Source organism: Embleya sp. NPDC005971, from assembly GCF_040629175.1.
Taxonomy (GTDB): Bacteria; Actinomycetota; Actinomycetes; order Streptomycetales; family Streptomycetaceae; genus Embleya.
Map to the genome: position 1 here is coordinate 56,356 of NZ_JBEXUX010000006.1, position 112,122 is coordinate 168,477.

At 71.3% G+C, this 112,122-nt stretch carries 106 protein-coding genes (2 of these 106 cut by a window edge); 54 read left to right on the forward strand and 52 right to left on the reverse strand.

Annotated features, from left to right (window positions below):
- The 6 genes from ABZ374_RS08115 to ABZ374_RS08140 form a co-directional block, all read left to right on the forward strand.
- Positions 1-257: the end of an NAD-dependent epimerase/dehydratase family protein gene (locus ABZ374_RS08115; RefSeq protein ID WP_360307952.1), read on the forward strand. Its footprint begins 709 nt before the window's first position; 257 of the gene's 966 nt are visible here — the last part of the coding sequence; the start codon falls outside the window, past its left edge; the stop codon is at positions 255-257.
- Positions 258-348: 91 nt separating this feature from the next.
- Positions 349-1,512 carry a DegT/DnrJ/EryC1/StrS family aminotransferase gene (locus tag ABZ374_RS08120; RefSeq protein ID WP_360307955.1) on the forward strand — a complete coding sequence of 388 codons (1,164 nt, stop codon included), beginning with the start codon at positions 349-351 and terminating at the stop codon, positions 1,510-1,512.
- Positions 1,512-2,222, forward strand: a complete 711-nt coding sequence (locus ABZ374_RS08125) for an acetyltransferase (protein WP_360307958.1) — start codon at positions 1,512-1,514, stop codon at positions 2,220-2,222. Before ABZ374_RS08120 ends, ABZ374_RS08125 begins: the two co-directional genes overlap by 1 nt.
- Positions 2,212-3,348 carry a DegT/DnrJ/EryC1/StrS family aminotransferase gene (locus ABZ374_RS08130; protein ID WP_360307961.1) on the forward strand — a complete coding sequence of 379 codons (1,137 nt, stop codon included), beginning with the start codon at positions 2,212-2,214 and terminating at the stop codon, positions 3,346-3,348. The genes ABZ374_RS08125 and ABZ374_RS08130 overlap by 11 nt, the downstream gene beginning before the upstream one ends.
- Positions 3,345-4,913 carry an MBL fold metallo-hydrolase gene (locus ABZ374_RS08135; RefSeq protein WP_360307964.1) on the forward strand — a complete coding sequence of 523 codons (1,569 nt, stop codon included), beginning with the start codon at positions 3,345-3,347 and terminating at the stop codon, positions 4,911-4,913. Before ABZ374_RS08130 ends, ABZ374_RS08135 begins: the two co-directional genes overlap by 4 nt.
- Positions 4,914-5,280: 367 nt before the next feature.
- Complete coding sequence (locus ABZ374_RS08140; RefSeq protein WP_360307967.1) at positions 5,281-5,436, forward strand: hypothetical protein; 156 nt, start codon at positions 5,281-5,283, stop codon at positions 5,434-5,436.
- Positions 5,437-5,563: 127 nt separating this feature from the next.
- On the opposite strand, the gene ABZ374_RS08145 is transcribed toward ABZ374_RS08140, so the two are convergent.
- From ABZ374_RS08145 to ABZ374_RS08155, 3 genes are all read right to left on the reverse strand, one after another.
- A complete protein-coding gene (locus ABZ374_RS08145; RefSeq protein ID WP_360307970.1) occupies positions 5,564-6,820 on the reverse strand; it encodes a nucleotide sugar dehydrogenase in 1,257 nt (418 codons plus the stop codon).
- Positions 6,821-6,876: 56 nt separating this feature from the next.
- Entirely contained in the window at positions 6,877-7,506 is a 630-nt protein-coding gene (locus ABZ374_RS08150; protein ID WP_360307973.1) for a hypothetical protein, read from the reverse strand.
- A 174-nt stretch (positions 7,507-7,680) separates the two neighbouring features.
- On the reverse strand, positions 7,681-9,147 hold the full coding sequence (locus ABZ374_RS08155; RefSeq protein ID WP_360307976.1) for an aldehyde dehydrogenase family protein: 1,467 nt from the start codon (positions 9,145-9,147) through the stop codon (positions 7,681-7,683).
- A 264-nt stretch (positions 9,148-9,411) separates the two neighbouring features.
- Between ABZ374_RS08155 and mfd the strand changes: the two genes are divergently transcribed.
- The 3 genes from mfd to ABZ374_RS08170 all read left to right on the forward strand — a co-directional run bounded on the left by mfd (position 9,412) and on the right by ABZ374_RS08170 (position 14,954).
- Positions 9,412-12,969: a transcription-repair coupling factor gene (gene mfd, locus ABZ374_RS08160; RefSeq protein ID WP_360307979.1), complete on the forward strand. Its 3,558-nt coding sequence runs from the start codon at positions 9,412-9,414 to the stop codon at positions 12,967-12,969.
- A gap of 263 nt (positions 12,970-13,232) precedes the next feature.
- On the forward strand, positions 13,233-13,880 hold the full coding sequence (locus tag ABZ374_RS08165; protein WP_360307982.1) for a SurA N-terminal domain-containing protein: 648 nt from the start codon (positions 13,233-13,235) through the stop codon (positions 13,878-13,880).
- A 21-nt stretch (positions 13,881-13,901) separates the two neighbouring features.
- Positions 13,902-14,954, forward strand: coding sequence for a MazG family protein (locus tag ABZ374_RS08170; protein ID WP_360307985.1), 1,053 nt, complete (start codon positions 13,902-13,904; stop codon positions 14,952-14,954).
- 71 nt (positions 14,955-15,025) lie between these two features.
- Here ABZ374_RS08170 and ABZ374_RS08175 read toward each other — a convergent pair whose 3' ends face one another.
- Genes ABZ374_RS08175 through sdhC form a run of 4 tightly spaced genes read right to left on the reverse strand, consistent with a single transcriptional unit; the run spans position 15,026 to position 18,418 of the window.
- Positions 15,026-15,808, reverse strand: a complete 783-nt coding sequence (locus tag ABZ374_RS08175; RefSeq protein ID WP_026219069.1) for a succinate dehydrogenase iron-sulfur subunit — start codon at positions 15,806-15,808, stop codon at positions 15,026-15,028.
- Complete coding sequence (gene sdhA, locus ABZ374_RS08180) at positions 15,805-17,562, reverse strand: succinate dehydrogenase flavoprotein subunit (protein ID WP_360307988.1); 1,758 nt, start codon at positions 17,560-17,562, stop codon at positions 15,805-15,807. The genes ABZ374_RS08175 and sdhA overlap by 4 nt, the downstream gene beginning before the upstream one ends.
- Before the next feature lie 27 nt (positions 17,563-17,589).
- On the reverse strand, positions 17,590-18,024 hold the full coding sequence (locus ABZ374_RS08185; RefSeq protein ID WP_360308378.1) for a succinate dehydrogenase hydrophobic membrane anchor subunit: 435 nt from the start codon (positions 18,022-18,024) through the stop codon (positions 17,590-17,592).
- A 13-nt stretch (positions 18,025-18,037) separates the two neighbouring features.
- Positions 18,038-18,418, reverse strand: a complete 381-nt coding sequence (gene sdhC / locus ABZ374_RS08190) for a succinate dehydrogenase, cytochrome b556 subunit (RefSeq protein WP_360307991.1) — start codon at positions 18,416-18,418, stop codon at positions 18,038-18,040.
- A gap of 395 nt (positions 18,419-18,813) precedes the next feature.
- Here sdhC and ABZ374_RS08195 point away from each other — a divergent pair, with 395 nt between their 5' ends.
- The 10 genes from ABZ374_RS08195 (at position 18,814) to ABZ374_RS08240 (ending at position 32,973) form a co-directional block, all read left to right on the forward strand.
- Entirely contained in the window at positions 18,814-20,721 is a 1,908-nt protein-coding gene (locus tag ABZ374_RS08195; RefSeq protein WP_360307994.1) for a methylmalonyl-CoA mutase subunit beta, read from the forward strand.
- Positions 20,718-22,934: a methylmalonyl-CoA mutase gene (gene scpA / locus ABZ374_RS08200; RefSeq protein WP_360307997.1), complete on the forward strand. Its 2,217-nt coding sequence runs from the start codon at positions 20,718-20,720 to the stop codon at positions 22,932-22,934. Before ABZ374_RS08195 ends, scpA begins: the two co-directional genes overlap by 4 nt.
- Entirely contained in the window at positions 22,934-23,932 is a 999-nt protein-coding gene (meaB, locus tag ABZ374_RS08205; protein ID WP_360308000.1) for a methylmalonyl Co-A mutase-associated GTPase MeaB, read from the forward strand. The genes scpA and meaB overlap by 1 nt, the downstream gene beginning before the upstream one ends.
- Before the next feature lie 163 nt (positions 23,933-24,095).
- The gene (locus ABZ374_RS08210) at positions 24,096-25,325 is read left to right on the forward strand and encodes an amidohydrolase (protein WP_360308003.1); all 1,230 of its coding nucleotides are present in this window, start codon (positions 24,096-24,098) and stop codon (positions 25,323-25,325) included.
- 400 nt (positions 25,326-25,725) lie between these two features.
- Positions 25,726-26,835, forward strand: a complete 1,110-nt coding sequence (locus ABZ374_RS08215) for a BMP family ABC transporter substrate-binding protein (RefSeq protein ID WP_360308006.1) — start codon at positions 25,726-25,728, stop codon at positions 26,833-26,835.
- Positions 26,836-26,963: 128 nt separating this feature from the next.
- On the forward strand, positions 26,964-28,562 hold the full coding sequence (locus ABZ374_RS08220; RefSeq protein WP_360308009.1) for an ABC transporter ATP-binding protein: 1,599 nt from the start codon (positions 26,964-26,966) through the stop codon (positions 28,560-28,562).
- A complete protein-coding gene (locus ABZ374_RS08225) occupies positions 28,559-29,890 on the forward strand; it encodes an ABC transporter permease (RefSeq protein WP_360308012.1) in 1,332 nt (443 codons plus the stop codon). Before ABZ374_RS08220 ends, ABZ374_RS08225 begins: the two co-directional genes overlap by 4 nt.
- Positions 29,891-29,919: 29 nt before the next feature.
- On the forward strand, positions 29,920-31,236 hold the full coding sequence (locus ABZ374_RS08230) for an ABC transporter permease (protein WP_360308015.1): 1,317 nt from the start codon (positions 29,920-29,922) through the stop codon (positions 31,234-31,236).
- A 5-nt stretch (positions 31,237-31,241) separates the two neighbouring features.
- Positions 31,242-31,631, forward strand: coding sequence for a cytidine deaminase (locus tag ABZ374_RS08235; protein ID WP_360308018.1), 390 nt, complete (start codon positions 31,242-31,244; stop codon positions 31,629-31,631).
- A gap of 55 nt (positions 31,632-31,686) precedes the next feature.
- Positions 31,687-32,973, forward strand: a complete 1,287-nt coding sequence (locus ABZ374_RS08240) for a thymidine phosphorylase (RefSeq protein WP_360308021.1) — start codon at positions 31,687-31,689, stop codon at positions 32,971-32,973.
- A 264-nt stretch (positions 32,974-33,237) separates the two neighbouring features.
- On the opposite strand, the gene ABZ374_RS08245 is transcribed toward ABZ374_RS08240, so the two are convergent.
- Entirely contained in the window at positions 33,238-33,900 is a 663-nt protein-coding gene (locus ABZ374_RS08245; protein ID WP_360308024.1) for a nitroreductase family protein, read from the reverse strand.
- A gap of 68 nt (positions 33,901-33,968) precedes the next feature.
- Between ABZ374_RS08245 and ABZ374_RS08250 the strand changes: the two genes are divergently transcribed.
- Positions 33,969-34,367, forward strand: coding sequence for a helix-turn-helix domain-containing protein (locus ABZ374_RS08250; RefSeq protein WP_360308027.1), 399 nt, complete (start codon positions 33,969-33,971; stop codon positions 34,365-34,367).
- A gap of 48 nt (positions 34,368-34,415) precedes the next feature.
- Here the strand turns inward: ABZ374_RS08250 and ABZ374_RS08255 are convergent, their stop codons facing one another.
- Positions 34,416-34,589, reverse strand: a complete 174-nt coding sequence (locus ABZ374_RS08255; protein ID WP_360308030.1) for a hypothetical protein — start codon at positions 34,587-34,589, stop codon at positions 34,416-34,418.
- 60 nt (positions 34,590-34,649) lie between these two features.
- Complete coding sequence (locus ABZ374_RS08260) at positions 34,650-35,936, reverse strand: MFS transporter (RefSeq protein WP_360308033.1); 1,287 nt, start codon at positions 35,934-35,936, stop codon at positions 34,650-34,652.
- Between the two features lie 63 nt (positions 35,937-35,999).
- On the opposite strand from ABZ374_RS08260, the gene ABZ374_RS08265 reads away from it, so the two are divergent.
- The 3 genes from ABZ374_RS08265 to ABZ374_RS08275 all read left to right on the forward strand — a co-directional run bounded on the left by ABZ374_RS08265 (position 36,000) and on the right by ABZ374_RS08275 (position 38,804).
- Entirely contained in the window at positions 36,000-36,953 is a 954-nt protein-coding gene (locus ABZ374_RS08265; protein ID WP_360308036.1) for a LysR substrate-binding domain-containing protein, read from the forward strand.
- Between the two features lie 65 nt (positions 36,954-37,018).
- Positions 37,019-38,152, forward strand: coding sequence for an adenosine deaminase (locus ABZ374_RS08270; protein WP_360308039.1), 1,134 nt, complete (start codon positions 37,019-37,021; stop codon positions 38,150-38,152).
- A gap of 208 nt (positions 38,153-38,360) precedes the next feature.
- Positions 38,361-38,804: a hypothetical protein gene (locus tag ABZ374_RS08275; protein WP_360308042.1), complete on the forward strand. Its 444-nt coding sequence runs from the start codon at positions 38,361-38,363 to the stop codon at positions 38,802-38,804.
- 147 nt (positions 38,805-38,951) lie between these two features.
- Here ABZ374_RS08275 and ABZ374_RS08280 read toward each other — a convergent pair whose 3' ends face one another.
- The 5 genes from ABZ374_RS08280 to ABZ374_RS08300 all read right to left on the reverse strand — a co-directional run bounded on the left by ABZ374_RS08280 (position 38,952) and on the right by ABZ374_RS08300 (position 43,442).
- Positions 38,952-39,986: a hypothetical protein gene (locus ABZ374_RS08280; protein WP_360308045.1), complete on the reverse strand. Its 1,035-nt coding sequence runs from the start codon at positions 39,984-39,986 to the stop codon at positions 38,952-38,954.
- Positions 39,987-40,119: 133 nt separating this feature from the next.
- Entirely contained in the window at positions 40,120-40,311 is a 192-nt protein-coding gene (locus tag ABZ374_RS08285; protein WP_360308048.1) for a PspC domain-containing protein, read from the reverse strand.
- 100 nt (positions 40,312-40,411) lie between these two features.
- Positions 40,412-41,089: a hypothetical protein gene (locus ABZ374_RS08290; protein ID WP_360308051.1), complete on the reverse strand. Its 678-nt coding sequence runs from the start codon at positions 41,087-41,089 to the stop codon at positions 40,412-40,414.
- Entirely contained in the window at positions 41,086-42,768 is a 1,683-nt protein-coding gene (locus tag ABZ374_RS08295; protein ID WP_360308054.1) for a HAMP domain-containing sensor histidine kinase, read from the reverse strand. Before ABZ374_RS08295 ends, ABZ374_RS08290 begins: the two co-directional genes overlap by 4 nt.
- The gene (locus ABZ374_RS08300) at positions 42,765-43,442 is read right to left on the reverse strand and encodes a response regulator transcription factor (protein ID WP_174861367.1); all 678 of its coding nucleotides are present in this window, start codon (positions 43,440-43,442) and stop codon (positions 42,765-42,767) included. The genes ABZ374_RS08295 and ABZ374_RS08300 overlap by 4 nt, the downstream gene beginning before the upstream one ends.
- Positions 43,443-43,608: 166 nt before the next feature.
- Between ABZ374_RS08300 and ABZ374_RS08305 the strand changes: the two genes are divergently transcribed.
- From ABZ374_RS08305 to ABZ374_RS08325, 5 genes are all read left to right on the forward strand, one after another.
- Entirely contained in the window at positions 43,609-44,232 is a 624-nt protein-coding gene (locus tag ABZ374_RS08305; RefSeq protein WP_360308057.1) for a SigE family RNA polymerase sigma factor, read from the forward strand.
- A 276-nt stretch (positions 44,233-44,508) separates the two neighbouring features.
- Positions 44,509-44,841, forward strand: a complete 333-nt coding sequence (locus ABZ374_RS08310; protein WP_360308060.1) for a hypothetical protein — start codon at positions 44,509-44,511, stop codon at positions 44,839-44,841.
- 98 nt (positions 44,842-44,939) lie between these two features.
- Positions 44,940-45,689, forward strand: coding sequence for a hypothetical protein (locus tag ABZ374_RS08315; protein WP_360308063.1), 750 nt, complete (start codon positions 44,940-44,942; stop codon positions 45,687-45,689).
- Complete coding sequence (locus tag ABZ374_RS08320; RefSeq protein ID WP_360308066.1) at positions 45,686-46,708, forward strand: endonuclease/exonuclease/phosphatase family protein; 1,023 nt, start codon at positions 45,686-45,688, stop codon at positions 46,706-46,708. Before ABZ374_RS08315 ends, ABZ374_RS08320 begins: the two co-directional genes overlap by 4 nt.
- 151 nt (positions 46,709-46,859) lie before the next feature.
- The gene (locus ABZ374_RS08325; RefSeq protein WP_360308069.1) at positions 46,860-46,997 is read left to right on the forward strand and encodes a hypothetical protein; all 138 of its coding nucleotides are present in this window, start codon (positions 46,860-46,862) and stop codon (positions 46,995-46,997) included.
- A gap of 419 nt (positions 46,998-47,416) precedes the next feature.
- On the opposite strand, the gene ABZ374_RS08330 is transcribed toward ABZ374_RS08325, so the two are convergent.
- From ABZ374_RS08330 to deoC, 3 genes are read right to left on the reverse strand one after another with little or no spacing between them, the layout of a single operon-like run.
- The gene (locus tag ABZ374_RS08330) at positions 47,417-48,295 is read right to left on the reverse strand and encodes an aldehyde dehydrogenase family protein (protein WP_360308072.1); all 879 of its coding nucleotides are present in this window, start codon (positions 48,293-48,295) and stop codon (positions 47,417-47,419) included.
- Entirely contained in the window at positions 48,288-49,724 is a 1,437-nt protein-coding gene (locus tag ABZ374_RS08335; RefSeq protein WP_360308075.1) for an aldehyde dehydrogenase family protein, read from the reverse strand. The genes ABZ374_RS08330 and ABZ374_RS08335 overlap by 8 nt, the downstream gene beginning before the upstream one ends.
- 5 nt (positions 49,725-49,729) lie before the next feature.
- Positions 49,730-50,704 (reverse strand): deoxyribose-phosphate aldolase, encoded by a 975-nt coding sequence (gene deoC, locus ABZ374_RS08340; protein ID WP_360308078.1) that lies wholly within the window; start codon positions 50,702-50,704, stop codon positions 49,730-49,732.
- A 94-nt stretch (positions 50,705-50,798) separates the two neighbouring features.
- Between deoC and ABZ374_RS08345 the strand changes: the two genes are divergently transcribed.
- Positions 50,799-51,383 carry a PH domain-containing protein gene (locus ABZ374_RS08345; RefSeq protein WP_360308081.1) on the forward strand — a complete coding sequence of 195 codons (585 nt, stop codon included), beginning with the start codon at positions 50,799-50,801 and terminating at the stop codon, positions 51,381-51,383.
- Between the two features lie 243 nt (positions 51,384-51,626).
- On the opposite strand, the gene ABZ374_RS08350 is transcribed toward ABZ374_RS08345, so the two are convergent.
- The 5 genes from ABZ374_RS08350 to ABZ374_RS08370 all read right to left on the reverse strand — a co-directional run bounded on the left by ABZ374_RS08350 (position 51,627) and on the right by ABZ374_RS08370 (position 55,879).
- Positions 51,627-51,980 carry a hypothetical protein gene (locus tag ABZ374_RS08350; RefSeq protein WP_360308083.1) on the reverse strand — a complete coding sequence of 118 codons (354 nt, stop codon included), beginning with the start codon at positions 51,978-51,980 and terminating at the stop codon, positions 51,627-51,629.
- A 225-nt stretch (positions 51,981-52,205) separates the two neighbouring features.
- Positions 52,206-53,900 (reverse strand): phospho-sugar mutase, encoded by a 1,695-nt coding sequence (locus ABZ374_RS08355; protein WP_360308086.1) that lies wholly within the window; start codon positions 53,898-53,900, stop codon positions 52,206-52,208.
- Positions 53,901-53,954: 54 nt separating this feature from the next.
- Complete coding sequence (locus ABZ374_RS08360) at positions 53,955-54,764, reverse strand: purine-nucleoside phosphorylase (protein ID WP_360308089.1); 810 nt, start codon at positions 54,762-54,764, stop codon at positions 53,955-53,957.
- 123 nt (positions 54,765-54,887) lie between these two features.
- On the reverse strand, positions 54,888-55,361 hold the full coding sequence (locus ABZ374_RS08365; protein WP_360308092.1) for a hypothetical protein: 474 nt from the start codon (positions 55,359-55,361) through the stop codon (positions 54,888-54,890).
- Positions 55,362-55,438: 77 nt separating this feature from the next.
- Positions 55,439-55,879, reverse strand: a complete 441-nt coding sequence (locus ABZ374_RS08370) for a gamma-glutamylcyclotransferase (RefSeq protein ID WP_020552649.1) — start codon at positions 55,877-55,879, stop codon at positions 55,439-55,441.
- A 36-nt stretch (positions 55,880-55,915) separates the two neighbouring features.
- On the opposite strand from ABZ374_RS08370, the gene ABZ374_RS08375 reads away from it, so the two are divergent.
- Positions 55,916-57,334 carry an NAD(P)H-quinone dehydrogenase gene (locus tag ABZ374_RS08375; RefSeq protein ID WP_360308096.1) on the forward strand — a complete coding sequence of 473 codons (1,419 nt, stop codon included), beginning with the start codon at positions 55,916-55,918 and terminating at the stop codon, positions 57,332-57,334.
- Positions 57,335-57,794: 460 nt separating this feature from the next.
- A complete protein-coding gene (locus tag ABZ374_RS08380; RefSeq protein ID WP_078975593.1) occupies positions 57,795-58,649 on the forward strand; it encodes a DeoR/GlpR family DNA-binding transcription regulator in 855 nt (284 codons plus the stop codon).
- A 21-nt stretch (positions 58,650-58,670) separates the two neighbouring features.
- Here the strand turns inward: ABZ374_RS08380 and ABZ374_RS08385 are convergent, their stop codons facing one another.
- From ABZ374_RS08385 to ABZ374_RS08395, 3 genes are all read right to left on the reverse strand, one after another.
- Positions 58,671-59,429 (reverse strand): hypothetical protein, encoded by a 759-nt coding sequence (locus tag ABZ374_RS08385; protein WP_360308099.1) that lies wholly within the window; start codon positions 59,427-59,429, stop codon positions 58,671-58,673.
- A gap of 120 nt (positions 59,430-59,549) precedes the next feature.
- Complete coding sequence (locus ABZ374_RS08390; protein WP_360308102.1) at positions 59,550-61,316, reverse strand: biotin carboxylase N-terminal domain-containing protein; 1,767 nt, start codon at positions 61,314-61,316, stop codon at positions 59,550-59,552.
- Between the two features lie 214 nt (positions 61,317-61,530).
- Positions 61,531-61,704, reverse strand: a complete 174-nt coding sequence (locus tag ABZ374_RS08395) for a hypothetical protein (RefSeq protein WP_360308105.1) — start codon at positions 61,702-61,704, stop codon at positions 61,531-61,533.
- 263 nt (positions 61,705-61,967) lie between these two features.
- On the opposite strand from ABZ374_RS08395, the gene ABZ374_RS08400 reads away from it, so the two are divergent.
- Positions 61,968-62,501, forward strand: coding sequence for a hypothetical protein (locus tag ABZ374_RS08400; protein ID WP_360308108.1), 534 nt, complete (start codon positions 61,968-61,970; stop codon positions 62,499-62,501).
- 61 nt (positions 62,502-62,562) lie between these two features.
- Here the strand turns inward: ABZ374_RS08400 and ABZ374_RS08405 are convergent, their stop codons facing one another.
- Entirely contained in the window at positions 62,563-63,393 is an 831-nt protein-coding gene (locus ABZ374_RS08405) for a helix-turn-helix transcriptional regulator (RefSeq protein ID WP_360308111.1), read from the reverse strand.
- A 77-nt stretch (positions 63,394-63,470) separates the two neighbouring features.
- Positions 63,471-63,926 carry a hypothetical protein gene (locus tag ABZ374_RS08410; protein ID WP_360308114.1) on the reverse strand — a complete coding sequence of 152 codons (456 nt, stop codon included), beginning with the start codon at positions 63,924-63,926 and terminating at the stop codon, positions 63,471-63,473.
- A gap of 233 nt (positions 63,927-64,159) precedes the next feature.
- Here ABZ374_RS08410 and ABZ374_RS08415 point away from each other — a divergent pair, with 233 nt between their 5' ends.
- Positions 64,160-65,842, forward strand: a complete 1,683-nt coding sequence (locus ABZ374_RS08415; protein ID WP_360308117.1) for a hypothetical protein — start codon at positions 64,160-64,162, stop codon at positions 65,840-65,842.
- A gap of 7 nt (positions 65,843-65,849) precedes the next feature.
- Here ABZ374_RS08415 and ABZ374_RS08420 read toward each other — a convergent pair whose 3' ends face one another.
- The 3 genes from ABZ374_RS08420 to ABZ374_RS08430 all read right to left on the reverse strand — a co-directional run bounded on the left by ABZ374_RS08420 (position 65,850) and on the right by ABZ374_RS08430 (position 68,586).
- Positions 65,850-66,458, reverse strand: coding sequence for a nucleoside triphosphate pyrophosphatase (locus tag ABZ374_RS08420; protein ID WP_360308120.1), 609 nt, complete (start codon positions 66,456-66,458; stop codon positions 65,850-65,852).
- Between the two features lie 274 nt (positions 66,459-66,732).
- Complete coding sequence (locus ABZ374_RS08425) at positions 66,733-66,930, reverse strand: acyl-CoA carboxylase subunit epsilon (RefSeq protein ID WP_360308123.1); 198 nt, start codon at positions 66,928-66,930, stop codon at positions 66,733-66,735.
- Between the two features lie 69 nt (positions 66,931-66,999).
- Positions 67,000-68,586: an acyl-CoA carboxylase subunit beta gene (locus ABZ374_RS08430; protein ID WP_360308126.1), complete on the reverse strand. Its 1,587-nt coding sequence runs from the start codon at positions 68,584-68,586 to the stop codon at positions 67,000-67,002.
- Between the two features lie 103 nt (positions 68,587-68,689).
- Between ABZ374_RS08430 and ABZ374_RS08435 the strand changes: the two genes are divergently transcribed.
- The 3 genes from ABZ374_RS08435 (at position 68,690) to ABZ374_RS08445 (ending at position 71,490) form a co-directional block, all read left to right on the forward strand.
- Positions 68,690-69,508 (forward strand): biotin--[acetyl-CoA-carboxylase] ligase, encoded by an 819-nt coding sequence (locus ABZ374_RS08435; protein WP_360308129.1) that lies wholly within the window; start codon positions 68,690-68,692, stop codon positions 69,506-69,508.
- 301 nt (positions 69,509-69,809) lie between these two features.
- Positions 69,810-70,340: a PH domain-containing protein gene (locus ABZ374_RS08440; RefSeq protein ID WP_360308132.1), complete on the forward strand. Its 531-nt coding sequence runs from the start codon at positions 69,810-69,812 to the stop codon at positions 70,338-70,340.
- A 58-nt stretch (positions 70,341-70,398) separates the two neighbouring features.
- The gene (locus ABZ374_RS08445; protein WP_360308135.1) at positions 70,399-71,490 is read left to right on the forward strand and encodes an adenylate/guanylate cyclase domain-containing protein; all 1,092 of its coding nucleotides are present in this window, start codon (positions 70,399-70,401) and stop codon (positions 71,488-71,490) included.
- Positions 71,491-71,518: 28 nt separating this feature from the next.
- On the opposite strand, the gene ABZ374_RS08450 is transcribed toward ABZ374_RS08445, so the two are convergent.
- Positions 71,519-71,914 (reverse strand): SRPBCC family protein, encoded by a 396-nt coding sequence (locus ABZ374_RS08450; protein WP_360308138.1) that lies wholly within the window; start codon positions 71,912-71,914, stop codon positions 71,519-71,521.
- 461 nt (positions 71,915-72,375) lie between these two features.
- Between ABZ374_RS08450 and ABZ374_RS08455 the strand changes: the two genes are divergently transcribed.
- Positions 72,376-74,091 (forward strand): sensor domain-containing diguanylate cyclase, encoded by a 1,716-nt coding sequence (locus ABZ374_RS08455; protein WP_360308141.1) that lies wholly within the window; start codon positions 72,376-72,378, stop codon positions 74,089-74,091.
- A gap of 35 nt (positions 74,092-74,126) precedes the next feature.
- Here ABZ374_RS08455 and fdhD read toward each other — a convergent pair whose 3' ends face one another.
- On the reverse strand, positions 74,127-74,975 hold the full coding sequence (gene fdhD / locus ABZ374_RS08460) for a formate dehydrogenase accessory sulfurtransferase FdhD (RefSeq protein ID WP_360308144.1): 849 nt from the start codon (positions 74,973-74,975) through the stop codon (positions 74,127-74,129).
- Between the two features lie 149 nt (positions 74,976-75,124).
- Between fdhD and hutH the strand changes: the two genes are divergently transcribed.
- Both hutH and ABZ374_RS08470 read left to right on the forward strand, forming a co-directional pair.
- Positions 75,125-76,708 (forward strand): histidine ammonia-lyase, encoded by a 1,584-nt coding sequence (gene hutH, locus ABZ374_RS08465; protein WP_360308147.1) that lies wholly within the window; start codon positions 75,125-75,127, stop codon positions 76,706-76,708.
- A gap of 171 nt (positions 76,709-76,879) precedes the next feature.
- Entirely contained in the window at positions 76,880-77,740 is an 861-nt protein-coding gene (locus ABZ374_RS08470) for a MurR/RpiR family transcriptional regulator (RefSeq protein ID WP_360308150.1), read from the forward strand.
- Positions 77,741-77,768: 28 nt separating this feature from the next.
- On the opposite strand, the gene ABZ374_RS08475 is transcribed toward ABZ374_RS08470, so the two are convergent.
- Positions 77,769-78,095, reverse strand: coding sequence for a hypothetical protein (locus tag ABZ374_RS08475; protein WP_360308153.1), 327 nt, complete (start codon positions 78,093-78,095; stop codon positions 77,769-77,771).
- Between the two features lie 210 nt (positions 78,096-78,305).
- Between ABZ374_RS08475 and hutU the strand changes: the two genes are divergently transcribed.
- From hutU to ABZ374_RS08510, 7 genes are all read left to right on the forward strand, one after another.
- On the forward strand, positions 78,306-79,979 hold the full coding sequence (hutU, locus tag ABZ374_RS08480) for a urocanate hydratase (protein WP_360308156.1): 1,674 nt from the start codon (positions 78,306-78,308) through the stop codon (positions 79,977-79,979).
- Between the two features lie 17 nt (positions 79,980-79,996).
- Entirely contained in the window at positions 79,997-81,184 is a 1,188-nt protein-coding gene (locus ABZ374_RS08485; RefSeq protein ID WP_360308381.1) for an allantoate amidohydrolase, read from the forward strand.
- Complete coding sequence (locus ABZ374_RS08490; protein ID WP_360308159.1) at positions 81,181-82,518, forward strand: formimidoylglutamate deiminase; 1,338 nt, start codon at positions 81,181-81,183, stop codon at positions 82,516-82,518. The genes ABZ374_RS08485 and ABZ374_RS08490 overlap by 4 nt, the downstream gene beginning before the upstream one ends.
- A gap of 61 nt (positions 82,519-82,579) precedes the next feature.
- Positions 82,580-83,746: an imidazolonepropionase gene (gene hutI, locus ABZ374_RS08495; protein WP_360308162.1), complete on the forward strand. Its 1,167-nt coding sequence runs from the start codon at positions 82,580-82,582 to the stop codon at positions 83,744-83,746.
- 185 nt (positions 83,747-83,931) lie between these two features.
- Positions 83,932-85,128 (forward strand): acyl-CoA dehydrogenase family protein, encoded by a 1,197-nt coding sequence (locus ABZ374_RS08500; protein ID WP_360308165.1) that lies wholly within the window; start codon positions 83,932-83,934, stop codon positions 85,126-85,128.
- A gap of 200 nt (positions 85,129-85,328) precedes the next feature.
- Positions 85,329-86,210, forward strand: a complete 882-nt coding sequence (locus ABZ374_RS08505) for an alpha/beta hydrolase (protein ID WP_360308168.1) — start codon at positions 85,329-85,331, stop codon at positions 86,208-86,210.
- 142 nt (positions 86,211-86,352) lie between these two features.
- On the forward strand, positions 86,353-86,853 hold the full coding sequence (locus tag ABZ374_RS08510) for a general stress protein (RefSeq protein ID WP_360308171.1): 501 nt from the start codon (positions 86,353-86,355) through the stop codon (positions 86,851-86,853).
- A gap of 43 nt (positions 86,854-86,896) precedes the next feature.
- Here ABZ374_RS08510 and corA read toward each other — a convergent pair whose 3' ends face one another.
- On the reverse strand, positions 86,897-87,973 hold the full coding sequence (gene corA / locus ABZ374_RS08515) for a magnesium/cobalt transporter CorA (RefSeq protein ID WP_360308174.1): 1,077 nt from the start codon (positions 87,971-87,973) through the stop codon (positions 86,897-86,899).
- Between the two features lie 480 nt (positions 87,974-88,453).
- Between corA and ABZ374_RS08520 the strand changes: the two genes are divergently transcribed.
- Complete coding sequence (locus tag ABZ374_RS08520; protein ID WP_360308176.1) at positions 88,454-89,062, forward strand: suppressor of fused domain protein; 609 nt, start codon at positions 88,454-88,456, stop codon at positions 89,060-89,062.
- A gap of 11 nt (positions 89,063-89,073) precedes the next feature.
- Here ABZ374_RS08520 and hisS read toward each other — a convergent pair whose 3' ends face one another.
- From hisS to ABZ374_RS08545, 5 genes are all read right to left on the reverse strand, one after another.
- Entirely contained in the window at positions 89,074-90,384 is a 1,311-nt protein-coding gene (hisS, locus tag ABZ374_RS08525; RefSeq protein ID WP_360308179.1) for a histidine--tRNA ligase, read from the reverse strand.
- Between the two features lie 129 nt (positions 90,385-90,513).
- On the reverse strand, positions 90,514-90,942 hold the full coding sequence (locus ABZ374_RS08530; protein ID WP_360308182.1) for a universal stress protein: 429 nt from the start codon (positions 90,940-90,942) through the stop codon (positions 90,514-90,516).
- 100 nt (positions 90,943-91,042) lie between these two features.
- Positions 91,043-92,221: an MFS transporter gene (locus ABZ374_RS08535; protein WP_360308384.1), complete on the reverse strand. Its 1,179-nt coding sequence runs from the start codon at positions 92,219-92,221 to the stop codon at positions 91,043-91,045.
- A gap of 2,710 nt (positions 92,222-94,931) precedes the next feature.
- A complete protein-coding gene (locus ABZ374_RS08540) occupies positions 94,932-95,417 on the reverse strand; it encodes an NUDIX domain-containing protein (RefSeq protein WP_360308185.1) in 486 nt (161 codons plus the stop codon).
- A gap of 37 nt (positions 95,418-95,454) precedes the next feature.
- Positions 95,455-96,810: a tetratricopeptide repeat protein gene (locus tag ABZ374_RS08545; RefSeq protein WP_360308188.1), complete on the reverse strand. Its 1,356-nt coding sequence runs from the start codon at positions 96,808-96,810 to the stop codon at positions 95,455-95,457.
- A gap of 154 nt (positions 96,811-96,964) precedes the next feature.
- Between ABZ374_RS08545 and ABZ374_RS08550 the strand changes: the two genes are divergently transcribed.
- From ABZ374_RS08550 to ABZ374_RS08560, 3 genes are read left to right on the forward strand one after another with little or no spacing between them, the layout of a single operon-like run.
- Positions 96,965-97,147 (forward strand): hypothetical protein, encoded by a 183-nt coding sequence (locus ABZ374_RS08550; protein WP_360308191.1) that lies wholly within the window; start codon positions 96,965-96,967, stop codon positions 97,145-97,147.
- Positions 97,148-97,168: 21 nt separating this feature from the next.
- Entirely contained in the window at positions 97,169-97,444 is a 276-nt protein-coding gene (locus ABZ374_RS08555; RefSeq protein WP_360308194.1) for a hypothetical protein, read from the forward strand.
- 10 nt (positions 97,445-97,454) lie between these two features.
- Complete coding sequence (locus tag ABZ374_RS08560; protein ID WP_360308197.1) at positions 97,455-97,859, forward strand: hypothetical protein; 405 nt, start codon at positions 97,455-97,457, stop codon at positions 97,857-97,859.
- A gap of 224 nt (positions 97,860-98,083) precedes the next feature.
- Here the strand turns inward: ABZ374_RS08560 and ABZ374_RS08565 are convergent, their stop codons facing one another.
- Positions 98,084-99,172, reverse strand: a complete 1,089-nt coding sequence (locus ABZ374_RS08565; protein WP_360308200.1) for an NYN domain-containing protein — start codon at positions 99,170-99,172, stop codon at positions 98,084-98,086.
- 312 nt (positions 99,173-99,484) lie between these two features.
- Between ABZ374_RS08565 and ABZ374_RS08570 the strand changes: the two genes are divergently transcribed.
- Positions 99,485-99,649: a hypothetical protein gene (locus tag ABZ374_RS08570; RefSeq protein WP_360308203.1), complete on the forward strand. Its 165-nt coding sequence runs from the start codon at positions 99,485-99,487 to the stop codon at positions 99,647-99,649.
- Between the two features lie 78 nt (positions 99,650-99,727).
- On the opposite strand, the gene ABZ374_RS08575 is transcribed toward ABZ374_RS08570, so the two are convergent.
- The 5 genes from ABZ374_RS08575 to ABZ374_RS08595 form a co-directional block, all read right to left on the reverse strand.
- On the reverse strand, positions 99,728-100,351 hold the full coding sequence (locus ABZ374_RS08575; RefSeq protein ID WP_360308206.1) for an MBL fold metallo-hydrolase: 624 nt from the start codon (positions 100,349-100,351) through the stop codon (positions 99,728-99,730).
- A complete protein-coding gene (locus ABZ374_RS08580) occupies positions 100,351-101,436 on the reverse strand; it encodes an S-(hydroxymethyl)mycothiol dehydrogenase (RefSeq protein ID WP_360308208.1) in 1,086 nt (361 codons plus the stop codon). The genes ABZ374_RS08575 and ABZ374_RS08580 overlap by 1 nt, the downstream gene beginning before the upstream one ends.
- Positions 101,437-101,478: 42 nt before the next feature.
- Complete coding sequence (locus ABZ374_RS08585; RefSeq protein WP_360308211.1) at positions 101,479-102,093, reverse strand: MarC family protein; 615 nt, start codon at positions 102,091-102,093, stop codon at positions 101,479-101,481.
- Complete coding sequence (locus ABZ374_RS08590; RefSeq protein ID WP_360308214.1) at positions 102,090-102,938, reverse strand: PHP domain-containing protein; 849 nt, start codon at positions 102,936-102,938, stop codon at positions 102,090-102,092. Before ABZ374_RS08590 ends, ABZ374_RS08585 begins: the two co-directional genes overlap by 4 nt.
- 109 nt (positions 102,939-103,047) lie before the next feature.
- Complete coding sequence (locus ABZ374_RS08595; protein WP_360308217.1) at positions 103,048-103,683, reverse strand: DUF6758 family protein; 636 nt, start codon at positions 103,681-103,683, stop codon at positions 103,048-103,050.
- Between the two features lie 189 nt (positions 103,684-103,872).
- Between ABZ374_RS08595 and ABZ374_RS08600 the strand changes: the two genes are divergently transcribed.
- Positions 103,873-104,274 carry an NUDIX domain-containing protein gene (locus tag ABZ374_RS08600; protein WP_360308220.1) on the forward strand — a complete coding sequence of 134 codons (402 nt, stop codon included), beginning with the start codon at positions 103,873-103,875 and terminating at the stop codon, positions 104,272-104,274.
- Positions 104,271-105,185 (forward strand): ribokinase, encoded by a 915-nt coding sequence (locus tag ABZ374_RS08605; RefSeq protein ID WP_360308223.1) that lies wholly within the window; start codon positions 104,271-104,273, stop codon positions 105,183-105,185. The genes ABZ374_RS08600 and ABZ374_RS08605 overlap by 4 nt, the downstream gene beginning before the upstream one ends.
- Positions 105,186-105,299: 114 nt before the next feature.
- Here ABZ374_RS08605 and ABZ374_RS08610 read toward each other — a convergent pair whose 3' ends face one another.
- From ABZ374_RS08610 to ABZ374_RS08625, 4 genes are all read right to left on the reverse strand, one after another.
- Complete coding sequence (locus ABZ374_RS08610; RefSeq protein WP_360308226.1) at positions 105,300-105,806, reverse strand: MaoC family dehydratase; 507 nt, start codon at positions 105,804-105,806, stop codon at positions 105,300-105,302.
- 341 nt (positions 105,807-106,147) lie between these two features.
- A complete protein-coding gene (locus tag ABZ374_RS08615) occupies positions 106,148-107,215 on the reverse strand; it encodes a class I SAM-dependent methyltransferase (protein WP_360308229.1) in 1,068 nt (355 codons plus the stop codon).
- 155 nt (positions 107,216-107,370) lie between these two features.
- Entirely contained in the window at positions 107,371-108,264 is an 894-nt protein-coding gene (locus ABZ374_RS08620; RefSeq protein WP_360308232.1) for an alpha/beta hydrolase, read from the reverse strand.
- Positions 108,265-108,371: 107 nt separating this feature from the next.
- A complete protein-coding gene (locus ABZ374_RS08625) occupies positions 108,372-109,970 on the reverse strand; it encodes a DEAD/DEAH box helicase (protein WP_360308235.1) in 1,599 nt (532 codons plus the stop codon).
- Between the two features lie 436 nt (positions 109,971-110,406).
- Between ABZ374_RS08625 and ABZ374_RS08630 the strand changes: the two genes are divergently transcribed.
- A complete protein-coding gene (locus ABZ374_RS08630; RefSeq protein WP_360308238.1) occupies positions 110,407-111,087 on the forward strand; it encodes a ferritin-like fold-containing protein in 681 nt (226 codons plus the stop codon).
- 104 nt (positions 111,088-111,191) lie between these two features.
- On the opposite strand, the gene ABZ374_RS08635 is transcribed toward ABZ374_RS08630, so the two are convergent.
- Positions 111,192-111,422, reverse strand: a complete 231-nt coding sequence (locus ABZ374_RS08635; protein WP_020552594.1) for a DUF3107 domain-containing protein — start codon at positions 111,420-111,422, stop codon at positions 111,192-111,194.
- 175 nt (positions 111,423-111,597) lie between these two features.
- Positions 111,598-112,122, reverse strand: partial view of a TetR/AcrR family transcriptional regulator gene (locus ABZ374_RS08640; protein WP_360308241.1) — the 3' portion only. The gene runs 114 nt beyond the window's last position; only the last 525 of its 639 coding nucleotides appear in the window; its start codon lies beyond the right edge, outside the window — the gene reads right to left on this strand; it ends in the stop codon at positions 111,598-111,600.

Genomic DNA, 112,122 nt, shown 5'->3' on the forward strand with positions numbered 1-112,122 from the left:
AGGCCGATGCCGCCGGTGAGGTGTTCAACATCGCGTCCGGGAGCGAGACTTCGCTGCGCGGACTGGCCGAGCGGCTGTTGGTGGCGATGGGTGCGGACGGGTTGGGCATCGAGTACGGCCCGGCGCGGGCGGCCGGCGGGGTGACCCGACGGTTGGCCGATACCACCAAGGCCGCACGGGAGTTGGGCTTCACCGCCGAGGTGGACATCGACGAGGGGCTGCGCCGACTGGTGGCGTGGTGGCGGGACGCGGTCTGATCCGATCGGGGCACCGAGGGGGTTCGGTGCACCACCGGGTGCGAGGCGGACGGGCAGACATGGGCGGGCGACCGGGCTGGGGGAAGGCACGATGAGCATGGAACGAATTCCGGTGATGCGGCCCTGGATGGGCGAGGAGGAGGCCGCCGCCGCGGCGGACGCGGTGCGTTCGGGGTGGGTGGCCCAGGGACCTCGGGTGGCCGCCTTCGAGCGGGCGTTCGCGGAATACGTCGAGGTGCCCGCGGCGATCGCGGTGTCCTCGTGCACCACCGCGTTGCATCTGGCGTTGATCAACGCCGGGGTGGGGCCGGGCGACGAGGTCGTGGTGCCCTCGTTGTCCTTCGTGGCCACCGCCAACGCGGTGCGCTACGTGGGCGCGCGCCCGGTGTTCGCCGATGTCGAACTCGCCACCGGCAACCTGACCCCGCAGACGATCGAACCGGTGCTCACCGCCGCGACACGTGCGGTGGTCCTGGTCGACCAGGGCGGCATCCCGGCCGACCTGGACGCCGTGCGGGCGCTGGTGGACGCCCGCGGCATCGTGGTCGTGGAGGACGCGGCGTGCGCGGCGGGCTCGACGTACAAGGGCCGCCCGGTGGGCGCGGGCGCGATGTCCGCGACCTTCTCCTTCCATCCGCGCAAACTGCTCACCACCGGTGAGGGCGGCATGCTCACGCTCGCGCGCGAGAGCGCGGCACCGCGGCTGCGCCGGTTGCGCGAGCACGGGATGAGTGTGAGCGCGGCCGATCGGGACGCGGCGGACCGTGCGGGCGGGGCGCCGGTGGTGGAGAGCTACGACGAACTCGGCTTCAACTACCGGATGACCGACATCCAGGCGGCGGTCGGCCTGGTGCAACTGGGCCGACTGCCCGCGATGGTCGCCCGCCGTCGGGAACTGGCGGCGCGCTACCGCGAGTTGCTCGCCGATCTGCCCGGGTTGGCGACGGCGGGCGATCCGGCTCACGGGTTGTCCAACCACCAGGCGTTCTGGGTGCTGCTGCCCGAGGACTTCCCGATGTCGCGCGACGAACTGCTCGGCGAACTGGCCCGGGCCGGCGTCTCGGCGCGGCGCGGGATCATGGCCGCGCATCTGGAACCGGCCTACGCGGACGTCGAACACGTGCCGTTGCCCGCCACCGAGCGGTTGACCCGCGACTCGTTGATCCTGCCGCTGTTCCACGACCTGACCGAGGCACAGCAGGACCGGGTGGTCGCCGCGGTGCGGGCGGCGGCCGGCGTCCGGGCGGCGGTCTAGTGTCCTTTCGCGACCTGCTGTTGGTCGGCGCCGGCGGGTTCGCCCGGGAGGTCGCCGCGGCGCTCCCGGATTTCCAGGCACCGCGCGGAAGTTCGGGTTGGCGACTGCTCGGCTTCCTGGACGACGACGCGGACCGATGGCAGACCGAGGTGGACGGCTACCCGGTGCTCGGCGGCGCGGACGCGGTGCACACGTGGCCGGACGCGTTGGTGGTGGTGTGCGTCGGGAGTCCGACGAACTGGTGGAGCCGCTCGCGGGTGGTGGCCCGACTGGGCCTGCCGGACACCCGCTGGGCCACCCTCGTGCACGTGAGCGCGGTGGTGCCGCGCACGTGCGAGATCGGGCCGGGCGCGGTGCTGATGGCCCAGACGGTGTTGACCACCTCGGTCCGGGTGGGCGCGCACGCGCACACCATGCCGCAGGTGGTGCTGACCCACGACGACGACGTGGGCGAATTCGCCACGCTGGCCGCGGGAGTGCGGTTGGCGGGCGCGGTGACGGTGGGCCGGGAGGCGTACCTGGGAGCCGGTGCGCTGGTGCGCGAACGGTGCACGATCGGTGCCCGGTCGCTGGTGGGGATGGGCTCGGTCGTGACGCGGGACGTGCCGCCGGCCGAGGTGTGGGCGGGGGTGCCGGCCCGCCGACTGCGGTCGGCGCCGACCCCCGCCGTTGTCGGGATACCACGAGGGGGAGACGCGGATGAGTGCTGACCTGGATCGCATTCCGTTGGTGGACCTGGCCGCCGCGCATGCCGAGGTGGCCGGCGAGGTCGAGGCGGGCATCGCCCGGGTGCTGGCCACGTGCGCGTTCGTGGGCGGCCCCGATGTCGCGGGCTTCGAGGCCGAGTACGCGCGGTTCACCGGCGTCGCGCACTGCGTGGGGGTGGCCAATGGCACGGACGCGGTGGAACTGGCCCTGCGGACGCTGGAGGTGGGCGCGGGCGCGGGTGTGGTGATGCCCGCGAACACGTTCGTGGCAACCGCCGAGGCGGCCGTCCGGGCGGGTGCCCGGCCGGTGTTCGCGGATGTGGACGACGAGTACCTGCTGCTGGACCCGCAGCGGGCCGCCGAGGCGCTGAACGGCCCGGTCCCGGCCCGCGCGGTGGTGCCGGTACACCTGAACGGGCAACTGGCCCCGATGGCCGCGTTGCGGGCGCTGACGCAGGCGCGCGGGGTTTTCCTGGTCGAGGACGCCGCGCAGTGCCAGGGGGCGACCCAGGACGGCGTCTCGCCCGGCGGGTGGGGGCCGGACTCGATCGCGGCGACCAGCTTCTACCCGGGCAAGAACCTGGGCGCGTACGGTGACGGCGGCGCGGTGGTGACGAGCAACGAGACCTACGCGAGGGTGCTGCGCGAGATGCGCGACCACGGCTCGTCGCGCAAGTACGTGCACGCGCGCCTGGGCTTCAACTCGCGCCTGGACACCATCCAGGCCGTGGTGTTGCGCGCCAAGCTGCGTCGACTGGCCGACTGGAACGTGCGCCGGCGGGCGGCGGCGGCCCGCTACGACGCGCTGCTCGCGGGTGTCGAGGGCGTGCGGGTGCCGCGCACCGCGCCGGGCAACGAGCACGTCTGGCATCTGTACGCGGTTCGGGTGCCCGAGCGGGACAAGGTGCTCGCGCTGTTGAACGAGGCCGGTGTCGGAGCCGGTGTGCACTATCCGGTGCCGGTGCACCTGCAACCCGCGTTCGCCGAACTGGGCTATGCCCGCGGCGACTTCCCGGTGGCCGAGCGGGCCGCCGAGCAGATCCTGACGCTGCCGCTGTACCCGCAGCTCACCGCGTCGCAGCAGGAGCGCGTCGTGGAGGTGCTCGCGGGAGCGCTGAGCCGGCTGTGAGCACCGAGTCCGCCCTCGGACCCGCCGTGAGCGTCGGGCCCGAACACGAACCGACGTGCCTGCCCGCGCCCGGCGCGATCCGTCATCTCGGCCACGCGGGCTTCGTGGTCGCGCACGCGGGGCTCTCGCTGCTGATCGACCCGTGGTTCCACCCGGCCTTCCTCGGCGCGTGGTTCCCGTTCCCGGACAACCGCGAGTTGTTGCCGGACGTGCTGGCCGGCGACCACGACCTGCTCTATCTCTCGCACCTGCACGAGGACCACTTCGACGAACGGGTGCTGGAGCGACTCGATCGCGGCATCACCGTGGTGTTGCCCAGGTATCGGTCCAGGTCGCTGGTCAAGCGGATGAGCGCGCTGGGCTTCCACGATCAGGTGGTGCTCGGCCACCGGGAGTCGTTCACACCGGCGCCGGGCCTGACCCTGACCATGTTCCTGGACACCAGCCACAAGGAGGACAGCGGCCTGCTCGTGGATCTGGCCGGCTACCGCTTTCTGGACCTCAACGACTGCAACACTCCGCTGAGCGAACTCCCGGGCGACATCGACCTGTTGTCCGCCCAGTTCTCCGGCGCGATGTGGTACCCCAACGCGTACGCGTATCCGCAGGAGACCCAGCGCAAGAAGACCGCCGAGGTGCGTTCGGACCTGTTCGACACGCTGGTGCGCAAGGTACGGCTGACCGGTGCGCGGGCCTATCTGCCGTCGGCCGGTCCGCCGGTGTTCCTGGATCCGGAACTCGCCCGGTTCAACGACCGGGACGAGACGATCTTCCCGCTGTGGGACGCCTTCGCCGACGATTTCGCGGCGGCCTGTCCGCGGGTACGGGTGATCGAGACCGCGCCGGGCGACGACCTCGCCGCGCCCACCGGCCCGGTGGCGCAACTGCGCACCGAGGCGTACCTGAGCGCCTACCGCGACCGCCGCGAGGGCGAGTGGCGGGCCTGGGCGATGCGCGAGTCCGAGCCGGTCTCCCCGGCCGAACTGGACGCCTACCTGGCCCGGTTGCAGAGCTGGAACAAGCGCTTCCTGGGCGACTGGCGCAAGGACGTGCGGTTGACCTCGGACGGCTCGTCCTGGTCCGTGCGGCTGGGCCGGATCGCGGGCGACATCGTGTTCGAGGAGGAACCGGTCGACCCCGCCTACACGATCGAGGTCCCGCAGCGGGTGTTGCGCGCGATCGTGGACGGCGCGGTGGGCTGGGAGGAGGCGCTGCTGTCCATGCGCCTGGGCCTGGCCCGGGATCCGGACGTGTTCGACCTGACCCTGATGAGTCTGCTGCGCTACGGCGAGCATCCGGCGCAGACCATGCAGATGGTCCGCGAACGCGAATCGGCCGCGAACGGCGAGTCGATCGAGCGGTGCGGGGTGCGGATGCAGCGCTTTTGCCCGCACGCCGGCGAGGACTTGGCGCACGCGGACATCACGGCCGGCGTGTTGGAGTGCCCGAGGCATCACTGGAAGTGGCGTCTGGACACCGGCGAGTGCGTATCGGGCGGCACGGTGCCGCTGCGGGTCGAGCCGGTGCCGGTGGAGCGAGCCGGTCCCGATGTATCGGATGGGTGACAGTCGCCGATCGCCCAGGACGCGCGTTCGGGCCCGGGGCGGTTGACATAACGTCCTGCTCCATCTCGGCAGCCGCCCTGCTCGCCTTGTGCCCCGTCACCCCTGCGAGCGAGTCCGAGCCACTCGTTTGCCCTATTCGTCGGAAAAGATAATTGATCGCGGTATTGCATCCTTTGTATGTCGGTAACGACGCGTTAGGCATTCAAAAGGAAAACGTTTTTCTCCGAAACGTCCGGGTTCCGTCACGAGCGTGTCATGACGTGCCGAGTGTCGGCCGTACGGCGGCCGCAAGTGCTGCGGTGTGGCCGTCCAAGTCATTCGTGTCCCACGGGGCGGGGGTGGCGCCTGCGATGTCTGGAGGTTGTCCATGAGCACCTGGGGATGGGTCTGCCAGGAGAACGGTTGTGCGTCGAAGTCCGACGGCGCCCGCCAGCGATACCGGTCGAAGGACGCGGCGCAGGTGGCGGCCAAGGCGCACACCAAGGCCACCGGGCACAAGACGAAGATCATCGAGTACAGGTAGCCGTCGGGTCCCGGCGGCGGACGGGCGGGACGAGCAGGGACGAGCGGGACCGACCGGACCCGGATCGAAGCCGCGCCCGGTGGTCGACACCCACGACCACCGGGCGCCCGGCCGGGCCGGAACGGCCCTACAAAACCTCGATGTTGGGACCCGCGCCGAGCACCCGCCGGCAGTCGAGCACGTAGTCGGCGCCGCGCAACAGATCCAGATCGACGTCGTCGTGATCGACGAGCAGCACCACGGCGTCCGCGGCGGCCACCGTCTCCGCGGTCAACTCCACCCGCCGCAACCGGGCGTCCACGACCTGGGCGAGATCCACGTGCGGGTCCGCGGCGGTGACCTCCGCGCCCAGGTTCAGCAACAACCGGGCCACGTGCGTGGACGGCGATTCGCGGGCGTCGCCGGTGTTCTTCTTGTAGGCGAGTCCCACCAGCAACACCCGGGAGCCGTTCACCGAGCGGCGCCGGGTGTTGAACGCGGCGGTGAGCCGGCGGATCACGTAGTCCGGCATGTGGTTGTTGACGTCGTTGGCCAACTCGACGAAACGAAAGCTTTGACCGAGCGCGCGCTGCACCCGCCAGGACAGGTACGACGGGTCGATCGGCAGGCAGTGCCCGCCGACCCCCGGCCCCGGCGTGAAGCGCAGGAAGCCGAACGGCTTGGTCGAGCAGGCGTCGATCGCCTCCCACACGTCGATGCCCAGGTCGTGGGCGAACATCGCGACCTCGTTGACGAGCGCGATGTTCACGTGCCGGAAGGTGTTCTCGATCAACTTGACCAACTCGGCCTCCTTCGGCGAGGAGACCGGCACGACACGATCGATCAGCGAGCCGTAGAAGTCCTCCACGACCGCCAGCGAGGCGGCGTCCACCCCGGAGACCACCTTCGGCGTGTTGACCAGGTTCCAGGTCGGGTTGCCCGGGTCGATCCGCTCCGGGCTGTAGCCCAGGTGGAAGTCCCGGCCCGCGGTCAGGCCGGAGCCCTCCTCCAGGATCGGGCCGACCAATTCCTCGGTGGTGCCCGGATAGGTGGTCGATTCGAGCACCACACACGCGCCGGGCCGCAGATAGCGGGCCAGCGTGCGGGCGCACTCCTCGATGTAGCTCAGGTCCGGGACGCCCTCGCGCAGCGGCGTGGGCACGGTGATCACCGCGATGTCGTAGCCGCCCAGATCGCGCGGCTCGGTGGTGGCGCGGTAGCTGCCCGCGTCCAGGATCGCCCGCACGTGCGCGGACGGGATGTCCTCGACGTAGGACTCGCCCGCCGCCAGCCGCTTGACCCGCCCCTCGTCGACGTCGTAACCGACCACCTCGTGGCCCACCTGGGCGGCCCGCACGGCCAGCGGCAGCCCCACATAGCCCTGACCGGCGATGACAACACGCATCCGAGAAACCCCCTCCTCGCGCAACCGCCCACCCCCGAGCGGTTGGTGATGCAACGTCAGGCGTGGCCCGGCACGTGATCGGCACGTGGTTTGGCCACCACCCACGACGACACCAGCCCGGCCACCCGCTCGCCGCGCACCACCGCCCCCGGAAAGCGCGAGACCAACTCGCCGCGCCGGGCCGGGAACACCCGGGGCGCCGCTCCGGCGATCCGCGATCGCAGGTGATCGGGCATCAGATGCAGTGCGGGCAACGAGGTCTGCGGATCGATCGGGTGCTCCCGGGCGGCGGCGCGCAGCCAGTAGCGCTCCGCCGAGGCGTGCACGACATCGGCCAACCTTGCCCGCGCGGTCGGCAGCGCCAACCGGTCGAGCAGCCCGTCGCACACCACCAGGTCGCAACTCCCGGACCACTCCAGCGGATCCGCCGCCTCGTGGACCAACCACGAGGTCGAATCCGCGGATTCGGCCGCGGTCGCGACCACCCGTACGTGCGCGGGCCGCACCGGGGCGTGCCACCAGAACTCGGCCGAGCCGCCCAGGTCCACCACCCGCAGCCGCTCGATGTCCGGGAACGCCTCGCGAAACCACAACCATCGTCGCGCCCGCGCCCCGGCTTCCACCTGCGTGCGCGCGGCGCCCGCGCGCACCGACCAGGCCCGGACCAGGCGTTGCGGCTGTGCCATCGTGCGTGATCCCCCCTGACGAGCCCGCGGCCGAGCGCCGCGGACCGCCCCTCAGGCTAGGGGGACAATCGCACCGGCACGCGGAAAACCGGCGAACCCGAGGCGACCCGGGCCCGAACATGCGAACGGCCCCGGGGAAGGATCCCGGGGCCGTTCGCGGTCGTGGCGAGCAGGTCAGGCGCTGGGCCAGACGATGCTCTGGATCTCGCTGTAGGCGGCCAACCCGTACGAGCCGCCGTCCCGGCCGACGCCGGACTGCTTGAAGCCGCCGAACGGCGCCTCCATGTTGCGACCCACGGTGTTCACCCCGACACCGCCCGAGCGCAGCCGGCGCGCGATGGTGTAGGCACGCGTGGTGTCGCCCGCGAACACGTAGGAGATCAGCCCGTAGTCCGAGTCGTTGGCGATCCGGATCGCCTCCTCCTCGTCCCCGTCGAACGGGATCACGGTGACCACCGGGCCGAAGAACTCCTCGCGCGCGATGGTCATCTCGTTGGTCGCGTCCGCGAACAGCGTGGGCGCGACGAAGAAGCCCTTGGCCAGGTCCGGCCGCTCGCCGCCGGTCACCAGGCGTGCCCCCTCCTCGCGGCCCTTGGCGATCAGCGCCTCCACCCGGCCGCGCTGCACCGCCGAGATGACCGGGGTGACCTGGGTCGCCGGGTCCAGCGGGCTGCCCACCTTCAGGCCGTTCGCGTGCTCGGCCAGCCGCTCCACCAGCCGGTCGTAGATGCCGCGCTGGGCGATCACCCGGGTCGGCGCGGTGCAGATCTGGCCCGCGTAGAAGCTCCACACCGTGCCGATGCCGTGCACGGCCGCGTCCAGGTCCGCGTCGTCGAGCACGATGCACGCGCCCTTGCCACCGAGCTCCATCAACTGGCGCTTGAAGGTGCGGCCCGCCACCTCCGCGATGCGCGAGCCGATCAACGTCGAGCCGGTGAAGCTGATCATGTCCACGTACGGCGAGGCCACCGTCGCCTCGGAGACGTCCACCCCCGAGCCGGTGATGATGTTCAGCACGCCGCGCGGCAGCCCGGCCTCCTCCAGCGCCTGGGCCATCCGGTAGACCGCCAGCGGGTCCTGCGGCGCGGGCTTGACCACGACCGTGTTGCCCATCGCCAGCGCCGGCGCGACCTTGCCCGCGGTGTTGGCCAGCGGGTTGTTGTACGAGGTGATGCAGGTGACCACGCCGACCGGCTGGCGCACCTCCAGCGCACCGAAGATGCCCGCCTTGCTCAGCGCGGTCTCCGGGACGGCCTGCGGGGGAAGCGGGGTCTCGGTCGGCTCCAGGGCGCCCTTGGCGTAGCGCTTGAAGCGCGAGTACGTGGTGCCCAACTGCATCATGCCCGCGACCCCGAGGGTCGCCCCGGTCTCCGCGGCGGCCAGCGGGACCACCTCGGCGCCCATCTTCAGGAACAGATCCGCGGCCCGGTCCAGGATGCCCGCGCGCTCCTCGGGCGTGGTCCGCGACCAGGTGCCGAACGCCTCGGCCGCCGCCGCGGCGGCCGCGTTCGCCTGTTCCACGGACGCCTCGGGCGCCAGGCCCACGACCTCCTCGGTCGCCGGATTGATCACCTCGTAGTGACCGCGGTCCGGCTCGACCCACTCGCCGCCGATGTAGAGCTTTTGCTGCGCGCTGCTCATGGTGTCCGTCGTCTCCCCTGCTCCAGCCGCCGCCCCGGACTCCCGACGGCCCGTCGAAAATCCGACGACCCGTCAGATTCCTGTTCGCAGGCCATTGGACCCCCTAACAGTCGCATTGCCAAGGGGGAGAGGTAGGCGGTACTGGTCACAGTCACACGTTGTCATCGCGGGCGGCACCGACCCCTTCGGGCGTAGGGTTGACGGGGAACCCCGGTCCTTTTCCAAGGTCGGGGCCGTTCGCGTTGCGGAGGATCCAACCGGCCCATGAGTCTGACCGGTCTGCTAGACATCGTCGTCCAGGACCCCGCCGTCGCCGAGGCGGTGCGGGCCGCGTCCGAGGGCCGCGGTACCACCCTCGACCTCGTCGGACCACCGGCACTGCGCCCGTTCGTGGTGGCCGCCATCGCGGCCCGCGCGGACCGCCCGGTGCTCGCGGTCACCGCCACCACCCGTGAGTGCGAGGACCTGGTGGCCGCGCTCGGGTCGCTGCTGCCCGAGGACTCCGTCGTGGAATACCCCTCGTGGGAGACGCTGCCGCACGAGCGGCTCTCCCCGCGCTCGGACACCGTCGGGCGCCGACTCGCGGTGCTGCGCAGACTCGCGCACCCGACCTCCGGCGGCCTCGCCGACGCCGGCACCGGCACCCTCAAGGTCGTCGTCGCCCCGATTCGCAGTGTGCTGCAACCCCAGGTCAAGGGGCTCGGCGACCTGGAGCCGGTGGCGCTGACCGCCGGGCAGGACATCGCCCTGGAGACCGTCGTCGAGCAACTCGCGGCCGCCGCCTACTCCCGGGTCGACCTGGTGGAGAAGCGCGGCGAATTCGCGGTGCGCGGCGGCATCCTGGACGTCTTCCCGCCGACCGAGGAGCACCCGCTCCGGGTCGAGTTCTGGGGCGACCAGGTCGAGGAGATCCGCTGGTTCAAGGTCGCCGACCAGCGCTCCCTGGAGACCGCCGAGCACGGCCTGTGGGCACCGCCCTGCCGCGAGCTGCTGCTCACCGACCCGGTCCGCGAACGGGCCCGTGAGCTGCTCGTGGAGCACCCCGGGCTGGTCGAGATGCTCGGCCGGATCGCCGAGGGCATCGCGGTCGAGGGCATGGAGTCGCTCGCGCCCGCCCTGGTGGACGACATGGAGCTGCTCCTGGACGTGCTGCCGGCCGGGAGCCACGTGCTGGTCTGCGACCCGGAACGGGTACGTACCCGCTCGGCGGACCTGGTGGCCACCAGCCGCGAGTTCCTGGACGCCTCCTGGGCCGCGGCGGCGGGCGGCGGGGAGAGCCCGATCGACCTGGGCGCCGCGTCGTTGTGGAGCCTGGCCGACGTGCGCGAGCACGCCGCCGAGATCGGCGTGCCCTGGTGGTCGCTCAGCCCGTTCAGCGCGGACGCCGACGACACCGGCACCGCGATCGGCGCGGTCGAGGTCGAGGCGTACCGCGGCGACGCCCAGCGGGTGCTGGCCGAGATCAAGGGCCGGCTCGCCGAGGACTGGCGCGTGGTGCTGGTCACCGAGGGCCACGGCCCGGCCGCCCGATTCGTCGAGACGTTGTCCGGCGAGGGCGTGGCCGCCCGCCTGGACGCCGACCTGGACCGGGTGCCGGACACCGGCGTCGTACACGTGACCACCGGCTGTATCGGCCACGGCTTCGGCTCCGAATCGCTGCGCACCCTCGTGCTCACCGAGGAGGACGTCTCCGGCCAGCGCACCTCCACCAAGGACATGCGCCGGCTGCCGAGTCGACGGCGCAACATGGTCGACCCGCTCCAGCTCAAGCCCGGCGACTTCGTCGTGCACGAGTCGCACGGCGTCGGCCGCTACGTCGAGATGCTCCAGCGCACCGTGCAGGGCGCGCAGCGCGAGTACCTGGTCCTGGAGTACGCGCCCGCCAAGCGCGGCCAACCGGGCGACCGCCTGTTCGTACCCACCGACCAACTCGAACAGGTGACCAAGTACGTCGGTGGCGAGAGCCCGTCGCTGCACCGGCTCGGCGGCGCCGACTGGGCCAAGACCAAGGCCAAGGCGAAGAAGGCGATCAAGGAGATCGCCGGCGACCTGATCAAGCTCTACTCCGCCCGGATGGCCGCGCCCGGACACGCGTTCGGCCCGGACACCCCGTGGCAGCGCGAGCTGGAGGACGCCTTCCCCTACATCGAGACGCCCGACCAGCTCTCCTCGATCGAGGAGGTCAAGGGCGACATGGAGAAGGCGATCCCGATGGATCGGCTGATCTGTGGCGACGTGGGCTACGGCAAGACCGAGATCGCCGTGCGCGCGGCGTTCAAGGCGGTCCAGGACGGCAAGCAGGTGGCCGTCCTGGTGCCCACCACGCTGCTGGTCCAGCAACACTTCTCCACCTTCTCCGAGCGCTACGCGCAGTTCCCGGTCGTGGTGAAGTCGTTGTCCCGGTTCCAGACCGAGACCGAGGCCAAGGCGGTCCTGGAGGGCCTGCGCGAGGGCTCGATCGACATCGTGATCGGCACCCACCGACTGTTCTCGGCCGAGACGAAGTTCAAGGACCTGGGCCTGGTCATCGTCGACGAGGAACAGCGCTTCGGCGTCGAGCACAAGGAGCAGCTCAAGAAGCTGCGCGCGAACGTGGACGTGCTGACCATGTCCGCGACCCCGATCCCGCGCACCCTGGAGATGGCGGTCACCGGCATCCGCGAGATGTCCACGATCACCACCCCGCCGGAGGAGCGGCATCCGGTGCTGACCTTCGTCGGCCCGTACGAGGAGAAGCAGATCGGCGCCGCGATCCGGCGCGAACTGCTGCGCGAGGGCCAGGTCTTCTACATCCACAACCGGGTCGAGTCGATCGATCGCACGGCCGCCAAGATCCGCGAACTGGTGCCCGAGGCCCGGGTGGCGATCGCCCACGGCCAGATGCACGAGAACGCGCTCGAACAGGTGGTCGTGGACTTCTGGGAGAAGGAGTTCGACGTCCTGGTCTGCACCACGATCGTCGAATCCGGCATCGACATCTCCAACGCGAACACGCTGATCGTCGAGCGGGCCGACAACTTCGGCCTGTCCCAGCTCCACCAGCTCCGCGGTCGGGTCGGCCGCGGCCGCGAACGCGCGTACGCGTACTTCCTGTACCCGCCGGAGAAGCCGCTGACCGAGACCGCGCACGAGCGGCTCGCCACCATCGCCCAGCACACCGAGATGGGCGCGGGCATGTTCGTGGCGATGAAGGACCTGGAGATCCGCGGCGCGGGCAACCTGCTCGGCGGCGAGCAGTCCGGGCACATCGCGGGCGTCGGGTTCGACCTCTACGTGCGCATGGTGGGCGAGGCGGTCAACCAGTACAAGGAACTCGCGGCGGGCGGCGAGGCCGGTGAGGAGATCTCGGAGATCCGGGTCGAACTGCCCATCGACGCGCACGTCCCGCACGACTACGTGCCCGGCGAACGGCTGCGCCTGGAGGCGTATCGGCGGATCGCGGCGATCACCTGCGAGTCGGACATCGACGCGGTGCGGGCCGAACTGGTGGACCGCTACGGACCCTTGCCGCAGCCGGTGGAGAACCTGCTGGAGGTGGCCCGGTTCCGGGCGCACGTGCGCGGGGCTGGCCTGGCCGACGTCACCCTCCAGGGCAACTTCGTCCGGTTCGGACCGGTCGACCTGCGCGAGTCGCAACAACTGCGGCTCCAGCGGCTCTACCCGAAGACCCTGGTCAAGGCGCCCACTCGGCAGATCCTGGTGCCCAAGCCGATGACCGCCCGGATCGGCGGCCGGCCGCTGCGCGACGTCGCGTTGTTGGCCTGGGCGCGTGACCTGGTGGACGCGATCCTGCTGGAGCCGATCGCCGCGGCGACGAAGTAGCGGCAGCTCCCGGGCGGTGCGGTCGGCCGCCCGGGACCTGCCGCGAGTCGCCGGCCGGCCCGGATGATCTTGGCGAATGTGCGGACTTCGGGCGTGCCCACCCGTATCTTTGATCGTTGGTCATGGGTCGCACGCCTGCCGTGGCCGACAGTCGTACCGCCGTACAGCGCCATCGAGCCCCGGGAGTTCGTGTGAGTCGCACGTCGCGTTCAGTCCCTGTCGATTCCGCGCGCCGCCGGCGGCGATCCGCGTCCCGGGCCCGGGTGGCCGCGGTGGGCCTGGTGCTGGTCACCGGATTCGCGCTCGCCGGCTGCTCGGAGTCCAAGGCCGGTGCCGCCGCCGTGGTCGGCAAGGACCGGATCGAGATCTCCACCCTGAACGCCAAGGTCGACAAGCTGGAGCAGGCGTTCTCCCGGCAGAACCTGCCGCTGGCCGGTGCGAACGCCCAACTGGAGGCCAACCAGGCCGAGTTGGTGCAGCTCATCCAGCGCCGCGTGGTCGACGAGGCGGCCCGGCGCAACCACAGCACGGTGAACGCGACCCAGGTGCTCCAGGCCCGTCGCAGCCTGGAGAAGCGGCTCGGCAGCCCGGAGGCACTCCAGGTCCGGCTGCTCCAGACCGGCGTGCTGCCCGGCGAGGTCGACGACTTCATCCGGACCGAGGCGCTCAAGTCCGAGATCGCCAAGGCCCGCGGCATCACCCTCGGCACGGCAGAGGGCCAGGAGCAACTGAACGCCTACCTGAGCGACGTCGCGAGCTCGATGAAGATCACCGTGAACCCCAGGTACGGCTCCTGGAACTCGGCGAAGCTGACCACCACGCCCGCCGCCTACTCGTGGCTCGCCCCGGGCACCCAGCCCGCGGGCGCGGGCCTGGTGGAGGTCCCGCCCGGCGCGGAGAGCGGCACCTGAGTCAAACCGTAGGCTGGCCGGGTGAGTGACTCGTCTGCTTCCGCGCCGCCCGCCCGTCTCGTCCTGCTCGCCGGGACCCATCGGGTCGCCCCCGGTCTGCTGAGCTGGCCCGCGTGGCACACGCTGCGCGAGGCGGCCGGCACCCCGACCGGGTGTGTGCTGACCGCGGACGCCGACCACCCGCAACTGCCGTATCTGCGCGAGGCCGGTGTCGAGGTCGAGATCGTCGACCTCGACACCGGCCCGGGCGCGCTCGCCCGCCGGTTGCTGGAGCGGGCCCGGACCGGCTTGGTGGTGTGGCTCGCGGCCACCGACGACGACCCGGGCCTGGGCCCGGCACTGGCCCGGGTCGCGGCGGGCGATCAGGACACCGAGCCGATCCCGGAGATCGAACTGCTGCCCGGCGCGTGGGACCTGCCGGGCGCGCGGCTGCTCGACCTGGTCGCGGTGATGGACCGGCTGCGCTCGCCCGGCGGTTGCCCGTGGGACGCCGAGCAGACCCACGAGTCGCTCGCCCGGTACCTGGTCGAGGAGACCTACGAACTGGTCGACGCGATCGACTCGGGGGATCGCGAGCACCTGCGCGAGGAACTCGGCGACGTGCTGATGCAGGTGTTCTTCCACGCCCGGGTGGCCGAGGAGGACGAGGCCGACCCGTTCTCGATCGACGACGTGGCCGGCGGCATCGTGGACAAGCTGATCAGCCGCCACCCGCACGTGTTCGCCGATGTCGAGGCGGATACGCCGGAGGCGGTCGAGGCCAACTGGGACGCGCTCAAGGCGGCGGAGAAGAGCGACCGGGACTCGGCGCTGGACGGCGTGGCGGCGAGCCAACCCGCGCTCGCGCTCGCGGCGAAGTACCTGTCCCGGACCCGCAAAGCGGGCCTGACCGTGCCCACGCCCGAACTGCCGACGGCCTTCGCGGACGACGCCTACACCGGCCCCGAGGCGATCGGCGACCTGCTGCTCGCCGTCACCGAACTGGCCGCCCGCCGGGGCGTCGACGCCGAGATCGCGCTGCGTGCCGCGACCCTGCGCCACGGCGACCGGGTACGCGCGGCCGAAGCGCGCTAGCCGAAACGCGCCGGCCGGAAACGCAGGAGGGCCCGGGACCACACGGTCCCGGGCCTCCTCGCGTCAATCGATCACACGCGGCGGAAGATCAGCGCGCGCTTGACCTCCTGGATCGCCTTGGTGACCTCGATGCCACGCGGGCACGCCTCGGTGCAGTTGAAGGTCGTCCGGCAACGCCACACGCCCTCCTTCTCGTTCAGGATCTCCAGGCGCTCCTCGGCGCCCTCGTCCCGCGAGTCGAAGATGAACCGGTGCGCGTTGACGATCGCGGCCGGGCCGAAGTACTGCCCGTCGCTCCAGAACACCGGGCACGACGTGGTGCACGCCGCGCACAGGATGCACTTGGTGGTGTCGTCGAACCTCTCCCGGTCCTCGGGCGACTGCAGACGCTCGCGCGTCGGCTCGTTGCCCGACGTGATCAGGAACGGCATCACGTCCTTGTACGCCTGCATGAACGGATCCATGTCGACGACGAGGTCCTTCTCCAGCTTCAGACCCTTGATCGCCTCGACCGTGATCGGCTTGGCCATGTCCAGGTCCTTGACCAGGGTCTTGCAGGCCAGCCGGTTGCGGCCGTTGATCCGCATCGCGTCCGAGCCGCAGATCCCGTGCGCGCAGGAGCGCCGGAAGGTCAGCGAGCCGTCCTGCTCCGCCTTGATCTTCATCATCGCGGTCAGGATGCGCTCGGTCGGGTCCGCCTCGACCTTGAAGTCCTGCCAGTACGGCTCCGCGTCGGTCTCCGGGTTGAACCGGCGAATCCGCAGCGTGATCGTGATCAGGGTGTGGTCACGCTCGGCGGCCGTGGCTCCGTGCCCCTTGCCGGGCGCGGTCTCTTCCACTACGGCAGTCATCAGTACTTACGCTCCATCGGCTGGTAGCGGGTGACCACGACCGGCTTGTAGCCCAGGCGGATCGAGTGCTCGCCCTTCGCGTCGACCTCGCGGTACGCCATCGTGTGCTTCATGTAGTTCTCGTCGTCGCGCGCCTGGTAGTCCTCGCGGGCGTGCCCGCCGCGGGACTCCTTGCGGTTCTGCGCGCCCACGACCAGGACCTCGGCGAGGTCGAGCAGGAAGCCCAGCTCGATCGCCTCGAGCAGGTCGGTGTTGTACCGCTTGCCCTTGTCCTGGATGGAGACGTCCAGGTAGCGCTTCTGCAGGCCCTTGATGTCGGAGAGCGCCTGCTTGAGCGTCTCCTCGGTGCGGTAGACGCCGGCGTTGGCGTCCATCGTCTCCTGCATCTCGGCACGGATCGCGCCGACCCGCTCGGTGCCCGCGCTGTCGCGCAGCCGCTCGATCAGCTCGACCACCGTGGCCTCGGGGGCCTCGGGCAGCTCGACGAAGTCGTGCGACGTGGCGTACTCGGCGGCGGCGATACCGGCCCGCCGGCCGAACACGTTGATGTCGAGCAGCGAGTTGGTGCCCAGCCGGTTGGAGCCGTGCACGGACACGCAGGCGACCTCGCCGGCCGCGTACAGGCCGGGCACCACCGTGGTGTTGTCGGAGAGCACCTCGGCCTCGACGTTGGTCGGGATGCCGCCCATCGCGTAGTGCGCGGTGGGGTACACCGGGACCAGCTCGGTGGTCGGCTCGACGCCCAGGTAGGTGCGCGCGAACTCGGTGATGTCGGGCAGCTTCTCCTCGATCTGCTCCGCCGGCAGGTGCGTCAGGTCGAGGTAGACGTAGTCCTTGTTGGGACCCGCGCCGCGGCCTTCGAGCACCTCCAGGACCATCGAACGCGCGACGATGTCACGCGGCGCGAGGTCCTTGATGGTCGGCGCGTAGCGCTCCATGAAGCGCTCGCCGTCCGCGTTGCGCAGGATGCCACCCTCGCCGCGGGCACCCTCGGTGAGCAGGATGCCCAGGCCCGCGAGACCGGTCGGGTGGAACTGGTAGAACTCCATGTCCTCCAGCGGCAGTCCCCGGCGCCACGCGATGCCCATGCCGTCGCCGGTGAGGGTGTGCGCGTTGGAGGTGGTCTTGAAGACCTTGCCGAAGCCACCGGTCGCGAAGATCACCGACTTGGCCTGGAAGACGTGGATCTCGCCGGTGGCCAGCTCGTAGGCGACGACGCCCGAGGTGGTCTTGTTGCCCGCCTCGTCCTCGGCCAGGAGCAGGTCGAGCACGTAGAACTCGTTGTAGAACTCGACGTTCTGCTTGACGCAGTTCTGGAACAGCGTCTGCAGGATCATGTGGCCGGTGCGGTCCGCCGCGTAGCAGGAGCGGCGCACCGCCGCCTTGCCGTGGTCGCGGGTGTGTCCACCGAAGCGGCGCTGGTCGATCCGGCCCTCGGGGGTCCGGGAGAAGGGGAGGCCCATCTTCTCCAGGTCCAGGACGGCGTCGATCGCCTCCTTGCACATGATCTCCGCGGCGTCCTGGTCGGTGAGGTAGTCACCACCCTTGACCGTGTCGAACGTGTGCCACTCCCAGTTGTCCTCCTCGACGTTCGCCAGGGCGGCACACATGCCGCCCTGGGCGGCGCCGGTGTGCGAACGCGTGGGATACAGCTTGGTCAGTACGGCGGTACGGCTGCGCTTGCTCGACTCCAGGGCCGCGCGCATGCCGGCGCCGCCCGCGCCGACGATGACGGTGTCGTACTTGTGGGTCTGCATGATGCTCGTTCAGTCCTCGGGTACTGGTCAGCTACCGATGTTCGGGTCGAAGGTGAAGATCACCAAGGTCCCCAGGAAAAGCACGATCAGCGCGGACGTGTAGAGCAGCGCCTTGAGCCAGAACCGGGTCTGGTCCCGCTCCGCGTAGTCGTTGATGATCGTGCGCAGACCGTTGACACCGTGCAGCTCGGCGAGCCACAGCATGATGAGGTCCCACGACTGCCAGAACGGCGACGCCCAGCGGCCCGCGACGAACGCGAATCCGATCTTGGTCACACCGCCGTCCAGGACGAGCTGAATGATCAGGTGGCCGATCACCAGGACGACCAGGAGCACACCGGACAGCCGCATGAACAGCCAGCCGTAGAGCTCGAAGTTGGTCTTGGTCGAACGCGGTGAACGCTTGCTGCGCGGAGACTCGATCGCCGGGCCGCCGCCGTGGATCTTGGGCGCGTTTTCGATGGTGGCGGACACTTCAGCTCCCGAAGATGGTCTTGATCGAGTGCTGCAGGATCGGGTAGGCACTCCCGGCCATCAGCACGACCCAGACGCCGACGACAGTCCAGAGCATCTGCTTCTGGTAGCGCGGGCCCTTCTCCCAGAAGTCCACCGCGATGATCCGCAGACCATTGAGCGCGTGGAACAGGATGGCCGCGACGAGCCCGTACTCGAGCAGGTTGACGAACGGGTTCTTATAGATCTCGATCGTCTCGTCGTACGCCTCGGGCGATACACGAACGAGTGCGGTGTCGAGGACGTGCGCGAACAGGAAGAAGAAGATGAGGACGCCGGTGACTCGATGAGCCACCCAGGACCACATGCCTTCCCGGCCGCGGTAGAGCGTTCCAGCCGGCACGGAAACTACCCTCCGGGTGCGGTACATGGGGGGACGCGGCCGGCTGGGAGGGTGTCCGCAATCCGTGTCGGACCCTCTGGTTGTCGGTCGGCCCGGCCGGGTATCGGTCGCCCGGCCCCGGCCATGGTAGCCACCGATCAGGGGCCCCCTTGTGGCAGGGCGCGCGATGTGATCCATTCCGCATCGTGGAGTGGAACCATCCGGGTGACCCGGACGTCACGGGTCACGAAATGCTGACGCCCCGTCAGCGCCCGTACGGGTGAAAGCGCCACGCTTGCGGACGAAAGATCAGGGCAAGCGTGAAGGCCCAGGTCACAGAGGTGACCGGCGGGTAGGGCCGGCATCACATCGGCAGTGCGTATTCAACGGCCCCGTCGGTCCCTACGATGCGACCCATGACGGAGGCTACTGTCGATGGCGGCACGTCTACCGGGTCCACCTTCGCGAGCCAGTTCCCGCAGCCCACGCGGGACCAATGGCAGCGCCTCGTGGCCGGCGTGCTCCGCAAATCGAAGGTGCTGGGCGAGAGTGACGCGCCCGAGCGCCCCGAAGACCTGCTCGCGACCACTACCTATGACGGCATCACGCTGTCCCCGCTGTACACGGAGGCCGCCGCCCGGCCGGGCCTGCCCGGGCTGAGCCCGTTCGTCCGGGGCGCGCGCGCCGCCGGACACGCCGCGGAGGGTTGGGACGTGCGCCAGTTGCACGCCGACACCGACCCGGCCCGGGCCAACGAGAGCGTGCTGGCCGATTTGGAGAACGGGGTCACCTCCGTCTTCCTTCAGGTGGGCGAGGGCGCACTGGCGCCCGCCGACCTGGCCCGCGCGCTCGACGGCGTGCTGCTCGACCTGGCGCCGGTGGCCCTGACCACCGGCGCCGATTTCGTTGCGGCCGCCGACGCGCTGCTCGCGGTGTTCCGCGCGAGCGGCGTCGCCCCCGGGGAGGTACGCGGCAACCTGGGCGCCGACCCGATCTCGCAGCACGCGCGCACCGGGGCGGGCGCCGACCCGGCCGCCGCCGCCGCGCTCGCGGCCCGGGCGCACGCGGAGTTCCCGGGCCTGCAGGCCATCGTCGTGGACGGGCAGCCGTACCACGAGGCGGGTGGCTCGGAGGGCCAGGAACTGGGCGCGGCCACCGCCGCCGGCGTCGCCTACCTGCGCGCGCTGACCGAGGCCGGACTCGACGTGGACACCGCGCTGAGCCTGGTCGAGTTCCGTTTCGCGGCCACCGCGGAGCAGTTCCCGACCATCGCCAAGCTGCGTGCCGCCCGCCGGTTGTGGGCCCGCGTCGCCCAGGCGTCCGGTGCCGCCCCGACGGCCGGCGCCCAGCGCCAACACGCGCTCACCTCGTGGGCGATGACCACCCGGCGTGATCCGTGGGTCAACATGCTGCGCACCACGGTCGCCTCCTTCGCGGCCGGAGTCGGCGGCGCCGACGCGGTCACCGTGCGCGCCTTCGACGCCGCGATCGGCCGGTCCGACCCGTTCTCCCGGCGGATAGCCCGCAACACGCAGGCGCTGCTCCTGGAGGAGTCGCACCTCGCGCAGGTGATCGACCCGGCCGGCGGCTCGTGGTTCGTCGAACAGCTCACCGACGACCTCGCGCGCACCGGTTGGGCGTTCTTCCAGGAGATCGAGCGTCGCGGCGGGATCGTCGCGGTACTGGACTCGGGCTGGCTCGCCGAGCAACTGGCCGAGGTCCGCGCCAAGCGGGACAGGGACATCGCCGATCGCACCGACCCGATCACCGGCGTCAGCGAGTTCCCCAACCTGACCGAGGCGCCGGTCGTCCGCGAACCGGCGCCCGAGGTGCCGGTCTCCGCCGCCGGTCTGCCCCGGGTGCGCTACGCCCAGGCGTACGAGTCGCTGCGCGATCGTTCGGACGCGCTGCTCGCCGCGACCGGTGCCCGCCCGAGCGTGTTCCTGGCCACCCTGGGCCCGCTCGCGCAGTACACCGCACGGGCCGGCTTCACCGCCAACCTGTTCGCCGCCGGCGGCATCGCCGCCGTCGAAGCGGGCGGTACCGAGGTGGACGAGGGCGCGATCGAGCAGATCCTGGAGCGCTGGACGGCGGCCGGCCGGCCGGCGACCGTGGTGCTCACCTCCTCGGAGAAGATCTACGCCGCCCTGGCGGCACCGACCGCCGCGGCGCTGCGTGCGGCCGGCGCCCGCCGGATCCTGCTCGCGGGCCAAAAGGCGCACGGAGCGGACCTGGACGGGTACGTGTACACCGGGTGCGACGCGCTCGCCGTCCTGCACGCCACCTACGAGACCGCGGCGGAATCCCCGGAGGGGGCGAAATGAGCATTCCCGACTTCACCCAGGTCGAGCTCGACGCGCCCGCGTCCGGCGACCTCGACGCGTGGCGGGACGCCGTGCGCGAGGAGACCGGCAAGGACGCGGACGCGCTGACGCACGACACCCCCGAGGGCATCCCGCTCAAGGCGCTGTACACCGAGGAGGACCTGGAAGGGCTCGACTTCCTGGGCACCTACCCGGGCATCACGCCGTTCCTGCGCGGTCCGTACCCGACGATGTACGTCAACCAGCCGTGGACGATCCGCCAGTACGCGGGCTTCTCCACCGCCGAGGAGTCGAACGCCTTCTACCGGCGCAACCTGGCGGCCGGTCAGAAGGGCCTGTCGATCGCGTTCGACCTGGCCACCCACCGCGGCTACGACTCGGACCACCCGCGGGTGACCGGCGACGTGGGCATGGCGGGCGTCGCGATCGACTCGATCTACGACATGCGCCAGCTCTTCGACGGCATCCCGCTGGACCGGATGTCGGTCTCGATGACGATGAACGGCGCGGTACTGCCGGTGCTCGCGCTCTACATCGTCGCGGCGGAGGAGCAGGGGGTGGCACCGGAACACCTGACGGGGACGATCCAAAACGACGTCCTCAAGGAGTTCATGGTCCGCAACACCTACATCTATCCGCCCAAGCCCTCGATGTCGATCATCTCCGACATCTTCGCGTACACCTCGCAGAAGATGCCGAAGTTCAACTCGATCTCGATCTCCGGCTACCACATCCAGGAGGCCGGGGCCACGGCCGACCTGGAGTTGGCGTACACGCTCGCGGACGGCATCGAGTACCTGCGCGCCGGGGTCGAGGCGGGCCTGGACATCGACGCGTTCGCGCCGCGCCTGTCGTTCTTCTGGGCGATCGGGATGAACTTCTTCATGGAGGTCGCCAAGCTGCGCGCCGCGCGCCTGCTGTGGGCCGACATCGTCAAGTCGTTCGGCGCGAAGAACCCCAAGTCCTTCTCGCTGCGCACGCACTCGCAGACCTCGGGCTGGTCGTTGACCGCGCAGGACGTGTTCAACAACGTGGTGCGCACGTGCCTGGAGGCGATGGCCTCGACCCAGGGGCACACCCAGTCGCTGCACACCAACGCGCTGGACGAGGCGCTCGCGCTGCCGACCGACTTCTCCGCCCGGATCGCGCGCAACACCCAGTTGTTGCTCCAGCAGGAGTCGGGCACGTGCGACGTGATCGACCCGTGGGGTGGTTCGGCCTACATAGAGCGGCTCACCCACGACCTCGCGGTGCGGGCCCGGGAGCACATCGCCGAGGCCGAGCGGGCCGGCGGCATGGCGTCGGCGATCGCCGAGGGTCTGCCCAAGCTGCGGATCGAGGAGGCGGCGGCGCGCACCCAGGCCCGGATCGACTCGGGCCGGCAGTCGGTGATCGGCGTGAACAAGTACCTGGTCGCCAGCGACGAGGCGATCGACGTGCTCAAGATCGACAACAAGGCGGTCCGCGAGGGGCAGTTGGACAAGCTGCGCCGGTTGCGCGAGGAGCGCGACGACGACGCGGTGCGTCGTGCGCTGGCCGCGCTGTCCGGCGCGGCGCAGGCCGACGTCGAGGGCACCCGGCCGCGCGACCTGGAGCACAACCTGCTCGCGCTCGCGGTGGACGCCGCCCGGGCCAAGGCCACGGTCGGCGAGATCTCCGACGCGCTGGAGTCGGCGTACGGCCGCCACCAGGCGCAGATCCGTACGCTGACCGGGGTCTACCGGGAAGAGGTGGGCATGTCGCCGAACGTGGAGACGGCCCGCTCGCTGGTCGCCCGGTTCGAGGAACTGGAGGGCCGCCGGCCGCGCGTCCTGGTGGCCAAGATGGGCCAGGACGGGCACGACCGGGGGCAGAAGGTGATCGCCACCGCGTTCGCCGACCTCGGCTTCGACGTGGACGTGGGCGCGCTGTTCCAGACGCCGGGCGAGGTGGCCCGGCAGGCGGTCGAGGCGGACGTGCACGTGGTCGGGGTGTCCTCGCTCGCGGCCGGTCACCTCACCCTGGTGCCCGCGTTGCGGCAGGAACTGGCCGCGCTGGACGCCGAGGAGATCATGGTCGTGGTCGGCGGGGTCATTCCGCCCGCCGACGTGCAGCCACTGCTGGAGATGGGCGCCGCGGCGGTCTTCCCGCCCGGCACGGTGATCGCCGATGCCGCGGTGGACCTGCTCAGGGGCCTGTACAGGCAGTTGGACCACGAGCTGCCGGTCGACTGATGGCACGGGTGATCGACGTCGGCGCGTACGCCGAAGGCGTGCTCGCGGGGAACCGGACGATCCTGGCCCGGGCGGTCACGCTGGTCGAGTCCACTCGGGCCGACCACCGCGACCTCGCGCAGGAGTTGCTGGTCAAGCTGTTGCCGCACGCCGGCGGTGCCCACCGGGTGGGCATCACCGGCGTGCCCGGTGTGGGCAAGTCCACGTTCATCGAGACGCTGGGCACCCGGCTGACCGGCGCGGGACACCGGGTGGCGGTGCTCGCGGTGGACCCGTCCTCGTCCCGGCACGGCGGCAGCATCCTGGGCGACAAGACCCGGATGGGCCGGCTCGCCGTGGACGACAACGCCTTCGTGCGCCCCTCGCCGACCGCCGGCACGCTGGGCGGCGTCGCGCGCGCCACCCGCGAGTCGATCGTGTTGATGGAGGCGGCCGGCTACGACGTGGTGCTGGTGGAGACGGTCGGCGTGGGCCAGTCCGAGACCACGGTGGCGAACATGGTCGACTGCTTCCTGTTTCTGACCCTCGCGCGCACCGGCGACCAGCTCCAGGGCATCAAGAAGGGCGTCCTGGAGCTGGCCGACGTGGTCGCGGTGAACAAGGCGGACGGCGATTTCGCCCTCGCGGCCCGCCGGGCGGCCCGCGAACTGGCGGGCGCGCTGCGGCTGATGCGCCGGGCGGGGGAGTCGTGGACGACACCCGTGCTGACCTGTTCCGGGCTGTCCGGCGAGGGCCTGGACGAGGTCTGGGAGACCATCCTCAAACACCGGCAGACCCTGGAGGCGACCGGCGAGTCGGCCGAACTTCGACGCCGACAGCAGGTCGACTGGACGTGGGCGACGGTCTACGACTCGCTGTTGGCGGAGTTGCGTGGACACCCTGCGGTACGGGCTATCGTGCCCGACCTCGAACGCGACGTCCGGGACGGCAATCTCACCGCGACGCTTGCCGCGTCTCGCATCCTGGACGCGTTCCATGGGCGGCAAGGGCAGTCCTGATCAATGGGGCGCTTGGTTGATACGTGGTCGAGCGCCCGAAAGTCGGCCATTGCGGGAACGAGCACACAGTCATACCCCTACCGGCCGTAGCGCATGCGCCGGGGGGAGGCTTTTTTCTCACCCGAACGGGGGTAATTCGCTCCGTACCACGTCGCGAAGACCGATGCAACGTAGTCTTTCGTGGGTGAGCGAATCCCTCCCCGCCCAGGCCGCCGCCAAAGCCGCTGCTTTCGCCGACGAGCTGGTCGCCTTTCGACGCGACCTGCACATGCACCCAGAGCTGGGTCGGGAGGAGTTCCGTACCACCGGACTCATCCGGGAACGGCTGGTCCGCGCGGGCCTGCACCCGCGACTACTGCCCGGGACGGGCCTGGTCTGCGACATCAGACCCGAGCGGGCGTCGCCCGCCGGCCGAGGCGCCGGGGACGACCTGATCGCCTTCCGCGGCGACATCGACGCGCTGCCGGTGGACGACGTCAAAGACGTGCCCTATCGCTCGACCGTGCCCGGTCGCGCGCACGCGTGCGGGCACGACGTGCACACCTCGATCGTGCTGGGCACGGCCCTGGTATTGGCCGAATTCGCTCGCGAGGGCCTGCTGACCCGGCCGGTCCGGCTGATCTTCCAGCCCGCCGAGGAGAAGTTGCCCGGCGGCGCGCTGGACGTGATCAAGGCGGGCGGCCTGGCGGGCGTCGGGGAGATCCACGCGATCCACTGCGACCCCAAGGTCGAGGTCGGCCGGGTCGGGCTGCGCTCCGGCGCGATCACCTCGGCCTGCGACCGCGTGGTGATCATGCTCACCGGCGCGGGCGGCCACACCGCCCGCCCGCATCGCACCACCGACCTGGTCACCGCGTTGGCCAAGGTCGCCGCCGAGCTGCCCTCGGCGTTCTCCCGCCGGATCGACCCGCGCTCGGGCGCCAGCCTGGTGTGGGGGCGGATCCAGTCCGGCTCCGCGCCGAACGTGATCCCGCAGTACGGCGAGCTGGAGGGCACGCTGCGCTGCCTGGATCTGGAGGCGTGGCGGCAGGCCCCGGACCTGATGCACGAGCTGGTGGACTCGATCGCCTCGACCTACGGCGCCAAGTGGGAGCTCGAACACCACCGGGGCGTGCCGCCGGTGGTCAACGACCCGGATGCGGTCGACGCGATGCGCACGGTCGCCACCGGCGTGCTGGGCGCGAGTGCGGTCGAGGGCACCGAGCAGAGCCTGGGCGGCGAGGACTTCTCGTGGTTCCTGGACCAGGTCCCCGGCGAACTCACCCGGCTCGGTGTGCGACCCGTCGGACACCCCGTATACGACTTGCACCAGGGGCAGTTCGACGTCGACGAGCGGGCGATCGGGATCGGCGTCGAACTGTTCGCCGGGCTGGCGCTGCGGCCCGTTCGCTGACCCCGGTCGGGCTCGGTGCGCGCGGTGCGGGCGGGAGTGCCGAGATGGGACGTATGCGGAACTGTTAACCACCGCGACCCCGGTCCCCGTTCCTCCCACGTTCGTAAGTCTGTAATGTTCCGACCCGGTGCCGTTCGATCTCGTGCGGCACCGGGTCTTTTCCGTCTTGTCATGTCGCGGACTGCCCGGTTCCGCGCCGACCCGTCTCGGCTCCGGCTACTCGGCCGGGCTAACGGGGCGTGTTGCGGTGGCGATTCACGGTTTTTGTCGCTCATATTCTTTTACTAGGTATGCTCTCCGACGGCTAGCAGGTCTACGCGCGTTTACCAGGGAACCAAGCGCGTCAGAGTCTGCATCTGGGAGCAGCGCCCGAAGGGGCGCTCATCGGAAGGAGACACCCGTGCGCCGGGTATCCAAGGTGACCGCGGCTGCGGTCGGCGTCACTCTCGCCCTTACTGCCACCGCCGCGTGCGGTAGCAAGCCCAAGGACGACAAGAAGTCCGATTCGGGCACCAGTGCGACCCCCGGCGGTTCGCAGGCCGCCAAGGTGGACTTCAAGGCCTGCATGGTGACGGACACCGGCGGCATCGACGACCGTTCCTTCAACGCCTCCTCGTGGGCGGGCCTGCAGCAGGCCAAGTCGGAGCTGGGCGTCGATGTGAAGTACATCACCTCGAAGACCGAGAACGACTACGTTCCGAACCTCAACAGCCTCGTGAACGACAAGTGCGGTCTGATCATCGCGGTCGGCGGCCTGATGGCCGACGCGACCAAGGCCGCCGCGTCGACGCACAAGGACCAGAAGTTCGCGATCGTCGACTCCGCCAGCATCGAGCCGAACGTGCAGGGGCTGCAGTTCAACACGGCCGAAGCGGGCTTCCTCGGCGGCTACCTCGCCGCGGGCTTCTCCAAGACCGGCAAGGTCGCCACGTTCGGCGCGCTGCCGATCCCGCCGGTCACCGTGTTCATGGACGGCTACGTCCAGGGCGTCAAGTACTTCAACCAGGCCAAGGGCAAGAACGTCCAGGTCATCGGTTGGGACGACGTCAAGGGCGACGGCTCGCTCGCGGGCAAGTTCGACTCGCCGGCCGACGGTGAGCGGATCGCCAACGACTTCATCGCCCAGGGCGCCGACGTGATCATGCCGGTCGCCGGTCAGACCGGTCTCGGCGCGGCCTCGGCCGTGCAGAAGAGCGGCGGCAAGGCCAGCGTCATCTGGGTCGACCAGGACGGCTACGAGAGCGCCTCGCAGTACAAGTCGGTGTTCCTGTCCACGGTGACCAAGGACATCAAGGGCCAGGTGTTCAACGCGGTCAAGGCCGCGGCGAACAACCAGTTCACCACCAAGTCCACCATCGGCACCCTCGCCAACAACGGCGTCGGCCTGGCGCCGTTCCACGACTTCGACTCGAAGGTCTCCCCCGAGCTGAAGTCCGAGCTGACCGCGGTCAAGGCCGACATCGTCAGCGGCAAGATCAAGATCACCTCGAAGAACCAGCCGAAGAGCTGACCCAGACGATCGGGCGCCGTGGAAGCAGCTTCCGCGGCGCCCGTGTCCGTACCGCCCGGGCCCCGAGGGGACCCGGGTCGAACCCGTAGCGGCCCCTCGCGGGGGGCGTAGCCGAGGAGGTCTCCGCGTTGAAGCTCGAACTGCGCGGAATCACGAAACGGTTCGGGTCGCTGGTCGCCAACGACCACATCGACCTGACCGTCGAGCCGGGGGAGATCCACTGCCTTCTCGGTGAGAACGGTGCCGGCAAGTCGACGCTGATGAACGTGCTCTACGGGCTCTACGAGCCCACCGAGGGCGAGATCGTCGTCGACGGCACCCCCCGCAAGTTCCGGACCGCCGGTGACGCGATCGACGCGGGCATCGGCATGGTCCACCAACACTTCATGCTGGTCCCGGTCTTCACCGTCGCCGAGAACGTCATGCTCGGCCACGAGGAGACCAGGCCGCTGGGCTGGCTGGACCGCCGTCGGGCCCGCAAGAAGGTGCTCGACCTCGTCGACGAGTACGGCCTCAAGGTCGACCCGGACATGTTGGTCGAGGACCTCCCCGTCGGTCTGCAACAGCGGGTGGAGATCCTCAAGGCCCTGGTGCGCAACGCCAAGGTGCTGATCCTGGACGAGCCCACCGCGGTGCTCACGCCGCAGGAGACCGAGGAACTGTTCCGGGTGATGCGCGCGCTGCGCGCCTCCGGCCACTCCATCGTGTTCATCACGCACAAGCTCAAAGAGGTCAAGGCCGTCGCCGACCGGATCACCGTGATCCGGCGCGGCAAGGTGGTCGGCACCGCCGATCCGGCCTCCTCGGAGAAGGAACTCGCTTCGCTGATGGTCGGCCGGCCGGTCAAGCTGGTGGTCGACAAGAACGAGGCGCAGCCGGGCGAGGTCCGGTTGGCGATCGAGGACCTGACCGTGCTCGACGGCAACGGCCAGGCCGTGGTGGACCGGGTCGACCTGCGCCTGCGCGAGGGCGAGATCCTGGGCATCGCGGGCGTGGACGGCAACGGCCAGAGCGAGCTGACCCAGGCCATCCTGGGCCTGCGCGCGCCCGCAGCCGGGCGGATCAGCCTGGACGGGCAGGACCTCGCGGGTCGGACGCCGCGGCAGATCCTCAACTCCGGCGTCGGCTTCGTGCCCGAGGACCGTCAGCACGACGGCATCGTGGGCGATTTCACGGTGGCCGAGAACCTGGTCCTGGACCTGGTCACCCAGGCGCCGTTCGGTCGGCGCGGATCGATCGATCCCGGCGCGGTGCGCGACAACGCGCGGCAGCGGGTCGAGGAATTCGACATCCGCACGCAGACCATCGAGTCGCCGGCCGGCACGCTGTCCGGCGGCAATCAGCAAAAGGTCGTCGTGGCGCGCGAACTCTCGCGCCCGCTGCGGCTGTTCATCGCCTCGCAGCCCACCCGAGGGGTGGACGTGGGCGCGATGGAGTTCATCCACAAGCGGATCGTGGCCGAGCGCGACGTCGGCACCCCGGTGATCATCGTCTCCACCGAGTTGGACGAGGTGGTGGCGCTGGCCGACCGGATCGCGGTGATGTACCGGGGTCGGATCGTGGACATCGTGCCGCCCACCACGTCCCGAGGCGACCTGGGTCTGCTGATGGCCGGTGTGATCCCGAGCAAGGACCCGACCGAGGCGGCACCGGCCGCCGAAGCGGACGCGGCCGAGACCGCGACCATCGAGAGCGACGAAACCCCGGGGGAGGAGGACCCAGCGTGACCGAGGACGACAAGAGCACGCCCGGTGAGCCGAGCGAGGCGAAGCCGGCCCTGACCAAGGCGGCCGAACCGGCCGGGGCGAGCGCCTCGGCGCCGGCCAAGCCCTCGCTCGGTCGAGCCATGCTCGACGCGATCATCACCGGCAACTCGGCCGTGGTGACCTTCCTGGCGATCGTGCTCGCGCTGGTGGTCGGCGGCATCCTGATGATCCTCGCGGACCAGGACGTGCTCGACGAGTACAAGTACTTCTTCGCCGCTCCGGGCGAGGCGCTCTCCAGCTCGTGGACGCTGGTCTCGGACGCCTACACGGCGATGTTCAAGGGTTCGATCGTGAACCCGGACACCTTCTCCGAGGGTTCGATCGAGGACATCTTCCGACCGATCTCGGAGACCATCACGCAGGCCACGCCGCTGATCTTCGGCGGTCTCGCGGTCTCGATCGCGTTCCGCACCGGGCTGTTCAACATCGGTGCGCAGGGCCAGATCATCGCCGGCGCGGTCTTCGCGTCGTGGATAGGGTTCGTCGTCGATCTGCCGCCGGTGATCCACCTGGTGTTCGTGATCCTGGCCGGCCTGATCGGCGGCGGTCTCTACGCGGGCATCGCCGGTTTCCTCAAGGCTCGCTACGGCGCGCACGAGGTGATCGTGACGATCATGCTCAACCACATCGCGGTGCTGATGCTCGGCTGGCTGCTGACCACCGACACCTTCCGTCGCGGCGGCCAGGCGCAGCCGATCGGCAAGGACGCGCACGAGAACGCGGTGTTGCCCAACCTGTTCGGCGACGACCTGCGGATCCACTTCGGCATCATCCTGGCGCTGGTCGCGGCCGGGATCTACTGGTGGCTGCTCAACCGCTCCACGCTCGGCTTCGAACTGCGCGCGGTGGGTTCCAACCCGGCCGCGGCCCGCACCGCGGGCATGAGCGTGGCCCGGGCGCAGATCCTGGCCATGGTGATCGCCGGTGCGATGGCCGGTCTGGCCGGTGTCTCGCAGGTGATGAGCTCGACCAACCCGGCGCACACGCTGACCCCCAGCATCGACGCCGGCATCGGCTTCGACGCGATCACCGTGGCACTGCTCGGCCGGACCAAGCCGCTGGGCACCGTGCTGGCCGCACTGCTGTTCGGCGCGCTGCGCGCGGGCGGTTCGGTGATGCAGGCGTCCGCGAACGTGTCCGTCGACATCGTCATCGTCATCCAGGCCGTGATCGTGCTGTTCGTCGCGGCGCCGCCGCTGGTGCGCTCGATCTTCCGGCTGCGCGGCGCCCGCAAGGGTGCCGAGGGCGGGCCGTTGGCCGCCAAGGAGACCGTGGGGGTCCAGGCATGAGCGAGCGGAACCCTGAAGGAGGCACGCAGGTGGCGGACACCGTGATCGCCCCCGATGTGGAGGCTCCGGTGGACCCCACCGGCAAGGCCGCCGACGTGGTGCGGGCCGCGGCCCGCAAGAAGGCCCTGATCACGGGCATCGGCTTCGTCCTGGTCGGGCTGTACGCGCTGTGGGCGTTCGGGTTCGGTACCGACAGCGGCGTCGACGCGGTCTTCGGGATGAACGTGCCCAACCGGGACACCACCGAGGTCGGCGACCTGTCGCTGCCCGCGCGGGCCGTCGCGATCGCGATGTCCGTGGTGTGCATGCTCGCGGGTGGGCTGCGGATCGCGCTGGACCGGTCGCGCCTGGCGATCCGGCTGAGCATCGCGCTGTTCCTGATCGCGTTCGTGATCGCGTTCCTGGTGTGGGCGGTCGCGGGCAAGCAGATGTCCTTCGCGGGCGCGTTGCAGAACACCGTGCTGGCCGCCGTGCCGCTCGTGCTCGGTGCGCTCGCGGGCGTGATCGGCGAGCGCTCGGGCGTGGTCAACATCGCCATCGACGGTCAGTTCCTGTTCGGCGCGTTCGCCGCCGCGCTCACCGGCTCGATCACCGGGTCGTTGTGGGCCGGGCTGGCCGCGGGTGCGGTCGCGGGTGCGCTGATCGGTGCGCTGCTCGCCGTGTTCGCGGTGCGCTACCTGGTCGAACAGGTCGTCCTGGGTGTGGTGATCAACCTGCTGGTCACCGGCATCACCGGCTTCCTGTACACACAGCTCCTGCAGAAGGACCCCGAGGGCTACAACAACCCGGGCGTGTTCGAGAACATCCGGATCCCCGGCTTCGCGGACATCCCGGTGATCGGCCCGGTGTTGTTCGACGTGAACATCATCGTCTACCTGATGTACGCGCTGATCGTGATCGTGCACCTGGGCCTGTTCCACACCCGCTGGGGCCTGCGGGCCCGTGCCGTGGGCGAGCACCCGACGGCGGCGGACACGGTCGGCATCAAGGTCAACGCGACCCGGTACCGCAACGTGGTGATGGCGGGCGCGATCGCGGGCATCGGCGGCGCGTTCCTGACCATCGGCACGGTGGGCACCTTCTCCAAGGACATGACCTCGGGCGCGGGCTACATCGCGCTCGCGGCGGTCATCTTCGGCCGCTGGCGTCCGCTGGGCGCGGTGGCCGCGGCGCTGCTGTTCGGCTTCACCAGTGCGCTGGCCACGTCGCTGCAGCCGCTGAACACCTCGATCCCGAGCCAGTTCCTGCAGATGATGCCGTACGTCGTGACGATCTTCGCGGTGGCCGGTCTGGTCGGCAAGGTGCGCGCCCCGGCCGCGGCCAACAAGCCCTATACGAAGGGCTGACGGGCGTGCCGGAAATCGATTGGCTCGCGCTGCGGGACGCGGCGACCACGGCGATGCGCGGTGCGTACGCGCCCTACTCGAAGTATCCGGTCGGCGCCTCGGCGCTGGTGGACGACGGCCGGATCGTGTCCGGGTGCAATGTGGAGAACGCGTCGTACGGGCTCACGTTGTGCGCGGAGTGCGGTCTGGTGTCCGCGCTGCACGCGAGCGGAGGCGGCCGGCTCGTGGCGTTTTGCTGCGTGAACGGCGAGGGCGCGGTCCTGATGCCGTGTGGGCGCTGCCGGCAACTCCTGTGGGAGCACGGCGGCGCCGAGATGTTGCTGGAAACCAAGCACGGGGTACGGCCGTTGCGGGAGATCCTGCCGGATGCCTTCGGGCCCGACGACCTTCGCTGAGCAATTGCTCGTGACCTGAACGGGTCGCTTCGGCGGCCGAGAGAGAACGGACAGCATGGACGCGATTTCGGTCATCCGTACGAAGCGGGACCGCGGTGAACTGACGGCGGCTCAGATCGATTGGGTGGTCGACGCGTACACGCGCGGCGATGTCGCGGACGAGCAGATGTCCGCGCTCGCGATGGCCATCCTGCTCAACGGGATGAACGCGACCGAGATCAACCGTTGGACCGACGCGATGATCGCGTCGGGCGAGCGGATGGACTTCTCGGCGCTGTCCCGGCCGACCGCGGACAAGCACTCCACCGGTGGCGTCGGCGACAAGATCACCCTGCCGCTCGCGCCGCTGGTCGCCGCGTGCGGCGTGGCCGTCCCGCAGTTGTCCGGCCGCGGCCTGGGGCACACCGGCGGCACGCTGGACAAGCTGGAGGCCATACCCGGGTGGCGGGCGGCGTTGTCCAACGACGCGATGATGCGCGTGCTGGAGGACGTCGGCGCGGTGATCTGCGCGGCCGGCGACGGCCTCGCGCCGGCGGACAAGAAGTTGTACGCGTTGCGCGATGTGACCGGCACGGTCGAGGCGATCCCGTTGATCGCCAGCTCGATCATGAGCAAGAAGATCGCCGAGGGCACCGGCGCCCTGGTGCTCGACGTCAAGGTCGGCTCCGGCGCCTTCATGAAGGACCTGGCCGACGCGCGCGAACTGGCCCGCACCATGGTCCGGTTGGGCGTGGACCACGGGGTCGGGACGGTCGCGCTGCTGACCGACATGTCCACGCCGCTGGGGCTGACCGCGGGCAACGCGCTGGAGGTCCGCGAGTCGGTCGAGGTGCTCGCGGGCGGCGGCCCGGCGGACGTGATCGAGCTGACCGTCGCCCTCGCGCGCGAGATGCTCGCGGCGGCCGGCCGGACCCGGATCGACCCGGCGGACGCGCTGCGCGACGGCTCCGCGATGGACGTGTGGCGTCGGATGATCCGGGCCCAGGGCGGCGACCCGGACGCCAAGTTGCCGGTGGCGCGCGAGACCGAGGTGGTCACCGCGACCTCCACCGGCGTGCTGACCCGGTTGGACGCGTACGAGGTCGGCGTCTCGGCCTGGCGCCTGGGCGCGGGCCGGGCCCGCAAGGAGGAGCAGGTCCAGGCCGGCGCGGGCGTCGAACTGCACGCCAAGCCGGGCGACACGGTCGTCGCCGGTCAGCCGCTGATGACCCTGCACACCGACACCCCGGAGCGGTTCGACTACGCGCGCGAGATCCTGGCCGACTCGGTCACCATCGCCCCGGCCGGCACCCTCTTCGAGCCCACCCCGATCCTGATCGACCGCATCGGCCCGACCGCCTGACGACCCGAACCACCCGGCCGGGCCCTCGACTCCCACCGGAGCCGAGGGCCCGGCCGCGTGATCGGGCCGCTCGACGCAGGGCCTATGCCGCGGGGTACGGGCTGAACATGGTGCCGGTGTGGGCGTCCAGGTCGTGTTCGAGCCAGTCCATCCGGTGTTCGAAGAAGGTCGACACGAACTCGCGCATGTGCGGGGTCCGCATGTGCTGTTCGAGGTCCTGCGTGGAGCGCCACACCTCGTATCGCCGCGGCGTAGCCGCCCGGATCACGGCCGGCCGTAGCGGCCGCGGAAGACGTTGCGATCGAGCGGCCGGCGGCCCGGGTGCCGGCGCTCCTCGGCGGCGTAGCCGACCGAGACGATCAGCGCGATCGCCAGGTCGTCCCGGTCGCCGATCCCGATCGTGTCCTTGACCGACTGCTCGTGCCAGCCGTTCATCGGCGATGTGGCCAGGCCCAGTTCGGTCGCGGCGAGCAGGACGTGGCCGGCCGCGATCATCGCGTCCTTGACCGCGTACTCGCGCAACATCCCGCGCTCGGCCAGGTCCTGCTGGAACTGCGCGGAGGCGGCCGAGAACATCCGGATGAACGCCTCGTTCCACGCGCCGTTGTGCCGAGCCTGTTCGTGGACGTCGGCGTGCTCCTCGCGCCACGCCTGCGGCTCGGCGACGAACACGAGCAGGACCGGGGCCTGCACGGCCTGCGGCTGGCCGCCGGTGGCCGCGATCAGTCCCGCCTTGCCGACCTCGTCGGTGACCACCACGATCGAGCGGTCCTGGAGGTTCCAACTCGTGGGTGCCTCCACGGCCAGTTCGAGCAGCGCGCGCAGCAGGTGGTCCGGGACCGGGTCGGGGCGGTAGTGCCGGACGGTGCGTCGGGTGCGGATGGCCTCGGCGACCGAGAGGGTGCGGTGCGGGGTGTGGTTGCTCATGACCGCAATTCTCGGAGAGTCGCTCTCCATCAGGAAGTAGGCACCATTTGGTGCGCTACTCTCCTGACATGGTGACCATCGTCGAATCGGTCGGCCTTCCCGCCGACGTCTACAGCGCCAAGTGCGCGACGCGTCAGGTCCTGGACCACATCGCCGGCAAGTGGACGGTGCTGATCGTGGACGCGCTGCGGGACGGCGCGATGCGGTACACCGATCTGAGCCGTCGGATCGAGGGGGTGTCGCAGAAGATGCTCACCCAGACCCTGCGCAGTCTGGAGACCGACGGCTTCGTGTCGCGCACGGTGACCCCGACCATCCCGCCTCGGGTGGACTACGAACTCACCGGACTCGGGCGCAGTCTGGGCGAGCCGATCCGTGCGCTGCGCGAGTGGACCGAGACGCACATCAACGAGATCGAACGGGCCAGGGTCGCGGACGCCGAGCGCAAGGCGGCCCGAGGCTACTGAGGTGCCCGGTCCGGCGGCGGCGATCCGCGCGGCAGGTGGCCCGTCGGATCAGTACAGCGCCCGCCAGATCAGCGCACTGATCAGCACGGCCGTGGCGAAGACCACGAACAGGCACCCGAGCGTCGCGCAACCCGCGCGCACGGTGTGCGGGCGGAACACCCGGCCGAAGTCGTCGCGGTCGCCCGGGTGTGGGCCGGGAGCCGGATCGTGGTGTTCGTCCATGGGCTCAGCATGCCAAGGGCCGGGCCCGGAGCCCGCCCGGGACCCGGGCCCGGCCGGCGCTCAGGCGGTCGACCGCACATGGGTGCGGGCGCGCCGCCGGGCGGGTGCGGGCGCCGGCGTGCCGGTCACCCGACCGGTGAGCCCGAACGCCACCCAACCCGCCGCCGCCATCAGCACCAGCACCAGGACCACCGCACCGGCCCAACCCTGCCCGTGGAAGGCGACGCCGCCGACCGGCCCGCCGACGCTCGCCCCGACGTAGTAGGCGGCCAGATACAGCGCGGACGCCTGCGCCCGCCCCTCGGTGACCCGCAGGCCGACCGCCGAACTGGCCGCCGAGTGGCCCGCGAAGAAGCCCGCCGTGAGCACGATCAGGCCGACCACGACCGACGCCAGGTGGTCCGGCAGGGTCAGCAGCGCACCCGCGGCGGTGATCGCCGCGGCGGCCCACAACGTCGCGCGATGCCCGATCCGGCCGACCAGCCGACCCGAGGCGGCCGAACTGAACGTGCCCGCCAGGTAGACCACGAAGATCGCCCCGACCACCGTCCGCGGCAGCGCGAACGGCTCGGCCAGCAGCCGGTATCCGAGGTAGTTGTACACGGTGCCGAACGCCGCCATGAAGACCGTGCCGAGCAGGTACAGCCGACGCAGCACCGGATCCGCGAGGTGCGCGCGCAGCACGCCGGTGAGTTGCCGGGCGCTCATGGTCGACGGGGTGAAGTTGCGCGACGGCGGCAGCAACACCCGGAAGGCGACCGCCGATCCGAACGCGAGCAGCCCCACCACCACGAGCGCGACCCGCCAGCCGCCCAGATCCGAGGCCAGTCCGGTGACCACCCGGCCGCCCATGCCGCCGATGCTGTTGCCCGCCACGTACAGCCCCATCGCCGAGCCCAACGAGGGCGCGTCGACCTCCTCGGCCAGGTAGGCCATCGCGGTCGCGGGCAACCCGGCCAGCGCGACGCCCTGCGCCGTACGCAGCGCCACGAGGGTGCCGAAGTCCGGGGCGAACGCGGCCAGTACGCCCAGCAGGGCGGCGCCGAACACGGAGATCGTCATCACCCGCGAGCGACCCCACCGCTCGGACAACATGCTCACCGGGATCACCGCCAGGGCCAGCGCACCGGTGGTCATCGAGACCGAGAGGCTGGCCGTGGCCGGGTCCAGACGAAAGCCGTCGGACAACTCCGGCAGCAGGGTCTGGGTCGCGTAGAGCATCGCGAAGGTCGAACAGCCCGCCGCGAACAGCGCCAGGTTCACCCGTCGATACGCGCGCGAACCCCGAGGGTGTCGCATCGGGTCGGTACCCGGGGCGGGATCCGAAGAGCTGTTCGAGGCTGACATGCGCACCAAGCTAAACCGCGCTCTTTCATGCGTCCAATGCATGTTTCGGACAGAATTCATACCATGGTGCATGACAGCAGATCAGCCGAGGTTTCCGCGGCCATCGCCCCCCTCCTGACCCAATTCGCGGCGGTCGCCCGCGAGGAGCACATCACCCGGGCCGCGGCCCGGCTGGGCATTCCGCAGCCCACGCTCAGCCGCACGATGGCCCGACTGGAGGCGGACGTGGGCGTGCCGCTGCTGGCCCGCACCGGGCGCGGCGTCACGCTCACCCGGCAGGGCCACACCCTGCTCGCGCACGTGGAGCAGGCGCTCGCGCTGCTGGAGCGCGGCCTGGACGAGGTGATCGAGGACGTGGGCGCGGCGCGTGGCAAGGTCGCGTTCGGGTTCCTGCACACGATGGGCCCCGAAGCGGTGCCCGGCCTGCTGCGCGCCTTTCGGGTGCATCACCCGGGCATCCGCTTCCAGCTCGTGCAGGCGTCCGCCTCGGCGATGCTGGAGCGCATGCGGGCCGGCGAACTCGACCTGTGCCTGACCGCGCCGCTGCCGGACGCGCCGGACCTGGCCGTGCGCGCGCTCGACGATCAGCAGCTCTACCTGGTGGTGCCGGCCGACCATCGGCTCGCGCGCCGCCGCCGGGTGCGGTTGGCCGAGGCGGCCGAAGACGTGTTCGTGTGCATGGAGCCGGGCTACGGTCTGCGCCGCATCACCGACGCGCTCTTCGCCGAGGCGGGGTACGTACCCAAGATCGCGTTCGAGGGCGAGGAGGCCGAAACGCTGCGCGGCCTGGTCGCGGCGGGCCTGGGCGTCGCACTCCTACCCGCCCCCGACACCCCCCGTCCGGGCACCGTGCACCTCACCGTCACCGCCCCCCGAGCCTTCCGCACCATCGGCCTGGCCTGGATGCCCAGCCGCCCGGAAACCGCCCCCGTGCGCCTCTTCCGCGAATTCGCCCTCAGCCGCCAGGGCCGGCTCCTGCACCCCACCCCGGCGGGCCTCCCCGACCCGCCCCGGTAATCGACCCGCGAAGCCACCTCCGGTAAAGCAACATGATCTACGCGCGTAGGCGGTAAAGTCCTTTCATGTACAGCAGCCACCCGAACACGCCCGCCGCCTCGCCCACCGTCGAGCAGATCCGGCGTGCCCCCAAAGTCCTGCTCCACGACCACCTCGACGGTGGGCTGCGTCCCACCACGATCATCGAACTCGCCGCGGCGGTCGGCTACGACCGGCTGCCCACCACCGACCCCGAAGCGCTCGGTACCTGGTTCCGCGAGGCCGCCGACTCCGGCTCGCTGGAGCGCTACCTGGAGACCTTCGACCACACCGTGGCGGTGATGCAGACCCGCGAGGGCCTGTTCCGGGTCGCCGCCGAATGCGCCGAGGACCTCGCCGCCGACGGCGTGGTCTACGCCGAGATCCGCTACGCGCCCGAGCAGCACCTGGCCGCCGGCCTGACCCTGGACCAGGTGGTCGAGGCGGTCGAGGAGGGCTTCCGGGAAGGGGAGCGCCGTGCGGCCGAAGCCGGCAACCGGATCAAGGTCGGCGCGCTGCTCACCGCGATGCGGCACGCGGCCCGCTCGCTGGAGATCGCCGAACTCGCCAACCGGCACCGCGACCTGGGCGTGGTCGGCTTCGACATCGCCGGCGCCGAGGCGGGCTTCCCGCCCACGCGGCACCTCGACGCGTTCGAGTACCTCAAGCGGGAGAACAACCACTTCACCATCCACGCCGGCGAGGCGTTCGGTCTGCCGTCGATCTGGCAGGCGCTCCAGTGGTGCGGCGCGGACCGCCTCGGCCACGGCGTGCGGATCATCGACGACATCACCGTCAAGGACGACGGCAGTGTCGAGCTGGGCCGGCTCGCGGCGTACGTGCGCGACAAGCGCATCCCGCTGGAGATGTGCCCGACCTCGAACCTGCAGACCGGCGCCGCCACGTCGTACGCCGATCACCCGATCGGCCTACTGCGCCGACTCTATTTTCGGGTGACCGTGAACACTGACAACCGTTTGATGAGCGGCACGTCGATGACGCGGGAGTTCGAGCACCTCGTCGAGGCGTTCGGCTACGGCCTGGACGACCTCCAGTGGTTCACCGTGAACGCGATGAAGAGCACCTTCCTGCCCTTCGACGAGCGCCTCGCGATGATCAACGAGGTGATCAAGCCCGGCTACGCCGCGCTCAAGTCGGAATGGCTTTTCGGTCGGAACTGACCTTCCGCGGGCGCGCCCACCCGATCCGGATCGAGGTGGATCGATCCGGATCGCGGGCGCACCCCACACCCCCTCTCGGCACGGGCGAAGAGTCGAGCCCGACCGAAGGGGGCGTTTTGCGCATTCCGCGTCCGATTCGCTACGTTGCGGTCTCACTTCGTTACGGGGTGTATCTCGCCCCGCCCGAATCGAGAACCCGAGGATGCACATGCGATCGGTAACGCGTAAGGCGGCCATCACGGCCGGGCTCGGTGCGGCTCTGGCAGCGGGAGCCGCGGGCTCCGCGAGTGCGATGCCGGCGACCGACCTCGTCGACGGGTTGGCCCCGGCCGCCTCGACGGCCCAGTCGGCTCTGCCGGACGCCGCCGCGCCGTTCCAGCTCGGCCAGGTCACCGACACGCTTCCCGTCGACAAGCTGCTCACCCCGGGCCACTCGCCGCTCGACGATGTGGCCGCGGACGCGGCCCGCACCATGGGCCACAGCATGGAGCAGAGCGCGGCCGGGATGGCCGAGCAGGGCGGCCAGGCCAAGGGCGGGCTGGGCTCGCCGGTCAACACCCTGCCCGTCGACAAGCTGACGACGGGCGGCCAGTCCTCCCCGCTGGACGCGTCGCCGCTCGGGAGCCTGCAGTTGGGCCAACTGCCCCTCTGACATCCGCATCGGGTTCCGCTCCCGCCGCCGGGCCGGGTCGGCGGCGCGGAACCGTTCGGCTCCGCCGCGTACGAGCCGTGTCCTCGCGTGTCGATCCCGCGCGAGGGCACGGCTTCGTCGGGTTCGGACGGGGAGTGCCGACACGTCCTACAGCGAGTCGTACATCTCCTTGGCCACGTCGCCCAGATACGGCCCGGTCATGGTGCGCGACGCCGGCGAGGTCACCCCGAGCGAGACGTTGCTGACCAGGAAACTTCGCCCGTCCACCTCGGCGAACCAGCCCCCGCCGGAGGAGCCGCCGGTCATCGTGCAGCCCATCCACAACATGTCCGGCTGCGGCCAGCCGTCCTCCCGGAAGTCCGTGGTCGGCGACGAGCACGTGTACAGCGTGGTGCCGTCGTAGGGCGTGTCTCCGGGATAGCCGTACGACTGCACCCGCAGGTGCCGAGGCGCGTTCCAGTACACGTCCGCGCCCGCACCCACCGTGTCCTCCAGCGTGCGACCGGCACGCGAGTCGACGATGAAGGCGCCGTAGTCGTACGGTGACGCGCTGGCGTCCTTGCCGCCCGGATCGGCGTTCTGCGCCCACTGGTTGCTCACCGTGATCCGCCGCGCCGGCCAGCGCCCGTACGGCTCGCGCTCCGCCGGCGTACGGCCCGCGCCGTTGTATCCCGGCACGAAGGTGACCCGGTCGTAGAAGTTTCCGTTGCGGCCCCCGTGCAGGCAGTGTCCCGCCGTCCACACCATGTTCCCGCCGGGGTGGTGCACGACCGTGCCGCTGCACTCGGCGACCCCGTCCGGCATCCGGAAGAAGATCTTGCCCCGAATCGCCAGGTCGGGCTCGGTGTACGGCGCGGTCACCCGGCGGGCCTGGATCGTCGGCGGTTGGCGGAAGTCCGCGTCGGGCCGCTGCGGCTCCTGCTCGGGCAGTTGCGGCTGCTCCTGGCCGGGGGAGAACTCGTTGCCGCGGGGTTTGGCCTGGTCCTGCCGGTCCTGATCCCAGAAGCCGCGGGTGTCCTCGATGTCGCGGTCGCTGTACTGCTTCGAGTTCATCGCCTGGGTGCGTCCGGCCTCGACCGCCAGGTTGCCGCTCAGCACCAGCCCGACCAGGGTCACCAGCACGCCGGCGAACACCGACATGGTGACGATGAGGTTCTTGTTGTGCGTGCTTCCCGGTTGCATGTCCCCGCCCCCCGACCGAGCGCTCGGCCCGGAACCCTCCGGTCCCGCGAGACCACTCGATCGACCCGCCTACCCATCCGTTGATCGGATGATAGGCGCCGGCGGGGTCGGGCCGTGCCGCATCCCACCCGGCTCAGTCCTGGGGCAGCAGAATCCACAGCGCGATGTACAGCAGGAACTGCGGGCCCGGGAGCAGGCAGGACAATACGAACACCAGCCGGACGGTGGTGACGGACCAGCCGTAACGGCGGGCGATCCCGGCGCAGACGCCGGCGATCCGGCGGCCGTGTCGCGGGCGGCTGAGAATCGCGGTGCTCATGGTCATGGCGGTGCCTCCTCGATGCGACGGCACCGGATACGGCGACGTCGTACTTCGAAGGTAGGCGGATCCGCACCCGGGCACATCCGTCGCAGGGTCCGGCCGGTCATCCGCCCTGGGGACTAAGGGACTTCCCGGAGGGGCGAGCCTGCGGCCAGTCCTTCTCGAACGCCGACGGCGAGCCGGGGGTCCGGCTCGCCGGGGTGGGCGTGGTCGCGTTCTTGCGGCTGATGTCGAGGTAGCTCTCGCACCGGTAGCTCTCCGGCGCGGTCCGCCGACCGGCGAGCAGCACCGTTTCACCGCCGGACGCGCTCTGCAGTGTGCAGACCACCTGACCGAGCGCGATCGTGGCCAGCGCCGACAGCGGCGCGTCCAGCCGGAACAGGGCGGGCGGGTCGCCCTCGCGTCGATCCGCCGCGGTCAGCCCGCCGGCGGGCAGCGCGGTGGTGTACCCCTCCAGCGCCTCGGCGTCGTCGGGGCCCAGGTGCAGCTCCTCCAGGAGCTGGTTGACCTGGTCGGTGCGCGCCTTGTCCGGGACCACCTCGCTCGGCCGCAGCAACAACCGGCCGCCCCGGGGCAGCGCCTGCAGCCGGTTGTCCTTCACCAGATACACGATGTGCCGCTCCGAGCCGGGCAACTGGTTCTGCGCGGACGGCGCCGTCCGGTTGGCCGGCTTGCCCGCGCCCACCGGTCCCTCGGTCGGTCGAATCCCGCACGACGTGAGCGCGGCGAGCACGCCCGTCGTCGCGAACACCGCGATCGGGAGCCGCCGACGAGATCTCAACGCCCGCCTCCTCGCTCGTCGTGCCTGCCGGAGTGGATGCCGCCGAAGCCGCCGAGATCCGGCCCGACCTGCTCGGCAGGCCCGACGTTGTCGGCGTACTCGGCGTTCTCCGCGTCGAGGTCGGCGTGCACGCCGTCGTCCTCGACCCCCTCGTCCGGGTCGATTATCTCTTCGAGCTCGGGCGGCACCAACGGCAGGCGCAGGGTGAACTTGGCGCCGCCGCCGGGCATGTTCGAGGCGAACGCGGTACCGCCGTGGATACGCGCGTTCTCCATCACGATGGACAGCCCCAGCCCGCTGCCCTCGGAGCGGGCCCGCGAGCTGTCCGCCTTGTAGAAGCGGTCGAACACGTGCGGCAGCACGTCCTCGGGGATGCCGGGACCGGTGTCGGAGACCTCGATCACCAGGTCCTCCTCGCCCGGCCCGGCGAGTATTCCGGGCACCGTCGCCCGCGGCTCGTGGTGGATCTCGACCGTCACCGGCGAGCCGCCGTGCCGGAGCGCGTTGCCGACCAGATTGGAGACCATGACGTCCAGTCTGCGCGGGTCCACCCTGGCCAGGATGCCCCGGGGTGCCCGCAGGTCCACCGCGTCCATCCAGGCGCGCGCGTCCAGGCACGCGGTGACCAGGTCGGTGATGTCCACCTCGTCGGCCACCAGCGCCGCGGTGCCCGCGTCGAAACGGGACACCTCCATCAGATCCTCGACCAGCGTGGCCAGCCGCTCGATCTCGGCGACCACCAGCCGCGCGGCGGGCGCGCCCTGCTCGCCGAGACTGTCCGCCTCCTCTTCCAGCAGCTCGCTGACCGCGGTCATCGCCGCCAGCGGGGTGCGCAACTCGTGCGAGACGTCCGCGACGAACCGGCGCGAGGAGGATTCCAGCGCCCGCAGCTCGGCGACGCTGCGCTCCAGCTTCTCCGCCGCGTCGTTGAAGGTGCGGGACAGGTCGGCCAGCTCGTCCGAGCCGCGCACGTCCAACCGGGTGTCCAGCCGGCCCGCGCCCAACTCGCGTGCGGCGTGGCCCAGTCGGCGCACCGGGCGCAGGATGTGGCGCGCGGCGAACAGCGCGACCACCGCCGCCGCGCCGAGCGCCAACAAGGTGCCCACGATCAGGTAGCGGGCCAGCGAGTTGAGGTCGGCCTGCTCGTCCTTGAGCGACTTGAACATGTAGCCGGTGGGCCCGTTGGGCACCACCCGGGTACCGCCGACGAGGTAGGGCTGCCCCTCGATGTCGATGCGCTGGAAGTACATGTGGAAGCCGCCGTTGTTGTCGGCGGTCTGCACCATGCGCTGCAACTTCGTGGGCACCCGCTCCAACGGGAACCGGGTGGAGTTGGAGGCGACCGGGCGGCCGTCGGCGCCGACCAGGACCACCGCGTAACCGAAGCTGCTCTCCCGCATCTGATCGACGGCGGGTCCCAGGTCGGCCTGATCCGGCTTCTCCGGCAGATTCGCGGAGACCCGACCGAGGTTGTCCCGGAACTCGGTGAGCACCGAGTCCTGCGCCCGCTCCAGAACGGCGGTACGCGTCAGCCAGTAGGCGATCCCGGACGCGGCGACCGCGGAGATCAACGCGACCAGCGCGAAGGCGACGAGCACTCGAAAGCGCAACGAGCGCAGCTTCAGGGTCGGGGCGATCCGGCGGACGATCCGGCGTACCAGCGGCGGCCGGGCCGTCACTGGGGCGGGTCGAGGCGGTAACCGACGCCTCGAACAGTGCGGATCAGCGTCGGTGCGGACGGAGTCTGCTCCACCTTGGCCCGCAACCGCTGGACGCACGCGTCCACCAACCGCGAGTCGCCGAGGTAGTCGTGCTCCCACACCAGGCGCAACAACTGCTGCCGGGACAACGCCTGCCCGGGGCGCCGACTCAGCTCGACCAGGAGCCGCAACTCGGTCGGGGTGAGCTGGAGTTCCTCGCCGGCCTTGGTCACCGTCATCGCGTTGCGGTCGACCACCAGGTCGCCGAACACCGACGCGTCGGACACCTCGCGCTCGCCGCGGCGCAACACCGCGCGGATCCGGGCGTCCAGTACGCGCGGCTGGACCGGCTTGACCACGTAGTCGTCGGCGCCGGACTCCAGGCCGACCACCACGTCGATGTCGTCGTTGCGCGCGGTGAGCAGGATGATCGGCAGCGAGTCGGTGCGGCGGATCCGCCGGCACACCTCGAAGCCGTCGATGCCCGGCAACATCACGTCGAGCACGATCAGGTCGGGACGCTGCTCGCGCCACCGCTCCAGGCCGGCTTCACCGGTGGCCGCGGTGACCACGCGATGGCCCTGGCGCCCCAGGGCGAGTTCGAGTCCGGTTCGCACGGACTCGTCATCCTCGATAAGCAGCAGGTAGGGCACGCAGGCCATTGTGTCTGACGTCACGGCTGGGAAGAACACGGGGAGGCCCCTTCCGGTTCGCCGACCGAGGTCGCTGTTGCATACCTGTGACAGCTCGCCGACGTGACGATGAAGCCCGCCCACGAGGCTGTACATCGTGAACGAGCGCCGAACCGGGGGAGAAGTCATGCAGTCCCAGACGAAGTCGCAGGGCATCCGCAAGGACAACCGCCGTACCGTCGTCGCCCTCGCCCCGCTGAACGGCAACGCGCGTAGCGTTCCGTGCACGGACAGTGTCGACGACGAATTCACCGCGTACGTCCGGGAACGCCGGTCGGCCCTGTTCGCCACCGCGTACCACCTCACCGGTGACCGCAACGAGGCCGAGGACCTGTTGCAGAGCGCGCTGATGAGCACGTACCAGGCGTGGGGTCGGATCCAGGACAAGGCCGCGCTGGGCGGTTACCTGCGCCGCACGATGACCAACCTGCACATATCGGCCTGGCGTCGACGTCGGATCAACGAGTACCCCTCGGAGGAGCTGCCCGAGCGTCCGGACGGATCGGACTCGATGGGCGACACCGAGCTGCGTGCGGTGTTGTGGCGCGCGCTGGCCAAGCTGCCCGAGCCGCAGCGCACCATGCTGGTGCTGCGCTACTACGAGGGTCGTACCGACCCCGAGGTGGCCGAGGTGCTCGGCTGCAGTGTCGGCACGGTCAAGTCGAGCATCTGGCGTGCGCTGCGCCGGCTGCGCGAGGACGACGCGCTGAGCTTCGGTGCCGACGAGGCGTTCGCCGAACTCGTCGCCTGATCCGCGCCGGTCGTACCCGCTCGTCCCGTCCACCTGCTCCCGGCGCTCTGGGCCGGCTTTCCGCCGCCGGTTTCCGCTGTGCAGTTGTGTCGATCCCTGGTGATGTGTCCCGCCGGTGTCTCTCATCGGCAGGGACGGCGGATGGGGCTGTGACGGTTCCGTCGAATTCGGAGCGGATTCGGGACATCGGCGCGCGGGGCGCCGAATTGCGCTCGGCGTAGCCGAGTGGCTACGTTGCGTGGTCAATCCTCTGGTCGACAGGGAAGGGCCATCGTCATGTCCTCCGTTCTTCGCACCGCAATCGCCGCCACGTCGCTCGGCGCCGCCGCCGCCTTCGGCCTCGCGGGCAGCGCCGCGGCCGCGCCCGTCACGACCGACGGGATCTCCCGCCCCGATGTACCCGCCGCCGGCCAGGGTGCCGCCGCCGCCACCGGAGCCGTGCTCGGCGCGGTGGAGCGCGCGCAGCTCAACCCGATGAACGGCGGCGGTTTGAATCCGCTGTCCAACAGCGTCGGCACCGAGGTCGGCGACGCGCCGGTCGGCACCAACCTGGTCACCGGCGACCTCGCCGACGGGATGACCGTGCAGGACGCCCTCGATCGGCTCTGAGCCGACCGGCCGGCGGGCCCGGCCGGGACACTGCCCCTGCCGCGGCGCCCGTGCCCGTCTACCCTGAGCCGCGAACGTGGCCACGGGGAGGCAGTCGGATGGGGCAGGAAACGGATCGTTTGCGAGAGCCGGCGGCATGGGCGCTGGTCGGCTTTCTGGCATTGCAATTGGCGGTCGACGCGCTGCGCGTCCTGTTCGGCGTGGGGTCCGGGGTACACGGCTTCCGAGCCCGGGCCTATGGCGGCCAGTCCGCACTGCTCGACGTGCTCACGCCGGTGCTGCTCGCCGGCGCGGTGTTGTTGGTGACCCATGCGGGGCGGCCCACACCCAGGGCCCGGACGATCACCCGGGCCGCGTTGGGGGTGCTCGCCGTACAGGGGATCGCGGGGGTCACCGTGGCGCTGGGCGGCCTCGCCTACGACGGCGGCGGATTCGCCGACATCCCGGCCGGGGCCCGGGTCGAACAGAGCGCGGTCAACGTCGGCGTGCTGGTGCTGTTCGCGCTGTGCGCGTACTTCCTGATCGTGGTCCTGGGCGCGCCGAGCCCGCCGACGGTCACGCGCGGCAAGTCGCTGCCGCACCAGGAGTGGCCCGGCCACGGGCGCGACACCGCGGCCGCGAGTCGACCGGCCGCGCCGACCGGGAGCCACCCCGCCCACGAGCACCCCGGGACCGGGCCGCGGGTCGCGGCGCCGTACGCGTCGGGGACCGCCGACTACGCCGCGCCGACCGGTGCGGGGCGCCCGCAGGCGGAGGCGCCGGCGGCCGGCCCGACACCCGGTGCCGCCATGCCGCCTCGGCCGACCGCGCCACCGTCGGCGCAGACCTACGGGGGGACCCGGCCGTGACCGCCGAGGTCGAGGCGGAGCCGGCGGAGGAACTTCCGCCGCCGCCTCGGCTGTGGCGGTTGCGGCGTCGGGTGCGCACGGTCGGCCGCAGCGTGGTCGGCGTGATCTTCGCGGGCGCGGTGCTGGTGACCGGTGCCCGGCTGCTCGTGTTCGACGCGATGTGGCCGGTCGCGATCATGACCGTCTTCGCGCCCTACGCGGCGGCCGCCTCGGTGCTCGTGCTGCTCGGTGCGGCGCTGTTGCGCATGCGGCTGACCCTGCTCGTCGCGCTGGGCCTGGTGGTCGTGCACACCGTGTGGATACTGCCTCGGATCAGTCCCGCCGACGGTCCCGTGCCCGGCGGGGTGCGGCTGCGGGTGATGACGTCCAACGCCTACTTCGGCACGGCGGATCCGGGTCGGATCACCGAGTTGGTGCGGCGCGAGCGGGTGGACGTGTTGGCCGTGCAGGAGTTGACGCCGGAACTGGCGACGGGCCTGGAACGGGCCGGTCTCACCCGGGAACTCCCGTACACGGCCGGGCACGGCGAATCCGGTGCCGCCGGGCTGGCGATCTACGCCCGCCGGCCGTTGGGCGAGGAGCGGTTGTTGCCCGAACGCACCACGATGCCGATGCCCGGGGCCACCGTGGAGGTGGACGGGCGCCGGGTCCGGCTCCAGGGTGTGCACACCATCCCGCCGATGCGCGGGCAGGCCGGGCAGTGGGCGCACGACATGGACGCGCTGCGCCGCGAGGCGGAGCGGCGCACGTTGCCGATGATCCTTCTCGGCGACTTCAACGCGACCTCGGACAACGCCTCGTTTCGCGCGCTCACCGGTGCCGGGCTGCGGGACGCGCACGAGGAGCGCGGCCGGGTCCTGGTGCGCACCTGGCCGATGGCGTACTTCCACGGCCTGCCGGCGCTGTTCGGGATCGACCACGTCCTGGTGGGCGGCGGGATCGACGTGGTCTCGGTCTCCGAACACCGTGTGCCGCGCACCGATCACGCCGCGGTGATCGCCGAACTGTCGCTGCGCTGAGCGTTCGTCAAGATCCCGTCAGGAACGCTCCCACCTGCGTCGATGCCGCGTCAAGAGACCGGAAACGGCCGTTGTGCGGGGCTAGCGTCGAGTCTCGCCGGGCGAGTTCGCCGCGGTGACCGCACGCTCGCAACTTCGAGGATCCGATCGTATGTCCGCTCTGTTCGCCCTCTTCGCCGTCGTCGTGATCGCCCGGGTCCTGGCCACCTGGAAGCTCTCCACCCGACGGCCCGCCGAAGCGACCGGCCGGGCGAGCGAGACCCGCGCCGACCGCGCGCTCGCCGCCTGAGCCGACGCCCGCGGGCCGGCCGAGGCGGAGCGCAGGTTGCACACGGCACAACCCGAACTCGACGCCGCCGGCGGCCGGTCGGTCATCGCGGACGCGGATCTGGAGCGGATCCTGCCGGACGTGCGGACCCTCGCGCTCCCGGTCACCCCGTACGTGCTGCTGTGGGCAGTGCGTCGACGGCGGCCGGTCGGGCGGCAACGCGCCGACGCGGTGCGGACGTTGCTCGGCGCGAGTGGGGACGTGGTGCGGCTGTGGTCGGTCGACCATCCCGAGGTGACCCCGGCCCGGTCGCGCGAGATGGCGATCGGATACGGCGCTGTTCGGCTCGCCCCGTCGGCCCGGGTACGACCCGGAACGGTGGCGGGGCCGTCACCCGTGTGGGTGACGGCCCCGGTTGTCGCGTCGGAGCGATCCGGCGATCAGTATCCGGTCGGGTGCCAGACCGTACGAACCTCGGTGAACGCCAGCATGCGACCGGTGCCCGGGTCCGCGGACCAGTCCGGCTCCTTGGCCTCGGGGCGCAACACCCGCTTGAGGTTGTCCGCCGCGGCGATCTCCAGGTCGCGCGCCGACGCGACGCCCGCGTCCGGCGCCACGCCGGTCAGGTCGATCGCGTTGACGTCCTGGTGGGACGCGAGCGTGGGGGCGATCTCGGCCGGGTGCCCGGTCAGGATGTTGATCACCCCGCCCGGCAGGTCGGACACCGCGAGCACCTCGGCGAAGGACAACGCGGGCAGCGCCGAGGCGCCGGCCGCGAGCACGACGGCGGTGTTGCCGGTGGCGATCACCGGCGCGACCGCACTCGTCAGGCCCAGCAGCGACGAGCGCTGCGAGGCGATCACCGCGACCACGCCGGTGGGCTCGGGCGTCGACCAGTTCGCGAACGGGCCCGCGACCGGGTTGGCGCCACCCGCGACCTGGGCGAGCTTGTCGGTCCACCCGGCGTACCAGACCCAGCGGTCCACCGCCGCGTCCACGGCCGCGAGCGCCTTGGTGCGGTTGACGCCCTCGGCCGCGGCGACCTCGGTCGCGAACTGCTCGCGCCGACCCTCCAGCATCTCGGCGATCCGGTAGAGGATCTGACCCCGGTTGTAGGCGGTGGCGCCCGACCAACCCGGGAACGCCTTGCGCGCCGCGACGACCGCGTCCCGGGCGTCCTTGCGACTCCCGCGCGGCGCGTTCGCCAGGGTCCGGCCCTTGCTGTCGGTCACCGCGTACACCCGCCCGCTCTCGGACCGGGGGAACTTGCCCCCGACGTACAGCTTGTAGGTCTTCGACACCTCAAGGCGCTCAGACATCGAGGTAGGCCTCCAGCCCGTGGCGGCCACCCTCGCGGCCGAAGCCCGACTCCTTGAACCCGCCGAACGGCGAGGAGGGGTCGAACTTGTTGAACGTGTTGGTCCACACGACGCCCGCCCGCAGCCGCTGCGCGGTCCACAGGGCCTTGGCGCCCTTCTCCGTCCACACGCCGGCGGACAGGCCGTACGCGGTGTTGTTCGCCTTCTCCACCGCCTCGGCGGGGGTGCGGAAGGTCTGTACGGTCAGCACCGGGCCGAAGATCTCGTCCCGGGCGATCCGGTGTGCCTGGGTGACGCCGGTGAACACCGTCGGCGGGAACCAGAAGCCCTTGCCGGGCAGCTCGCCGGCCAACGACCAGCGCTCGGCGCCCTCGGCCTCGCCCGCCGTGACCAGTTCCCGGATCCGGGAGAGTTGCGCGGCCGAGTTGATCGCGCCGACGTCGGTGTTCTTGTCCAGCGGGTCGCCCACGCGCAGCGTCTTGATCCGCCGGGTCAGGCTCGCCAGCAGTTCGTCGGCCACCGACTCCTGCACGAGCAGGCGCGAACCGGCACAGCAGACCTGGCCGCCGTTGAAGAAGATGCCCTCGACGATGCCGTCCACGGCGGAGTCGATCGCGGCGTCGTCGTAGACGATGTTCGCGGCCTTGCCGCCGAGTTCGAGGGTGACCCGCTTGCGGGTGCCCGCGATCGTGCGGGCGATCTCCTTGCCCACTGCGGTCGAGCCGGTGAACGCGACCTTGTCCACGTCCGGGTGGGCGATCAGCGCACGACCGGTCTCGCCGGCGCCGGTGACGATGTTCAGCACACCGTCCGGCAGCCCGGCCTCGACGCAGATCTCGGCGAACCGCAGCGCGGTCAGCGGGGTGGTCTCGGCCGGCTTGAGCACCACGGTGTTGCCGCCCGCGAGGGCCGGCGCCACCTTCCAGGCCAGCATCAGCAGCGGGAAGTTCCACGGGATGACCTGACCGGCCACCCCGATCGGCTTCGGATCGGGCCCGAAGCCCGCGTGGCCGAGCTTGTCGGCCCAACCCGCGTAGTGGAAGAAGTGTGCCGCGACCAGCGGGATGTCCACGTCGCGCGACTCGCGGATCGGCTTGCCGTTGTCGATCGACTCCAACACCGCGAGCTCGCGCCCGTGCTCCTGGATCAGCCGGGCGATCCGGAACAGGTACTTGGCCCGCTCCGCGCCGGGCAGCGCGGACCACGACTTGAACGCCTTGCGCGCGGCCTTGACCGCGCGATCCACGTCCGCCTCGCCGCCGATCGCGATCTCGGCGAGCACCTCCTCGGTGGCCGGGTTCACCGTCTTGAGTCGACCGCCGTCCGCCGCGTCGGCGAACTTTCCGTCGATGAACAGCCCGTACGCCGGGGCGATGTCGACGATCGCGCGCGACTCGGGCGCGGGCGCGTACTCGAATGGGTTGCCCATGGCTGTCAGTCCACCGTCACGTAGTCGGGGCCGGAGTAGCGGCCCGTGGCCAGCTTCTGGCGCTGCATCAAAAGATCGTTGAGCAGGCTGGAGGCGCCGAGCCGGAACCAGTCCGGGTCCAGCCAGTCCGTGCCGACCGTCTCGTTGACCAGCACGAGGTACTTCATCGCGTCCTTGGTGGTGCGGATCCCGCCGGCCGGCTTGACGCCGACCTGTCGGCCGGTGGCCTCGCGGAAGTCGCGGACCGCCTGGAGCATCACCAGCGTCACCGGCAGCGTCGCGTTGACCGAGACCTTGCCCGTGGACGTCTTGATGAAGTCGGCACCCGCGAGCATCGCGAGCCACGACGCGCGGCGTACGTTGTCGTACGTCGACAGTTCACCGGTCTCCAGAATCACCTTGAGGTGGGCGCTGCCCCCACCGGCGGCGGCGCTGCGCGCGCAGGCGGCCTTGACCGCGACGATCTCGTCGAAGACGGCCCGATAACGGCCGGCGAGGAACGCCCCCCGGTCGATGACCATGTCGATCTCGTCCGCGCCGGCGGCGACCGCGTAGGCCACGTCGGCCAGCTTGACGTCGAGCGAGGCGCGCCCGGACGGGAACGCGGTCGCGACGGCGGCGACGTGCACGCCGAAGTCGCCGAGCGCGGCCTTGGCCTCGGCGACCAGGTCGCCGTAGACGCAGATCGCGGCGGGCCGGGGCGCGTCCGGCGCGCCCGGGTCCGGGTGCAGCGCCTTCGCGCACAGGGCCCGGACCTTGCCCGGGGTGTCGGCACCTTCCAAGGTGGTCAGGTCGATCATTCGGATGGCCAGGTCGATTGCCGCGACCTTGGCATCGGTCTTGATCGAGCGCGTCGCGAGCATTGCTGCCCGCGCTTCGGTACCGACCCTGTCGACGCCGGGAAGACCGTGCAGAAAGCGTCGAAGGGCCGCTTCGGACGAGGTGACCTCGGCCGGGTCGGCGAGAATTGCAGACGGCATGCTCACAAGATGAGCATATCTACTCGCGTAGCGTCGGGCCCAGTGGTCCGGTCGAGCGGAACCCGACCGGCGTCGTGCGGCACAATCACCGGTCATGAGCAGCGACGAGGACATCACCACGTATCGCTCCCGGCCGGCGCTGGCCGTAGGGGTGCTTCTGATCGCCGTCGGGGTGTGGATGGTGGTCGACACGCTGATCCGCGGGGAAGGCCGAACCAAATGGCTGGTTCTCGCCATCGTGATCTTCTTCGGATTCCTGGTGGTCGCGCTCACGCTTCGGTCGGCCGTGCTGGTCGGGCCGGATCGGCTGGTGATCCGCAACCCGTTCCGCACCATCGTGGTGCCGTGGGGCGCGGTGGAGCGAGTCCGGGCGGAGTACTCGATCGAGGTGCGCGCCGACGAGAAGTCGTTCCATATCTGGGCCATCCCGGTCTCGCTGCGCGAACGCAAGCGGGCACTGCGCCAACAGGGCCGCGCGGCGGCCGAGGACCCGTACGGCCACGGTGCCCACGACCTGCCCCAACTCTCCCGCGCCGACCAGGTCGTGGACGACCTGCGGGGAATGAGCGAGCAGTTCGCCAAGAAGTCCGCCGGCCCGGTCCAGGTCCACTGGTCCTCGGAAATCCTCGGCGGCATGGCCGTCTCCGGCCTCGCATCGGTCCTGCTGGGCCTGCTGTAGGACACGACCGGGCCTGCCACACGGCCCGGCCGACCCGATCCGGTCGGATCGAATCCGCCCGGCCGAGCAAAAGCCGGCCCGGCCGAGTCCCTCCTGTCCGGCCGACGCAATTCGGCCCGCCCGATGCAATCCGGCCTGCCCGAGCGAAAAACAGCCCGGCCGGCGTCCGGGGCCACCTCGGCCGAAGGCCGGGTCCGGGGCCGGCCCGCGTTCGAGCACAGGCCGGGCCGCAGGCCGGCCCATTCAGCGCGCGCCCCGCCGCAACACCCGTACGACGCTGTACAGCACGATCAACGCGCCGCTCACCGCAAGCGCGGCGACCGTGACCTCGCCGGCCAACGGCCCGCCGATGTCGAGTCCGCCCCACGCGGCGATGTCCTGCGCGGAGGACCGGAAGAGCGTGTCGGCGCCGCCGGAGAGCAGCGGGTAGGCGACGCCGAACGCGAGCACCGGCAGGACCAGTACCGCGCCGAGGAAGGTGGCGAGCGCCGGGATCGAGCGTCCGGCCTTCGCCCACTGCCACACGTATCGCAGGCGAGCGCGCATCGGGGCGTGCAGGGGGGTGTTCCGGGCGGGGAACCGGGTCAGGGTGGTCATGGTGTCCTCTTGGAACCGGAATCGGTTGACTTTTCCACGATCCGCCGGCCGACCCGCCGCGCACATCAACCCGAAGGGCCAAGCCGGCTCGGTACCCCGGTACCACCCGACCCGGATCCCGTACCTCGAAGGGTTCACCGGGCGCCGACACGCCGATGGGGCGGGCGCCCGTCCGGCCGCTCCGCCCCACCCGCGCGCATCGGCCCGATGCGACCGAATAGCGGGCTACATGCCCAGCGTCGTGGCCAGATCCCGCTTCAGCCGCTCCAGCGCCGCGTGGGCCGCCGTGCGAGCCGCGTCGATGCCGATTTCGGCGATCCGCTTCGGGTCGACCACGACCTCCAGGTAGGCCTTGAGCTTGGGCTCGGTCCCGGACGGTCGCACCACGACCCGGCCCGCCGTCAGGTCCGCGCCGTCGCCGGCCAGCGTGTAGCGCAGGCCGTCGGTGGGCGGCAGGCCGTCGGCCGCCGGGTGCAGCAGGTCGTCGGCGGCGGCCACGGCCAGGTCGCCGAGCGCCCGGGGGGTCTGCTCGCGCAGTGCCCGCATGGCGTCCGCGATGGATTCGAGGCGGTCCACCCGCACCGAATACTGGTCGGTCGCGTACAGGCCGTACCGCCCGGCGATGTCGTCCAGCAGACCGGGCAGCGTCCGGCCGTCCCGCTTGGCACCGGCCGCGAGTTCGGCCAGCATCAGCGCGGCCGTGACGCCGTCCTTGTCGCACACCCCGGCCGGGTCCACGCAGTAGCCCAGCGCCTCCTCGTACGCGAAGGCCAGGTTCGGCACCCGCGCGAGCCACTTGAAGCCGGTCAACGTCTCCGTGTAGGCGAGACCGTCGGCCTGCGCGATCGCGCCCAACAGCGAGGAGGACACGATCGTGGTGGCCAGCACGCCGTCGGTGCCCCGGCGGGCCACCTCGGCGCCGAGCAGTGCGCCGACCTCGTCGCCGCGCAACATCCGCCAGCCGCCCGCGACACTCGCGTCCGGTACCGCGACCGCACACCGGTCGGCGTCCGGATCGTTGGCGATCACCACGTCCGCGTCCTCGGCGAGCGCGGTGCGAAAGGCGAGGTCCATCGCCCCGGGCTCCTCCGGATTGGGGAACGCCACGGTCGGGAAGTCGGGGTCGGGATCGGCCTGTTCGGGCACCGGTCGCACGTCCGCGAAGCCCGCGCGATCGAACGCGCCGAGCATCACGGTGGTGCCCACACCGTGCATCGCGGTGTGCACGATCCGCACGTCGCGCGGGCCGGCCGGGTCGACCACGGTCAGCGCGCGGTCGAGGTAGGAGTCGATCAGCGCCTCGCCGAGTGTCTCCCAGCCGTCCTCGGCCCTCGGCACGTCGGCCAGCGGGCCGATCGCCGCGATCCGCCCGGCGATCTCCGCGTCGGCGGGCGGCACGATCTGCGACCCGTCGCCGAGGTAGACCTTGTAGCCGTTGTCGCGCGGCGGGTTGTGGCTCGCGGTGACCATCACCCCCGCGACGCAGCCCAGGTGCCGGATCGCATAGGCCAGCACCGGTGTGGGCAGCGGCCGGGGCAGCAGCAGCGCGTGCAGCCCGGCCGCCTCCAGCACGGCGGCGGTGTCCCGGGCGAACACGTCGGACTTGTACCGCGCGTCGAACCCGATCACCACCGCGTTGCGCGTCGCGGCGGGCGCGACCGTGTCGGTGAGGTAGACGGTCTTGAGGTATGCGGCCAGACCCGCCGCAGCGCGGATCACCACCGCGCGGTTCATCCGGTTCGGTCCCGCGCCCAACTCGCCGCGCAGCCCCGCGGTACCGAACTGGAGCAGCCCGGCGAAGCGATCCGCGAGGCCCTCCCGGTCGTCCGCTTCGAGCAACGCCTCGAGTTCGGCCCGGGTGTCCGGGTCCGGGTCCTCGGCCAGCCAGGCGCGCGCGATCTCGATGACGTCGCTCAACACGGACTCCTCGGTGCGGAAGGGATCGGGAGAGGGCGGGGACGGGACTACGGACGTTCAGATGCGGGGCAGGACCCGGGTCAGCAGGCGGCCCATGCGCTCGGCGGACGCGCGCCCGGCGGCCAGGACCTCTTCGTGGTTGAGCGGTTCGCCGGTCATGCCCGCGGCGAGGTTGGTGACCAGCGAGATGCCCAGGATCTCCGCGCCGGCCTCGCGCGCGGCGATGGCTTCGATGGTCGTGGACATGCCGACGAGGTGCCCGCCGATCGCGCGGACCATGCCGATCTCGGCCGGGGTCTCGTAGTGCGGGCCGGGGAATTGTACGTAGACGCCCTCTTCGAGGTCGGGCTCGACCTCGCGACACAACGCGCGTAGCCGCGGCGAATAGAGGTCGGTCAGGTCGACGAAGTTGGCCCCGACGATGGGGGACGCGGCGGTGAGGTTGATGTGGTCGCTGATCAGTACCGGCTGACCGGGTACGAAGGACGGCCGCAGGCCGCCGCAACCGTTGGTCAGCACGACGGCCTTGCAGCCGGCCGCGACCGCGGTGCGCACGCCGTGCGCGACGGACGCGACGCCGTGCCCCTCGTAGAGGTGGGTGCGGCCGAGGAAGACCAGCGCGCGACGGTCGCCGATGACCAGCGAGCGGACCGTGCCCGCGTGGCCCTCGACGGCGGGCGGCGGGAAGCCGGGCAGCTCGGTGACCGGGAACTCGTGCTCCGGGTCGCCCAGCATGTCGGCGGCGGGCACCCAGCCAGAGCCCATGACGAGCGCGATGTCGTGCGTGGCGGCACCGGTGAGCCGCTGAAGGCTTTCGGCGGCCTCGGCGGCGGCCGTGTACGGGTCGTGGCTATCCAATACGTTCACATCGATGAGCGTAAATGCTGTACCTGAGAACGGCGCGGGCGGGGTCTATGCGCGTAGAAGACTGTGATACGACCGCAATGACAGCGGGGGAGGACTGGTCATGGAAAGTGGTGATATGTCCGTTCAGGCGGGCGGAGTCTGCCACTGCTCGGGGGCGTCGGGGCCGGGGATGTACGCACCGCGACCGGTCGCGCCGGTCCAGGCGTTCCACAGGGTGGCGAGCTTGGTGTCGAACTCCCGATCGCGCTGGAGCATCGCGTCCAGCGGGACGGCGAGGTTGTACACCTTGCCGTCGGCGAGCACGAGTTGTATGGAGCGGCTGCCCAGCAGACGTCGCTCCCGCACGTTCGTGATCTCGGACCAGTCCAGCCGCAGGGTGCGGTATCGGCGACAGGTGATGCCCTGCGGAGTCAGTCGGGTCTCGAAGCGGGAGAAGAGGAAGAAGTTCAGGAGGAAGAGCGGGGCCACGAAGAGCGGGAAGTCTTCGGCGATTCCGTGGGTGGAGGCGCGCAGCGCGGACAACACGCCGAAGAGCGCGGCGAGCAGGAGGTGGAGCCAACGCTGCCGAAAACTCAGGGTGTAACGGATCTCGGGCACAGCGCGCTCCCCCACTCGGCACGACCGACGAGCCGAGTGTGGCAGGACGCCGGGCGAGTTTCGCCGGGGGGGCCGGGTTACGAGCAGGGGCGGTTGCGGAGTTCCTTGACGTAGTCGTCGGGGGCGCCGGCGGATTCGGCCGATTCGGCGACCATGCCGAGGTAGCGCGCCGACGGCAGGCCGCCCTCGTAGTCGTTGAGGACGTACAGCCACGCCAACTGCTCGCCGAACAGCGACTCCACCCGGACCCGGACCTTGCGGTACAGGCCGAGTGGCATGCCCTCCCAGCGGTCGAGGTCGGGCTCGTCCATCTCGGCCAGGTCGTACAGCGCGACGAATACCTGGGACAACTCGTCCTCGACGACCGTGGCCAGCGATCCGTCCCAACCCAACTGCTCGCCGCCGAAGGTCAGCCGCCAGCCGGGCAGCCAACCGGTGTGGCGCAGAGGGGAGTGTGGGGCACGCCGAGCCATCTGCCGCGCGTCGAGGTTGCTTGCGTACGCGGCGTAGAGGGGCATGGCCGCAGCCTACGCGACGAGCGGGCATGGGAGAGAATGACACCCGTGACTCGGATTGTGATCGTAGGCGGAGGACCCGGCGGGTACGAGGCGGCTTTGGTCGCGGCACAGCTCGGAGCCGAGGTGACGGTGGTAGAGCGCGAAGGTGTGGGTGGTGCGGCTGTACTGACGGACTGTGTCCCGTCCAAGACCCTGATCGCCACGGCCGAGGTCATGACGAACTTCGCCGACTCGCACCACGAGCTCGGCATCTACGTCGACGACGGCACCCCCGGCACGCTGGATCGCCCGATCGTGGGGGTGGACCTGGGCGTGGTCAACCGGCGCGTGTTGCAACTGGCCAAGGCCCAGTCCAACGACATCGCGCAGGGCGTCACGCGCGCCGGTGTGCGGGTGCTGCGCGGCACCGCCCGCCTGGACGGGCCGCGCCGCGTGGTGGCCGACCTGGCCGACGGCACCGAGCGCACGCTGGACGCGGACGCGATCCTGATCTCCACCGGCGCCCACCCGCGCGAGATTCCGGGTGCGGAGCCGGACGGCGAGCGCATCTTGAACTGGAAGCAGATGTACGGCCTGTCCGAGCTGCCGCGCGAGCTGATCGTGGTCGGCTCCGGCGTCACCGGTGCCGAGTTCGCCGGTGCGTACCAGGCGCTCGGCTCGAAGGTGACCCTGGTCTCCAGCCGGGACCGGGTGCTGCCGGGCGAGGACCCGGACGCGGCCGAGGTGCTCGAAGGCGTCTTCCGGCGGCGCGGCATGCGGGTGATGTCGCGCTCGCGGGCGGAGAGCGTCAAGCGGGACGGGGACAGCGTCATCGTCACCCTGACCGACGGCCAGATCGTCGAGGGCAGCCACTGCCTGGTCGCCGTCGGCGCGATCCCGAACACCTCGGGCATCGGTTTGGAGGAGGCCGGAGTCTTCCTCAAGGACACCGGACACGTGCGGGTGGACCGGGTCTCGCGCACCACCGCGAACGGGGTGTACTCGGCGGGCGACTGCACCGGCGTCTTCGCGCTCGCGTCGGTCGCGGCGATGCAGGGGCGGATCGCGATGTACCACATGCTCGGCGACGCGGTGGCCCCGCTGAACCTCAAGGCCGTGTCCTCGAACGTGTTCACCGACCCGGAGATCGCCACGGTCGGCTATACCCAGGCCGCGATCGACGCGGGCGAGATCGATGCGCGCGGGGTGAAGCTGCCGCTGTCGCGCAACCCGCGCGCGAAGATGCAGGGCATTCACGACGGTTTCGTGAAGCTGTTCTGTCGCCCGGGGACCGGGATCGTGGTCGGCGGTGTGATCGTGGCGCCGCGCGCGAGCGAGTTGATCCACACCGTCGCGCTCGCCGTGGACCTGCACTTGACGGTCGACCAGATCGCCAGCGGATTCACCGTCTACCCGTCCCTTTCGGGATCGATCGCGGAAGCCGCCCGGCAATTGCACCGGCGCGAGCGTTCCTGACCGGGGCCGGGGCCGGGGCGAATCGGCCCGGACGACCTCGGGCGGCCCCGAGTTCAAGATCGATAAGGCGCGCAGGATCGGTGCGGTCGAGTACGGGTGGCCTCCGGCGTGCGAGGGGCGCGCGGAATTCGGATTCCGCGCTCCCGGGGACTCCACTTACGGGTGGCTTTTCTCGAACATCCGCTGTGCTCCGAGGCCGCCGCGCATACTCGAATCGGACCGGGTGTGATCGCCGCCTCGCGGTGTGTTCCGCATCCGTCGAGCCCGGCTGACGCGGAATCAAAATCGGTGTACAGCAGCGGTATCCGGCTCCGGGCGAGCAGCGTTATGGTTGGCCCTCCCGAACGCTGCGGCTTCGCTGCGCCCGGAAACCGAAGCGGTCTTATCACTTTGATGAACAAGTTCGGGTAAGAGTCGCAAGCGGCTGATAAGAGCCGGTCGTTCGCGTTACCTTCGTCACGTGTTCGCAGCAGAGCGTCGTCAACTGATTCTTGAAATGGTGCGGGCCAACGGAGCGGTGTCCCTACGGGAACTCGCCCGGGTGGTCCAGACGTCCGAGGTGACGGTTCGGCGGGACGTGCGGGCCCTGGAAGCCGAAGGGCTGCTCGACCGTCGGCACGGTGGAGCGGTACTGCCCGGTGGGCTGTCCCGTGAGCCGAGCTATTCGCAGAAGACCCACCTCGCGGCGGCTGAGAAGGCGGCCATGGCCGACCTCGCGGTCTCCCTCGTCGACGAGGGGGACGCGATCGTCGTGGGCGCCGGCACCACCACGCAGGAGTTGGCCCGCAGGCTGGCCCGGATCCCGGGCCTGACCGTGGTCACCAACTCCCTCCTCGTCGCGCAGGTCCTCGCCCACGCCAATCGGGTCGAGGTCGTGATGACCGGCGGCACGCTGCGCGGGTCGTCCTACGCGTTGGTCGGCAGCGGAGCCGAGCAGGCCCTGGCGGGTCTGCGCGTGCGTCGCGCGTTCGTGTCCGGCAACGGGCTGACCGCCGAGCGTGGCCTGTCCACCCCCAACATGCTGTCCGCGAGCGTGGACCGCGCCCTGATCCAGGCCGCCCACGAGGTCGTCGTCATGGTCGATCACACCAAGATCGGTGTGGACACCATGTTCCAGACGGTGGCCCCCGAGCGCATCACCCACCTCGTCACCGACGAGGATGCTCCCGGCCCGGAGAGCGAGGCCCTGGCCGAACTGGGCGCACAGGTGCACATCGCCCCCCTTCCGCAACGGGCCGTTCCCGGCGCTCGTGCGGAGTTCAACGGGGAGCGGATGCGGGACATGCGCGTCCCGGGGGTGATGCCCGACCAGTGATCACGACCCCGTGCTCAGGTGTCACTCGCCGACTGCCCGGCGCCCCCCGGGCAACGCGCTCCGCACCTGTTCGACCAGGTCACCGCCGAAGGCGCCGTACCCCGTCGCCGACCACACGCTTTGCTCCGCCGGGATCTCGTAGTAGGGCAGGTACGCCCCGTCGGCGACCCGCGCGGTGAGGATGTCCGGCATCGTGCGCTCGCTCCCGGCGATCAGACACGCCCAGCAGGCCGGTACCGGCGCGGCCAGACCTCGCATCGCCCACCGCATCGTGGCGTGCGCGGCGCCGTGCAACGGGTTGAACAGACACACCGACACCTCGAACCGACGATCCGGGCCCACCTCGTCCGTCGCATCGTGCTGCTCCGCGGCCACCTCCAGCGCGCGGACACCGTGCCACACCAACAACCACGCACCCGCGAGATCGGGAAGATCGTCCGCGTCCCGCAGCACCCACGACGCCGCCTCGCCCGCGTCCAGTGCCCGCAGTTGTGCCGCCAACGCGGCCGGCCGCCCGGCCGGTACCAGCGCCTGCGTGCGCCGGGTCAATTCGGCGAGTCGTTCGCTCACGTCCGCGCGCAGCCACGCGAGCAACTCGGCCCGCGCCCGCTCCAGCAACTCGGGCGGTACCGAGAAGACGGCCGGCTCACCCGACGCGGTGATGCGCGAGGGTGGGCGCGGCGACCGGGCGCCACGTCGACGATTCGACCAGCGCATGCCCAGGGCGGCCCCGGTGCCGCCGGCCGCGACGGCGGTGGCGAGCAGAAACCAGAGGTCCAAGCCGAGCCCCCTGCGACTTCGGTCGGCGCGGACGAGCGCCCCCGCGCCGACGTGTCGGGCGGGGGCGCTCGGGTCGCCCACCCGCACGATCGTGGCCGATCCGCGGGTGGGCGACCCGGATCAGTCCTTGATCTCGCAGAGCACCGCGCCGGAGGTGACCGTCGCGCCGACCTCGGCGACCAGGCCCTTGACCGTGCCCGCCCGGTGGGCGTTGAGCGGCTGTTCCATCTTCATCGCCTCCAGGACCACGATCAGCTCGCCCTCGGCGACCTGCTGACCCTCCTCGACCGCGACCTTGACGATGGTGCCCTGCATCGGGCTGGCCAGCGAGTCACCGCTCGCCGCGGCGCCGGCCTTCTTGGCACCGCCGCGCTTGGGCGCCTTCTTGCCCGCGGCCGGGGCCGCGCCGGACGCGCCGAGGCCCGCCGGGAGGGTGACCTCGAAGCGCCGACCGTTGACCTCGACCACGACGGTCTCGCGCTCGCCGGCCTCCTCGGCCGAGTCCGCGCCGCCGCCGAACGGGGCGATCGTGTTCTCGAACCCGGTCTCGATCCACCGGGTGTGCACCGTGAACGGGTCGGTCGAGCCGGCCAGCTCGGGCGCGAACGCCGGGTCCACCACCACCTCGCGGTGGAAGGTGAGCGCGGTGGCCATGCCGTCCACGACGAACTCGTCCAGCGCGCGCTTGGCCCGCTGGAGCGCCTGCTTGCGGTCGCGACCGGTGACGATCAGCTTCGCGAGCAGCGAGTCCCACGCCGGGCCGATCACCGAACCCTGCTCGACGCCCGAGTCCAGGCGCACGCCCGGGCCGGACGGCGGAAGCCACTTGGTGACCTCGCCGGGAGCGGGCAGGAAGCCGCGCCCCGGGTCCTCGCCGTTGATCCGGAACTCGAACGAGTGGCCGCGCAGCGGCGGGTCGTCGTAGCCGAGCGCCTCGCCGTCGGCGATCCGGAACATCTCGCGCACCAGGTCGATGCCGGTCACCTCTTCGGTGACCGGGTGCTCGACCTGGAGACGGGTGTTGACCTCCAGGAAGGAGATGGTGCCGTCCTGGCCCACCAGGAACTCGCAGGTCCCGGCGCCGACGTAGCCGGCCTCCTTGAGGATGGCCTTCGACGCGCGGTACAGCTCGGCGTTCTGCTCCTCGGTCAGGAACGGCGCGGGCGCCTCCTCGACGAGCTTCTGGTGCCGGCGCTGGAGCGAGCAGTCGCGGGTGGACACGACCACCACGTTGCCGTGGGTGTCGGCCAGACACTGGGTCTCGACGTGCCGCGGCTGGTCCAGGTACCGCTCGACGAAGCACTCGCCGCGGCCGAACGCGGCCACCGCCTCACGCACCGCCGAGTCGTACAGCTCGGGAACCTCTTCGAGGGTGCGGGCCACCTTGAGGCCGCGCCCGCCACCGCCGAAGGCGGCCTTGATGGCGATCGGCAGGCCGTTGGCCTTCGCGAACTCCACCACTTCCTCGGCACCCGAGACCGGGTCCGGGGTGCCGGCGACCAGGGGCGCGCCGGCCCGCTGGGCGATGTGCCGGGCGGCCACCTTGTCACCGAGGTCGCGGATCGCCTGCGGCGGCGGTCCGATCCAGGTGAGGCCGGCGTCCAGCACGGCTTGGGCGAATTCCGCGTTCTCCGACAGGAATCCGTATCCGGGGTGGATGGCGTCCGCGCCGGAGTCCTGGGCGGCCTGCAAAACCTTGGCCACGTCCAGGTAACTCTCGGCCGGAGTGTTTCCGCCGAGCGCGTGGGCCTCGTCGGCCACCCGCACGTGCAGAGCATCCCGGTCCGGTTCGGCGTAGACGGCCACACTGGCGATGCCGGCATCCCGGCATGCTCGGGCGACGCGGACCGCGATTTCCCCACGGTTGGCGATGAGTACCTTGCGCACGATCTGGCTCCCTCCTGAACTGCGGAGAGTCTAGGGATTCGAAGGCGGGCACAATCGGCCGCCCCACCTCGTCATGGGTACGGCAACCCGCCATGTTCATGGCCTGCGATGGAGCTGCCGGCCACGTTGCCGGTGGGGTCAACGTACTCCGCAGGTGCCGGGCGCCGATGCCCGGGTATACCTGAAACGTGTTCCAGTTATGTGTCGGGTCCCGTCAGCCGCCCAGGCAGTCGCCGCCGGTGGAGCGCCCGAGCGGCCCGCTTTCGGGGACGTTCGCCCCCGCCATCTTCCCGCAGTGCTTGCAGGCCTTGGCCCACGGATTGCCCGCCGGTCCGTCCGGCCCGTACTGATACACCCACTCGTGCTCGTCGTGAGCCTCGGCACACATGTCCCACGCATTACCCGGTTCCCGCACGTTCGGCACTCTCGACTCTCTCCTCGCCGTACCCCGTGCGCAGGCTACGAGCACACGCGGCCGAAAGAGGCCGAAACGCGCAAACCGCCTGACCTCGACGGGACCGCCCGCGGCCGCGGGTCGCCGGGGTTCGCTACCCGACCGGGCGGTATTCGGCTCGTGGTGTTTCCCCCGGGCGGGGCCGGCTGCCACGATGTGAACCGCTACGGCATCCCATGCCTGGGCAGGAGGTACTGGTGGCAGAGGTGTTCTTGCGCCGGCTGACCCGTTGGCAGGCCGACCAACAGCGGGAATCCGTCGCGGATACGTACGTCAAGACCTACGGCGAGGACCCGCCGGGCCGCCCCGATTTCCTGCGGCGCTACGCCGACCACATCCAACAGCCCGGGTTCGAGATGGTGGTCGCGAACGGAGCCGGCGCGGCGGCGGGCTGCACGTACGGCTTCCCGCCTCGGCGGGCGAGCGGCTGGTGGACCGGATTCCACGGGGAACTGGCCGAGGACGTGGCCGAATCGGCGGCGGCCGGCAAGGTGTTCGTGATCGTGGACCTCATGGTCGTACCCCAGCACCGACGTCAGGGACTGGCCGGCCGGATGCGGGAGAAGTTGCTCGCGGGCACCGATGCCACCTTCGCCGCGGCGCGGGTGCCCCGGGACAACCATGCCGCGCTCGCGGCGCTGCGATCCTGGGACTGGGCCCGCCTCGGCGAGTGGCGCCCCGACCCGGTGACCCGGCCGGCCGAGGTCTGGGGCCACCGGCTCCGCGGCTGAACCCGCCGTCGAACCGAGACCGAGCCCCGACCCGGCCGGCCATCCCCACCCACCCCGACCGTCAGTCGCCGTGCAATTCGCGCAGGATCTGCCCGGTGCGCTTGTCCGCGGGGTAGAACGACTCGATCGAGATCTCCGCCACGGTGATGTCGACCGCGGTGCCGAACGTGGCCACCGTGCTCACGAAGGACAACACCTCACCGCCGAACCGGATGCCCAACGGGATGGCCGGCGCGCCGGGCCCGGCCGCGTTCGGCGGCTCGCCGCCCGGGTAGCCGCTCACCTCGTCGTACAGTTCCCGGACCAGCAGGTCCCCGGTGATCGCGACCTGCCGACGCAGTCGGTGCAGCAGATGCGCGCGCCACTGCGGGAGGTTGACGATCCGCGGCGCCATGCCCTCGGGGTGCAGGCTCACCCGATAGGCGTTGAGCGGATCGGTGAGCAACTCGGGGGCCACGCCCTCGGTGAACAGCGCGATGCTCGGGGTCGCGTCGACGATGTTCCAGGCCCGGTCCACGATCACCGCCGGGTAGGGACCGTGCCCGACCAGGATCTGGCGCATCGCGGTCATCACCGCGTGCAATTCCGGCGCGTCCAGCCGGCTTTCGTTGTACGCCGGGGCATGGCCCGCGGCCAGGAGCATCCGGTTGCGTTCGCGCAGCGGGACCTCCAGGTATTCGGCCAGCCGCAACACCATGTCCCGGCTGGGCACCGCGCGGCCGGTCTCGATGAAGCTCAGGTGCCGGGTGGACACCTCGACCTCCGCGGACAGCTCCAGTTGGCTCAGCCGTCGGTGTTGCCGCCAGTGCCGGATCAACTCGCCGCTCGATCGGCGGCCGGCGGGGCGGCCGGCGGGCCGCTCGGTGACGATGCTCCCGGGTCCCGAACTCATGGCACCCGACCGTACGCGGTGTTCCACGAACGCGGCACGACGCCTCCTCGACGGCCCGACGGCCTTCCCGCCGACGGTCATCGCACGGACCTGTTCGCCTTGCGCAGCCCGAAGATCTGCAGATCGACGAAGCCGAGCACCGCGATCGCCTGGAGCACGACGAGCGTGGTGCCCAGGCCGGTCGGGTCCAACCAGCCCGCGCCGGCCATCACCAGGCTGTCCGCGAACCACAGCAGGTTGAGGGCGATCACCACGCGTGTGCCGATGCGATGCGGCGCGGACCGGCCGGCCACCCGCCACACGGCCGACGCGTAGAGCAGCAGGAACGCACCGAGGCTGGCCAGGAACGCGGTGGGCAGGCCGAGGGCGCCGTCGAAGGCGGCACAACCGGCCAGCGCGGCCAGGCCCACCACGCCGGTGGCGATCGCGTCCAGGCGCAGCGCGATGCGCAGCAGGCCGGTGTCGCCGCGGACGGCGCCGTCGCCGGTCGATCCACCGGCCGCGAACGTGGAGTGCAGGGACTGGGCGCTCATGGGGTCCTCCAGGGTTCGATTGCCGACACCCACGACTGTGCTCGACACGTGGTGGGGCGGTCGATTCCCTCCGAGGTAATGGCCGCGGACGTCGCGGCGATGCCCGGCGATCGAGGGATGGTCGAGGGACTTCCGGCGGATCCGAACCGATGGGGTCCGCGTCTTCCGCTTCGGGAGCGGACAACCGCCGCTCTTCCCTAAGCTGCCTGTACGACGACCCGGGGGAGACGGCCATGGCCGGCGGAGTGATACGCAAGGCCTACGAGGCCGGCGCCGGATTCGCGGAGGGCCGTGCGCGGCGCCCCGAACCGGTGGGCCGGTTGTCCCTGGAGTGGGTGCCCGGTGCGCTGTTGGTCGTGCTCGGCACGGCTGCCGCGCTGGTACTGCTCCGGGCCGGCATCGACCCCGCCGTACCGGTTCCGGCCGCCGCGGACCCGGCCGACTACGGATCGTTCCCGGCGCCGACGATCGCGGGCGCCGACGACTGGTCGGTGTGGGATCTGATCGCGGTGTTGTTGCCGTGGGCGGTGCCGCTGGTGATCGGCGGCGTCGGACTCACCGACAGCGTCTTCACCCATCGCCGCGGCGCGGTCGGCGGCGTGCTGGTGATCGGCCTGGCCGGCGCCGCGCTGACCACCGCGCTCGACCCGATCGCCACGCACTACGACGGCTCGGGCGACGCGCGCTGGCTCGGCTTCGTCTACCTGTTGCGGTTCGGCTTCGCGGTTCAGGTGCTGATCGGCGTGGTGTTGTGGATCCACCTCGCGGTGCCGCGACACCAGGCGCCGCTGAACGCCGCGTTCGCGGCGACGCTCGCGGCCGCCGTACCACTGCTGTTCGTGCTCGGCGGGTCGGACGTGCTCGATCCGATGTGGGAGTCCGGGGCCGGTCTGCAGACCTGGCTGCCGCTGGTCGCGTTCGGCTACCTGTTGCTCCTGCTGCCCACCGGACGGGTGCTGGTCCCGCCCGGCCGAGGCTGGCAGGAATCCGAAGCGGGCGCCTCCGGTGGGGTGTTCCTGCTCGGGTTGGTCGGCGTCGGGGTCGCCGCGGCGTCCGTGGTGATGGGCGAGGACAAGCCCAAGGTGCTCGGGCTGTGGCCGATCGTCGCGTTGGCGGGCTGCCTGGTCGCCGCGGTGCTGACCTATCGGGTGGACGGGGTGCGTTCGGTCGCGGGCGCGCTGTTGGCGATGGCGGTCGGGCTGGCCGCGTTCCCGGCCGCGCTGTTCGCGTGGGACCGTACCGAGGGCAACCCGGGGCTGGGGTTGGACGGTCCGGGCGAATACCTGCCGTGGCTGCTCGGGCTCGCCGTCGCGGGCATCCTGGGCGCGGTCGCGGCCCGGACACTGGGGGCGTACGCGATCGGCCTGGCCGCACTCGCCCTGGTCCTGGCCGAGTTCATCGGCCCCGCGGCCGGCTCCGGGCATCAGCTCGCGGTGCGCTGTGCGGGCGCGGCGGCGATCGGCGTGGTGATCGGCGGGCTGCGTCCGGAGGCGGCGATCGCGGCATTCGGCCTGGGCGCGGCATGCGGACCGGTGTGGCCGGAACTGCAGGCCGCGTCGGCCGACTACGGCTGGGTGGAGTGGCTGACCGAGAAGCCCGGCGGGGTACCGCTACCGCTGCTCGTGCTCGCCGCGATCGCGCTGCCGCTCGCACTGCTGGCCGCACTGCGCGGCACCCCGCCGCCGCGTGCTCCCGGGCGCGGCCCGGGCCCCGGTCCCGGCCCGGTCGGCGCACCGGTCCCCGGCGGCGGCCCGTGGGCACCGAACGCCTACGCCGAACCCGCCCCGCAGCCGTATCTGCCGCAGCAGCAGCCGAGCCCCGGCGCGTACCCCCCGCAACCGCCGTCCGGGCTGTCGGGCCTGGGCCCCGGCCCGGTCCGGCGCGACCTGAACCGGCCGGACGGGCCCACCTCCTGACGGCCCCTCAGGTCCAGAGATCGACGATCCGCACACCCACACCGGCCAGGAGCCGGCGCAGCAGCGGCAGCGACAGGCCGATCACGTTGCCCGGGTCGCCGTCGATGCCGTCCACGAACGGCGACGCGTAGCCGTCCAGGGTGAAGGCGCCCGCCACGTGCAGCGGTTCACCGGTGGCGATGTACGCGGCGACCTCGTCGTCGTCCGGCGTCCCGAACCGCACCGTGGTGGCCGCCACGTCGGACACCCGCAGTCCGCTGCGCCGGTCGATCACGCAGTGCCCGGTCAGCAGCACCCCGGCGCGTCCGCGCATCGACTGCCAGCGCTCCCACGCCTCGGCGGCGTCGGCCGGCTTGCCCAGCGCGCGGCCGTCCAACTCCAGGACCGAGTCGCAGCCCACGACCAGTTCGTCGGCCGTGAGCCCGGCGGCCACCGCGTCGGCCTTGGCCTCGGCCAGGAGCAGCGCGAGTTCGCGCGGCGTGCCGGCGGCGAGCGCGTCCTCGTCGACGCCGCTGACCACGACCTTGGGGTCCATCCCGGCGTCGCGCAGCAGTTTCAGGCGTGCGGGGGAGGCCGAGGCGAGCACGAGGGAACGGGAGGGGGCACGGTCGGTCATGCCGCCAACGTACCGGGCCGCGGCGCGCCGATCGGGCACGGGCCGCCCGGTCACAGGCCGAGCACGAGCAGACCGAGGATCACCACCACGGGCAGGATCCACACGGCGCGCCGTAGCTGGGCCACGGCGCGCCGGGTTTCCTCGGAGAACTCGTCACGGTCACGCATGCACTCATCGTGCGACGGGTGTCACCGGGCGATCTTGAGTACGAGTACTCAAGTCGGGTCGTGCGATTTACCGACCTTCGAGGTGCGAAGGTCGCGGATGTGTTCGTTCAGGAGGGCCAGGCGCTCGCGCGCCAGGCACCGGGCCCCGGTCGCAACGGTCGGCGCACCAGCCGGGCCGGCGCGTTCCACTGCGAGGGCGCGGCGGGTTCCGGCGCGACGGTGCCGCCGCTCGCCTTGGCCGCCACGACGGTGACGATCACCGCCAGTTCCTCCGGGGTGGGTTCACCCCGCACCACCTTGATCATGGGGACCTCCAGGCCCTGGCCGGGCCGGTCCGCGGCGCACGCGCCGGGACCGACCCGGTGTGGTCCGACTTACAGCGGGATGTTGCCGTGCTTCTTCGGCGGCAGCGTCTCGCGCTTGCCGCGCAGCGCACGCAGCGCCTTGACCACGTGCGCCCGGGTCGAGGACGGGCGGATGACCGCGTCCACGTAGCCGCGCTCGGCGGCCACGTACGGGTTGCACAGCGTGTCCTCGTACTCCTGGATCAGCCGCGCGCGGGTCGCCTCGGGATCGTCCGAGGCGGCGATCGTGCGCCGGTGCAGGATGTTCGCCGCGCCCTGCGCGCCCATCACCGCGATCTGCGCGGTCGGCCAGGCCAGGTTGACGTCGGCCCCCAGGTGCTTGGAGCCCATCACGTCGTACGCACCGCCGTACGCCTTGCGGGTGATGATGGTCACCAGCGGCACGGTCGCCTCGGCGTACGCGTAGATCAGCTTCGCGCCGCGGCGGATGATGCCGTTCCACTCCTGGTCGGTGCCGGGCAGGAAGCCGGGCACGTCCACGAAGGTCAGCACCGGGATGTTGAACGCGTCGCAGGTGCGCACGAAGCGCGCGGCCTTCTCGGACGCGTCGATGTCCAGCGTGCCGGCGAACTGCATCGGCTGGTTCGCCACGATGCCCACGGACCGACCTTCGACCCGGCCGAAGCCGACCACGATGTTCGGCGCGAACAGCGGCTGGACCTCCAGGAAGTCCGCGTCGTCCAGGACGTGCTCGATCACCGTGTGGATGTCGTACGGCTGGTTCGCCGAGTCCGGGATCAGCGTGTCCAGATCCCGGTCGAAGTCGGTGGTCTCCAGGTCGGCGGCCTCGTCGAAGGACGGGGCCTCCTCCAGGTTGTTGCTCGGCAGGTAGGACAGCAGGCCCTTGACGTACTCCAGCGCGTCCTTCTCGTCCGCGCCCATGTAGTGCGCGTTGCCGGACTTGCTGTTGTGCGTGCGGGCGCCGCCGAGGTCCTCCATCGTGACGTCCTCGCCGGTGACCGTCTTGATGACGTCGGGACCGGTGATGAACATCTGCGAGGTCTGGTCGACCATCACGACGAAGTCGGTGAGCGCGGGCGAGTACACGTGGCCGCCGGCCGCGGCGCCCATGATCAGCGAGATCTGCGGGATCACGCCGGAGGCGATCACGTTGCGGCGGAAGATCTCGCCGTACAGGCCGAGCGAGACGACACCCTCCTGGATGCGCGCGCCGCCGCCCTCGTTGATGCCCACCAGCGGGACGCCGGTCTTGATCGCGAGGTCCTGGATCTTGACGATCTTCTCGCCGTAGACCTCGCCCAGGCTGCCTCCGAAGACGGTGACGTCCTGGGAGAACACGCACACCTGGCGACCGTCGACCGTGCCGGAACCGGTCACCACGCCGTCGCCGTAGGGGCGGTTGCTCTCCAGACCGAAGTTGGTGGAGCGGTGCCGCGCGAACTCGTCGAGTTCGACGAACGAGCCCTCGTCGAGCAGGTACTCGATCCGCTCGCGCGCGGTCATCTTGCCCTTGGCGTGCTGCTTCTCGACCGCTCGGGCGCTGCCCGCGTGTACCGCCTCGTCGATGCGGCGCTCCAGGTCGGCCAGCTTCCCGGCGGTGGTGTGGATGTCGGGCTCGCCCTGTACTGGGTCCATCGTGCTGGCTCCTGTCACGTCGAACGGCGGCGATCGGTAGCGTATCCGCGCCACGCCGGCGACCATCACCGCCCTGCCCCCCAGTGCCTTCTAGGGTGATCGGATGGACTCTCCTTTCACGGATCTCAACCGCCCTCCGCTGCGTGAGGCGGCGCTGCGCCAGGCTCTGCTGGTACCCGGTGGGCTGTGGCGCGAGATCGACGTCTTGCCCGAGACCGGATCGACCAACTCCGACCTCGCCCGGCGGGGCGACGAGCAGGAGGGGCTGGTTCTGGTCGCCGAGTCGCAGGTGGCGGGGAAGGGCCGGCTGGACCGGCGCTGGAGTGCGCCGCCGCGTTCGGGCATCGCGATGTCGGTGACGCTGGCACCGACCGAGGTGCCGGTCGCGCGCTGGGGCTGGTTGCCGTTGCTCGCCGGGGTCGCCGCGGCCTCGGCGGTGTCCCGGGTGACCGGCGTGGACGCGCGTCTGAAGTGGCCCAACGACCTGCTCGTGGGCGAACGCAAGCTGGCCGGGATCCTGGCCGAGCGGGCCGGCGCCGGGGTGGTCCTGGGGATCGGCCTGAACGTCTCGCTGCGCGAGGAGGAACTGCCGGTCCCGACCGCGACCTCGTTGGCGTTGGCGGGCGCCGAGAACACCGACCGCGATCCGATCCTGCGCGCGATCCTGCGCGAGCTGGAGGAGTGGTACACCCGTTGGCGGCTGGCCGGCGGCGACGCGCGCACGAGCGGCCTGCTCACCGCCTATACCGACGCGTGCGCCACGATCGGCCGCCGGGTACGGGTCGAACTGCCCGCCGACCGCACCCTGGAGGGCCCGGCCACCGGCATCGACGAGGACGGCCGCCTCCTGGTCACCACCTCGGCGGGCTCCACCGCGGTGGGGGCCGGCGACGTCGTCCACGTCCGCCCGACGGCCGACTGACCACACCCCGGGACGGCCCCGTGCCGAGGCCGTCCCGGCTCCTTCCGGCCGGCGGCGGCACGCGCACACTCGTCCCGGGCCACGACGGCGTTTGTCTCCCGCGGCCTCGTCGCCCCGGCCACCCGTCCCCGTCTCCTCGGCCGCGAGGCCGTTTCGGCTCCGCCGCCGCCCGACATCCGCGGCCCGCCCATCGCACGCAGCGGATGAGGCGGGCGGGCGCAAAACCCCGTGCCTTCGGCACGCCTCCCGGCCGCCCGCCCCAGGGCCCCGCACAATCGGTGGTGACTCACCAGGAGGCCCGGTGTTCACCATCACAGCCGAGGTCGACGACGACACACTCTTCGTCGTGCGCCCGCACTGGATGCACCTCGTCCGCCCCACCCTCGCCCTCTTCGGCACCGTCGCGGTCACCGGTTTCCTCGCCGCGCTGACCTCACCGGACGCCGCCTCGGGTTGGATTCGGTCCGCCGTACTCCTGGCCGGGCTCGCGGTCCTGGCCCGCTGGAGCATCGCCCCGTGGCTGGCCTGGCTGGGCACGCTGTACGCGGTCGCCGCCGATCGGCTGACCGTGCGTACCGGCACCTTGACCCGGGAGATCCGGGTGGTGCCGTTCGCCCGCGTGGAGGACGTACTCGTCGAGCACGAGTCGTTCGTGGACCGCGTGCTCGGCGCCGGCACCGTCGTACTGGTCCCCGTCGGCGACCGGGAGCAGCTCGAACTGCCCGGTCTGCCGCACGCGGTGCGGCTGCAGAGCGAGCTGCTGGTACTCGTCGAGCGGGCCGCCGCGGGGCGGAAGAAGTACCCGGCACCGCCCGACCCCGAACCTTTGTGACCCCCGACACGTAGTGTGGCTCCGACGAGACCATCCTTCGCACACCCGGTGGAGCCACATGCCCGAGGAACGGACCCGCGTGGAGCCCGGCGCGGGCGCCGGGGCCGACGCGGCCGATCAGCACGCCCTGCCCGACCTGTCCGACATCGAGGCGGTCCACAACACCATCGCCGACGTCGAGCAGGTCGTGCTCGGTGCCCCTCGCCGATACACCTCCGGCCAGGTCGCCGACCTGGTCGGGGTGCCCCTGGACGAGGCCCGCCGGTTGTGGCGCGGCCTGGGCTTCGCCGATTTCGGCCCGGCCCGTGCGTTCACCGACGCCGATGTCGCGGCGCTCAAGCACCTGCGCGAGCTGACCGAGTCCGGCTTGTTGCCGGCCACCGTCGCGGCGCAGTTCGTGCGCTCGGTCGGCCAGACCATGGCCCGGTTCGCCGAGTGGCAGACCGAGGCGTGGGTGGAGTACATCGGCAACGAACTCACCGGCAGCCGCTCCGAGCAGGTGGTCACCACCGCCGGCGACGTGATGCTCGAACTCGAACCGCTGGTCATCTACGCCTGGCGGCGCCACCTGGCCGCGGCCAGTTCGCGGGCGATGCAGGGCCTGACCGATCCGCAGACGGTGGGCCAGTCGCTGGCCGTCGGCTTCGCCGACCTGGTCGGCTTCACCCGGCTGTCGCGCAATCTGGAGGAGGCCGAGCTCGGCCGGCTCGTGCAGACCTTCGAGGACACCGCCGTCGACGTGATCGCCGAGCAGGGCGGGCGACTGGTCAAGACGCTGGGCGACGAGGTGTTGTTCGTGACCTTCTCGCCGGACTCGGCGGTCGAGCTGGGTCTGCGCCTGGTCGAGGCGATGGCCCAGGAGGAGGTGCTGCCCGCGCTGCGGGTGGGCATCGCGTACGGCCACGTGCTCTCGCGGATGGGCGACGTGTTCGGCACCACGGTCAACCTGGCCAGTCGGCTGACCGCGCTCAGCCCCAAGGACGCGGTGGTGGTCGATCGCGAACTGGCCGCGGCCCTGGAGGGCGACGACCGCTACGAACTGCACCCCATGTGGCGCCGGCCGGTCCGCGGCCTGGGTCTGGTCGAACCGTGGACGGTGTGCCGCCCGGGCACTCTGCTGCCCGATCCGCTCGGTGTGAGCGGCGGCTGAGGCCGGCGCCCGACCTCTCGCGCCGCGCTCAGGCGAACGTCTCGCGCAGCGTCCGCAGCGCGGGTCGCATCACCCGGTGTTCGAGTTCGCGCAACACCGGGAGTTGTTCGCTCGGTGTGCTCTCGAACCGCACCGACCACACGACCAGGCACATCGTGCCGCCCGCGATCGACTCCAGCGCGAGTCGGCCCAGCAGCGGCGGACCGTCGAGCGCCCGGTAGGTGTAGGTGTGCCCGACCGCGTCGTGCGAGACCAGTCGTTCGCGCACGGTCGAGCCGTCCGGCCTACGTACGCGTCGCTCGCCCCGGGAGTGTCCCTCGATCGGCCGGGCGTACCAGTTGGACGGGTCCTCGAAGTCTCCCACCGCCTCCCAGATCCGGACGGCCGGTATGTCGATCGCGGCGATGACGGAAAGCGTGGGCACGCGTTCGCTCCTTCGGGCTGTGCCCGCGACCGTACTCTTTCGGCCCCGCTCCCGGGACCCCTCCACGCTCTCTTCACAACCACGCTCCGCCCACCACCCTGCTGCGCTACGGAGCGGACACGGGGCGTTGCGGGTTCCGGGCACAGGAGTAATGTGCGCAGGACGCGAAGCCGGGGTATACAAGCGCTTCGCTCGCATCGCAGCGAGCCCCCGGGCCTACGCGCGGGTATCCGAGCACGGATGCCGGCGCCGACCGGCGCCGACAACAGGAACGCACGCGAACAGCGACCCGTCGAGGTGGCGGCATGACGCGAGTGCACGTTGCGGTTAATCGGGCAATACATGACATATCCTCTGGTCTGGGTGCTGGTGGATTGGGGGTGAGGACCGTAGCTTCGCGACCCGATCCGAGTGCTCCGGGAACGGAGGGCTCGGGCGGCACACCCGAGGATCTGCCCGGCATGCCGGGAGACACGTGTCCGGAACCCGTCGCCCTGGTCGAGGGTCCGGACGCGGCCCGCAGGCTGCACGCGATCATCCATCTGGCCAAGACGCTCGCCACGACCCATCACTTCTCCGAGGTGGTCCGGGTGTCCGCGACCCAGGCGCGGCTGGCGACGGAGGCCGCGCACGCCTCGATCTCGGTCTGGGAGCGGGACACCGGGCGGCTGCGGGTGCTGGTCAACGACGGCGAACTCGCCGAGGGCGAGGAACCGCTGCCCACCGCGGAGACGTATCCGGTCACCGACTTCCCGGACATCATCGAGTCCGCGGCCTGGCCGACCACGTGGTCGCGCTGTGTGGACGATCCCGAGCACGCGCGCGACGCCGAGCGGGTCGCGGCGATGTTGCGCCGGGGTCGGCACGACTGCGTGGTCGCGCCGATCATGGTCGAGGGCCGGGTGTGGGGCGAGCTGTATCTGGCCCGGCGTGCCGACCAGCCGCGCTTCGAACCGGTGGACGCCGAGTTCGCCGGGGTGCTGGCCGCGCAGATCTCGGCCGGCCTGGCCCAGGCGGAACACTTCGAGCGGATCGAGAAGCTGGCCTTCACCGACCCGCTGACCGGGCTGGCCAATCGACGCGCGATCGACGCCAGGCTGGACGAGGCGATGGCCCGGCACTACCGCGACGGCGTCGTGGTCAGCCTGATCGTCTGCGACGTCAACGGCCTCAAGCGGCTCAACGACGAACGTGGGCACGACGTCGGCGACCGGCTCCTGGAGCGCTTCGCCGACCAGCTCTCCGCGTGTGGCGCGATGTTGCCGGGGGCGATGGCCGCCCGGCTCGGCGGCGACGAGTTCTGTGTACTGGCCGAGGGCTATCCGCCGGACGACGTGGTCGTGGTCGCCGAGGAGTTGTGTCGACGCGCGCTGCGCATGCACGACGGCGAGGGCGTGGCCTGCGGCGTGGCCTCCACCGGCGACCCGGTGGGCCCGGTGACCAGCGCGGATCGCCTGTTCCGGCTCGCCGACGCGGCGCAGTACCGGGCCAAGGGCTCCCGCTCGACCCGGCCGGTGGTCGCCGGCCGCGGCCAGCAGCCCGACCTGACCCTGTCGCTGGCGAGCGAGGCGCAGGAGGAGGCGGAGGCGGAGGGCCCCGGTCCGCACCGCGACCGGCGCCGCTTCCGGGGCGCGCTGCACAACGCCGAACCCGGCCGGTTGCTCGCGGCGGTGCTCGCCGTGCTGGACGAGCGCGAGCCCAAGAGCGTGCATCGCGCGGACACCCTGGGCCGGCTGGAAATCGTCGCCGACACCTTCGCCCGGATGCTGGACGGGGTCGCCTGGTGGGTGTCCTACCTGCCGCCGGGCGGCCGGGTCCTGCGCACCGTGCGCTATTCGATCCACCGACTGACCGGCGTGCAGAGCGAATCGGGGTCGCGCTACGACGCGGTCGCCGCCGAATACGACCTGGCGCACTACCCGGCCACGGCGGACGCGGTGCAGGGCGGCAGCTTCGTCGCCGAACTGGGCAACCCGGGCACCGACCCGGCCGAGGAGGACCTGCTCCTGGTCGGCGGCTACAAGGCGATGGTCGCCGCCGGCGGCAGCAACGCCGCGGGCGGCTGGCTGGTCGAGATCTACGCCGACGACCTGAGTCTGAGCGTCACCGGCCTGGCCCCGGTGTTGCGCGCGCTGGTCGCGGTGGCGCTGACCGGGGGCGCCTCGCTGCCGGAGTAACGGGCCGTCGTCGGTTTCCGGGCCGGTCTCCGCACTCAGGCCGACGGGTCGCCGCGCCGCACCGTCACCCGATCCTGATGGCTGTACACATTGGCCGAGCGCCCGCGCAGGAAGCCGACCAGGGTCACCCCCGCGTCCGCGGCCAGGTCCACCGCCAGCCCGGACGGGGCGGACACCGCGGCCATCATCGGCACCCCCGCCATCGCGGCCTTCTGGGTCAGCTCGAAGGAGGCCCGTCCGCTCACCATCAGCACGTGTCCGGCCAACGGCAACCGGCCCTCACGCAGCGCCCAGCCGACCACCTTGTCCACCGCGTTGTGCCGGCCCACGTCCTCGCGCACGCACACCATCTCGCCGGTCGCGGTGAACAGACCCGCCGCGTGCAGGCCGCCGGTGCTGGCGAACACCTTCTGCGCCGCGCGCAGCCGATCGGGCAGCGCGTACAGCACCTCGGCGTCCACCCGCACCTCGTCCGCGTGCACGTCGAAGCGGGACATCCGGCGCAGCCCGTCGATGCCGGTGCTGCCGCAGATCCCGCACGCGCTCGACGTCCACACCCCGCGCATCAGGCCCGGGTCGGGGGCGGGCACGTGCGGTGCGAGCACCGCGTCCACCACGTTGTAGGTGTTGTGGCCCTCGTCGTCGGTGCCCGCGCAGTAGCGCATCGCGGCCAGGTCCTCGGCCGCGCCGACCACGCCCTCGGCCGCCAGGAATCCGGCGACCAGGTCGAAGTCGTCGCCCGGTGTGCGCATGGTCACCGTGATGGTGCGCCCGCCGATCCGGATGTCCAGCGGCTCCTCGGCGACGAGCGTGTCGGTGCGGGTGACGGCCGGTGCGTCGCCGCCCAGCCGCAAGACCTTGTGGCGAGAGGTGACCCGACCCACGGCACTGCCTTTCCTCGGTCCGCTCCGGGCGCTCGGATTCGCTCCGGAGGTGTACGACTCGAACGTTCGGCACGACACGAACGTCCCGAACGCCATCCGGCACGGTAGCCGCCCCTGGCATTGTCGCAATCCATGCACATAATGTTCGAGTGAATAATGATCTGCACAACGCCCTCGAAACCGCCCCCGCCACCGTCTCGATCGGCGAGGCCGGGATGTCTCCGCAGGACGTCCTCGCGGTCGCCCGCGCCGGCGCACGCGTCGAACTCACCGACCTCGCGCTCAAGGCGATGGCCGGCTCCCGCGCGGTGGTCGAGGGACTCGCCGCGCGCACCGAACCCGTCTACGGGGTGTCCACCGGCTTCGGCGCGCTCGCCGTCCGGCACATCAGCCCCGAACTGCGCACCCGCCTCCAGCACTCGCTGGTGCGCTCGCACGCGGCCGGCATGGGCCCCCGGGTCGAGGACGAGGTGGTCCGCGCGCTGATGTTGCTGCGGCTCAAGACCCTGTGCTCGGGTCGTACGGGGGTGCGGCCGATCGTCGCGCAGACCATGGCCGGGCTGCTCAACGCGGGCATCACGCCGGTGGTCCGCGAATTCGGCTCGCTCGGCTGCAGTGGCGACCTGGCCCCGCTGGCGCACTGCGCGCTCGTGCTCACCGGCGAGGGCGAGGCGGCCGGCCGCGACGGCGTGGTGCGACCCGCCGCCGAACTGCTCGCCGCCGCCGGCCTGGAGCCGATCGAGCTCAAGGAGAAGGAGGGGCTGGCGCTGATCAACGGCACCGACGGCATGCTGGGCATGTTGTTGATGGCCGGAGCCGACCTCGCCCGCCTGTTCACCACCGCCGACATCACCGCCGCGATGACCATGGAGGCGCTGCTCGGCACCTCCCGGGTGCTCGACCCGGCGCTGCACGCCATCCGCCCGCACCCGGGCCAGGCGGCCAGCGCGGCCAACATGCTGCGGGTGCTCCAGGGCTCGGCGCTGACCGGGCACCATCAGGACGCGGCGCCTCGGGTGCAGGACGCCTATTCGGTGCGCTGTGCGCCGCAGGTCGCGGGCGCGGGCCGGGACACCCTCGCGCACGCGCTGCTGGTCGCCGACCGCGAACTCGCCTCCGCCGTGGACAACCCGGTGATCCTGGAGGACGGCCGGATCGAGTCCAACGGCAACTTCCACGGCGCCCCGGTCGGCTACGTGCTCGACTTCCTCGCCGTCGCGGTGGCCGACCTCGGCTCGATCGCCGAGCGCCGCACCGACCGCCTGCTCGACCCCTCCCGCTCGCACGGGCTGCCGGCGTTCCTGGCCGACGACCCCGGGGTCGACTCCGGCCTGATGATCGCCCAGTACACCCAGGCCGCGCTCGTCTCCGAGTGCAAGCGGCTGGCGGTGCCCGCCTCGGCGGACTCGATCCCCAGCTCGGCGATGCAGGAGGACCACGTCTCGATGGGCTGGAGCGCGGCCCGCAAGCTGCGCCGCGCGATCGACAACCTGAACCGCGTCCTGGCCATCGAGCTCACCACCGCCGCCCGTGCCCTGGACATGCGCGTGGCCGCCGGCCTGGGTGCCCCGGCGCCCGCCACGGCCGCGGTGATCGCCGCGCTGCGGGCGAGCGGCGGCGAAGGGGTGGGCCCGGACCGCTTCCTGGCCCCCGACCTGGAGGCCGCGGACGCCTTCGTCCGGGCGGGCAAGGTGGTCGAGGCCGCCGCCTCGGTGGCCGGCGAGCTGAACTGATCCGGAGCGGGCCGAACTGACATCACGTCAGATCAGGCAGGATTGTCCGACGCGGACCGCCGCTTTGGTGGCGGTCCGCGTCCACCCGTAGTGCCGAACCACGTCCACGGTGCCGAACCACGTCCGCCGCGGCGGCGGGCGCGGCCGAGCGACGACCAGCAACGAGGAGACATGTCGGTGGCCGACGACGACGCGAGCCCTTCCGCCCGCCTGCTCGCCCTTTTCGAGCGCCACCGGCTCACCCCCACCCAGCGCCGGATCGCGCACTGCCTGGTCCGGCACGCGGGCGAGGCGGTGTTCCTCTCCAGCGTCGAGGTGGCCCAGCTCGCCGGGGTCAGCCAGCCGTCGGTGACCCGGTTCGCGGTCGCGCTCGGCTTCGACGGCTATCCGGCGCTGCGCCGGCACCTGCGCGAACTCGGGTTGCCCACCACCGCCGAGTCCTCGGCCGAGGTGGACCGCAACGAATACGTCGGCGCCGTGCACGCCGAGATCGCGAACCTGACCCGCCTGGCCGAGCAACTCGCCGACCCGGGCCCGATCGCGCGCGCCGCCGCGCTGCTGGCGCCCTCACGCCCGCTGGTGGTGCTCGGTCTGCGTACCGGCATGGCGCCCGCGCGCGGCTTCGGCTACTTCGCGGCCAAGGTGTTGCCCGAGGTGCGGGTCCTGGACGAGGGCGGCTCGCTCCTGGTGGACCGGCTCGACCAGGCCCGCGCGGCGGGCGCGACCGGCCTGCTGTGCTTCGCGCTGCCGAGGTATCCGCGCGAGTTGGCCGAGGGCCTGCGGGTCGCGCGTGATCTGGGCATGCGGATCGTCACCGTCACCGACAGCCCGTTCGCGCCGGCGGCGGCCCTGTCCGACGCGGTGCTGATCGCGGGCGTCGGCTCGCAACTGGTCTTCGATTCGTACGGCGCGCCGATCCTGATGGGGCAGATCCTGCTCCAGGCGATGTGCGACATCGAGCCCGCGCGGGCGCAGGTTCGGCTGGAGGAGTTCGAGCGACAGGCGGGCGAGCGCGGCTTGTTCGACGTGTGAGCGGCCGGGCGGGGACAAAGGACACGCCCTAACGCCGCCGGGGATCCTTGTCGAGCGAGACGTGCCGCTCGGGGGTCGGCGGCCGGCCGGGGCCGCGCTCCGCCGGCATCAGCGAGATCGCGCCCAGCATGGTCAGTACGCCGACGAGCGCCGCGCCGCCCGCGATCAGCGCGGTGTCCCGATAGCGCGGGATGCTGAGCAGGAAGCCGCCGGTGCACAACAGCGCGCCGATCATCACCACCAGTGCCACCACGCCCGGCTCACGCCCGCGGCCGCGCACCAGCATCACCAGGCCGGCGAAGGCGACGAACGCGCCCAGTGCGGTGATCGCCCAGAGCACCTCCTGCAGATCCATGCGGTCCGGCTACCCGGCGCCGCCGCGCGCCGACCACCGATGGCATGAAATGGCTCCGAATGGGTCAAGTCCCCCGATGTCGCGCCGGGCCGGCTCGCTCGCGCGGCCGGGGCTCTCTTGGCGACGCCTTGCGGAACAGATAGATTCACTCTCGAAGCGACTGAATGTTTTCATACAGAAATCGTGCATCGGGACAGAAGGGGCGCCGCCATGTCGGACCACACCGCAGGACCGCGCGAGGTGCGCGCACCACGCGGAAGCACGCTCACCACCCGCGGCTGGCAGCAGGAAGGCGCCCTGCGGATGTTGCTCAACAACCTCGACCCCGAGGTCGCCGAGCACCCCGACAAGCTGGTCGTCTACGGCGGCACCGGCAAGGCGGCCCGCGACTGGCGCTCCTTCGAGGCGATCACCCGCACGCTGACCACGCTGAAGCAGGACGAGACGCTGCTCGTGCAGTCCGGCCGTCCGGTCGGCGTGATGCAGACCCACGAGTGGGCCCCGCGCGTGCTGATCGCCAACTCCAACCTGGTGCCCGACTGGGCCAACTGGGAGGAGTTCCGCCGGCTGGAGTCGGCCGGTCTGACCATGTACGGCCAGATGACCGCCGGCTCGTGGATCTACATCGGCACCCAGGGCATCCTCCAGGGCACCTACGAGACCTTCGCCGCGGTGGCGGCCAAGCGCTTCGGCGGCACCCTGGAAGGCACCATCACGCTGACCGCCGGCCTGGGCGGCATGGGCGGCGCGCAGCCGCTGGCGGTGACCATGAACGGCGGCGTGGTCATCTGTATCGACTGCGACCCCTCGCGGATCGACCGCCGGATCGAGCACGGCTACTGCGACACCCGGGTCGAGACGCTGGACGCCGCGCTGGAGCTCGCGGTCCAGGCGCGCGACGCCCGCCGGCCGCTGTCCATCGGCCTGCTGGGCAACGCCGCCGAGCTGGTCCCGCAACTGCTCGCGATGGACGCGCCGATCGACATCGTCACCGACCAGACCTCGGCCCACGACCCGCTCGCCTACCTCCCGGTCGGCGTCGCGTTCGAGGACATGGCCGAGTACGCGCGCACCAAGCCCGCCGAGTTCACCGAGCGCGCCCGCGAGTCGATGGCCCGCCACGTCGAGGCGATGGTCGGCTTCCAGGACAAGGGCGCCGAGGTCTTCGACTACGGCAACTCGATCCGCGGCGAGGCGCAACTGGCGGGCTACACCCGCGCGTTCGACTTCCCCGGCTTCGTCCCGGCGTACATCCGGCCGCTGTTCTGCGAAGGCAAGGGCCCGTTCCGCTGGGCCGCGCTCTCCGGCGACGCGCGCGACATCGCCAAGACCGACAAGGCCGTGCTCGACCTGTTCCCGGAGAACGAGTCGCTGGCCCGCTGGATCAAGCTGGCCCAGGAGAAGGTGCACTTCCAGGGGCTGCCCGCGCGGATCTGCTGGCTGGGTTACGGCGAGCGGGACAAGGCCGGCGAGCGGTTCAACGACATGGTCGCCTCGGGCGAGTTGGCCGCGCCGATCGTGATCGGCCGCGACCACCTCGACTGCGGCTCGGTGGCCAGCCCGTACCGGGAGACCGAGGGCATGCTCGACGGCTCCGACGCGATCGCCGACTGGCCGCTGCTGAACGCGATGGTCAACGTGGCCTCGGGCGCCTCGTGGGTGTCCATCCACCACGGCGGCGGGGTGGGCATCGGCCGCTCGATCCACGCCGGTCAGGTCACCGTCGCGGACGGCACACCGCTGGCGGGCGAGAAGATCCGCCGAGTGCTCACCAACGACCCCGGCATGGGCGTGATCCGGCACGTGGACGCCGGCTACGACCGTGCGGTCGACGTCGCGGACGAGCGCGACGTGCGGGTGCCGATGCGCGAAGGCGACGCGTGAGCACCGGCTTCGAGGCGATGTGGCGCGACCTGCTTCCGGTGGGTCGCGCCACGACCGGCGGCTACCGCCGGTACGCGTGGACCGGCGCCGACGCGGAGTGCCGCGCGTGGTTTCGCGAGCAGGCCGAGAACCGGAATCTGAGCTACGAGGAGGACCGCAACGGCAACCAGTGGGCGTGGACCGCGCCCGGCGCCGACGCGATCGTGATCGGCAGCCACCTGGACTCGGTGCCGGACGGCGGTGCCTACGACGGGCCGCTGGGCGTGGTCTCCTCGTTCGCCGCACTCGACCTGCTGCGCGAGCGCGGCGCCGACTTGGCGCGGCCGCTGGGCATCGTCAACTTCGCCGACGAGGAGGGCGCCCGGTTCAACGTCGCGTGCGTCGGATCGCGGTTGTCCGCCGGGGTGCTGACGCCGGATCAGGCGCGGGCCCTGCGGGACGCCGACGGGATCCTTTTGGGCGACGCGATGGAGCGGGCCGGGTTCGATCCGGCCGGGATCGGCGCCGATCCGGAACGGCTGGGCCGGGTCGGCGCGTTCGTCGAACTGCACGTCGAACAGGGCCGCGACCTGGTGCACCGCGATCGCGCGGTGGGCGTGGCCTCGGCGATCTGGCCGCACGGGCGCTGGCGGTTCGACTTCCGCGGCGAGGCCAACCACGCGGGCACCACCCGCCTGGAGGACCGGCACGACCCGATGCTGACCTACGCCAACACCGTGCTCGCGGCCCGGAAGAAGGCCCACCTCTCCGGGGCGCTGGCCACCTTCGGCAAGGTCGACGCGCGCCCCGGCGCGGCCAACGCGATCGCCTCCGAGGTGCGCGGTTGGCTCGACTCGCGGGCCGCCGACGAGCACACCCTGGACGAGGTGGTCGCCGAGATCATCCGGGCCGCCACCGAGCGCGGCGACCGGGACGGGGTCGACGTGCGGGTCACCCGCGAGTCGTTCACCCCGGTCGTCGAGTTCGAGGGCTCGCTGCGCGACCGGCTCGCCAAGCGGCTCGGCGGCGCGCCGATCCTGCCCACCGGCGCCGGGCACGACGCGGGCATCCTGTCCGCGCGTGTGCCCACCGCGATGTTGTTCGTGCGCAACCCGACCGGCGTGTCGCACTCGCCGGCGGAACGCGCCGAGATGGTGGACTGCCTGACGGGCGTCACGGCGCTCGCCGACGTGGTGGCCGACCTGATGAGCGAGGATCTCGGGTGAGCGAGTACTGGTGTGAGTTGGTGCAGACCCGCACCGGCATCGAACGCGACGTGGTGCTCTCGATCGAGGACGGCCGGATCGAGTCGGTCACCCCCGACCGCCCGGTGCCCCCGGGCGCCTCGGTGCTGCCCGGCCTGACCCTGCCGGGCCTGGCCAACGCCCACTCGCACGCCTTCCACCGGGCGCTGCGCGGACGCACCCAGACCGGCACCGGCACGTTCTGGACCTGGCGCGACCAGATGTACCAGGCGGCCGGCCGGCTGGACCCGGACAGCTACCTGGCGCTCGCCCGGGCGGTGTACGCGGAGATGGCCCTGGCCGGGATCACCTCCGTCGGCGAGTTCCACTATCTGCACCACGGCCCGGACGGCACCCCGTACCGCGACCCCAACGCGATGGGCCACGCGCTGATCGAGGCGGCCCGCCAGGCCGGCATCCGGATCACCCTGCTGGACACCTGCTACCTGCACGGCGGCCTCACCGCCGACGGCTATCGGCCGTTGGAGGGCGTGCAGCGTCGGTTCGGCGACGGCGGTTCGGACGCCTGGTACCAGCGCTGGAGCGCGCTGCGCGGCGACGAGAACACCCGGATCGGCGCGGCCGTCCACTCGGTCCGGGCGTTCGCCGCGAAGGACGACTACGCGACCTGGGCCGCCCGTACCGCGGGTGTCCCGGTGCACGTGCACCTGTCCGAGCAGCCAGCGGAGAACGCGGCGTGCGTCGCGCATCACGGGCTCACCCCCACCGGGTTGCTGGACGCGCACGGCTTCTGGAGCGCGCACGCGACGGCGGTACACGCGACCCACCTCACCGACGCCGACATCGCCGCACTGGCCCGGGCCGGTGCGGGCGTGTGCTTTTGTCCGACCACCGAACGCGACCTCGCCGACGGCATCGGTCCGGCCGGCGAGCTGGCCCGGGCGGGCGTGCCGCTGTCCCTGGGCAGCGACAGCCAGGCGGTGATCGACCTGTTCGAGGAGGCCCGCGCGGTCGAACTCGACGAACGGCTGCGCACCGGGCAGCGGGGCCACTTCACCTCCGCCGCGCTGCTCGCGTACGCCACCGCCACCGGCCATCGGGCGCTCGGTTGGGCCGACGCCGGCCGGATCGAGCCCGGCGCCCTGGCCGACCTGACCACGATCGGCCTGGACTCGGTCCGCCTGGCCGGCACCGTCCCGCGTCTGGCCACCGAGGCGGCGGTGTTCGCGGCCACCGCGAGCGACGTCACGCACGTCATGGTCGGCGGTCGCACCATCGTCCGCGACGGCGTGCACCAACTCGTGGACGCGGTCCCGCAGGCGCTGACCGCGGCCGTGCACGGGCTGTTCGGCTGATCCACGGCCGCCTCCTCCTTGAAGCGGCCACTCCACCTCGGACCGAAGGGACCACTCGCGCGTGGCCACCACCCTCATCACCAACATCGGCTCGCTGGTCACCAACGACCCGGACCTGGGATCGGGCCCGCTCGGCCTGATCCGCGATGCGGCGCTCGTGCTCGACGGCGACCGGGTCGCGTGGGTGGGGGCCGCCGCGAGTGCCCCCGACGCCGACACCCGGCACGACGCCCAGCGGCGCGCGGTGCACCCGGGCTTCGTCGACTCGCACGCGCACCTGGTGTTCGCGGGCGACCGCACCGCCGAATTCGACGCGCGGATGTCCGGCCAGGCGTACCGGGCCGGCGGCATCCGGACCACCGTCGCCGCGACCCGCGCCGCGAGCGACGAACAGTTGGCCGACAACGCCGCACGGCTGATCGCGGAGGCGGCCCGCCAGGGCACCACCACGATCGAGATCAAGTCCGGCTACGGCCTCACCGTCGCGGACGAGGAACGCGCGCTGCGGATCGCGTCCGCGTTCACCCCCGAGACCACCTACCTGGGCGCACACATCGTCGCGCCGGAGTACGCGGACGACGCGGCCGGCTACGTCGACCTGGTCACCGGCCCGATGCTCGACGCGTGTGCGCCGCACGCCCGCTGGGTGGACGTGTTCTGCGAGCGCGGCGCCTTCGACGGCGACCAGGCCCGGGCGATCCTGAAGGCGGGCGCCGCCCGCGGCCTGATCCCGCGCGTGCACGCCAACCAGCTCGGCCCCGGGCCCGGCGTACAACTCGCCGTCGAACTCGGCGCGGCCTCGGCCGACCACTGCACCCACCTCACCGACGCCGACGTGGACGCGCTCGCCGCCGGCGACACGGTGGCCACGCTGCTCCCGGGCGCCGAGTTCTCCACCCGCGCGGTCTACCCCGACGCCCGCCGGCTGTTCGCCGCCGGCGTCGACGTCGCGCTGTCCACCGACTGCAACCCCGGTTCGAGCTATACCACGTCGATGCCGTTCTGCATCGCGCTCGCGGTCCGCGACATGGGCATGACCCCGGACCAGGCGCTGCACGCGGCGACCGCCGGTGGCGCGCGTGCGCTGCGCCGCACGGACGTGGGCGTGCTGCGTCCGGGCGCGCGCGCCGACGTGGTCGAACTCGACGCGCCCTCGCACGTACATCTGGCCTACCGGCCGGGGGTGCCGCTGGTGCGTGGGGTGTGGCGCGCCGGAGTGCGGTTCTGACCTTGGGTGATCGCCGGTCCGTATGCCTGTCAGTGCGTTCGAAATCGACGTGCCCGCGTTACGGACCCCCTCTGTCGCGACTCGCCGCGCTCGTGGATACTCCCCGGTAACTCTCTCAACCAGAAGCGTGGCCGGGACCTCGGTGGGTGAGGCCCGGACATGCGCAGACGGAAGGAGCGCCGCCCATGGGCCGCCTCGCACAGACCGACGGACTCACCGATGTCCAGCGGGAGATCCTCGCCACCGTCCGCACCTTCGTGGACAAGGAGATCATCCCGGTCGCCACCGAGCTGGAGCACCGGGACGAGTACCCGGCGGAGATCGTCGAGGGCATGAAGGCCATGGGCCTGTTCGGTCTGATGATCCCGGAGGAGTACGGCGGCCTCGGCGAGTCGCTGCTGACCTACGCCCTCGTGGTCGAGGAGATCGCGCGCGGTTGGATGAGCGTGTCCGGCATCATCAACACGCACTTCATCGTCGCGTACATGATCAAGCAGCACGGCACCGACGAGCAGAAGGCGTACTACCTGCCGAAGATGGCCGAGGGCGAGATCCGGGGCGCGTTCTCGATGTCCGAGCCGCATTGCGGGTCGGACGTCTCGGCGATCCGCACCAAGGCGGTGCCGGACGGCGAGTTCTACGTGCTCAACGGCCAGAAGATGTGGCTCACCAACGGCGGCAGCGCCAACCTGGTCGCGGTGCTCACCAAGACCGAGCTGGGCGAGGAGTCGGTCTACCGGAACATGACCACGTTCCTGATCGACAAGGAGTCCGGCTTCGGCGAGACGCGCCCGGGCCTGACCATCCCCGGCAAGATCGAGAAGATGGGCTACAAGGGAGTCGACACCACCGAGATGGTGCTCGACAACTGTCGGGTGCCGGCCGACCGGATCCTGGGCGGGGTGCCCGGCAAGGGCTTCTACCAGATGATGGACGGCGTCGAGGTGGGCCGGGTGAACGTGGCCGCGCGCGGCTGCGGGGTCGCGCAGCGCGCCTTCGAGCTGGGCATCCGGTACGCGCAGCAGCGGGAGACCTTCGGCAAGCCGCTGACCGGCCACCAGGCGATCCAGTTCAAGCTGGCCGAGATGGCCACCAAGGTCGAGGCCGCGCACGCGATGATGGTCAACGCGGCGCGCAAGAAGGACGCCGGCGAGCGCAACGACCTCGAGGCGGGGATGGCCAAGTACCTGGCCTCCGAGTACTGCAAGGAGGTCGTCGAGGACGCGTTCCGGATCCATGGCGGGTACGGGTTCTCGAAGGAGTTCGAGATCGAGAGGCTCTACCGCGAGGCGCCGATGTTGCTGATCGGCGAGGGCACCGCCGAGATCCAGAAGATGATCATCGGGCGGCGCCTGCTGGAGGACTACAAGCTCAAGGGCTGACGCCCCGGGCCCGTCGTACCCCGCCCGCGGATCCCCGGGGCGGGGTACGACACGTGCCCGGTCGGCGGCACGGGCGCCGTGCGACCAACCGGGTCCGGTATCGCTCCGGTTGGCGGTAGCGGTCGCGTCGCGGCGGGCGCGGGCCCGGGGTGCGGCCGATGATGGCGAAATGTGTAACCGCCAGTGATCGGGAGCCCGCCATGGCCGTGAAACGCCCGGTACCGGTACCGCCCGGCGCATTCGTTCGGATCGACGGGACCGCCCTGCACGTGGTCCGCGAAGGGTCCGGCCCCGTGGTGATCGCCACCAGCGGGCTCGGCGGCGCGTGGTTCGACTGGGATCCGGTGGTGCCGCTGCTGACGGCCGACTGCACGGTGGTCCGGTTCGACCGCCCGGGCCTGGGTTACTCCGAGCCGGACCCGCGACCGCCGACCCTGGTGCACGAGGCGGATCGGATCGCCGCGCTGGCCGACGCGCTCGCGCTGCCCGGTCCCTACGTCCTGCTGGCCCACTCGCTCGGTGCGTTCCACGTCGAGGGCTTCGCCCGGATGTACCCCGAGCGCACCGCGGGCCTGGTGCTGGTGGACCCGAGCAACGAGGACAAGCCCAGGCGGCGGCCCGCCCGCCGGGCCCGGGTCCGGGCCGCGCGGGTGACCGGGGGAGCGATGCGGGTCAGCGGGCTGGCGCACGCGGTCGGCCCGGCGGCGCGCCGGTCGATCCTGTTCACCCAGTCGCGCCGACACCGCGACGTGGCGGACGCGCGCTGGGTGCGCGGGGCGTACGGGTCGGGCCGGTTCTTCGCGACCGCGTTGATCGAGAACACCACCTACTTCGACGTGGCCGCCGAACTCGCCGACCTGCGCCGGGTGGCACCGCTCCCGGACGTGCCGTTGCGGGTGCTGGCTGCCGCCGGCGGCTACGAGAGCCTGGCCGCCCGGGCCCGCTGGGTGCGCGCGCTGCGCACTCTGGCGAACCTGTCCCCGCGCGGGCGTTGCGAGGTGCTGGACGACTCGGCGCACTTCGTGATGTCGGACCGGCCGGACGCGGTGGCCGACGCGGTGCGCGAGGTGTTGTCGGACTAGTCGGCTCTTCGGGTGATCGTCACGTGTTGTCACGAATATCGCCGGGTACCCGGTCCGGGTCGAAGCACCACCCGACCCACCAACCGACGACCAACCGACGACCAACCGACACCACCCGGCATCCAGGCGAGGCGGCACACCCATGTTCGGTCAGCAGAATCTCCCTCCGGGCGCCGGCGGGCCCGGTCCCGACCTCGCCGACACCGGCCTGGTGATCGCGTCGTATCCGAACTACGCGGGGGCCCAGCGGGCGGTCGACTACCTGTCCGACCACGAGTTCCCGGTGCAGAACACCGCGATCGTCGGCGCCGACCTGCGGCTGGTCGAGAGTGTGCTCGGCCGGCTCACCGCGGGCAAGGCGGCGGCGTCCGGCGCCGCCAGTGGCGCCTGGTTCGGCCTGATGATCGGGCTGTTCCTGGGCATTTTCGCGGTCCGGGCGCACGGTTGGCTCTGGTTGGTGCTGATGGGTCTGGTCTGGGGCATCGCGGCGGGTGCCCTGTTCGGCTGGCTGGGCTACAAGGCGATGGGCGGGCGCCGGGACTTCGTCTCGACGAGCCAAATCGTCGCGGCGCGCTACGACGTGGTGGTTCGCACGGACCTGGCCGAGCGGGCCCGCAATCTGGTGGGCCGGCTCGACCTGTAGGACGCGTCCGGGTGGGTGATGGTCGCGGGCACGCGCTTCGTGCTCACAACCACCCGTTGCGGCGGAAGCCCCGGTGCATGAGCGTGCACACGACCACGATCACCGACAGCGTCATCGGGTAGCCGTACCGCCACTTCAGCTCCGGCATGTGCTCGAAGTTCATGCCGTACACGCCGGCCAGCATCGTGGGCACCGCGAAGATCGCCACCCAGGCGGAGATCTTGCGCATGTCCTCGTTCTGCGCGACGGTCACCTGCGCGAGATTGGCCTGCAGGATCGAGGTCAGCAACTCGTCGAACGAGGCCACCTGTTCGCCGACGCGGGACAGGTGGTCCTCGACGTCGCGGAAGTACTCGCGGATGTCCGGGTGCACCTGGCGCATCGGCCGTTCCGCCAGCGAGTGCAGCGGACGGGCCAACGGCGCGACGGCGCGCTTGAGTTCGAGCAACTCGCGCTTGAGCTGGTAGATCCGACCCGCGTCGCCCGCGCCGCCGCCGCCGAACACGTCGTTCTCGACCTCGTCGATGTCGTCCTGGATGAGCTGGGCGACGTCGAGGTAGGTGTCCACCACCCGGTCGGCCACCGCGTGCAGGACCGCCGAGGGCCCGGCGGCGAGCAGTTCGCCGCTGTCCTCCAGGCGACAGCGCAGGTCGGCGAGCGCGCCGTGCCGGCCGTGTCGCACGGTGACCACGAAGTCGTTGCCGAGGAAGACCATGATCTCGCCGGTCGCGACGATCTCGCTGGTCGCCGAGAGCTGCTCGTGCTCGACGTAGGTGACGGTCTTGAACACCGCGAACAGGGTGTCGTCGTAGCGCTCCAGCTTGGGCCGCTGGTGGGCGTGCACCGCGTCCTCGACGGCGAGCGGGTGCAGCCCGAACCGCTCGGCGATACCCGCGAGTTCGAGCGCGCTCGGCTCGTGCAGGCCGATCCAGACGAAGCCGCCGCCGGCGCGTACCTCGTGGATCGCCGAGTCGGGATGCGCGTAGCCGTCCAGGCGTCGGCCGTCGCGGTACACGGCGCAATCCACCACACAGTTCCCGGCGACCTGGGGCCTGGTCGACGGCAGCGGGGTGCGGCGGAGCGGACGGACTGCGGCACGGAGGTCGCGGATCATCGACATGACGGGGCTCCTGCACTGACCGGCACGCGCCGACGCCACAGCGCCGCGGCGGGCAGGCCGCGGGGTGCGTCGACACGTGCAAGCGGAACGAATCACCGAAAGAACGGCAAAAGATCCTGACGCCCCGTCACGGAGGAAATTCGGAGATCGGGTACCGGACCGCGAAGCGGTGCTCGGAACCCGGCGAACGTCTCGGAAACCCTCAGAAAGGGCGGGGCGTGCGACTGGATCGGGGAAGATCGGGTGAGCCGCCGGTACTGCACGGTGTGCTGGTATGCACCACGATCACCTCCCACGGCCGGTCCCCGCTGGGGGAAAGCCTTCGCTCGTCGACCGGCTGGTCGGGGCGAGGGCGAGTCCGTCATCCGATGGCGCGCGAGGATGTCCACATCCGGCGGGCCGACTATGCAGAGTACACCAGAGAGCCGACTGCAATGGCCGGTATACGAAAGCCTGCTGACGGCGAATTAGCATGCGGGCATGTTCGACTTCACGCCGGGACCCGAGCCGGTCGACCCCACTTCGCAGGTCGAGGCACATCTGACGGCCGCGTTCGGCGATCCGACCGGCCGGGCCGGCGTCACCTTCGTCGGCGCCGATCGCATCGAGGTGTTGCGCTTCGGGCCGGACGCCGGCGGCGTGGTGCGCTACGCGACGCTGGGCATGTCCCGGGCCCCGATGGCCGATCCGGCGGCGATGCTGGCCGACCCGATCGCGGGCCCGCGGGCGGAGTTGCTGCTCTCGGTGCGCGGCGGGCACGACTCGGTGTTGCGACCGTTGGCCGTGCTGGGCGCGACCCCGCAGGTGGAGGGCCTGGTGATCGCGCCCGGCGCCTCGCTCGACCTGGGCGGGCCGCTGTGGGAGGGCGCCGCCTTCCACGCGGTGTTGGTCGCCGAACCCGGCGGTCTGCTCGCCGACCTGCCGCTGCCGGATCCCGCCGACCCGGTCCGCTTCTTCCCGCTGCTCCCGATGACGCCCGCCGAGGCCGCCTGGAAGCGGGCGCAGGGCGCGGAGGCGCTCCAGGAGAAGTGGCTCCGGCACGGCACCGACCTGCGCGATCCGAACCGCCGCGCGGTGCCGCTGGGTTGACGCGCCGCCGGCTATTCGCCGAAGAAGTCCGCGACTCGCTCCGGCGGGTGGGTGGTCTGGGCGCCCGAGGTCAGGTCTCGGACGATCACCCGGCCGGCCGCCTGTTCGGCCGGGCCGTGGATCAGGCAGAAGCGGGCGCCCTGGTCGGCGGCCCACTTCAATTGGCGGGCGAGTTTGCCGCTGGAGCCCAGGTAGACGCCGGTACGCAGGCCGGTGCGGCGGATGGCCGCGGCCATCCGGAACGCGTCGGTGTGGTCGTCGCCGAGTGCGGTCACCGCGACGTCCAGCGTGGGCGCGGCCGGCTCGTTCGCGGCCGGCAGCAGCGGGAGGATGCGCTCGATGCCCAACGACCCGCCGCACGCCGGGGTCTGCGCGCCGGCGGACATGCCGGCGATCAGGCCGTCGTACCGGCCGCCCGAGGCGATCGATCCGGGCACGTTTGGCGCGGTCACCTCGTAGATGACGCCCGTGTAGTAGTCGAGTCCGCGCACCAGGTTCGGCGCGAAGCCGATGCGCCGCGACGGGACGGTGTCGGACAGCAGGTCGAGCAGGCGGTCGACCTCGGCCAGGCCCGCCTGTCCGATCGTGCTGTGCGTCAATTCCTTGCGGACGCGGGCGACGGCGTCGGACGCGGTGAGATCGGCGACCAGGTTGCTCGCGGTCGACGCGGGAAGGGCGCCGCGACCCTGGGACAGTTCCGCCACGACCGCTTCGGGGCGGAGCTTGTCCAGCTTGTCCAGCGTGATCAGTACGCTGCCACCGGCCTCGGCCGGCACCCCGTAGACCTCCAGTAGGCCGATCAGCACCTTGCGCGAGTTGACCAGGAACCGGAACTCGGGGACGCCCAACGTCTCCAGCGCCTGGTACAGGGCCGACACGACCTCGGCGTCGGCCAACGGGGAGGCCGACCCGACGATGTCCAGGTCGCACTGCACGAACTCGCGGAACCGGCCCTTGCCCGGCCGGTCGGCGCGCCACACCGGGGCGAGCGCGTAGCGCTTGTAGGGCCGGGGGAGTCGGCTCCCGTGGCTCGCCACGACCCGCGCGAGCGGGACCGTGTGGTCGTAGCGCAGCGCCAGGTCCGCTTCGCCGGTCGCCTCGTGCTCGCCGCGCCGGAGGATCTTGAAGACGAGCTTGTCGCCCTCGTCCCCGTACTTGCCGGTCAGCACCTCCAGCCGCTCGAACGCGGGAGTGTGCAGGGGCTGGAAGCCGTAGCGGCCGAAGACGTCGCGGACGGTGGCGAACGCCCGTTCCCGGGCTGCGGATTCCGCGGCGAGGAAGTCCCTGGTGCCGGACGGCGGAAGGAAGCTGTCGGTTGCCATGCGGGGCAGGATCGCGCACGCCGGCGCGAGTCCGCACGCGATTTCGGCGCCAGCCGGGATGCCGCCGGCCCCGGCATCCGCACTCGGGGTGTGCGGGTGTCGGGGCCGGCGGGACGGAGGATCAGGGGATCAAGGGATCAGCAGCACCGGGCAGGTGGCGCGGTGGGCGACCGAGTCGCTGACGCTCCCCAGGAACAGGCTGGCCACGCCGCCGTGCCGGCGGGCGCCCAGGACGACGAGGTCGGCGTCGAAGGCGCGGGCCTGGTCCAGGACCGCGTTGGGCACGTCGCCGCGCACGGTCTCCTCGGTCCAGCCCTCGACGTTGCTCACGCCGGCCGCCTTGAGCGTGGCGACGGCGTCGGTGACCACCTTGGCCGCAGCGTCGGCGGTCTCGTCCTCGACGACACCGCCCATGCCGCCGCCGTCCACCACGTCCAGGGTCTGCACGTGCAGGACCCGGACGGCGGCTCCGCCGGCGACGGCCAGTCGAGCGGTGTGCGCCAGGACTTCGTCGGCTTCGGGAGTGGAGTCCACCGCGACCAGGATCCGCTGGTACATGTCGTGCACTTCCTTTTCCGCAGGTTTTGCAGTTGGTTCCGATGGTTATCGAACTATTGGTTCCGATGGTTATCGAACTATTTGTACTCGCTCGACCGAGTCAGGCCGCGGCCGGGATCGCCGGGGCACGGCCTGCCGCCGTCGGGGCGTCGTGCCGGTCGACCACGGCGAGCGTGCGGCGCGCGCCGAACAGCACGCCGGCGGCGATCAGGCAGGTCACGGTCGCGACCAGGAACGGCACGTGCACGTTGAAGTGCTCCTCCAACTTGGGCGCCAGGAACGGCGCCGCCGCGGCGGCGAACCAGCGCACGAAGTTGTACCCCGCGCTCGCCACGGGTCGCGGCGAGTCCGAGACTTCGAGCGCCATCTCGGTGAACACGGTGTTATTGATACCGATGAAGGCTCCCGAAACGATGACACCGGTCACAATGACGGCCTTCGACCCGAAGGCGATCACCCCGAGGTCGGCGGCGAACAGGACCAGACTCGCGGCCGCCACGTTCGCGGAGCCGAACCGGGCCTGGAGCCGAGGGGCGACCAGGACCGAGCACACGGCGAGCAGCACGCCCCAGCCGAAGAACACCGCGCCGCTGCGGTAGGGGCTCATGTTCAGCACGAACGGGGTGAACGCGAGCACGGTGAAGAAGCCGTAGTTGTAGAAGAAGGCGCCTGCGGCGGTGGTCGCCAGGCCCTTGTGGCCGAGGGCCTTCAGCGGGTCCAACAGGCCGATCCTGCGGGTGGGCCTGGGTTGTTCCTTGAGCAGCGCGACGATCAGCGCGAAGCCGATCGCCATCAGCGCGGCCGTGCCGTAGAACGGGTAGCGCCAACTGGCGTCGCCGAGCACCGCGCCCAGCAGCGGACCACAGGCCATGCCCAGGCCCAGCGCCGATTCGTAGAGCAGGATCGCGGCCGACGAACCGCCGCTCGCGGCACCGACGATCACGGCGAGCGAGGTGGACACGAACAGCGCGTTGCCCAGACCCCAGCCGGCCCGGAAGCCGACCAGCTCGCCGACGGATCCCGAGGTGCCGGCGAGCCCGGCGAAGAGCACGACCAGGGCGAGGCCGAGCAGGAGCGTGCGCCGGCCGCCGATCCGACTGGAGACGAAGCCGGTGACCAGCATGGCCACGGCGGTGATCAGGAAGTAGCTGGTGAACAACAGCGACACCTGACTCGGCGACGCGTCCAGCCCCTTGGCGATCGAGGGCAGGATCGGATCGACGAGACCGATCCCCATGAACGCGACCACGGCCGCGAGCGCGGTGGCCCACACGGCCATCGGCTGCTTCAGAATGCCGCCCTGCTGGGGGACGTGCTCGGCCCGGGTGTTGCCCCTGGTCTGCCCGCCGTCGGAATCGGACCGCATGCGAGACCTCCGCACTTCAATTCACTTCACTTCACGCGACGCGCACGATTTGTGTGCGGCGTTGTTGTTAGCTTCGCTAATAAATGTAGCCTACATCTATTGGCGGGACAAGATGTGCTCACACCCGAAGCGGGCGGGCGGCGGGCGGCGCGGCCTGGGCCGGCGGGGAGCGACGGGTGGGCGGCTTGGTTGGGTGCGCTGGGGGCTTTCCCGGGGGTGGGTCGGGTGTTCACAGGCGGCGGTTGCGCCTCGGTGGGCAGCGGGTGGCTCAGTGCTAAACGGTCGGCGTGGATTGGTGGAGGTGGGCCCGGTCCCACGGTCGCCGGTGGCCGGGAGCCTTGGGCTCTCCGGCGAGAGGTGGGTGTTGCTCGGCGGGAAAGGCGCCGGCAACGACGGAGCCGGAGGGGCGGTCCGGTGAGGTTCGCCGGGGAGCCTTTCCGGGTGGGTCGGGCCGTTGCGGCCGGCGGTCGCGCTTTGGTGGGCGGCGGGTGGCTCAGTGCTAAACGGTCGGCGTGGGTTGGTGGAGGTGGGCCCGGTCCCACGGTCGCCGGCGGTCAGGAGCCCTGGACTCCCCGGCGAGACGCGGGCGTTGCCTGCGGGGAAAGGCGCTGGCAACGGCGCGGAGAGAGGGCGGTCCGGTGAGGTTCGCCGGGGAGCCTTTCCGGGTGGGTCGGGCCGTTGCGGCCGGCGGTCGCGCTTTGGTGGGCGGCGGGTGGCTCAGTGCTAAACGGTCGGCGTGGATTGGTGGAGGTGGGCCCGGTCCCACGGTCGCCGGTGGCCGGGAGCCTTGGGCTCTCCGGCGAGAGGTGGGTGTTGCTCGCCGGAAAGGCGCCGGCAACGGCGGAGCCGGAGGGGCGGCCCGGTCAGGTCCGCCGGGGAACCTTCCCGAGTGGGCCGGGCCGTTGCGCCTGGCGGTCGCGTCTTGGTCGGCGGCGGGTGGCTCAGGGCTAAACGGTCGGCGTGGACCGGTGGAGATCGGCCCGGTCCCACGGTCACCGGTGGCCAGGGGCCCTGGGTTCCCCGGCGGACGCGGGTGTTGCTTGCCGGAAAGGCGCTGGCAACGGCGCGGAGAGAGGGCGGCCCGGTCAGGTTCGCCGGGGAGCCTTTCCGAGTGGGTCGGGCCGTTTCGGCGGGCGTTTCGGGGTGTGTGCGGGTGGAAGGGTTGCTGGTGGATTGGGCGGGTCTCGATCCGGATGGCGGGACGCCTTCGGGTCCGCTGTTTTGCGCTGACCTGCGGTTTTGTGGGACCGGCCGGCGGGAGTGGGGCCCGGGGCCGGTTTGTGTACTCAGGCGGCGGATTTCGCGTGGGGCATGGCTCTCGGTGGGCGTTTCGGGTCGGAGCCGCCGGGCGGAAGGCCGTCCGCGAGCCCGGAAAGTCACGACCCGGATCCCGAGACGGCTTTCCGCACCCGGGGTTCCGCTGACCTGCGGTTTTGTGGGACCGAGCGGCGAGAGCGCGTGCCGAGGGCCGGGTTGCGCACCCCGGCGACCGAAACCGCCCACTGCCGGCCCGCTTTTCTCTCCTCTCCCGCCACCGCCCACCCACCGCCCGCCGAAACGGCCCGACCCACTCGGGAAGGCTCCCCGGCGAACCTCGCCGGGCCGCCCTCTCTCCGCGCCGTTGCCAGCGCTTTTCCCGGCGAGCAACACCCGTGTCTCGCCGGGAGACTCAGGGCTCCTGACCGCCGGTGACGGTGGGACCGGGCTGATCTCCACCGGCCCACGCCGACCGTTTAGCACAAGGCCACCCGCGCCCAGCCCCACCAGGACGCGACCGCCGGCCGCAACGGCCCGACCCACTCGGGAAGGCTCCCCGGCGGACCTTGCCGGGCCGCCCTCTCTCCGCGCCGTTGCCAGCGCCTTTCCAGCCGAGCAACGCCCGCGTCTCGCCGGGGCATCCAGGGCTCCCGGCCGCCGGTGACCGTGGGACCGGGCTGATCTCCGCCGGCCCACGCCGACCGTTTAGCACAAGGCCACCCGCGCCCAGCCTGACCAGGACGTGACCGCCGGCTGCGAACGCCCGACCCACTCGGAAGCGCTCCCCGGCGGACCCGACGAAAGCACCCACCCGCTCCGCCGTTGCCAGCGCCTTTCCCGCCGAGCAACACCCACGTCTCGCCGGGGAACCCAGGGCTCCCGGCCACCGGTGACCGTGGGACCGGGTCGATCTCCGCCGGTCCACGTCGACCGTTTAGCCCTGAGCCACCCGCTGCCGACCAAGACGCGACCGCCGGCCGCAACGGCCCGGCCCACCCGGGAAGGTTCCCCGGCGGACCTCACCGGGCTCCCCTCCCGCTCCGCCGTTGCCAGCGCCTTTCCCGCCAAGCAACACCCACCTCTCGCCGGGAAACCCAGGGCTCCTGACCGGCGGTGACCGTGGGACTGGGCCGATCTCCACCACCCACGCCGACCGTTTAGCACAAAGCCACCCGCCGCCGACCAAAGCGCGACCGCCGGCCGCAAACGCCCGACCCACGGCAAGGCCCCCGGCGAACCCAACCGAGCCGTCCATCCGCCGTGGGCCGAGCGAGCGAGCGCACAGCACGTCGTGCGGTCGCCCGATCGGACGGTCGGACTCGCGCACGCGCGCCGTCCGACCATCCGCGTGCGAGCCGAGTCGGCTCTACGCCTCGCCCCATCCGTCGATGGCCACCTCGGGGCGCTCACCCGCGAGGTACCGCTCCAACGCGTGCAGGGTCGACGGAACGAAGTCGGTCGGAAGGTCGTCGGTGTTGACCCAGGCCACGGCCGAGTGCTTGCCGGGCTCGGCGTTGATCGGTTCGCCGTCCCATTCCTCCGCAGCGAAGACCAGGACGACGAACCCCTCCGGCGCTTCCGGGCTGTCCGCGCTGTGCGTCACATGGGCAAGGCGCAACGCCTGCGGCTTGACCTCCAGCCCCGTCTCTTCACGGAGTTCGCGAACTGCCGTGTGCGTGATGGGTTCCCCAGGCGCTCCCTTGCCGCTGGGCAGACTCCACATCCCGGGCGCGAACGCCTTTTTGCTGCCCCGACGCAGGAGTACGACTCGCTTGTTCGTCCGATCGTGCACGATGACCGAAACGGCGAGCATGACCATCAGATGCGGCTCTCGGCGGAACTCGTCGGGCACGCGCGCCTCCTTCCTCGTGGCGTCGGCGTCGAGCCGATCACGTGGCGAGCAGACCCCGCGCACGTTCGTCGAGGTTGGCCGCGCCCGGAACTCGTCGCCGCTTATAGGTCGTGAGGGTACGCCGCATGGCCGCGACCGCTTCGCGATGCCGTGATGATGCGACGCCACCGAGGTGGTCCATCGCCTCGCCCCATGTGGCGACGGCCTCATCGGCGCGGACCTGCGAGGCGAGCGATACCCCGAGATCGACGAAGGTGAGGGCGTGAATGCGGCGGAAAGCGGCTGGGTCGCGCTCGGACAGGGCGGCTCGGTAGTGCCGTTCCGTGTTGCGGTGATCACCGAGGTCCCTGAGGGTCCTCGCAGTTTGACTGGCCACAGTGCCCGAAGCCGGACCGGTTGCCGTGGCGTAGGACGGAGTCGGCTCGTCTGTGCGGGCCACGGCATCGGCCGCGAGAAGGAGTGCCCGCGCGGCCTCGGCGGGTCGGCCGGAGGCCGCACAGGCACGCGCGCGCGTTACGTACAAGACGGCTTCCATGCCTCCGCCGACGCGCCCCGATGCCCGCCGCAGTGCCTCGTTCGTCAGGTCCATGCAGTGATCGGCGTGCTTGAGATGAAGCGCTTGATGCGCCAGTACGCGCAGCATCCACGCACTGTGTCCGAACGGGTCCGCCTCATGGGCGAGCTGATAGGCAGTGAGGTAGTAGCGTTGCGCGGCTCCCTCGCTTCCAAGGTCGTGAAATTTCCAGCCCGCGAGATAGGCGAGTTCGGCCACCGCTCCGAAGGCGTCGCGTCGCACGACCTCGGAGGGGAACCGTCCGGACAACAGCGGGGCGGCGGTATCGGCGAGGTAGGCCGTCACCGTGGTCAGGCCATGGCCTCCGCCGTGACGTTCGTCTGCGGCGCCGAGTGCAGCGGTGACGCGCCGGATGGTGGCGACCTCCTCGGCGCCGATCGCGGTGCCCGGTCTGCGGGCCCGCAGCATGCGCGACACGGCATCGTGGTCGTAGGACAGCGCCGCGCCGATCGATGCGACCGTGAACGCCGCCACGCCGAGGAAACGGTCCCGCCGCATCCCGGCCCGGCCGAGATCTGCGGCGGCCGTGATCGGATCGACCATGAGCGGGTGTGAGTCCTCGGCCCGCGCAAGTCCGATCTCGATCAGGGTGACCGTCCGACCGATGCGTCTGGACAGCGCTTCCGCAAGGTATCGCCGAGTTCGGTTGCCCGGCTGCACACCGGATGTCCAATGCGCAATGGCCGACTTGTTGGTGTGTAGAACTTCGCCGTTCTCGGCCGCAATCGCCCGCACTGCACGAGCGAGCCGGTCGTATGTCCAGCCCGATTGGGCGATCACGTCCACAAGGGCCGTGTTCGGTGTACGTGCGTTCGCCATGGCTCCCGGATTCTGGGCTTAAACCCGTTAAACCGCGTGCGATCCCCATCGCGGTACCGACCGAGAGTGAAACTCGGTTGACTGATTGTCACGCCGTCGACGGGCGCGGGGCAGGCCGAACGTGAGATCAGTACCTCATCGTCAGGAGAGATCCATGGGTGTGCGCGAGGGCGAGAGCCGGATGAACATGAGCGTCTACCGTCTCTACCCCAACGGTGAACGCGAGGACATCAAGCCTCGCGAAGACTTCGAACTGGGTGACGCTTCAAGGTTGTTGCCACGACTGCGGAACGGCGAGCAGAGCGAGTCGCCGATGTCGCGGCCAAAGCCGTACTGACAACAACCGGAGGTAACCGGCATGTTCACGACCGATACCGCAAGCCCGGCTGCCGCGACCGGCGCGGTGGACCGGAATTTGGTTCGGATCGCGCGATGGGGAGCGCGGCATTACGGCAAGTCGTTTCGCGATCCGTATCGGGGAACCGTCGGCCGACTTCGCGAAGTCGAGGGCCTCCTGGCCGTGTTGCGGACCCGGCATGGGCTGGAAGTCGCCTGCCCGGTGCGGCACTTGGTGGATGCCGCCACCGGTGACGCGGCCCGCACGGTGTTGACCCCACACAGCAAGGGCGGGTGACTCCGTGCGCATGGAGGAGACCACCGATGCAGACAGGATGGCCGGGCGGATCCTGGCATATCGCTACCTCGGGGCACTGGTACACGAGGACGTTGGTGGCCCCACCGGGCGCGAAGGCGAACTGACCGCCGTCGACGGTCGACAGGCATGGGTACGAACCCGAAGCGGCATCGAATTCGTCGTACCGGTACGCAGGTTGGTGATCGACGCGTTGCCCGCGCCACGTCCGGGACAACCGGTGCGCCGCCGCGACACCGAGGACATGGTCGGCATCTACTTGTGCGCCCTTCCCGGACCGGACGGCCCGAGCGCGGTCGTACAGCGTTGCGGCGGCACACCGACACGGGTCGGCCATCCGGACGACCTGGTGCCCGACTATCCCACAGGCCCCATCACCTGGCCGCCTCCCCCATGACTGGCACACCGCCTCCGGGTACGGCGCCACAAGCTCCGAATTTCCCGCAGGCGCCACCCTGGCCGCCTCCCTGACGGGGGCTGGGGCGGCACCCCCGGGTCGGCACCCGCACGATCAACCCGGCTCGCGTCACTCCCACGGCCGGCGAATCACCTGGCCCGCCGGGGGTCTGTCTTTCCCTCCGTGACACCCGGTCCGCGCCGCATGCCCTGGTCGGAGCTCCTTCAGCCCTCCGTCAGTTCCGTGCCCGGGAGGCCGAATTCCTGGTTGAGGCGGTCCCAGAAGCCGTTGCGCAGAGCCCGGCGCAGGTCCTCGTGCGGGCGGAGCGAATATTGCAGCACGCTCTCCGCGTCGACGAGCAGGCCTCGGTCGATCGCCTGCGGCAACATCGGTCCCGGCATCAGGTCGGCCAGGTTCTCCCGGCCGCGTACCACCAGCCAGCGCTTGGCGATCTCCTGGCCGATCCGCCAGGCCTGGTCGGCGGTGGGCGGGCCGCCGGGCTGGAGGGTGATCGCGCCGGCGTGCGAGGGCGGCAACATCACCGGCGTCACGCAGGTCTCGCAGAATTCGCGGTGCAACATCCGGGTGACGTCGGCCTCCCAGACCAGCGGGTCGGCCTGGTTGGTGCCGTAGGCCGGCTCCACGCCCCACAGGTGCACCCGCACGCCGTAGGACTGGGCCGCCTCGACCGCCGAGACCAGGTCCTCGTCGCCGCTGATCACGACCGCGTCGTCGATCGCGTGGTTGCGCGCCAGGGATTCGAGGTCGCTGCGGATCAGCGAGTCGACGCCCTTCTGCTGGTTGTGCGCGTTGAGGTTGCCGAGCCGGACCTTGACGTCGGGCAGTTCGGCGATCTGGCGCTGCTCGACGGTGTGCACCCGCTCGCGTGCGCCGTCGTACCAGTACACCCGCAGCAGTCGACCCTCCGGGAAGACCCGGCGCGCCTCGTCGATCAGGCCGGTGATCAGCTGTTCGGCGTCCACCCGGAAGGCCCGGCGCTCGGCCGAACCGGCGACCAGCAGGCCCATCGCCGCGTAGACGTAGCCGACGTCGACGAACAGCGCGTGGGTGCCGAAGTGCAGGGGCGGTGAGACGGACTGGACCAGTACGGCCGGTCGGGTGAACGACTCCGTCAGGTCGGGCAGCACTCCGGGTGTGTCTTCGAAGCCCGCGACGGGGTGGTCCTCCAGCGGGCCGCCCTGCTCGGCGCCGAGGCCCTCGCCGGATTCGTGCACCACGGCACCGAAGGCGGCCGTCGCGCCCGTCCGGACGTCGTCCTCTCCCGGATCGTGCAAAGTCTCTCGTCCTCCCATGGCGGCTGCGCGTTCGGCGCCGGGTCGATGTGTTCCGACCGGCATTGTCCTATGCCGGTCGCCGTCGCGTCCTCGCTTGCCTTGCGCGCGATGTCGCGTCTTGCGTCACGTGTAAGCAGAGGAAAGTCAGGAAAGGAACATTTCAGTCACGGGAATGCTATCGGTGTGACTGCTGTTGTTCAGGACGGTGCCGGTTGTGACCCATGCCGGGTCAGGCTGATCCGTACGGATCCCGGTGCCCAATCCTTGTAGACGGGGTCGTGGCATTTTGCGGCCCCGTACGACTTCGGACCGGAGGGAAGGGAGACGCGTATGCGTTACCGAATCACCAACCTCAGCCGAGCCCAGGAAATGACCGGGTCCAACCCGGTCAACTGCGCCGTCGACATCGACACCGTGCAGGCCGCCCTGAAACGCGCCGAAGCGTTCGGCGAGCGCCTGTACATCCGTCCCGTCAAGGTGACGGACGCCGGCTGATCTGCGAATGCATCGAGGGCGCTTCCCCGTTTGGGGGAAGCGCCCTCGTCATGTCCGCCGGGACTCGGATCGGCCGGCTCAGTGCCCTCGGGCCACCCAGGCGTCGTAGTCCTTCGCCTCCGCGCCGATCGTGGTCTCGTCACCGTGTCCGGTGAGCACGCGGGTTTCCCCGGGCAGCGCCAGCAGGCGCCCCTTGATCGAGTCGAGGATCACCGGGAAGGACGAGAACGAGCGCCCGGTGGCGCCGGGGCCGCCCTTGAACAGCGTGTCGCCGGAGAAGAGCACGGCCGCCTCCGGCGCGTACAGGCACACCGCGCCCGGCGCGTGGCCGGGCGTGTGCACCACCCGCAGTCCGGTGCCCGCGACCTCGATCACCTCGCCGTCGGCCAACGCGACGTCCGGCGCGCGGTCCGGGTACACCGCGTCCCACAACATCCGGTCCTGCGGGTGCAGGTGGATCGGCGCGCCGGTGAGCTCGGCCAGCGCGGCGGCGGCGTTGATGTGGTCGTTGTGGCCGTGGGTGAGCACGATGCCGGTCACCGTACGGTCGCCGACCCCGGCCGCGATGGCCGCCGCGTCGTGCGCGGCGTCCACGATCACCACCTCGCGGTCGTCGCCGACGATCCACACGTTGTTGTCCACGTCGAAGTCCTGGCCGTCGAGCGAGAAGACGCCCGAGGTGACCACGTGGTCGATCCGCATCACAGGATCACCACCGAACGCAGCACGTCGCCGTGGTGCATCTTCTCGAACGCGGCCTCGACGTCCTCCAGGGTGATCCGCTCGCTGACGAACGCGTCCAGGTCGAAACGACCCTGGCGGTAGAGGTCGATCAGCATCGGGAAGTCGCGCGAGGGCAGGCAGTCGCCGTACCAGGACGACTTGAGCGCGCCACCGCGGCCGAACACGTCCAGCAGCGGCAGTTCGATGGTCGTCTCCGGCGTGGGCACGCCCACCAGGACCACGGTGCCGGCCAGGTCGCGGGCGTAGAACGCCTGCTTGTAGGTCTCCGGTCGGCCGACCGCGTCGATCACCACGTCGGCGCCGAAGCCACCGGTCAGTTCGCGGATCGCCTCGACCGGGTCGCCCGCCTTCGAGTTCACCGTGTGGGTGGCGCCGGCCCGGCGCGCCCACTCCAGCTTCCGGTCGTCCAGGTCCACCGCGATGATCTTCGCCGCGCCGGCGAGCCGGGCACCGGCGATGGCCGCGTCGCCGACGCCGCCGCAGCCGATCACCGCGACCGTGTCACCGCGCCCGACGTTGCCGGTGTTGACCGCCGCGCCGAGGCCGGCCATCACGCCGCAGCCGAGCAGGCCGGCCGCGGCCGGGTCCGCCTCGGGGTCGACCTTGGTGCACTGTCCGGCGGCGACCAGGGTCAGTTCGGCGAACGCGCCGATGCCGAGCGCGGGGCTCAGTTCGGTGCCGTCCTCCAGGGTCATCTTCTGCTTCGCGTTGTGCGTCGCGAAGCAGTACTGCGGCCGGCCGCGCCGACACGCGCGACAATCTCCGCACACCGCACGCCAGTTCAGGATCACGAAGTCGCCGACGGCCACCTCGGTGACGCCGTCGCCGACCGACTCCACGACACCGGCGGCCTCGTGGCCGAGCAGGTACGGGTATTCGTCACCGATGCCGCCCTCGCGGTAGTGCAGGTCCGTGTGGCAGACACCGCACGCCTGGACCCGCACGCGTGCCTCGCCCGGGCCCGGGTCCGGCACCACGATGGTCTCGATCGTGACCGGTGCGCCCTTGCTGCGCGCGACGACGCCGCGTACCGACTTGCTCATGTCCTCCGCCTCTCCCCAACCGCTTGATGATCCGCTCGCACCTTACGGCTTCGCTTCGATGAAGCCCCGGACCCCGTCCGCGCACAGTTGTACGGCGATCGCGGACAGCAGGAGGCCGGATAGTCGGGTCACCAGGACGACGCCGCTTTCCTTGATGATCCGGATGATGCCGAGCGAGAAACGCATGGTCAGCCACAACACCACGTGGATCGCCACGATCGCGGTCCACACGCCGATGTACTGGCCGCCGGTGTCCGCCTTCTGCACGCTGACGATCGCGGCCACGATCGCGCCGGGGCCGGCCAGGAGGGGTGTGCCGAGCGGGACGAGCGCGACGTTGACGTCCTTGTTCTCGGTCGGCTCCTCGGCCTTGCCGGTCAGCAGGGACAGTGCCACCAGGAGCAGCAGTAGACCGCCCGACACCTTCAGCGCCGGGATCGAGACGTGCAGATAGTCGAGGATCCTCTGGCCGAACAGGCCGAAGACGGAGATCACGCAGAACGCGACGGTGGCCGCCTGCCAGGCCATGCGCTTGCGCACGGCCTGGGGTCGGCCACCGGTGAAACTCAGGTACAGCGGGATGATGCCGGGCGGGTCCATGATCACGAAGAGGGTGACGAAGGACGAGCCGAAGATGGTGACGTCGAACCAGTTCATGGGGTGATGGGTCTTGCTCCTGTTGCCAGTTCCGCGATCGCCCCGTACGACTCCGGATCTGTAGTGTTTTCGCCGAGATTGATCGTTTTGCGGGTGCCATGGTAGTCACTCGAACCGGTGGTGATCAGCCGCAGGTCGCCCGCGAGTCCGCGCAGGTGCGCCCGCATCGCGTCGTCGTGGTCCATGTGGTCCACCTCGATTCCGGCCAGGCCGGCCTCGGCCAACTCGGCGATCGTGGCGTCCGAAACGGTCCGGCCACGCTTGACCGCGCCCGGGTGGGCGAACACCGCGGCCCCGCCCGCGCCGCCGATCAGCCGGACGGCATCGACCGCGTGGATCTCGTACTTCCCGACGAACGCCCGCCCGCCGTCCTTGAGCCACTGCGCGGTGAACGCGCCGGACACGTCCGCGACCACGCCCGCCTCGACCAGCGCGGTGGCCACATGCGGCCGGCCCACCGCGCCGCCGCCCGCGATCTCGCGGACCCGGGCCCAGGTGATCGGCGCGCCGAGTTCGCGGCAACGCTCGACCATCGCCTCGGCCCGGCGGACCCGGTCGGTGCGCACCAGTTCGCGGGCCCGGGCGAACTCCGGTTCGGTCGGGTCGAACAGGTAGCCCAGCATGTGCAGGCTGATCCCGCCCTCGGCCACACACGAGATCTCCGCGCCCCGGATCAGGGTCAGCCCGTGCGGCAGCGCCTCGGCCGCGGCCGTCCAGCCGGCGGTGGTGTCGTGGTCGGTGAGCGCGACCACGTCCAGGCCCGCCGCGCGCGCCTTGACGACCAGTTCGGCGGGCGTGTCGGTGCCGTCGGATGCGGTGCTGTGGGTATGCAGGTCGATGCGCACGCTGACCTCGTCTGCGGAGAGGGCCGATGGACCCTCCCGACCCTAACGACCTCGGTCGAGCGCCTTTGTGGGGCCGGCGTCGGGCGGCGCGGAGCCGGTGTCCGGCGGTTCAGAACTCCAGCAGTTGCGGGGACAGCGCGCCGCACGGCAACAACTGCAACTCGGCCCCGGCGTCGCGCAGATCGGTGAGCACCACGTCGTCGTAGACGAGATGGCCCGCCTTGCCCGGCCACAGGATCGCCCACAACCACAGGCCCATCGCCTCGCCCGCGAACACCGCGCGGTCGGGCGGCGCGTCGATCACACACCACAGCGGGGTCGGCCGGCCGGCCGCCATCACCTTCGTCGGCGCGGACTTGACGAAGTCGCCGCCCGGGTCGTGCCCGGTCAACCCGGCGTAGCGGGCGCCCAGTCCGACGCCCACCTCCTCGGCGATCAGCAACAGTTCGCCGCGTCCGCCCAGCGGCGCGGGACCCGTGCACGCCACCGCGACGGCCCGCGAACCGTCCCGATCGTCGCCCGCGTGCGCGACGCCGGTGTACAACCAACCGACCGGCAACGGCCAGGGCAACCAGACCGGAACCCGGGCGCGGCGCACCACCGCGTCCAGCGCCTCGACGCTGGGCGGCACGACCGGTTGCAGCGGGGGAACGGCGCCATGGATCTCGCACTCCCACGTCTGTGAGAACAGACCCGGAGCGCGGACCCGGCCGCCGCAGCGGGGGCAGCTCGGCTCGCCCTTCATAGGACAAGACGGTCCACTGCCCGGGGCCCCGCGTCAAGGACGATCACTCCTTCGGTGCGTTCACACCGCCGACCGGCGTACGGGAGGCGCGCGCCGCGCCGGGGTCGTGCGCCCTCGCGCTGCCGGCGCCGCGCGGTCGGCGACCGATCTCCCGTTGCACGTCGGCGCCGGGCACTAGGCTCCACAGGCATGCGGCTCATTCCCTGCGTCGGTGCGATCGTCCTCGATTCCGAGGGTCGGTTGCTCCTGGTGCAACGCGCGAAAATGCCGGGCAAGGGACAGTGGTCGCTGCCCGGCGGGCGGGTCGACGAGGGCGAGACCGACGCGGTCGCCCTCGCCCGCGAGATGGCGGAGGAAACCGGACTCCAGGTGACCGTGGGACCGCTCGTCGGGTCGGTGCTGCGCCGTGCGCCCGACGGTGGGACGTACGAGATCAGGGACTACGCCTGCACGCCACACGGCGGGGCGCTGCGCGCGGGCGACGACGCGGACGCGGTGCGGTGGGTGGCGACCGGTGAGCTGGGTCGGCTCGACCTGGTGGAGGGACTGCTCGACGCGCTGCGCGAGTGGAACGTACCGGGCGTGGCGTGAGCGCGGAGCACGCGCGGCTGTTGGTGGTCGGGTCGATCAACGCCGACCTGGTGGTCCGGGTGCGGGCGCACGCGCGGCCGGGCGAGACGGTGCTCGGCGACGACCTGGTCGTGCATCCGGGCGGCAAGGGCGCCAATCAGGCGGTCGCGGCGGCCCGACTGGGCGCCGACGTCGCGCTCGCCGGGCGGGTCGGCGAGGACGAGCACGGCCGGATGTTGCTCGCGACGCTGCGCCGGGAGGGCGTACGCACCGACGCGATGCGGACCGTGCCCGGCGCCTCGGGCGTGGCGCTGATCACCGTGGACGACGCGGGCGAGAACACCATCACGGTGGCGCCCGGGGCGAACGGGCGCTTCGGGCCGGCGGAGGTGGGCGACCTGGCCTCGGCGATCGAGGCCGCCGAGGTGGTCTCGCTCCAGTTGGAGATCCCGCTCGACACGGTGTGGGAGGTGATCCGACGCTGCGCCGCGGCGGACACCCGGGTGGTGCTGAACCTCTCGCCGGTCGTGTCGACGATGGTGTGGATGTCCTCGTCGGTGGTGCGGGCGTGCGATCCGCTGGTGCTCAACCAGCACGAGGCGAGCGCGACGACGGGCGGCAAGGACGCGCACGAGGCGCTGCGGAGCTGGCGTGCGGGGGGCGCGGGTCCGCGCTCGATCGTGCTCACGCTCGGCGGTGGCGGTGCGCTGGTCGCGGTCGGCGAGGCGGAACCGGTACATGTCGCCGCGCCGACGGTGGACGCGGTCGACACGACGGGCGCGGGCGACGCCTTCACCGGCGCGTTGGCGTGGCGACTGGCGGCCGGGGACGACCCGCTCACCGCGACCCGGTACGCGGTGCGGGTGGGCGCGGCGGCGGTGCGCCGGGTGGGGGCGCAGTCGTCGTACCCGACGGCGGCGGAACTGCCGTAGGACGTCGTCGTCCCGTGCGCGCAAACGGGCGGGCCGCGCCGTCCCTGGGCGACCCGCCCGCGCTCGGTGCGGGGGTGGTCGACCCCCGATCGGCGCCCGCTCAGCCGCGAACGATCAGCCCTCGATCAGCTCGGGGCGTCCGGGCTGATCGCCGCCACGCTCGGCCCCGTAGCTCTCCTTGGGCACCATGACCTTGCGCTTGAACACGCACACGAGCGTGCCGTCCTGCTTGTAGCCCTTGGTCTCCACGTACACGACGCCGCGGTCGTCCTTGGACTTCGACTCCCACTTGTCCAGCACCAGGGTCTGTCCGTAGATGGTGTCCCCGTGGAACGTGGGCGCCACGTGTCGCAACGACTCGATCTCCAGGTTGGCGATCGCCTTCCCGGAGACGTCCGGCACCGACATGCCGAGCAGCAGCGAGTAGATGTAGTTGCCCACCACCACGTTCTTGCCGAAATCGGTGGTGTTCTCGGCGTAGTTGGCATCCATGTGCAGCGGGTGGTGGTTCATCGTGAGCAGACAGAACAGATGGTCGTCGTACTCGGTCACGGTCTTCCCCGGCCAGTGCTTGTAGATCGCACCGACCTCGAACTCCTCGTAGTAGCGGCCGAACTGCATCTCGGTCCCCTCTCACCTGCGAAAACGTTGATTCTTCGGGCTGTGGTCCAGCACCGACCCGGCGGGTCCGGCTCGTGCCCCGGTGGGCGCGACACCCCATCGGGTACCTGCCGCAAGCGGTCAGGCGCCGAGGAGGTGATGCGCTCGTGGATGTCGGCGGTCACTTGGATCGAACGATGCCCGAGCCGGCGCAGGACTTCGAGGATAGGGAGGTCGCGGGTGGGTGCAGTAGGGGCCTGCCCGTGACGTAGATCATGGGTGGATCGACGTCGACGGGCGGCCCGGGGGATGCCCGGCAGGACCGGTCCCGCCTTGCCCCGCCGTTCGGCGTGGGTGTCTCCTCAGTCCTTGCGGGCCACGAAGTACACGTTGAGGAAGTCGCCCTCCAGCGAGTGGCTTCGGACGTGGGTGAAGCCGACGTCGGCGAGCGCGGCTCGGGCGGCCTGTTCGCCCCAGACGGTGCCCAGGCCCTCGCCGCCCTCGCCGAGCGAGACGGTCATGCAGTAGAAGATCGAGAACGTGTACAGCGCCGGCCCCAGCGGGTGGGCGAGGTTTTCCTCCAGCTTGCTGGACGCGGCGATCTCGCCCATCAGGAACACCCCGTCCGGACGCAGCGCGGCGGAGACGGCGGCCAACGTGCGACCGGGCCGGGCGAGGTCGTGGATCACGTCGAACGCGGTGATCAGGTCGTACGAGCCGAGCGGCTCGGCCGCGTCGACCACGGCGAACTCCACGTTGTCCAGGCCCAGTTCCTCGGCCTCGCGGCGCGCCGCGGCGATCCCCTGGACGGAGATGTCCACGCCGCGGATCCGGCTGCGCGGGAACGCCCGAGCCAGCACGTTCACCGCGTGCCCCTGGCCCGTCCCGACGTCCAGCACGTCGATCCCCGCCGTCAGCCGCTCGGTCAGCCCGGGTGCCAGTGGCAGTACGCCGTCCACCAGTGCCGCGTCCCAGACCCGGCCGGACTCCTCGGCCTGGAGCGCCTGGAATCGCGGGTAGGCCGAGTACGGCACGCCGCCGCCCTGCCGGAACGCCTGCACGACCTGCTGTTCGACCTCGCCCATCAGCGCCAGGTATTGGGTGATGCCGGCCAGGTTCTCCGGTCCGGCCGCGCGGGTCAGCGAGGCCGCGTGTTCGCGCGGCAGCAGGTAGGTGTCGTGGTCCGGGGAGTATTCGACGAAGCCGCCGGTGACCATGCCGCCCAGCCACTCGCGCACATAGCGCTCGGTCAACCCCGCGGCGCGGGCGATCTCGGCACTCGTCGAAGCCGGCATCCCGGCCATCGTGTCGAACAGTCCGCTCTGGTGGCCGATGCTGGTCAGAAAGGCCAGGCAGCCGTCGTCGATGATGTTGATCATGCGTCCCGCGAAGGCTTCCTGTCGCGCGGAATCGACGTCGATGAGCGTCATGGCAACTCCCGATCGGTCGGCTCGACGGGAGTCGCCGCAGGTGGCACGAACCGGCACGGGCGACGCCCGTGGTGAGTGAAATGTCTCCTATGTCACGCTACGCCCGATCCGTTCGTACCGTGAGCCGACGGCGCCCGGTCCGGCCCCGTCCCGGCTCAGGCCCGAGGCACGTAGGCCGCCACGCTCGCCCAGAAGTCGGCCAGCGCGGCGGCCGTGGCGGCCGGCGACTCCACGTTCGGGGAGTGGTGGGTGTCCGGGATCACCACGTGCGGTACACCCAGCCGGTCGGCCATCGCAATCTGCCAGGGCAGCGGCCACGCGTAGTCCTCGACGCCGGAGACCACGAGCGTGGGCAGGCCGGCGGCCACGAGCGCGGCGAGTTCGTCCACCAGGTCGGGTTCGGTACGCAGTTGTTCGGCCATTTCGAGCAGGCCCTCGGGCGTGGTGCCCAGCCACCGGGCGTGCACGAACGCGGCGATCGCCGGGTCGGCGGGCGGCAGCAGGCCGGCCTCCAGTTCCACGGCCCGCATCGCCTCCCACACCTCCTGGCGGGTGAGCGCCGGGAGCACCTCCTCCAGCATCAGCAGCCGGGCGACCTCGTCCGGGCAGATCGCCGCCGGGCCGGTGCTCATCAGGGTCAGTGAGGCCAGCCGCTCCGGCGCGTGCAGCGCCACCGAGCGGCACACCAGGCCGCCGAAGGAGTGGCCCACCAGATGGATCGGCTCGCCCGGGGCCACCGCGTCGGCGATCGCGAGCACGTCCGCCACGAGCGCGTCCCGGGTGTAGGCCGCCGGATCCGCCGGACCCTCGGTCTCGTACTGGCCGCGCTGGTCCACGGCCACGGTGTGGAAACCGCGCCGCGCCAGCGGGTCGCCGAGCGCGAGGAAGTCCTCCTTGCTGCCGGTGAAGCCGGGCACCAACACGGCGGTGCCCAGCCGCGGCGCGGCGCTCGGCGGGGTGGACTCCAGGACGGCGAATCGTCCGCGCCCGGTCGCCAGGCGACGGGAGCGGACGGTCCCGGGCAAGGTCAGAAAGCGTGGCGTACTCACACCTTCGAGCCTACTTACCCGCAGGTACGCCGACGGCCCCCGCCGCGAAGCGCGGACGTGATCGTCCACACTCCGCACCGGGGGCCGTCGACCCGATGGTGCGTTCGTCAGCCCTCGTCGGTCGCGACGGCGCCGGCCTCGGCGCCCTCGGGACGGCGCCGGGTGCGCCGGCGGCGACGGCGCGGCGCGCGCTCGCCGTCCGCGTCCGCGTCCCCGGTGCCGGCCGGACCGTCGACGGGCGCCGCCTGGGCCGGCACGGTCGAGGGCTCGACGAAGGTCGCGGTGATCGCGCCGGTCGCGGCGGCCACGACCGCATCGCCGGTCTCGGCGTTCACGCGACGACGACGCCGCGAGCCGGGGGCCCGACGGCGGCTGGGGTCGCTCGCCTCGGCGTCGGCCGCGTCCGGCCCGGAGGCGGCCGGCCCGGAGGCGGCCGGCCCGGACGCGGCGGGGCCGCTGCGGCTGCGCCCACCGTTGCCCTTGCGGCCCGAGTTGCCCCGGCTGTTCTTGCCGGTCTCGCCCAGATCCTCGACGTCCTCCGCGCCCAGACCCGCACGGGTGCGGTCGGCGCGCGGCAGCACGCTGCCCACGGTGGTGGGGATGTCCAGGTCGGTGAACAGGTGCGGCGAGGTCGAGTAGGTCTCGACCGGGTCGGCGAAGCCCAGGTCCAGCGCCTTGTTGATCAGGCTCCAGCGCGGGATGTCCTCCCAGTCCACCAGCGTCACCGCGGTGCCCGAGGCACCCGCGCGGCCGGTCCGGCCGATCCGGTGCAGGTAGGTCTTCTCGTCGTCGGGGCACTGGTAGTTCACCACGTGGGTGACACCCTCGACGTCGATGCCGCGGGCCGCGACGTCGGTGGCCACGAGCACGTCCACCTTGCCGTTGCGGAACGCCCGCAGCGCCTGCTCGCGCGCGCCCTGGCCGAGGTCGCCGTGCACGGCGGCGGAGGCGAAGCCGCGCTCGGCCAGCCCCTGGGCCAGGTCGGCCGCGGTGCGCTTGGTCCGGCAGAACACCATCACCAGGCCGCGCCCGTTGGCCTGCAGCACCCGGGCCATCAGCTCGGGCTTGTCCAGGCCGTGCGCGCGGTAGACGCGCTGCTGGACCGACTTGACGGTGGCGCCCAGGTCGTCCGGCTCGGAGGCGCGGATGTGCGTGGGGCGGCTCATGTAACGGCGCGCCAGGGTGATGATCTGTCCCGGCATGGTGGCCGAGAACAACATCGTCTGGCGGCGCGCCGGAAGACGCTCGACGATCTTCTCGACGTCGGGCAGGAAGCCCAGGTCGAGCATCTCGTCGGCCTCGTCCAGGACGAGCATCTTGACTTCGGACAGGTTCACGTGACCCTGGCCGACCAGGTCGAGGAGCCGGCCCGGGGTGCCGACCACGACGTCGACGCCCTTCTTGAGGGTGTCGATCTGCGGTTCGTAGGCCCGGCCGCCGTAGACGGCCAACACGCGCACGTTGCGCAGCTTGCCCGCGGCCTGGAGGTCGTTGGTGACCTGCACGCACAGCTCACGGGTGGGCACCACGACCAGGGCCTGCGGCATCCGACCGGCGACCGCACCGGCGGGCGCGCGGCCCGCCTCGATGTCGGCCGCGACGGTGATCCGCTGCAGCAGCGGGATGCCGAAGCCCAGGGTCTTGCCGGTTCCGGTCTTGGCCTGGCCGATCACGTCGTTGCCGGACAGGGCGACGGGAAGGGTCATCTCCTGGACGGGAAAGGCCTCGATGATGCCGAGTGCCTCAAGTGCCTCGGCTGTCTCCGAAAGTACTCCGAGTTCGCGAAAAGTTGTCAGGGGTCCAGCCTCTTCTGTGTGGTTGGGGGCCGTCTGTACCGAAAGCGGGTCGAGACCATGGCGCCCACGAAATTGCGGGGCGCGGCACGGGACCTCTCGCCTTCGGGCGGCCACCCGAGCGGGTCGGTCGGAGCCAGTCGTCCTCCGACCGGGCATCCGCGTTCACTACCACTGTACCCGGCGGCGTGCGGCCGGTGGGGTGATGCTCATTACTGCTTGTCCGGAGATGGGCGACTCCGCCCGGACGTGGTGCTCCCGTGGGCGCGGTGCGCTCACTACGCTGCGTACTTGTGAACACTGTGGCACTTGTCGACGGTGCGGCGGCGGAACGGACGAAGGGGTGGACATGAGCGAGCACGCGCAGCCGACCGGGGAGATGCGGGCCGCCGTGATCGAACTGCTCGGCGTACTCGCCTACGGCGAGATCACCGCCTTCGAGCGGCTCGCCGAGGATGCCAAGATGGCGCCGACCGTGGACGACAAGGCCGCGCTCGCCGCGATGGCGGTGGCCGAGTTCCATCACTACACGCTGCTGCGTGACCGGATCGCGGCGCTGGGTGCGGATCCGGCCGAGGCGATGGATCCGTTCATCGCGCCGTTGGACGAGTTCCATGTGCACACCGCGCCCGCCGACTGGCTGGAGGGCCTGGTCAAGGCGTATGTGGGCGATGGGATCGCGGCCGACTTCTACCGCGAGGTGGCGGCGCATCTGGACGAGGTCAGCCGGGATCTGATCGTCGAGGTGCAGCGCGACACCGGGCACGCGGCCTTCGTGGTCGACGCGGTGCGCTCGGCGATCGAGCGCGATCCCAAGGTGTCCGGCCGGCTCGCCTTGTGGGGTCGGCGGTTGATGGGCGAGGCGCTCAGTCAGGCCCAGCGGGTGGCCGCCGAGCGGGACGTGTTGTCCACGATGCTGATCGGCGGCGGCGCCGGACCCGGCTTCGACCTGGCCGAGATCGGGCGCATGTTCAACCGGATCACCGAGGCGCACCAGCAGCGGATGGCCGCGCTCGGACTCGCCTCCTGATCCGAAGGACGGAAAACCCGAGGGTGGGTGGATCCGCGTGCGGATCCACCCACCCTCGGGTGTGTCGGTGCCGATGCCGGCACCGATGTTCGGCCGTCGACCGCTCAGGCGTTGGCGCCGAAGCCGACCTTGCGCGCCGACGACTCGCCGATCTCGACGTAGGCGAGTCGGTCGGCGGGCACGATCACCCGGCGGCCCTTCTCGTCCGTCAGGGACAGCAGCTTGGACGTGCCCGAGAGCGCGTCGGCGATGGCCCGCTCGACGTCCTCCGGGTTGTCCGTGCTCTCCAGCACCAGCTCCCGCCCGGCGTGCTGTACGCCGATCTTGATCTCCACGGCTGTCCCTCCGGCCTTGAAATTCTGGAGATCGGCGCCGCGACACCCGCGGGCCGTACCTACCCCAGCAGGCTAGTCGAGAGCCGGGGTCACCGAACGCCATGACGGGTACGCCCAACGCGAACGCCGGGCGGGAACAAGATCGCCGGCCCGCCCGTCCGCGCAGGTCCGAGGGTCAGTGCGCCGGGTCGTCCTTGCGCGGGAACCGGGAGATGCCCCGCCAGGACAGCGACGAGACCAGCAGCGAGGCGGCGTCGCGCGGGATGGTCGCGCCGCGCGCGATCCAGTAGCGCGCGGTGACCTGCGCCATGCCGGTCAGGCCGATCGCCAGGAGCATCGACTCCTCCTGGGCCAGCCCGGTGTCCTCGGCGATGATCTTGCTCACCGCCTCGGCGCACATCTCGCTGACCCGCTCCACCCGCTCGCGCACCGCGCTCTCGTTGGTCAGATCGGACTCGAAGACCAGTCGGAACGCGCCGCCGTCGTCGTCCACGAACGCGAAGTAGGCGTCGACCGTGGCGGCCACCCGGAACTTGTTGTCGTGCGTCGACTCCAGCGCCCGCTGCACGGCCGCGAACAGGGCCTCGCAGTGCTGGTCGAGCAACGCCAGATACAGCTCCAGCTTGCCGGGGAAGTGTTGGTACAGCACCGGCTTGCTGACGCCGGCGCATTCGGCGATGTCGTCCATCGCGGCGGCGTG

What these genes read in the sequence shown, in the direction of transcription:
- ABZ374_RS08285 (WP_360308048.1), bottom strand. Translation starts at nt 40,311, where the DNA reads ATGACCATGAGCACCGCGATTCTCAGCCGCCCGCGACACGGCCGCCGG.
- ABZ374_RS08625 (WP_360308235.1), bottom strand. Translation starts at nt 109,970, where the DNA reads ATGACCCTTCCCGTCGCCCTGTCCGGCAACGACGTGATCGGCCAGGCC.
- mfd (WP_360307979.1), top strand. Translation starts at nt 9,412, where the DNA reads ATGAGTCTGACCGGTCTGCTAGACATCGTCGTCCAGGACCCCGCCGTC.
- ABZ374_RS08475 (WP_360308153.1), bottom strand. Translation starts at nt 78,095, where the DNA reads ATGGATCTGCAGGAGGTGCTCTGGGCGATCACCGCACTGGGCGCGTTC.
- ABZ374_RS08245 (WP_360308024.1), bottom strand. Translation starts at nt 33,900, where the DNA reads ATGAGCAACCACACCCCGCACCGCACCCTCTCGGTCGCCGAGGCCATC.
- ABZ374_RS08520 (WP_360308176.1), top strand. Translation starts at nt 88,454, where the DNA reads ATGTTCGACTTCACGCCGGGACCCGAGCCGGTCGACCCCACTTCGCAG.
- ABZ374_RS08210 (WP_360308003.1), top strand. Translation starts at nt 24,096, where the DNA reads ATGCAACGTAGTCTTTCGTGGGTGAGCGAATCCCTCCCCGCCCAGGCC.
- ABZ374_RS08425 (WP_360308123.1), bottom strand. Translation starts at nt 66,930, where the DNA reads ATGATCAAGGTGGTGCGGGGTGAACCCACCCCGGAGGAACTGGCGGTG.
- ABZ374_RS08630 (WP_360308238.1), top strand. Translation starts at nt 110,407, where the DNA reads ATGAGCGAGCACGCGCAGCCGACCGGGGAGATGCGGGCCGCCGTGATC.
- ABZ374_RS08430 (WP_360308126.1), bottom strand. Translation starts at nt 68,586, where the DNA reads ATGGACCCAGTACAGGGCGAGCCCGACATCCACACCACCGCCGGGAAG.
- sdhA (WP_360307988.1), bottom strand. Translation starts at nt 17,562, where the DNA reads ATGCAGACCCACAAGTACGACACCGTCATCGTCGGCGCGGGCGGCGCC.
- ABZ374_RS08510 (WP_360308171.1), top strand. Translation starts at nt 86,353, where the DNA reads ATGTTCGGTCAGCAGAATCTCCCTCCGGGCGCCGGCGGGCCCGGTCCC.
- ABZ374_RS08610 (WP_360308226.1), bottom strand. Translation starts at nt 105,806, where the DNA reads ATGCAGTTCGGCCGCTACTACGAGGAGTTCGAGGTCGGTGCGATCTAC.
- ABZ374_RS08280 (WP_360308045.1), bottom strand. Translation starts at nt 39,986, where the DNA reads ATGCAACCGGGAAGCACGCACAACAAGAACCTCATCGTCACCATGTCG.
- ABZ374_RS08130 (WP_360307961.1), top strand. Translation starts at nt 2,212, where the DNA reads ATGAGTGCTGACCTGGATCGCATTCCGTTGGTGGACCTGGCCGCCGCG.
- ABZ374_RS08555 (WP_360308194.1), top strand. Translation starts at nt 97,169, where the DNA reads ATGTTCACGACCGATACCGCAAGCCCGGCTGCCGCGACCGGCGCGGTG.
- ABZ374_RS08315 (WP_360308063.1), top strand. Translation starts at nt 44,940, where the DNA reads ATGGGGCAGGAAACGGATCGTTTGCGAGAGCCGGCGGCATGGGCGCTG.
- ABZ374_RS08565 (WP_360308200.1), bottom strand. Translation starts at nt 99,172, where the DNA reads ATGGGAGGACGAGAGACTTTGCACGATCCGGGAGAGGACGACGTCCGG.
- ABZ374_RS08345 (WP_360308081.1), top strand. Translation starts at nt 50,799, where the DNA reads ATGAGCAGCGACGAGGACATCACCACGTATCGCTCCCGGCCGGCGCTG.
- ABZ374_RS08485 (WP_360308381.1), top strand. Translation starts at nt 79,997, where the DNA reads ATGTGGCGCGACCTGCTTCCGGTGGGTCGCGCCACGACCGGCGGCTAC.
- deoC (WP_360308078.1), bottom strand. Translation starts at nt 50,704, where the DNA reads ATGCCGTCTGCAATTCTCGCCGACCCGGCCGAGGTCACCTCGTCCGAA.
- ABZ374_RS08550 (WP_360308191.1), top strand. Translation starts at nt 96,965, where the DNA reads ATGGGTGTGCGCGAGGGCGAGAGCCGGATGAACATGAGCGTCTACCGT.
- ABZ374_RS08120 (WP_360307955.1), top strand. Translation starts at nt 349, where the DNA reads ATGAGCATGGAACGAATTCCGGTGATGCGGCCCTGGATGGGCGAGGAG.
- ABZ374_RS08325 (WP_360308069.1), top strand. Translation starts at nt 46,860, where the DNA reads ATGTCCGCTCTGTTCGCCCTCTTCGCCGTCGTCGTGATCGCCCGGGTC.
- ABZ374_RS08240 (WP_360308021.1), top strand. Translation starts at nt 31,687, where the DNA reads ATGGACGCGATTTCGGTCATCCGTACGAAGCGGGACCGCGGTGAACTG.
- ABZ374_RS08395 (WP_360308105.1), bottom strand. Translation starts at nt 61,704, where the DNA reads ATGTGTGCCGAGGCTCACGACGAGCACGAGTGGGTGTATCAGTACGGG.
- ABZ374_RS08470 (WP_360308150.1), top strand. Translation starts at nt 76,880, where the DNA reads ATGTCGGTGGCCGACGACGACGCGAGCCCTTCCGCCCGCCTGCTCGCC.
- ABZ374_RS08155 (WP_360307976.1), bottom strand. Translation starts at nt 9,147, where the DNA reads ATGAGCAGCGCGCAGCAAAAGCTCTACATCGGCGGCGAGTGGGTCGAG.
- ABZ374_RS08255 (WP_360308030.1), bottom strand. Translation starts at nt 34,589, where the DNA reads ATGGACGAACACCACGATCCGGCTCCCGGCCCACACCCGGGCGACCGC.
- ABZ374_RS08140 (WP_360307967.1), top strand. Translation starts at nt 5,281, where the DNA reads ATGAGCACCTGGGGATGGGTCTGCCAGGAGAACGGTTGTGCGTCGAAG.
- meaB (WP_360308000.1), top strand. Translation starts at nt 22,934, where the DNA reads ATGGCACGGGTGATCGACGTCGGCGCGTACGCCGAAGGCGTGCTCGCG.
- ABZ374_RS08370 (WP_020552649.1), bottom strand. Translation starts at nt 55,879, where the DNA reads ATGCCCCTCTACGCCGCGTACGCAAGCAACCTCGACGCGCGGCAGATG.
- ABZ374_RS08570 (WP_360308203.1), top strand. Translation starts at nt 99,485, where the DNA reads ATGCGTTACCGAATCACCAACCTCAGCCGAGCCCAGGAAATGACCGGG.
- ABZ374_RS08500 (WP_360308165.1), top strand. Translation starts at nt 83,932, where the DNA reads ATGGGCCGCCTCGCACAGACCGACGGACTCACCGATGTCCAGCGGGAG.
- ABZ374_RS08335 (WP_360308075.1), bottom strand. Translation starts at nt 49,724, where the DNA reads ATGGGCAACCCATTCGAGTACGCGCCCGCGCCCGAGTCGCGCGCGATC.
- ABZ374_RS08600 (WP_360308220.1), top strand. Translation starts at nt 103,873, where the DNA reads ATGCGGCTCATTCCCTGCGTCGGTGCGATCGTCCTCGATTCCGAGGGT.
- ABZ374_RS08250 (WP_360308027.1), top strand. Translation starts at nt 33,969, where the DNA reads ATGGTGACCATCGTCGAATCGGTCGGCCTTCCCGCCGACGTCTACAGC.
- ABZ374_RS08530 (WP_360308182.1), bottom strand. Translation starts at nt 90,942, where the DNA reads ATGTACCAGCGGATCCTGGTCGCGGTGGACTCCACTCCCGAAGCCGAC.
- ABZ374_RS08260 (WP_360308033.1), bottom strand. Translation starts at nt 35,936, where the DNA reads ATGTCAGCCTCGAACAGCTCTTCGGATCCCGCCCCGGGTACCGACCCG.
- ABZ374_RS08435 (WP_360308129.1), top strand. Translation starts at nt 68,690, where the DNA reads ATGGACTCTCCTTTCACGGATCTCAACCGCCCTCCGCTGCGTGAGGCG.
- ABZ374_RS08410 (WP_360308114.1), bottom strand. Translation starts at nt 63,926, where the DNA reads ATGAGCGCCCAGTCCCTGCACTCCACGTTCGCGGCCGGTGGATCGACC.
- ABZ374_RS08420 (WP_360308120.1), bottom strand. Translation starts at nt 66,458, where the DNA reads ATGACCGACCGTGCCCCCTCCCGTTCCCTCGTGCTCGCCTCGGCCTCC.
- ABZ374_RS08145 (WP_360307970.1), bottom strand. Translation starts at nt 6,820, where the DNA reads ATGCGTGTTGTCATCGCCGGTCAGGGCTATGTGGGGCTGCCGCTGGCC.
- ABZ374_RS08415 (WP_360308117.1), top strand. Translation starts at nt 64,160, where the DNA reads ATGGCCGGCGGAGTGATACGCAAGGCCTACGAGGCCGGCGCCGGATTC.
- ABZ374_RS08150 (WP_360307973.1), bottom strand. Translation starts at nt 7,506, where the DNA reads ATGGCACAGCCGCAACGCCTGGTCCGGGCCTGGTCGGTGCGCGCGGGC.
- ABZ374_RS08330 (WP_360308072.1), bottom strand. Translation starts at nt 48,295, where the DNA reads ATGTCTGAGCGCCTTGAGGTGTCGAAGACCTACAAGCTGTACGTCGGG.
- ABZ374_RS08575 (WP_360308206.1), bottom strand. Translation starts at nt 100,351, where the DNA reads ATGCGGATCGACCACGTGGTCACCTCGGGCGTCTTCTCGCTCGACGGC.
- ABZ374_RS08580 (WP_360308208.1), bottom strand. Translation starts at nt 101,436, where the DNA reads ATGAGCAAGTCGGTACGCGGCGTCGTCGCGCGCAGCAAGGGCGCACCG.
- ABZ374_RS08505 (WP_360308168.1), top strand. Translation starts at nt 85,329, where the DNA reads ATGGCCGTGAAACGCCCGGTACCGGTACCGCCCGGCGCATTCGTTCGG.
- ABZ374_RS08375 (WP_360308096.1), top strand. Translation starts at nt 55,916, where the DNA reads ATGACACCCGTGACTCGGATTGTGATCGTAGGCGGAGGACCCGGCGGG.
- ABZ374_RS08195 (WP_360307994.1), top strand. Translation starts at nt 18,814, where the DNA reads ATGACGGAGGCTACTGTCGATGGCGGCACGTCTACCGGGTCCACCTTC.
- ABZ374_RS08445 (WP_360308135.1), top strand. Translation starts at nt 70,399, where the DNA reads ATGCCCGAGGAACGGACCCGCGTGGAGCCCGGCGCGGGCGCCGGGGCC.
- scpA (WP_360307997.1), top strand. Translation starts at nt 20,718, where the DNA reads ATGAGCATTCCCGACTTCACCCAGGTCGAGCTCGACGCGCCCGCGTCC.
- ABZ374_RS08615 (WP_360308229.1), bottom strand. Translation starts at nt 107,215, where the DNA reads ATGACGCTCATCGACGTCGATTCCGCGCGACAGGAAGCCTTCGCGGGA.
- ABZ374_RS08535 (WP_360308384.1), bottom strand. Translation starts at nt 92,221, where the DNA reads ATGGCCGTGTGGGCCACCGCGCTCGCGGCCGTGGTCGCGTTCATGGGG.
- ABZ374_RS08560 (WP_360308197.1), top strand. Translation starts at nt 97,455, where the DNA reads ATGGAGGAGACCACCGATGCAGACAGGATGGCCGGGCGGATCCTGGCA.
- hisS (WP_360308179.1), bottom strand. Translation starts at nt 90,384, where the DNA reads ATGGCAACCGACAGCTTCCTTCCGCCGTCCGGCACCAGGGACTTCCTC.
- ABZ374_RS08275 (WP_360308042.1), top strand. Translation starts at nt 38,361, where the DNA reads ATGCGATCGGTAACGCGTAAGGCGGCCATCACGGCCGGGCTCGGTGCG.
- ABZ374_RS08270 (WP_360308039.1), top strand. Translation starts at nt 37,019, where the DNA reads ATGTACAGCAGCCACCCGAACACGCCCGCCGCCTCGCCCACCGTCGAG.
- ABZ374_RS08595 (WP_360308217.1), bottom strand. Translation starts at nt 103,683, where the DNA reads ATGAAGGGCGAGCCGAGCTGCCCCCGCTGCGGCGGCCGGGTCCGCGCT.
- ABZ374_RS08455 (WP_360308141.1), top strand. Translation starts at nt 72,376, where the DNA reads ATGCCGGGAGACACGTGTCCGGAACCCGTCGCCCTGGTCGAGGGTCCG.
- ABZ374_RS08310 (WP_360308060.1), top strand. Translation starts at nt 44,509, where the DNA reads ATGTCCTCCGTTCTTCGCACCGCAATCGCCGCCACGTCGCTCGGCGCC.
- corA (WP_360308174.1), bottom strand. Translation starts at nt 87,973, where the DNA reads ATGTCGATGATCCGCGACCTCCGTGCCGCAGTCCGTCCGCTCCGCCGC.
- ABZ374_RS08545 (WP_360308188.1), bottom strand. Translation starts at nt 96,810, where the DNA reads ATGGCGAACGCACGTACACCGAACACGGCCCTTGTGGACGTGATCGCC.
- ABZ374_RS08350 (WP_360308083.1), bottom strand. Translation starts at nt 51,980, where the DNA reads ATGACCACCCTGACCCGGTTCCCCGCCCGGAACACCCCCCTGCACGCC.
- hutU (WP_360308156.1), top strand. Translation starts at nt 78,306, where the DNA reads ATGTCGGACCACACCGCAGGACCGCGCGAGGTGCGCGCACCACGCGGA.
- ABZ374_RS08585 (WP_360308211.1), bottom strand. Translation starts at nt 102,093, where the DNA reads ATGAACTGGTTCGACGTCACCATCTTCGGCTCGTCCTTCGTCACCCTC.
- ABZ374_RS08305 (WP_360308057.1), top strand. Translation starts at nt 43,609, where the DNA reads ATGCAGTCCCAGACGAAGTCGCAGGGCATCCGCAAGGACAACCGCCGT.
- ABZ374_RS08265 (WP_360308036.1), top strand. Translation starts at nt 36,000, where the DNA reads ATGGTGCATGACAGCAGATCAGCCGAGGTTTCCGCGGCCATCGCCCCC.
- ABZ374_RS08405 (WP_360308111.1), bottom strand. Translation starts at nt 63,393, where the DNA reads ATGAGTTCGGGACCCGGGAGCATCGTCACCGAGCGGCCCGCCGGCCGC.